We start from the raw sequence: 102,265 nt of genomic DNA, 5'->3' as shown, positions 1-102,265 counted from the left end.
CGTTCGGTAGTCAATAGGGTTTACGGTTCACAATAAATCCGATTTATACGATGGGGTGTTCTTTTCTCTGAATTAGAAAAAGAATGAATAACACTTATGAGAGCCTTTAAAGGTAAAGGATTTAGCGGCTGTTATAAAAGAACCATCATTGTTGAAGGTGGCTCTCTTATCGATCTTGGCACATAGTATTATTTTTTCAACGATGTTTGGATTTACGTCCAACTATGCTCTCCAAATTGGCTTTTCGAAAAGTGAGCTAACTTGGATCGTGTTTGCGTTTATGGTCCCTCACGCCATTGCGACTCTTTTTATGGGGAGAGTATTGGTTCCGCTTTTGGGTGAATGGAATGCCCTCAAGACGGCCTTTTTCCTTGCCGCTGTTTTTACGTTACCGATTCCGTTCGTACAGAATAAAGGATTATTATTGACCGTACAGATTTTTTGCGGATTTTCACTGGGCTTAATTTTTCCGTTATTGTTGGGATTGGCTATTGATAAAATTGCACCCGAAAAAAGGGCGACGGCGATGGGGGCCTACCAGGCGATTTATGCTGCAGGCATCTTTGCAGGACCATTTTTTGCAGGGATCTTTAATTCACTTATGGGAATTAAAGCAGGTTTTTATTTTGTCGGAGTACTGGGATTATTGGCTACGCTTCTCATTATTATTTGGGGGAAAGATCATGCTGAATTGACAATAGAAAAATCTATCGAAAAAAGTAAGGCTCGTGCCTAGTAAATATTTTGGAAAATGAGATTCCCCTTTTATTAAAAAGGGGAATTTTTTACTTTTAATTGGATCTCTCTTTCAAAACACTTCAACTTTTTGAACGCCCTTATAAAGAGCAAGATGTTTAAGTAAGTGAGCAATATCACTTAATGTAATTGTGTATTCATTGTAATAAAATTAAACATGTAGAAAGCAATAAATAATAGTATTTAGAAGGAGAGATACATATGAAGGAGATCAGAATCGGACTTGTTGGTGCAGGATGGATGGGAAAGGCTCACACTAATTCATTTTTAAATGCTTTAATGTTGTTTGGACCGGACGCCGGAAAACCTGTTTTTGAAGTGGTAGCAGATGTAAGTATTGAGGCAGCGAAGGTTGCGTGTGAGAAACTTGGATATTCAAGATGGGTTGAAAGCTGGCAAGAGGTTGTTACGGATCAAAATGTGGATGTTGTTGATATTGCTACGCCAAATGCCTTTCACTATGAGGTGGCAAAAGCAGCTTTAGAAAACGGAAAACACGTTTACTGTGAAAAACCACTAACCCTTACAGCAGAGCAATCAAAAGAATTATCTGAACTTGCTAAGCAAAAAGGAGTCGTTAATTATGTTGGTTACAACAATGTGATGAATCCTGCAAACTCTTATATTAAGGAACTTGTTTCTTCTGGTAAACTAGGCAAAATCATGAGATTCTCAGGAACTTACGACCAGGATGGTCTGCTGGATCCAACATTGCCGATTACATGGCGCCATATCAACAAACATTCTGGCAGCGGTGCACTTGGTGATCTTGGCTCACACTTACTCAGTGTTTCTCAGTTTATTCTTGGGGATATCAAAAGTGTCAATGCTTTATCGAAGATCGTTATTCCGAAAAGACCAAAACAGGCGGGTTCATCGGAACTTGCAGATGTAGAAAATGATGACTTGATTAATATTCTTGCAGAATATGAAAATGGAGCAATTGGCACAATTGGGGCAAGTCGTGTGGCAACAGGACGCAAAAACTATCTTTCATTTGAAATTCAAGGAACCGAGGGTTCAGTTTACTATTCACTAGAAAGAATGAACGAAGTGAATGTCTACTTCACGTCCGACAATAGTGCTGATCGAGGTTTCAGAAATGTATTTCTTGGTCCTGATCATAAAGGATACAATGCCTTCTATCCTGCATCCGGAATTGCGATCGGATACAATGATATGAAAGTTTTAGAGGCACATGAACTGCTTTCTGCTATTACTGAAGGCAAGCCATACGCGTGTGATTTTGAGTTTGGTTATAAAATTGACAGAACTGTAAGCGCTATTCTTGAATCTGCCGCAGAAAGAAAATGGGTAGAAGTAGAAAAACAATTGGTAGAGGTTATTTAAGGAGGAGAGAGAATATGAACGTCAAAATTGGAACAGCACCAGATTCTTGGGGAGTATGGTTTCCTGAAAATGAAAAACAGACACCGTGGGAAAGATGTATGAATGAAATGGCTGAAGCCGGATATGCAGGGATTGAACTGGGACCGTGGGGATACCTTCCGAATGATTATGATCGATTAAAAGAAGAACTTGAAAAAAGAAATCTTGAATTGACCGCCACAACCCTTGTGGGAGATCTTACTTCCGATCGCAAAACAGAGGAACTGATTGCTTTACTAGATGAGATGTCTGAGCTTCAACTGAAATTTGAGAGTGCTAAATATGTTGTCTTGATTGATGATTGTTATACCGATCTATTTACAGGTGAATTGCTAAGACCACGAGTTTTAAACGGCGCAGACTGGGACAAGTTTATTTCCAACATCGTAAAAATCCGCGACCATGCGAAAGTAAATTACGGTTTGGAAGTGGTTTTTCATCCTCATGCCCAAAGCCATGTTGAAACGGAAGAGCAAATTGAAAGACTCTTGAATGACACGGATATTAATCTCTGTTTGGACACAGGCCATCATGCGTACGCTGATGGGGATCCAGTTGCTTTTATGCGGAAGTATCACACTCGTATTCCTTATCTTCACATAAAAAGCTGTGATCTAAGCGTTAGAGAAAAAATGCAGGCACAGGGCTGGTCCTTCGCAAAGGCAGTGAGTGAAGATATCATGTGTGAGCCTGAACTTGGTGTTGTCGATATGAAAGCATTCGTGCAAGTATTAGAGGATATTGACTTTACTGGTTGGGCAATCGTTGAACAGGATATGTATCCTGCACCTTTTGAGAAACCATTCCCAATCGCAAAAAGAACCAGAAAATACTTAACAACAATTGGTATGAGCTAAGCTTTGAGAGCCTGGTTGACAGGCTCTCGTGGTTTATATTTTAATGTGAATAGTAAGCGATTACAATTTAGTCCTAAGATGATTGAAGAAACGAATAGACTTCTATATTGCTAAATACATAAAGTAACTGGACTAACATGTAAACTAATGCAAAGGGGATATTTAACATGGAAAGTAGCAGAGTGACTGATCATTCAGCTCAGCTGGAACATGCAAAGAAAAAGGACCCAGAAAAGTTTTTGAAGTTAGTTACCATTGTATCAACCTTTGGGGGACTATTATTTGGCTATGATACAGGAGTGATTAATGGTGCACTTCCATTTATGGCTAAACCCGATCAACTAAACTTAACACCTTTCACTGAGGGGCTAGTCGCAAGTTCTTTAGTATTAGGCGCTGCTTTTGGTTCGTTATTTGGCGGCCGTTTATCGGATCATCAGGGACGCCGCAAGGCCATCATGTATCTTGCCATATTATTTTTGTTTTCCGCATTGGGCTGCGTCATCTCCCCCAATACGACCGTATGGTTATTTTCCGTTTTCTATTAGGATTAGCTGTCGGCGGTGCGTCTGTAGTCGTTCCATCTTATCTAGCCGAAATGTCACCTTCCGCACGCCGTGGCAGGTTAGTGACGCAAAATGAATTAATGATTGTTACTGGACAGTTTCTTGCGTACGTATTTAATGCTGTCATTGGAAATGTTTTTGGAGATACAGGCCATGTATGGCGTTACATGTTAGTGGTTGCTACCTTACCAGCTGTGGCGCTTTGGATTGGAGTCATTATTTTACCTGAAAGTCCTCGTTGGTTAGCATCTAAAGGTAGAGCTGGTGATGCACTAAGAATACTTAAACAGATTCGTCACGAGAATGCTGCTGAACTCGAATTAGATGAAATTAAAGCACGTATCTCAGAACAGGAAAAAGTAAAAAGAGTGACATTCAAAGATTTGGGGATCCCTTGGGTTCGACGGATTGTCTTTCTTGGTATGGGGATTGGAGCTATATCGCAATTAGTAGGTATAAACTCGATCATGTACTATGGAACACAAATTCTTCAAAATTCTGGTTTTGGAACAAAAGCAGCATTGATCGGGAACGTAGCAAATGGCTTGATTTCTGTGATTGCCGTTATTGTTGGAATGTCCATCATGCACAAAGTGAATAGACGGACCATGTTTCTTACCGGTTTAATAGGTGCAACCATTGCGCTTATAGCTATTGGTATTGCCACTCTAACCCTTGCTGGTTCGCCAATGCTGCCATACGTAGTATTATCAATGACCGTACTATATTTAGCTTTCTTTCAAGGAGCTATTGGTCCCATGACATGGCTGACATTATCAGAAATTTTCCCTGCCCGTTTACGTGGTATGGGGATGGGAAACGCCGTTTTGTTTTTATGGATTTGCAATTTTTTAGTAGGTATGTTCTTTCCTGTTCTTTTAAATAAAATTGGACTTTCAGCAACCTTTTTCATATTCGCAGTATTTGGTGCTTTGGGTATCATTTTTATAGCAAAGTATTTACCTGAAACAAGAGGGCTGTCATTAGAACAAATAGAAGATAATTTTAAAGCTTCTTAGATAGGAAAAGATTGGCTCACGAAAAAAATCACTTCAACATTTGAAGTGATTTTTTCCGTGGCGTCTAGAATTGTATTTCCCTAAACTGTTTTGGTGTTAGTTTCGTGTGCTTTTTAAAGGTTGTGATAAAGTGGGTGTCACTATTGAATCCTGCTGTAATAGAAATCTTCTTAATTGATAGACTCGTGTTTTGAAGCAATTGTTTTGCATGGTTTATGCGAAAGTTAAGGACGTATTCATATGGTGAATATCCAGTATATTTTTTAAATACACGAGAAAAATGAAAGGGAGTTAAATTGACGTATTGAGCTAGCTCTTTAAGATTGATATCCGTATTAAAGTGGTTTTCAATATAGGCAATCGCTTGGAGGATAATTTTTTCTTGAATATCAGTTGATTCATTTGAAATCTCATTCAACTCATACATAATTTTATGAATATTCATCGAAACAAAATGCTCATTGATATTCCCCTTTTCGGCCATATGGAGAATTTGATCCATGCATTCCGGAATGACAAAATTATTCTCGATTGAAAAAATACATCCACTTTTCTCATAGAGAAAATCAAAATAAGGTTGACTGGCAATGCCTGAAAAATGAAACCATTCAAAGAATACATTCTCACTTGCCAAGTATGTATGAGGTTCATGGCAATTGAGAAATACGAGAGTGTTTTTTCTAGCTTGATATTCTTGATCTCTATATCGAATGGTCATGGATCCTTTCCTAATCAACATGATGAGAAAGTTGTTGTAATGATTTCTTTCCACGATATATTTATCATCACAGTAGAATAGGCCAGAATCATGCACACAGTAAAGTGCCTTTTTGGCAAAGTCACTTGGAATATGAAAGAAAATTTCGGATTTTTGCAGCACACCTTTTTCAATGATCTTCATAGGGATCCCCTTTAACTGATAAAAGCAATATATTTAAGTATTAAGCAATATCGCTTAATGTATTTGTATTTTTATTATAATAAAATATAAAAGTATAAAGCAATAAATAAAAGTAATGCGAGTGAGGGGTTTTACTAAGAAATCCTGTTAATCTTGTTATTGCAATCGTTTTCTCTTATAATGACAGAAATAAATTTTTTCATATTCTGCTTGAATGAAAGTTGGAAAAGGAGTGCTTAAATTGGATTTAAATAGATACCTTTCTGGAAAAACTTCTTTAAATGATTATGTCCATCATTTAAACCATAATGGCGCCTCATTTCACATTCATTATTGGGGAGTCATGCCGAAACATTATGACAATCAATTACATAAACATTCTTTTTTCGAAGTGTGTTATGTAGTGGAGGGGGAAGGAACTTACCTAGATGATCAAAATACCTTTACTCTTCAAGAGAATACACTTTTTTTATCAAGACCTGAAATTCAGCACCAAATAAAAAGCGAGAAGGGGCTGTCTCTCTTATACGTTGCCTTTGACCTTCTCGAATCAGAATCGAATGAAAGCTGGATTAGAATCATGGAAACTGCAAAAAAATGCACCGAAGTTATTCTACATAATAAAGATGAAATGGAAACAGCATTATTATGGAAATCACTGCTTATCCAGGCAACAAAGCGGCAAAATGAGTTTTTTGAAGAAATGCTTTCCAATATTGCTTATTCGCTTATTCTTTCTATCTTGCAAGATTTTGTCCCTGCTTTGAATAGAAGTAATCATAAACATGATTCCGAACAGCATTCCGTCCTTCTTACTCAGGCTCAATTATATATTAATGACAATCTATCAAATTCCTTGAAGCTTACGGAAGTAGCCAAACATTTACACATATCAGGAAGACATTTGTCTCGAGTTTTTGTATCTGAATTAGGAGTCAGTTTTTCAAAGTACGTTCAAGATGAACGAATAAAAAAAGCCATGATATTACTTAAAAAATCGAATTTATCGTTAAAAGAAATTGCTGAAGAAACAGGTTTTATGAATGTTCAATATTTTACCCGAGTTTTTACTTCCATGATGCAAACATCACCAGGAAGATTTCGCTCTCTTTTTGTAGATCAAAATACAACTACCTATTCGCATAGCTGACACCTCCATATTAAATTGGGGGTGTTTTTTTACGATTAAAATTTAATCCATGAAAGAAAGATGTCCTTAAAGTATAAAAACATGTCTCTATAATTTAATTACTATTCTGAATTCTTTTTATATAATTAGCTATGTAAACAAGGTCATGACAAGATCATAGAAGGTGATTCATTGAAAAATAAAGACATGAGGAAATGAAAGCGAATTCCCTAGAAACAAGTTGATTTGTAGGATGTCCTTAAATGTAAAACCAAATATTTTTATGCAATAAAGGATTCATAAAATATACAGCATTAAAACAAGGAGGAAAGAATTCTATGAAATTATCATATGTAACAGATAGCTTAGGCCACCTGCCGTTTGAAAAAATGTTGGACACCGTGGCTGAAATGGGGATTGATACCATTGAAATGACAACAGGAGGCTGGTCACCTGCTCCACACTTGCGTTTAAATGAATTGCTTGAAAGTGAAGCAAAAAGAAGTGAATTTCTAGGTGAATTAGAGAAGCGGAATATTAAGCTTTGTGCATTAAATTGTTCCGGGAATCCTTTAGATCCAGGTGAACTTGGCAAAGAGCACCGAGAAGTAACAGAAAAAACAATGGAATTAGCCGGATTACTTGGTGTGAAGAAGGTCATTATGATGAGTGGTCTGCCGGCAGGAAGCCCAGAGGATAAAATCCCCAACTGGATTACCTATACAGTCAGCTGGCCTCCAGTACTAAAAGATATTTTGGATTATCAATGGAATGAGGTAGCGATCCCCTATTGGAAAGAGTTAGTGAAAAAGGCTGAAGCATGTGGTGTTGAAAAAATTGCCCTTGAAAATTTCAGTTCAATGTTAGTGTATAATCCGGAAACATTATTTAGATTGCGAAATGCCATTGGACCAATGGTTGGTTTGAATTTAGACCCAAGCCATTTAATCTGGATGGGGGCAGATCCGATTTTGTCAGCGAGAGAGCTGGGAGCAGCGATTCACCATGTTCATGGTAAAGATGTAAGAATTGAAAGACATTTATCAGCTGTTAATGGCGTATTGGAAACAAAAGAGGTTACGGATACAGCAAATAGAGCTTGGAATTATGTGGCTGTTGGCTGTGGTCAAGATTTGCAATGGTGGAAAGAATTCTTCTCTGTGGTACGTATGATGGGCTATAACGGTGAAGTTTCCTTAGAAATGGAAGATTTGACCATGTCCGTTGAGGCAGGTATTAAAACATCAATCGATGCTTTAAAACAAACCCTTAGCTTTTAATCTTTACAGAAATTTCTGAAATAAAAAATATAAATGGTTCAATTGAGAGGAGTTTTTACAATGTTAAATGGAGAGAAAAAGATTGCAAGACCACTACGATGGGCTATGATCGGAGGCGGGCGAACCGGCCAGGTTGGTTATAAACACCGCATTGGTGCACTAAGAGATAATACCGCTTATCAATTAGTAGCAGGTGCATTTGATATTGATGCTGAAAGAGGAAAAGACTTTGGTGTAAATATCGGAGTTGATGGAAACCGCTGTTACCCTGATTATCAAACCATGTTTGCAGAAGAAGCGAAAAGAGAAGATGGTATTGAGGTTGTATCCATTGCCACTCCAAATGGAACACACTATGAAATTACGAAAGCAGCATTGGAAGCCGGATTGCATGTTATTTGTGAAAAACCTTTGTTCTTTACTGTCGCAGAGGGTGAGGAGATTAAAGCTCTGGCAGAAAAACAAGGGAAAATTGTCGGAGTAACGTATGGTTTCTCTGGAAATCAATTGCTCCTTCAAATGCGGGCTATGATTGAACAAGGTAAGATCGGTGAAATACGTGTAGTTGATTTGCAGTACACACATGGTTTTAGTGCAACCGAGCAAGGTGATAAAACAAATGCTGCCCAAAAATGGCGTGTAGATCCTAAGGTTGCTGGTCCAAGCTTTGTTTTGGGAGATCTTTCAACCCATACTTACTATATGTCCGAACTGATTATGCCAAACATGAAAATTAAAAAATTATTATGTGATCGACAAAGTTTTGTTGGATCCCGTGCTCCTTTAGAGGATAATGCTTTTGTTCTGATGCAGTATGAAAACGGAGCAGTAGGAAGACTTTGGACCTCTTCGATCAATGCCGGATGTATGGACGGCCACAGAATCCGGATTGTCGGATCGAAAGCAAGTCTGGAATGGTGGGATAGCAAACCAAATGAACTAAGATACGAAGTTCAGGGAGAACCTATTCAAACGTTAATTCGTGCCATGCCTTACTTGGATGAAACATGTAATGCGGATGAGCGTTTGGGAGCATTGCATCAAGAAGGGTTAACCGAATCTTGGGCCAATATTTATCTGAAATTTGCTATTGCCATTGATGCGAAAAATCGGGGTGATGAGGAAACATTGAAAAATCTCGTATACCCTGATATTAATGCTGGAATTGAAGGGATTCGCTGGATTGAAAACTGTGTTCGTTCTGCAGACAACGGATCCGTTTGGGTGGAGTATGAGAGCAAAAAGCCACAGCTAGTGTAAGGTAAACAGCATCGTTATAAAAGAATAACCTCTAGGACCGGAGGGCAATTATGTTAGATTGTTCTCCGGTTAGATAAAATATATCTTTTATCTTATTTTTAAAATGAAAGCGTTTTAAATTAATCCCGGATTCCACTCTGATTTAATCAAAGAATCTGTCAGAAGGAATTTGTTAAAAAACAATTAGACAAAGGGGAATATTTAACATGCAAAATCTCAACGTTTCTGAGAATTCAGTTCAACTGGAACACGTCCAGGAAAAGAACCCAAAAAAGTTCTTGAAATTAATTACGACGGTATCAACATTCGGGGGGCTATTATTTGGATATGATACAGGGGTAATTAATGGAGCACTCCCATTTATGGCTAAACCAGATCAATTGAATCTTAATGCTTTTACAGAAGGGTTAGTAGCGAGTTCATTAATCCTAGGTGCCGCTTTTGGTTCCATAACGGGAGGCCGGTTATCTGATAAAAAAGGGCGCAGAAGCCTCATCATGTATCTAGCAATTTTATTTTTATTTTCAACCATAGGCTGCGTTCTTGCACCAAATGCCTCCATCATGATTGTTTTCCGCTTTTTGCTCGGTCTTGCTGTCGGCGGTTCTTCCGTGATCATACCATCGTATCTTGCAGAAATGTCTCCATCGGACAGAAGGGGCATGATGGTTACTCGAAATGAATTGATGATCGTAACTGGGCAGTTTCTAGCTTATATCTTTAATGCAGTCATCGGAAATGCTTTCGGTGATACAGGACATGTTTGGCGTTACATGTTAGTCATTGCAACATTACCAGCTGTGGCTTTATGGATTGGAGTGGTTATTTTACCAGAAAGTCCTCGCTGGTTAGCATCAAAAGGAAGAATGGCTGATGCATTAAAAGTACTTCGAATGATCCGTAATGAGGATATCGCTCAACAAGAATTAAATGAAATAAAAGCACGTATCCAAGCAGAGCAAAAAATGGAAAAAGGATCACTAAAAGATTTAAAGATCCCTTGGATTCGAAAGATGGTATTAATAGGGGTTGTCGTTGGATCCATATCTCAATTAGTCGGTATAAACTCGATTATGTATTATGGAACACAAATTCTTGAAAGTTCCGGTTTTGGAACAAAAACGGCTTTGATTGCAAACGTGGCCAATGGATTGATCGCCGTTATTGCTGTTATGGTTGGTATGTCCTTAACGAACAAAATCAACAGACGGACCATGCTGCTTACAGGTTTAACGGGTGTAACCATTGTTTTAATTACGATTGGTATTTCTACCTTCGCACTTGCTGGTTCACCGGCCCTGCCATTTGTAGTATTATCACTGACAGTCCTATATTTAGCCTTCTTCCAAGGAGCAATTGGTCCTTTAGGTTGGCTGATTATTGCTGAAACATCTCCAGCTCGCATACGTGGTCTGGGTATGGGAATTGCTACATTATTTTTATGGCTTTGTAATTTTATAGTAGGACTACTGTTCCCTACTCTTTTAAACACACTCGGACTTTCAGGAACATTTTTCTTATTTGCTGTATTTGGATTCATTGGGGTTGTATTTGTAGCGAAAAACTTGCCAGAGACAAGAGGGCTTTCATTAGAACAAATAGAAGATAACTTTAAAATGAGAGCATAGAAAAATTAAATGAATAACTGAAACGCGGAGATGGTCTAGAGGGCCGCTCCGCGTTTTTTTGTATAGGCTTTGTTAGATGAGATTATTTTCTTTTCGCTTAAAGGAGACATACTTTCATAAAAGACGATTCGTGCTTCGCCATATTCATACATTGAATGGTTAAAAGATTGCATTGTATGTTGAATGAGTTCCATTATTCTTTTCATCATGATTCCTCCCTAGGAATAATTTGGTTAATTTAATTTTGTACCCTTTGAGTCTATTACGCAATCATGATGAAAACGAAAACAAGTATAAAGAAAACGCTAACAATCATGATGAAAGCGTGTAAAGGAGAGTTATCCTCAATTTTTCTATTTTTTTATGAAAATTAAAAAGGCATAAAGGATTTTTTCTAGAAAAGATCCTTTATGCCTTTCGATCAATTATGAACAGCGTATTTAATATAGTACTTTTCCAATACTTCCAAGGTCGTTTCTTTTGCTTTTTTGATAACTTCTTCAGGATCCATTTGATAATATTCTGGTCGGAATAACTCAACGGAGGCAACAAAATCATAATTCAATTCTTTTAATCTTTTTAAATGTGCTTCTAAATCAATCACACCATGTCCAGGCCATACTCTGTCACTATCACGCATTTGGCCAATCGGATAACCCTCCACATCATTGATATGGAAGATAAACAATTTATCAGATGTCTCCTCTGTTACATCTTCTAATCTTGACCCCATTCCAGTGAATTGGAACGTATCATACACGAGACCTACGTTATCTCGGTCAACTGCTTTTACAATACTGTATGCTTGAGCGAATGTGTTCACTGTATTTTCTTGAATTCCGATAAACTCAATCGCAATCTTTACTCCGTATGGTTCGGCTAAATCAGATAGATGGGTTAATACTCGAATACAACTTGCATTGACTTCCTCCGTCAATGTTTTTCCTTTTTCCGTCACATCAATATTAGAAGGTACCGCGCAAATATATGGACAATCTATTTTTTTACAAATCTCCAAGTATTCTTTGAATTCCTCAATAATCTGCTCTTCGTCTTCTTTCGTACGGTTATTAAAAAAGCATAATGCGTTCAAAGAAAGTGGTTTAATATGATGGGTATCAAAATAGGCTTTTAAATCTTCTAATGTATATTCTTTAAGATAATCTTTTAATTGATCGATTGAACGAATTTCAATAAAATCGTACCCGTGTTTTTCACAATACTCTAAATTCTGTTGAAGCGAAGCACTTTCGAATGTTGTTCCTTCATTAAATGATAATTTCATTGGAAACCCTCCATTTATCTTATGTATGCGATTTCATTTTAAAGGAAAATTTCCTTGTTTATTCTATATAATCTTGCTTTAAAATTGTGTTTTGGTGCTATTTTAATTCACTGTCCTATGTATTAAAAGTAAAATAGTTTTCTAAAAATAAACCATTACTATTTAAGTTAGTATAAAATATACTATATTAGTAATGTTTGTGCTTACATTAGTTAGAGGTGAAGAAATGAATTACTATATTCCAAATGTAGAACCAGGCATTAAATCAAAAGGATTATATTTTTATGAACCTTCCGCTTTAACGAAAGAATTATATCATTATGTCCTATGGGGCGGTGAATATATAGTAGATGTCCCCTACAGCATTCAACGTGATTACATGAATTCCTTTATCATTTTTTATATAAAAGAAGGATCGATGCAATTCCACTATTTGGACCAATCATTTGTTGCCTCGAAAGATGATATTGTTTTTTTAGATTGTAAAGAAAAAAATAATTACCATGCACTGGAGGAAACGACCTTCCAATTTTTCCATTTTACAGGGATCCACACACAAGTTATGTATAACGAGTTATACAAAAGAAAGGGCTGCATGTTTAGACTGCCGACTGAAAAAAATAAAATTCCAACTATTTTATCTCTTATAGCCTCGAACCAGGAAATAGACTTCAACATATCCTTAGAAATCTATGAATTGTTGGGTAACTTAGTAGAAAGCACCCGTGATACATTTGAAAATAGAGATACAAACGGGACAAAAGTAGTACCAACTGAAATACAAGCCGTACTGAATTATATTAGAGAGAATTACTCATCAAAAATTTCTATCGACCAGTTGAGTGAAATATCCAATATAAGTACCTATCATTTTTGTCGTACGTTTAAAAAGTATGTGGGAACCAGCCCTCACCAATATGTATTAAATTACAGATTAATCCAAGCGAAGAATCGATTGGTGGAAACGAATCTCTCAATCGAGCAAATAAGCATGGAATGCGGATTTAATAGTATTGGCCATTTTATTAAAGTGTTCTCCCAATCTACAGGTGGCATAACACCAGGTAAGTTTAGAAAACTTCGTTTTTAATTATATATCCTCAAAAAATACCCTAGTTTATGGGTATTTTTTTGTTAAGTTTTGATAATGTTTGTGAAAGATTGATCAATGATTAGCAAGAAATGATAATTTGATAGCAATTTTTTATAATACATGGACTCACTTTAATTTATAAAATAGGGACAACCGGTTAAACAATCTTACTTTTACAAGGAAGAAGGTTATACGATGGAAAATAAAAAAATCTCATGGGGAATTGCTCCAATTGGATGGCGCAATGATGACATCCCGGAAATAGGGGCAGAGAATACCTTGTCCCACTTACTCAGTGATATAGTAGTAGCAGGCTTTGAAGGAACAGAAGTTGGCGGCTTTTTTCCAGAACCGAAAGTATTGAACAAAGAACTTCAACTTCGCAACTTAAAAATTGCCGGACAGTGGTTTAGTAGTTTTATTATTCGCGACGGTGTGGAAGAAGCCGCTAAAGCTTTCCGTAAACATTGCGAATATTTGAAAGCGGTTAACGCAGCTGTTGCTGTAGTATCAGAACAAACCTATAGTATTCAAGGCACAGAGAAAAATGTCTTTGAAGATAAGCCATACTTCACAGATAATGAATGGGATCAGTTATGCCAGGGACTAAATGAATTAGGAAAAATTGCTGAAGAATATGATTTGAAGCTAGTTTTTCACCATCATATGGGGACGGGCGTACAAACATTGGCCGAGATTGATCGTCTGATGGAAAACACGGATCCGAATCACGTTCATTTGCTGTATGATACCGGCCATATCTTTGTCTCCGATGCTGATTATATGACTCTATTAACTAGTCATATCCAACGTATTCATCATGTTCATTTTAAAGATGTGCGTCCAGCCGTAAAAGAACAATGTGAAAAGGTAGGAAAGTCTTTCTTACAATCCTTTTTAGCAGGAATGTTTACCGTTCCTGGTGACGGATGCATCGATTTTACAGAAGTATACAACAAGCTTTTGGAAACGAATTATTCAGGCTGGATTGTTATTGAGGCAGAACAAGACCCCTCAGTTGCACATCCGTTGGAGTATGCGTTGAAAGCCCGTAATTACATTAATGAGGAATTAATTCCACTAGAAAATAGTTCATTAATCAAAGCTTAAAAAAACGAACCCTGGGGAGGGAGAACATGAGTAATCAGGCGATTGAAAAACCACGTGATTACCAAAAAGCTTTAAAAAGGATTACGGTTATATCTACATTTGGGGGCCTTCTATTTGGATATGACACCGGTGTGATTAACGGTGCATTACCTTTTATGGCGAAATCTGACCAGCTCAACCTGACACCGGCAACGGAAGGTCTCGTTACAAGTTCCTTACTTTTTGGAGCTGCCTTTGGATCCATATTTGGCGGGCGTTTATCCGACCGTTTTGGCCGCCGAAAAATGATTTTAAATCTCGCATTACTATTCTTTATTGCTGCAATTGGCTGTACGCTTTCACCGTCTGCTGGCGTTATGATCGTCTTCCGATTCTTGCTGGGGTTAGCCGTTGGGGCAGCATCCGTCATGGTGCCATCCTTTTTAGCAGAAATGTCTCCGGTTGAGAAGCGGGGAAGGATGGTTACGCAGAACGAATTAATGATTGTTTCCGGTCAACTGTTAGCGTTTGTATTTAATGCTATCCTTGGAAATGCGTTTGGTGATGGAGTATCACATGTTTGGCGCTATATGTTAGTGATTGCGTCACTTCCGGCTGTGGTCTTATGGTTTGGAATGTTAACGGTTCCAGAGAGCCCGCGTTGGCTTGCGTCAAAAGGAAAACTGGGGGATGCACTAAGAGTCCTTAAAGAAATACGGGAAACAAACGCTGCAGATTCTGAACTTAAAGAGATTAAAGACAATATTGCTCAAGAATCAGGGGTTCAACATGCGACATTTAAGGATTTAAATGTACCATGGGTTCGCCGGATTGTTGGAATTGGGATCGGGATTGCGATTGTACAGCAAATTACAGGAGTTAACTCCATTATGTATTATGGTACTCAAATTCTTCAGCAATCAGGTTTTTCAACCAGTGCAGCACTTATCGGTAATATCGCTAATGGTGCCATCTCCGTCATAGCAACCTTTGTCGGTATCTGGCTTTTAGGAAAAATCGGCCGGCGTCCGATGCTGATTGCTGGTTTAACGGGAACAACGGCAGCTCTTGCCCTCATTGGTGTATTCTCGTTAGTACTTAAAGGATCACCGGCCCTTCCGTTTGTCGTTCTTAGCTTGACTGTTATCTTCCTTGCCTTCCAACAGGGTGCAATTTCTCCTGTAACCTGGCTAATGTTATCAGAGATCTTCCCATTAAAATTACGTGGGATTGGAATGGGTGTAACAGTATTCTGCTTATGGATCACAAACTTCCTTGTTGGCCTGTTTTTCCCAATCTTATTAAGTGCAGTAGGCTTGGCGGTCACCTTCTTTATTTTCGCTGTGTGTGGAATTGGTGCCATTCTATTTGTGCATAAAATCTTGCCAGAGACGAAAGGAAAGTCACTTGAACAATTGGAAAGCTATTTCCGTAACTATGGACAAGAAAGTCATAAACAAGCTTCCAATCAATAATCGCATCAACTTTTTATAACATGATGAATTAAGCAAAAAATGAAAGCGTTGTCTAGATGGATCATATTAAATACGTAAACATAAAGGAGAGTATCAACATGACTTTAAAATTTGGTGTAGTAGGAACTGGGGCAATCGGAAGAGAGCATATTGATCGAATTACCAATAAATTATCAGGTGGAAAAATCGTCGCTGTAACCGACGTTAACCAGGAATCTGCTAAACAAACTGTTGCGATGTACCAATTAGATGCTGTCGTTTATCCAGACGATAAAGCACTTATTGCCGATGAGAATGTGGATGTTGTTGTTGTGACAAGCTGGGGACCTGCTCATGAAGCAACGGTTGTAGCTGCCGTCGATGCTGGTAAATATGTTTTCTGTGAAAAGCCATTAGCGACTACTGCGGAAGGCTGTATGAGAATTGTGGAAGCAGAAATGAAGCAAGGTAAAAAATTAGTTCAAGTAGGCTTCATGCGCCGTTACGATAGTGGATATGTTCAATTAAAACAAGCCATTGATAACAAAGAAATTGGTGAGCCGTTAATGATTCATGCTGCACACCGCAATCCAGCTGTAGGTGAAAATTATGTAACGGAAATGGCTGTAGTAGATACATTAATCCACGAAATTGATGTCCTTCACTGGCTTGTCAATGATGACTATAAATCAGTTCAAGTTGTTTTTCCAAGGAAAACAAAATACTCCCATGAAAAGCTGCAAGACCCGCAATTATTTACCATTGAAACAAATGGCGGAATTGTGATGAATGTGGAAGTGTTTGTCAATTGTAAATATGGCTATGATATTCAATGTGAGGTCGTTGGTGAAGATGGAATTGCAAAATTACCTGAATACTCCAGTATCGTGATGCGAAAAGATGAGAAACTGAGCACCAGCATCTTAAATGATTGGAAATACCGTTTTATGGATGCTTACAATGTTGAAATCCAGGATTTTATTGATTCTATTACTAAAAAGGGCGAGCCGCAAGGACCAACATCATGGGATGGCTATATTGCAGCCGTAACAGCGGATGCTTGTGTTAAAGCCCAGCAAACCGGTCAAAAAGAAGCGATTATCCTAAACGAAAGACCGGCATTTTATAGTGAGAAGCAGCTTCAAAAGGCTTAACTTTTTGCACTGTCATACAATACAACGGAAAGCATGTGCCTTCCGCTCCCATTAACAGATCCGCTCGACACGTAAAACTGTCGAGCTTTTTGTTGTATCTTCATAATGAGGATAAAGGGGGGGAGAGAAATTAATGATCGATACAAAAAATTGTTGACTTGATTAAAACATTATTATATGATTATCTCGAATTAAAAATAAATGACTTTGAGATACTCACATCTAAGATAATAAACATCAAGAAGGCGGTGCAGGCAATGGGTTTTTTAAATCGATTATTTGGTCAAACACCAGAGGAGGAAAATAAAATGACAAAATTAAACATCGGGATTATTTTAGGAAGCACACGTCAAGGACGTGTTAGCCCACAAGTTGGCGAATGGGTGAAAAGCATTGCAGAGAAACGCGGTGACGCTAACTACGAAATCGTTGATATTGCGGATTTCAACCTGCCATTCTTAGGTACTACTGATGGCACTGAACCTGGAATTGCTGCATGGAATCAAAAACTAGACAGCTTAGACGGCTTTGTATTCATCGTTCAAGAATACAACCATAGCATTACAGGCGCTCTAAAGAATGCCCTTGATTTTGCACGTGAAGCATGGAATGACAAAGCTGCCGGTATCGTAAGCTACGGATCAACAGGCGGTGCCCGTGCAGCAGAACATTTACGCGGCATCTTAGGAGAACTAAAAGTGGCAGACGTTCGTACACACCCAACCTTGTCACTATTCACTGACTTCGAAAACGGCAGTGTCTTCAAACCAGCCGAATTACACCTTACAAACGTAAATGCTATGCTAGACGAAGTAATCAAATGGAGCGGTGCATTAAAAACAATTAGATAATCATATGAAGGTGCCTGGTGACAGGCACCTTTTTCAATATATATATGGTAAGAATGTTTATAGTCTTGCAAATTTGCTGCTCCAAAAGTTAAGCTGTAAGGTATTTGTTTATACGTCATTTACTATGTATTTTCGGGTTTTTTAAGGAATCTTTTGGTATATTCACCACCTTCCCAGTAAATCCTAAAATGGGAAATTCTTATCCGTGGAAGGTGGTTTAGCCATGACTCATATTTGGTTAAAAGGCTTGGAACTCCAACTTGTAGAGGTGCTTACGATCGAAGGAGCAGCCGCCATGCTTTTTTATTTCACGATTTATTCCTTCCTTGGCTGGCTGCTGGAGAATAGTTATAATTACTTCACAAGGCGGGTATTCTTTAAGGAGAATTTTTTATTTGGCCCATTTAAGCCGATGTACGGTATTGCACCAGTGCTCCTGGTCTACTTTACGCCACCCGGCTCCCATTGGGCATATGTTCTTCTGTTAAGCTTTCTAATCCCTACTCTCGTTGAATATCTTAGCGGGGCCATGCTTGTGAAACTGTTCCAAAGGAAATGGTGGGATTATTCTGACACTCCATTCCAGGTCAATGGTCATATTTGTTTACCTTTTTCGATTTGCTGGGGTTTTTTATCACTCGTATGTATCAAGTGGCTTCACCCAGCCATTGTGTCTATATACGGGGGCATTGAACCTTTTTGGGCCTTAATCTGGTCAGTCGTTGGACTCTACTTTCTTGCTGACCTCGTCCTCGCCATTCGAAAACATTCTCTGCAGGAAATCGCTGGTGCCTGACACCATTACTAATATAAACACTCCTTCTATAGTTAGAGTAAGGAGTGTTTTTTTGGTTTAATTCTTATGAGTGGGTCATATGATTTATAGTTCAGTATAAATTTTGTTAGTAAAGGAGGCAGAAGTATGCTCGATGTGCTATTGCTTGAAGGGCAATTAGTGTGGAACTTCCCATTACTTTCGGGGCTTGTTTGTATCGGTGTTATATATATATTGGTTATACGATCATCGTACAGGCAAATGAGGTTCCATTCTAAACAGCCATTCTTGTTTTTCCTCTCTTTACTTTTACTGTATATCACCATCGGCACCCCTTTATCAGTCATTAATCATGTTTCATTCAGTTTTCATATGATTCAGATGAGTTTATTGTTTTTTGTCATCCCGCCTCTATTCATACTGGGTCTGCCAGAAACTTATTCCCACAGTATAAAGGCGCTGAACATGCCCTCAATGGCAGCTTTAATTACCTTCGCAGTCTTGCTCTTCCTCTATCATCTCCCAGCAGTATTAACCTATCTTTCGTTACATTCAATGATCCATTCCAGTTATCTGCTTCTGCTCATGTTTTTATCATTCCTTATTTGGGGGCGGATTGTCATGGAACAGAATAAACAATTTGCCTTTTTGAGTGGATTGGTCCTTATGCCGGCGTGCGGACTGCTCATTGTGAACGGTCTGTTTGGAAGTACGGCGAACCCGCTTCTAAGCAAAATCATGACTACTCTGTGCCTGACGCCCTCGTCCTTAAACTCCCTCCACCCGGCACTGCTCAACACAAGGGTTGACCTCATTCTTGCAGGGGGAATGATGATATTTATCCATAAATCAGCACTACTCTTCACCACTCATCTGAAAAGTAAGGTCCTAACACGTGATTTGACTAGGAATGGCTGACAACCATTTCTTTTTTTCATTCTCTATCTAAGACAAGCGGATAAGATTAAAATTTTATTAAATCAAGTAAAATAAAGAAAATTAGTGATAAATTGTAGAAGATATCATTAGCAGGTTCTCTACCCATACAGAAAAGGGGGACAAATGATGCAGCAGAAAATTTTAGTGGTTGAGGACGAACGGCATATTGCTAAAATCTTGAAAATTGAACTCGAATACGAAGGATATCAGGTTTTAGTTGCCTATGATGGAAAGACGGGTTTGCAAGCGGCCCTCTCCGAAAAACTCGATTTAATTCTTTTAGATGTCATGCTGCCTGAAATGAATGGGATTGAAGTACTAAGGAGAATCCGAAAGGAAAACTCCCTCATACCAATCATATTATTAACCGCCCGAAACCTTACAATGGACAAGGTAACTGGACTCGATCAGGGGGCAAATGATTATATAACCAAACCATTTGAAATGGAAGAATTACTGGCACGTGTGCGTTCCTGCCTGCGTCATAATGCGATTGCCATCAAAGCCTCCCAGCCAGAGGAATCGATCCTAACGTTTGAAGATTTAACCGTTAATCGTGAAACACGTGAAGTTACCAGAGGGAATACACCTATTACCCTGACACCGAAAGAATTTGATTTGCTTGTTTATTTATTAGCCAATAAAAATAAAATCGTTGCTAGGGAAAATATCCTGTATCATGTCTGGGGATATGAGTATGAAGGGGAAACAAATGTCATCGATGTTTTTATTCGTCATTTAAGGAAAAAAATCGAAGAGGGTTTCGCCGAGCCAACGATTATCCAAACAGTGAGGGGAATTGGTTATACCATAAAGGAGAATTAAGAGCATGAAGATTACAACGAAAATAAACCTCATGACAACTGCTTGGATCCTTTGTGTCTTAATAGCTGTAAATGCAGTGGTCTTTTTTTCGTTTATGAAGATAACAGTGAACATGGAGGATCAGGATCTTTATCAGCGGGCGGACATTCTGATCAAGGAAATGAAGGTGGAGCATTCCTCTACTCGATTAAAAGACCAATTAACCCCCTACCTTACCGGCGATTCTTTTATAAGGATTGTTCAACCAAATTCAAACGTCATCAATGAAGTGACTAATGATAAACCTTTGGCAGCAAAAATCCAGCCGAAGTTTGTTAGGGAAAAAGAAGCGGTAAGGAAAACGATCAGACAAAATAAGCGTGAAGAACAAATCCTTATGGTCAGAGTCCCTATTTATTCCAAAGACAAAATAACGGGGACACTGGAGATTGGCGAAAAGTTATCAGAGCTGGAACTTGCTAAGGATATTTTACTTTCGATTCAAATTTCGAGCACGATCCTTGGAGGGTTATTAGCTATGATTGGCGGAGTGCTCCTGTCTACTCTAATTATGAGGCCGATTTCTAACATGATCAACACGATGGAGGACATTGAACAGAGCGGCATTCCGAAGAAAATAGTCATTCAGCATAATACACATGATGAACTGCAAAAAATGGCGGTCACTTTTAACCGGATGATTCGGAGGTTAGAAGAAAATCTCGAAAAACAAAAACAATTTATTTCTGATGCTTCCCATGAATTAAAAACCCCGCTGACCGTTATTAAGAGTTTTGCTGATCATCTATTAAGAAGGGGAATCCGAAACGAAGCGGACGCCTTGGAAGCAATTGAAACCATCCATTCGGAAGCTGCCAGGATCCAGAAGATGACCGAGAAATTTTTAGACTTAGCCGATACTGAATCAGGAAATCTTTTAGAAAAAAAATCGTTTGATTTAGTAAAGTTATGTGAGAACATCAGTAAGCAGCTTAAAGGTGCGTATAAACGGGAAATCCAGCTTCACTTTGCTGCCCCCTCTATTATAATAACTGCAGACGAGCTGAAACTTAAGCAAGCCATCATTATTTTAATTGATAATGCGATTAAATATAGTACAGATAAAATAGACGTGGCTATCCTTGTAAATGAGCACGACACGGTTATTAAAGTGAAGGATTACGGAATTGGCATTCCAGAAGAAGAAATTGAAAATATATTTGAGCGATTTTATCGGGTCGACAAGGCTAGAAGCCGTGAAACTGGCGGCACAGGACTTGGACTGTCAATCGCGAAAAATATCATGAAGCAGCATCACGGTGAAATCAAAATAAGCAGTACAGAAGGTATAGGTACAGAAGCCGTGTTATTTTTGCCGAAAAGCTAATATGATACATAAAGTTGTTTTCTTCCAATGAAAGAAGGACCTAGATAAAGGGTTCTTCTTTTATTTTTATCAATATGATTGACATTCAAATGTTCATTTGAATATCATATAATCAAATGAGACATTACCGGATGAAACCTGCTTGAAAATAGCGTACGCCTTTGCAGATATGGGTATGACATTATTAGTACATTAGATGGATTACCTCTGTTAAGGGGAAAGGAATAACTTGAGGGGAATTTCCCTGTTCAAATGGAGAAATGTATTGAAAGATATGAATTAGAAAAGGATAACATAATCGGAACCTTTTCGTTTTAAAAAGAGAATTAGAGCTCATTTTTTTAGGGTTCAGGGGGGGATAAACATGGGACATCATCACCATCATCATGGCCACTCGCACGGTCACTCGCATGGCCATTCACATACAAGTAACAAAAAGGCATTGCTTAGTTCCTTTATATTAATAACTGCCTTCATGATTGTCGAAGTGATCGGCGGTATAATCACAAACAGCCTGGCATTATTATCCGATGCAGGTCATATGCTTAGCGATGCTGCTGCATTAGGATTAAGTTTTTATGCTTTAAAACTTGGGGAAAAGCAAGTCTCACAAGAAAAGACCTATGGCTATAAGCGGTTCGAAATCATCGCTGCGGCCCTAAATGGTCTAACCCTTGTGATCATTTCTGTTTATATTTTCTACGAAGCCTTTCAGCGCCTTTTCAATCCACCGGAGGTCCAAAGTACGGGGATGCTCATGATTTCTGTTACCGGATTATTGATTAATATCATTGCCGCTTGGATTTTAATGAGGGGTGATAAGGAAGAAAACTTAAATGTCAGAAGTGCCTTCCTTCATGTTCTTGGTGACATGCTTGGTTCGGTAGGTGCCATTGCTGCCGCTTTACTGATTATGTTTTTCGGCTGGGGGATTGCCGATCCGATTGCCAGCATCATTGTTGCCGTATTGATACTGATTAGCGGCTACCGGGTCACAAAAGATTCTTTTCACATTTTGATGGAGGGGGCACCTTCACAAATTGATATAACTCAAGTCAAAAAGGCTTTGTGCAAGATACCTAACGTCAAGGAGGTCCATGATTTACACATTTGGACGATTACCTCAGGCTATCCTGTCCTAAGCTGCCACATGACAATTTTCGATAATGGTGTTCATGACGAAATCTTGTCTCAATCCCAAAAAATACTTCATGACCAGTTCCATATTGAACACAGTACGGTTCAGGTTGAAAAAGAAGCCAACGGCTGTCCGAGTCCGCATGGCACGTGTAATTAGAATATCAAAAACTCAAACCTTATCTAACGTGTGACGTCCCATCCGCATGTTAGTAAGGTTTTCTTCGTTTTTTTGTGGTAAAATGTTCTAACTTGGTTAAAAATTTGACTAAATGTCTACATACTAGGGGTGTATGAAGAGTGAAAAAATCTGTGGATTCTATGGACAAGCGCTTTAAGATTGCCCATAAGGAAGCACTTATTGGAGTTATCCTTGTTCTTATCAACTTTATCATATGGTATGGTTTTGGCTATGGTATGGGATCTGCCGATGTCAAAGATTATACTTATGTGTTTGGTCTGCCAGCCTGGTTCTTCTACAGCTGCATTCTTGGCTCCATTGTTATGATTATCCTTGTCATCATAGTAGTGAAATATCTCTTCAAGGATATCCCCTTTGATGTTAACGAGGAGGAAAACAAATGAATTGGGCCGTTATTACGCCATTAATTATTTTCTTATTGATCATTTTTGCGGTGGGCCTTTGGTCTAACAAATTGGTGCTCAAATCCACTTCTTTTTTAGAAGGGTACTTCCTAGGCGAACGACAAATGGGCGGGTTCATTCTAGCGATGACGATGGTGGCTACCTATGGAAGTGCCTCAAGCTTTATCGGCGGTCCGGGTGTCGCTTATACTCAGGGATTAGGCTGGGTGTTCCTCGCCATGGCACAGCTGGCAACCGGCTATTTTACGTTAATGGTTCTAGGGAAGAAATTTGCGATTGTAGCCCGCCAGTATAAGGCGATCACTTTAATTGATTTTCTAAAAGAACGATATAAAAGTAAAACAGTAGTTATTCTGTCAGCGGCAAGTATTATTATCTTTCTTTTTTCATCCATGACGGCCCAGTGGATTGGCGGGGCAAGACTGGTAGAATCGCTGACTGGCATGCCTTATTCTACCGCTTTACTGATTTTTGCCTTTTCGGTCCTTGTCTTTGTCATTGTCGGCGGCTTTCGTGCGGTCGCACTTACCGATGCTGTCCAGGGCGTTGTGATGTTTGGTGGGACGTTGATTCTTCTAATTGCGGTCATTAAAGCTGGCGGGGGGATTCCTCACATCATCTCTGATTTGGCAGCGGAAAATCCGAACCTGATCAGTCCGTTTGGTGCGGAACACAACTTAACTCCGGCCTATGTTTCTTCCTTTTGGATTTTAGTAGGGGTAGGGGTGGTCGGTTTGCCGCAAATCGCTGTCAGAGCGATGTCTTATAAAAACTCGAAAGCGATGCACCATGCGATCATTATCGGAACGGTTGTCGTTGGATTTATTATGCTTGGCATGCATTTGATTGGCGTATTTGCGAGGCCGGTGCTCCCAGGCATTAAAATCGGCGATACCGTTATGCCATTGTTATCGATGAAAGTATTGCCGCCGTTTGTTGCCGGAATTGTCCTGGCCGCTCCGATGGCAGCCATTATGTCAACGGTAGATGCACTGCTCATTTTGGTGAGTTCAACTTTGGTAAAGGATATTTACTTGAATTATATCAAGCCAGATGCGGATGAGAACCAAATCAAAAAGGTCAGCTTCAGTGTAACGGCGGTAATTGGGATTATCGTGATTATTTTCTCGTTAAGTCCACCTGACTTAATTGTCTGGCTGAATCTGTTTGCTTTTGGGGGATTGGAATCTGTTTTCATTTGGCCGGTTATTTTAGGTTTGTATTGGAGTAAAGGGAACAAGTATGGCGCAATCACGTCGATGATTCTCGGAATGGGCTCTTATATTTTATTTGACCGTTTTTATCCAAATGCCTTTGGCTTACATACCGTTGTGCTGCCGATTGTGCTGTCATTTTTGGGCTTTATTATTGTTAGTTTATTATCACAGCAAAAGGCATCAGATGTTCTCGTGCAGGCAAGGGATTAAGGTGTGTTTTAGTTGCAATTTTGCTGTTTAGTTTTTAAAATAAATGAATGAGATTATAAACGAGGTGTGCCCATGTTTGAGATCGTTAGGATATTTTCAGCGTTTATTATGCCTGGATTATTGGTATTGCTTTTTTCACGGGTTACTTACAATCGAGTGATCGGCCTTATCTTAACCGTTGCACTAATCGCTGCCTCAGTCTACAAAGGCTACACCGACACCTTTTATCTTATTGTGATTGATGCCTTTTCACTTACGGCAGGTTTCTGGCTCGCAGCTAAGATGAAACACCGCGCAGTTAAAAATAGTTAATTAACTTATCAAGTCTTCTAAGTCTGTCTGGAAATCCGGCAGGCTTTTTATTTTTATGAAAGTGCCGATAAAATCGAAATTTCGCCGATAAATACCGGAAAAGTGCCGATAAATCTCAGAAAAGTGCCGATAAGTTTCGGAAAACTGCCGATAAAAAAATGAGCAGATAGTCACCAAGTGAAAAAACTGAAAAAACGAATACTAGTTCGCATATTATTGGTTTGTTTTTGGGGGATTGTGGTAGAATGTTAATATGTATTTTCGAGATTTAGCACCATCCCGGATAATAAACAGTTTCTAAGCTTTAGAGGGATATTTTTTTACGGGAGGATAAAAAAGTGGAAGACCAATTTGAATTAGTTTCCAAGTACTCGCCACAAGGAGACCAGCCAGAGGCCATCCGGCAGCTTGTGGAAGGGATTAAAAACAATAAACGTCACCAAACCTTGCTTGGTGCCACTGGTACAGGGAAGACTTTTACGGTTTCTAACGTGATTAAAGAAGTAAACAAGCCGACCCTTGTGATTGCCCATAATAAAACGCTGGCAGGACAGCTATATAGTGAATTCAAAGATTTTTTTCCAAACAATGCAGTTGAATACTTCGTCAGCTACTATGATTACTATCAGCCGGAAGCTTATGTGCCGCAAACCGATACATTTATTGAAAAAGATGCCAGCATCAATGATGAAATTGATAAGCTGCGCCACTCAGCGACCTCGTCCTTATTTGAACGGAAAGATGTCATCATCATTGCGAGCGTGTCCTGCATCTACGGTCTCGGTTCGCCGGAAGAATACCGTGAAATGGTGGTATCGCTCCGGACAGGGATGGAAATTGAACGCAATCAGCTGCTGCATCGCTTAGTCGATATTCAATATGAACGAAATGATATTGATTTTAAACGGGGAACGTTCCGTGTCCGCGGAGACGTTGTCGAGATTTTCCCTGTTTCCCGTGATGAACACTGTGTGCGTGTTGAATTTTTCGGAGACGAAATTGACCGCATTCGCGAAGTGGATGCCTTAACAGGTGAAATCATTGGGGAACGCTCGCATATCGCCATTTTCCCGGCGTCCCACTTCGTCACACGTGAAGAGAAGATGCGCTTAGCGATTGAGAATATTGAAAAAGAACTCGAGGAACGGCTGGAAGAGCTTAGGGCAGATGACAAACTGTTGGAAGCTCAACGGATTGAACAGCGCACCCGCTATGATTTAGAAATGATGAGGGAGATGGGCTTTTGCTCAGGGATTGAAAACTATTCCCGTCATTTGACCTTAAGGCCGCCAGGGTCAACCCCATATACATTGCTTGACTATTTTCCGGAAGATTTCCTGATCGTCATTGATGAGTCTCATGTTACCTTACCGCAAATCAGGGGTATGTTTAATGGAGACAAGGCTCGTAAACAAGTGCTTGTGGACCACGGCTTCCGGCTTCCATCGGCACTCGATAACCGTCCGCTCACTTTTGATGAATTTGATAAGCATGTTCACAATGCTATTTTTGTGTCGGCCACACCTGGACCATATGAACTTGAGCATACACCGGAAATGATTCAACAAATCATCCGGCCGACAGGTTTGCTCGACCCTACGATTGAAATCCGTCCAATTGAAGGACAAATTGATGATCTGATTGGTGAGATTCAAGAACGCGTGAAGAAAAATGAACGTGTCCTCGTGACGACGTTAACAAAGAAAATGTCAGAGGATTTAACGGATTACTTAAAAGAGATTGGGATTAAAGTGCAATATTTGCATTCCGAAGTTAAAACACTCGAGCGGATTGAAATTATCCGTGAGCTGCGGCTTGGGAAATATGATGTGCTTATCGGGATTAACTTGCTGCGAGAAGGACTCGATATTCCAGAGGTTTCCCTTATTACTATACTAGATGCTGACAAAGAAGGCTTCCTAAGGTCCGAACGTTCCTTAATACAAACCATTGGCCGGGCTGCCCGAAACTCCAATGGTCATGTCATCATGTATGCAGATAGAATGACAGATTCGATGGAAAAGGCCATTAGTGAGACCAAACGTCGCCGGGCCATCCAAGAAGAGTACAACGAAATGCACGGCATCACACCACAAACGATTCAAAAAGAAATCCGTGATGTCATCCGTGCGACCCAGGCCGCGGAGGACCAAGAAGAGTATAAACCTTCAGCATCCTTCGGTAAGATGTCGAAGAAGGAACGAGAAAAACTGATTATGACAATGGAAAAAGAAATGAAAGAAGAAGCCAAGGCACTCAACTTCGAACGTGCCGCCGAGCTTCGTGATTTATTATTGGAATTGAAAGCGGAAGGATGACGGTTAAATGGCAATGGAAAAACTGATTGTGAAAGGCGCCCGCGCCCACAATTTGAAAAATATAGATGTCACCATTCCGAGAGATCAGCTTGTTGTACTGACAGGACTTTCCGGTTCAGGAAAGTCCTCGCTCGCATTTGATACCATTTATGCAGAAGGGCAGCGCCGTTATGTGGAATCCCTGTCTGCTTATGCCCGCCAATTTCTTGGTCAAATGGATAAGCCGGATGTCGATATGATTGAAGGATTATCTCCCGCCATTTCAATTGATCAAAAAACAACAAGCCGGAACCCGCGCTCCACAGTCGGGACGGTAACGGAAATCTATGATTATTTACGTTTGCTTTTTGCAAGAGTCGGGCATCCAACGTGTCCGAATCATGGGATTGAAATCTCCTCGCAAACCATTGAACAGATGGTCGACCGGATTATTAGCTATCCAGAACGAACCAAAATGCAAATCCTCGCTCCTGTTGTATCGGGACGTAAAGGAGCCCATGTCAAGGTATTGGAGGATATTAAGAAGCAAGGGTATGTCCGTGTTCGTGTGGACGGAGAATTGCTTGATCTTGGTGATGAAATTGAGTTAGACAAAAATAAGAAACATTCGATTGAAGTGGTCGTCGACCGAATTGTCGTCAAAGAGGGCATCTCTTCACGTGTGGCAGATTCGCTTGAGTCCGCTTTAAAGTTAGGGGAAGGTAACGTAATTGTTGATGTCATTGGTGAGGAAGAGCTGTTGTTCAGTGAGAACCATGCCTGTCCAATCTGCGGTTTCTCCATTGGTGAATTAGAGCCGCGGATGTTTTCTTTTAATAGTCCATTCGGCGCCTGCCCGGAATGTGACGGACTCGGTTCCAAACTCGAAGTGGATGTTGATTTAGTTATCCCTAATAAGGATCTGACGTTAAAACAGCATGCGATTGCTCCATGGGAGCCAACCAGTTCACAATATTATCCGCAGCTGCTTGCGGCCGTTTGTGACCATTATGGAATTGAGATGGATTTACCAGTGAAGGATATCCCTGAACACCAAATGGAGAAGATCCTATACGGTTCCGGCAAGGACAAAATTTATTTCCGTTATGAAAATGATTTTGGGCAGCTCCGTGAGGGTCATATCCAATTTGAAGGTGTAATCCGTAATGTCGAGCGTCGTTTTAAAGAAACTAGCTCTGACTTTATCCGTGAGCAGATGGAAAAATATATGGGCCAGCAGCCATGTCCAACCTGTAAAGGCTACCGCCTGAAAAAGGAATCGATGGCCGTGTTAATCAATGGGCGCCATATTTCGCAAATAACCGACCTTTCAGTTGGGGAGTCCTATCAATTTTTTAGTGAGCTGCAGCTTTCTGAAAAAGAAATGCAGATTGCTAAGCTGATTTTCCAAGAGATTAGTGAACGGCTTGGTTTCCTGATTAATGTTGGTTTAGATTATTTAACGCTTAGCCGTACGGCGGGAACCCTCTCCGGCGGTGAAGCCCAGCGGATTCGTCTGGCTACGCAAATTGGCTCGCGTTTAACAGGTGTGCTCTATATTTTGGATGAACCTTCAATCGGGCTGCATCAACGTGATAATGACAGGTTAATCAGTACCATGCAAAGCATGCGTGATATCGGTAATACATTAATTGTTGTTGAGCATGATGAAGACACGATGCTCGCAGCTGATTACTTGATTGATATTGGCCCTGGTGCCGGCGTGCATGGAGGGGAGATTGTCTCTGCAGGCACACCGAAAGAGGTCATGTCAGATCCAAACTCCCTGACAGGCCAATATTTATCCGGAAAAAAATTCATTCCGCTCCCACTTGAGCGCCGGAAGCCGGATGGCCGTTATATCGAAATCAAGGGTGCATTTGAAAATAATTTAAAAAATGTGAATGCGAAGTTTCCGCTTGGCCTGTTTATCGCTGTAACAGGTGTATCCGGGTCTGGAAAAAGTACGCTTATTAATGAGATTCTTCATAAATCATTGGCGCAAAAGCTTAATCGTGCTAAAACAAAGCCAGGCAATCACAAGTCGATCAAGGGAATAGAGCATTTAGAAAAGGTTATTGATATCGACCAATCACCAATCGGCAGAACACCGCGTTCCAATCCTGCAACGTATACAGGTGTTTTTGATGACGTTCGTGATGTATTTGCTTCGACGAATGAGGCAAAGGTGCGCGGGTACAAGAAAGGCCGCTTTAGTTTTAATGTGAAAGGCGGCCGCTGTGAGGCCTGCCGCGGGGATGGGATCATTAAAATTGAAATGCACTTTTTACCTGATGTCTATGTTCCATGTGAGGTTTGCCATGGTAAACGATATAACCGTGAAACGCTTGAAGTGAAATATAAAGGAAAAAATATTTCAGACATTCTTGATATGACTGTGGAAGCGGCGGTGGAGTTTTTTGAAAATATTCCAAAAATCAGCCGGAAGCTGCAGACGATTATGGATGTCGGTCTTGGTTATGTTAAGCTTGGCCAGCCGGCAACGACCTTATCCGGCGGGGAAGCACAACGTGTGAAGCTTGCTTCGGAGCTGCACCGCCGTTCGACGGGTAAAACCTTTTATATTTTAGATGAGCCGACGACGGGGCTTCATGTCGATGACATTTCCCGTTTGTTAGTTGTTTTACAGCGGCTCGTTGAAAATGGCGATACGGTCCTTGTGATTGAGCATAATCTTGATGTCATAAAGGCTGCTGATTATATTGTCGACCTCGGTCCTGAGGGAGGCGACAAGGGTGGAACGGTTGTCGCAACGGGAACGCCGGAAAAAGTAGCAGAGGTTCCTGAGTCGTATACAGGAAAATACTTGAAGCCGATCTTAGAGCGTGATCGGGAACGGATGAAGCAGCAAATTAAAGAAAAGAGTACGATCAAGGCTTAGAAAAAGAGCTGAAATCAGCAGGTATAGAACCTGGCTGGTTTCAGCTTTTTTTTATGCTCGAAAAAATAAGGTTTGGCGGAATTAATGAGGATGTTGGCGGAATAAACTAGAAAGTTGGCGGAAATAATTCAAAATCACGTGGGAAAAATCGCAAAACCGGCGGAATTAATCCTAAATCACGCGGAATTCAGCCAAAAATACCCACTACCATCCCAGCCGCACAGCCGCGCCTAAAAATAACAAACAAAAAAGAAACTATTTCACTACTAATTCGTAAGAAAGAATAGAGGTGATATCGTTATGGAATCGAGAAAAGTCCTATCCAGTTTATGCTACTTTAGTATCTTCTTCGCCGGCTTTATTTTCCCCTTAGCGGTCTATTTAGCAACCGGCGACGAAGGAACCAAACGACATGCCAAAAAGTCACTCCTGTCACACCTAATCCCATTAATCCCAACACCACTAATCATATTTGCTGTATTCTATGATTTTACTTCCCAGCAAGGCACCGTCTCAATCCCTGTCCTTACCATCATCAGCCTAATCGTTCTCACCGTGCTCTGGCTCATCGTCATCATCTGGAACATCGTCAAAGGCGTAAAGGTAATAACAGCTGAATAAACTGTAAGTGAGAAAATCATAAAACTCGAGGTGGACAAAATGAAAGAAGAAAGAAAACGAATTTTACAAATGGTCGAAGAAGGAAAGCTCAAGGCTGATGAGGCCTTAGCACTACTTGAAGAACTAGAAAAAACACAACAAAACATGGAGCAAAAACAAGCTCAAATGGTCAATGAACTATCAACCGCCGTCCAATTTGAAGAAACAAAAAAAGAAGAGCCATCCCAAGCAAAATATCAATCAACAAAAGATAAAATCTTTGAATTTGTTGATCTTGCCTTGAAAAAAGTAAAAGACCTAGATCTAGATCTAAACTTTGGCCACTCCGTGGAAATTTCTCATATTTTTCACCAAGGGAACGCCGAAATAAAAGATATAAATATTGATGTTGCCAACGGGGCTGTAAAACTCGTCGGCTGGGAGCAGCCGGACATCCGCGTCGAGTGCCAGGCAAAAGTTTTTCGTGTTGACAACCAGGATCAGGCCCGGCAAAACTTTTTACGAGATGTTACTTTCACAGTAGAGCACGAAAAATTACGATTCGGTTCACAACAAAAATGGATGAAAGTCGATGCAATCGTATATGTTCCAAAATCCGTCTATAATCAAGTTCGGGTTAGACTGTTTAATGGTCCGATTACTGGGGAACAATTGAACGCAGACGAACTTCGTGTAAAAACCGCAAATGGAAAAATAGCGTTTGAAAATGTAACAGGCAAAAAAACAGAACTGGAAACGGCAAACGGTAAGATTAAACTAAAAAGAAGTCAGTTTGAAAAGGTAGAGGCAGAAACCATTAACGGTTCCATTTCAGTGGATGGGGAAATAAGAAAACTTGAGGCCGGGTCGTTTAATGGAAATATTAATGTCAATCTACAAGGAAACCAAACGGAATTCATTCAAGTCAAAACGGCTGCCGGGGGAATTGACCTCTATATCCCCGAAGACCTCCCGGTAAATGGGAACTTAAAGACCAATCTAGGCGGCTTCCATGTGAACCTTACTGGCATTCAGGTGCTCGAGGAGAAAAGTGAAATGATTCAAAAATCACTGCGTTTCCAATCAGTTAATCACCCAGAGCAGATGGCTTACATGTATGCCGATACAAAAACTGGATCCATCACAATCCACCAATCAAAAGAAGAAAAGTAGGAGACTTAAAAAATGAGATGGCTGATAGGTTGTTTAATCAATGCAATATTGTTTATGGCACTTGCCGGATATTTTCACGAAAGCTTCCAGCTAACCGGCTTTGTTGCAGCCATCGAGGCGAGTGTTTTATTATCCATCTTAAATATACTTGTTCGTCCATTTCTGATTTTATTGACCTTACCTGTGACGGTTTTAACGATGGGGCTTTTTCTGTTTGTCATTAACGCCGTTACGCTTGAGCTGACCGATTATTTGATGGGAACTGACTTTGAAATTGCCGGCTTTAGCATGGCCATGTTCTTTGCCGTACTGATGTCGCTCATTAACATCATCATCCAAAAAACATTGTTCGATCCATCTAGAAAGGCAACCAAATAAACGTCAAGGGTGTACTCCGGCTTTATACGGAGTGCACCTTTTTGCTTTTTGAAAAACTAATATTTGGTTCTTTTTCAAAAAATGCTAAAATAGAAGGTATGAATTCTATTCATGACTAAAACATTCGCTTAAAGGAGGAAAACTTCTTGCCAAAAGTACGCACAAAAGATATTCTGGAGCAATTTCAACTTGAACTAATTAGTGGAGAAGAAGGCATTAACCGCCCAATTACCGTGAGTGATATATCCCGTCCGGGGATTGAAATTGCCGGCTATTTTGAATTTTATCCCGCTGAGCGCATCCAGCTGCTAGGAAAAACAGAACTATCCTTTTTTCAAGAACTCTCTCCAAGCGACCGCGCTTCGAGAATGGAGCGGCTATGTACGGATGTCACTCCGGCTATCATTGTTACAAGAGGAATTGAGGTTCCTGATGAGCTGATTGAAGCATCTGAACGCGAGTCTGTTCCTGTGTTAAGGACAAACATGGTAACGACCCGATTCTCGAGCCGTTTGACGAACTTTTTAGAAAGTAAGCTTGCTCCAACTACTGCTGTTCACGGGGTATTGGTCGATGTTTATGGTATTGGTGTCTTAATTACAGGAAAAAGTGGCGTTGGTAAAAGTGAAACTGCACTTGAACTGGTTAAGCGCGGACATCGTTTAGTTGCTGACGATTGTGTGGAAATTCGTCAAGAAGACCAGGACACATTGGTAGGGTCTTCCCCCGATTTAATTGAACATTTGTTAGAGATCCGCGGTTTAGGGATTATTAATGTCATGACCCTATTTGGTGCAGGGGCTGTCCGCAGCCATAAGCGGATCACGCTGATTATGAATCTGGAAATTTGGGATGCCAAAAAGCAGTATGACCGTCTTGGTTTAGATGAGGAAAAGATGAAAATTATTGATACGGAAATACCGAGATTAACCGTTCCGGTTCGTCCAGGGCGAAATCTAGCGGTTATTATTGAAGTGGCCGCCATGAACTTCCGCTTAAAACGGTTAGGTGTCAATGCTGCACAACAATTTACTGACCGTCTGGCAGATGTAATTGAAGAGGGAGATCAGGAATAAGGGGAGAAATGAGAGATGAACGAAACCATTCAGCCATTGAATCCCATCGCCTTTTCATTAGGACCCATTCAGGTTCATTGGTATGGGATTATTATCGGCTCCGGTCTGGCACTTGCCTTATATCTGGCAATCAGAGAGGCAAACAGAAGGGGATTACCGAAAGACACGTTTGCTGATTTAATGCTATGGGCGATTCCCATCGCGATTATTTCGGCGCGGATTTATTATGTTATTTTTGAATGGGATTATTATGGCAGTCATCCTGCGGATATTCCTAAAATTTGGAATGGCGGTATTGCCATTCATGGGGCCTTAATTGGTTCGGTCATCACGACCATTGTGTTTGCTAAAAAAAGAGGGATTTCCTTTTGGAAGATTGCTGACATTGCCGCCCCAAGTATTATTTTGGGACAGGCCATTGGCCGCTGGGGAAATTTTATGAACCAGGAGGCCCATGGACGCGAAGTAACAAGGTCCTTCCTTGAAAGCTTACATTTGCCGGATTTTATTGTTAATCAAATGTATATCAATGGCGTCTATTACCACCCGACTTTTCTTTATGAGTCCTTGTGGGATTTTGCCGGCTTTATTTTATTAATCTTGCTCCGCCGTGTGAATTTCCGCCGCGGGGAACTGTTTTTATCTTATGTGATTTGGTACTCGATTGGCCGCTTTTTCGTTGAGGGCCTTCGAACAGACAGTTTAATGCTTGGAAGCCTTCGGATGGCACAAACCATATCCATTGCTTTGATTGTTATAGCAGCGGCAATTATAGTTTATCGCCGGACGAAACACAAGGCGTCGGCGCACTACTTAGATCAGACAAATGAATCATAAGGGGCGCTTTAACGTTATTCCTAGGAGCCATCTGGAAACGTACAGAGCTTATTAGAAGAAAGGAAGTCAGCTATGACCAACAAAATTACGACCATACTCTTTGATTTAGATGGAACGTTAATCGATACAAATGAACTCATTATAACGACTTACTTACACACGCTGGAAAAGTATTTTCCTAGTAAGTATAAACGTGAGGATGTACTGCCATTCCTCGGCCCAACACTTCACGAAGTATTTGGAGGTATGACCCAGGTACCGGAGCAGGTGGAGGAAATGATCGCGGCTTATCGTGACTATAATATCTCCAAACATGACGATTTGGTAAAAGAGTTTATTGGAGTATCGGAAACAATTCAGACGCTGAAGGAACGGGGCTATAAACTGGCAGTAGTGACAACTAAACGCTTGGATGTCACGCTTAAAGGATTACGGCTGATGAACCTCGAAAAGTATTTTGAAGTCATTGTAGCCTATGAACATGTAGCCAAAACCAAGCCAGATCCGGAACCCATTTTTAAAGCACTCGAACAGCTAAATTCCACTCCTTCAGAGACAATGATGGTTGGGGATAACTATCATGATATTTTAGCTGGTAAAAATGCCGGAACGCAAACAGCAGGTGTGGCTTGGTCGATTAAGGGCCGTGACTATGTTGCAAGCTATGAACCCGATTATATGCTGGAGAGCATGACTGACTTATTAACCGTTCTCGGAGAGTGAGAAGGATGAGAAATACGACCCGCTACCCTGTTGAGGGGGCAAATTCATTGTGGCACGTCTACAAGACGGTTCCATTCTGGAAGGTTGTAAAAAATTTTATCGTCATCCAGTTAGCAAGGTATATGCCTTTTTTAAAAATTAAAAACTGGATGTACCGTGCATTCCTTAAGGTGAAAGTGGGGGAACAGACCTCCTTCGCCTTAATGGTGATGCTCGATGTCATGTTTCCTGAAAAAATCAGCGTCGGCCGCAACACCGTTATTGGTTATAATACCACGATTCTAGCCCACGAGTATTTAATTAAAGAATACCGGCTTGGGAATGTCGAAATTGGGAATGAAGTGATGATTGGAGCAAATTCTACAATTCTTCCTGGTATAACGATAGGAAATGGTGCGATCGTCTCGGCTGGAACGTTAGTTCATAAGGATGTTCCTCCTGGGTGCTTTGTCGGCGGCAATCCGATGCGGGTGATATATACGAAAGAAGAACTAGAAAAACGCTGGGCAGAGGACCCCATCTATCGAAAGTAAAAAAGTCTGGTCAAATCTGATCAGACTTTTTTATATTGTTTGAAAACTTTCTGTTAAAAATAGGAAATAAGGCACATTTTTGTTCTTGATTTGGAACTATATAATAATATGGCATGGTAATCTAGTAGATTCAGACTCTTAATAGAATGATATTCTTCTATTAAAAAACGTCGATTTTTGGCCGAAAGGAAAAGATAGATAATTCTTCGGGTGCCAGATGATGTGATTTTTCTGAATCCTAAAAAAGGAGAGGATTATCAGAAAGATAAAAAATGGAGGTCTTAGCAAGAAAATTTATTCAAGGGGATAGGTGAAGAGGCAAATGAAAAAGAGGAATATAAAAAGATATAGTAAATTAGCCGCGACAGCTTTGGTACTCAGCACAATAGTATCACCTTCGATACCTTTCAAAGCGAAAGCAGCAACAGTAAATACTGCTACACTCCGTATCTTAGAAACTACCGATTTACATTCAAATATCATGCCATATGATTATTATCAGGATACCAGTAAAGACATTAACTATGGACTGGCTAAGACAGCTACGTTAATCCAACAGGCTCGGTCCGAAGTCTCAAACTCCATGCTTTTTGATGCGGGGGATTTAATCCAAGGCAACCCGCTTGCAGACTATGTGAATAGAATTAAACCTCTTGGCGAAAATGATACACACCCGATTTTGAGAGCGATGAATTATCTCAAATATGATGGTGGAATTGTCGGCAACCATGAGTTTAACTATGGTTTAGATTACTTAGACAATGTATTAGAAGAGGCGAAGTTCCCAATTGTAAATGCAAATATTTACAAAGACGACCACGATACTAACCCTGATAACGATGTTAACTATTTCACTCCATATGAGATTAAAGATAAAAAAATAATAGATTCGGAGGGTAATGAATCTACTATTAAAGTTGGAGTCATCGGCTTCGCTCCGCCGCAAATCATGCAGTGGGATAAGGATAATCTTACAGGAAAAGTGATCACCAAGGATATTGTGGAACAGGCTAATAAGTTTATCCCTGAAATGAAGGCAAAAGGTGCAGATGTGATTGTCGCCATCGCCCACTCCGGCTGTGATATTACATCAGAGGGACAAGAGGAAGCTGAAAATGCAGTCTATGATTTAACAAAAGTCCCTGCCATCGACGCCATGTTATTTGGACATGCTCATGTAAACTTCCCTGGTGATGCTTCATTTAACGGTAAATCCAATATTGATAATACCAACGGGAAAATTAATGGAACTCAAGCCGTTGAAGCCGGTTATTGGGGGAACAATCTAGGTGTGCTGGATTTAGCACTGGTTCAGGACGAAGACGGCAAGTGGACAGTGGATAAGGCAAACTCAAACTCTGTTAACCGCCCAGTAAATGCAGATACCAAATTAGATCAAACGATTGTTGAGGATGTAAAACCTGAGCATGAGGGAACACTTGCCTATGTTCGCGGGAAAATTGGCGAAACTGAAATTCCAATGCACAGCTACTTCTCACGTGTAATGGATGACCCGTCTGTTCAAATCGTCAACAATGCCCAAATCGACTATGTGAATAATTGGGTTCAAACAAAAGCCCCCGAGTTAAAAGGAATCCCAGTTATTTCTGCTGCTGCCCCATTCAAAGGCGGACGCGGCGGTGTCGGTGATTTTACAAATATCGAAAAAGGCGAACTTTCTATTAAGAGTGCCAATGATTTGTATTTATTCAACAACACCTTAAAAGCAGTTAAGTTAAATGGTGCTCAAGTAAAAGAATGGCTAGAAATGTCAGCGGCTCAATTTAAGAAAATTGATCCGAATACAGAAGGAAATCAGGAATTACTAGATTACGATTTCCGACCATACAATTATGATGTTTTTGATGGAATTAAATATCAAATCGATATAACCAAAGATGCTAGATACAACTGGGCCACAGGTGCACTGGCAAACCCTGATTCCCATCGTATCATCAATTTTACCATGATGGATGGAACACCAATTGCGGATGATCAACAGTTTATCGTAGCAACCAACAATTACCGTGCCAGCGGCGGCGGCGGCTTCCCGCCACTAGTAGGCGGAGGAGCACAGGTTGTGATTGATTCTCCATATGAAAACCGTCAGATCCTAATGGACTATATTAGTGATCAAGGCACAGTTAATCCTGTTGCTGACAACAACTGGAAGATCGCTCCGGTTGGCGGCAAGGCGACATTAACTTTTAACTCATCTCCTGTAGCAAAAAACTACTTAGAACAAACTCCGAATGTGAAAGATCTAGGAGCTTCGACAACAAAAGCAGGTTATGAAACCTATGAATTAGATCAAGACGTTCATGTTCAATTATTAGGTATCAACGACCTTCACGGTCAATTAGACTATAAGGCTACTGTATCTGGTAAGCCTGCCGGCGGGATTGAATATTTGGCTGGTTACTTAAAGGAAAGAGAAGCAGCAAATCCTTCTAATACTTTATTGGTACAAGCAGGAGATGCGGTTGGTGCGAGCCGTCCGGTATCTGCTTTATTACAAGATGAGCCAACAATCAAAATTCTAAACGAACTTGGTTTTGATGTTGGTACAATTGGTAACCATGAATTTGATGAAGGCGTAACTGAAATGTTGCGATTAATTAATGGCGGTTCTCATCCGAAAACGGTCGATAAGTATGGTCCATTTGAAGGTGCTAATTTCCCTTATATTGCGGCAAACGTCGTAAAGGAAGAAACCAACCAGTTGATTCTGCCTCCATACGTTGTCAAAGAAGTAGACGGTGTGAAAGTTGGTTTTATCGGTGTTGTGACAACGGAAACTCCAAGCATTGTTACCCCAAGCGGTGTGGCCGGAGTTAAATTTACAGACGAAGCAGAAGCGATTAACAAGTATGCGGCTGAGTTGAAAGGAAAAGGAATTAAATCCATTGTGGTTCTTGCTCATGATCCTGGAACATCAGCAACAGACGGCTCTAACCCAACAGGAAAAGTCGTCGATATTGCTAAAGCAGTCGATGATGAAGTGGATGTTATTTTTGGAGCACATGACCATAAATACTTAAACTCCACGGTAGACGGAAAGCTGCTTGTTCAATCATATTCTTATGGAACAGCATTCTCAGATGTGGATTTAACGATTGACCCAGTGACAAAGGATATTGTTTCGAAACAGGCTGAAATTGTGACAACCTTCCAAGATGCTGCCCATCTTGATGCAAAAATTAAGGCAGAGATGGATCAATATCAGGCAGATGTGGCTCCAATCACTAGTGAAGTAGTAGGGCAGGCGGCTGCGCCAATTTCCCGTTCGACTAATGAATCAGGAGAAGCTGCGCTCGGTAACTTAATCGCTGATGGTATGAGAGCGGCTACTGATACAGACTTTGCGTTTATGAATATTGGCGGGATTCGTGATGATATCAAGGATGCAGGTCCGATTACATGGGGAGAATTATTCGCCATCCAGCCATTCGGCAACGATATTGTTTCCATGAATATTACTGGTGAGCAGGTAAGGACTTTATTAAATCAGCAGTTTGCCGCTGATCGCAACCGAATTATGCAAATTTCTGGTTTGAAATATACTTGGTCCAATAACTTCCCGCTTGGTCAAAAGGTCGTTGATATTTACCTTCCAGATGGTTCGAAAATTGACCCTAATAAAACTTATTCCGTAACCGTTAATAACTTCATGGCTGACGGCGGCGACGGATTTGTTGTTCTTAAACAAGGAACCAACCGCGTAACTTGGGGTCCAGACCTTGATGCATTTGTAAACTACATTAAGTCCATTTCCGGATCAGTGTCAGCAGAAATTGAAGGCAGAATTGTGCTTGATAATGTTGCTCCAGACGCACCTAAAGTAGGACAAATGATTGCCCCTGCAAAGAGTGTAACTGGAAAAGCGGAAGCAGGTGCCGCTGTAAAAGTTTACAAAGGTCAAACATTGCTAGGCAGTGTTGAAGCAAATCAAAAAGGAGTATTCACGATTTCCTTTAAATCTGCTCAGACACATGATACAGTTTTAACCTTCACAGCTACAGATGCTGCTGGGAATACAAGTGAGGTAACTTCAGTAAAACTAGTAAAAAGTAATCCGAAATTCCAATAATTTTTTTAAAAAGGCACTCCTGACTTATGTTGAGGGGTGTTTTTTTTCGGCTGAAAAAAACAAATTCCACCGAATCTCGTGAAAATTCGATAAATTTATTGCGTACAGTCAGTAAAACTAGTTTAAAATAGAAAGAAACTCTAAAGTTTTTATTTGACGTGACCTATATAAAAGAGTAAACTTTAGTATATTATCACATTAGCAGACTAAAGGATTCTGAAAAATACTATAAAATCTGAAGATAAAGGATGAACAAAATGAGTCGCTTGTTTATGTTTGAAAAGCCGCTGGGAATGCGGGATACACTGCCCGAACTATATGAGAAGAAACATCGTGTTCGTACCTTCATGGCAGATACGATGAAACTGTGGGGATACCAATTTATTGAAACCCCAACACTTGAATATTACGAAACAGTTGGAGCTGCATCAGCAATCGATGACCAGCAGCTTTTTAAATTACTCGACAAAGAAGGCCATACTCTCGTACTTCGACCTGATATGACAGCTCCGATTGCCCGGGTAGCGGCATCAAAGCTGTTAAATGAGGACCTTCCTGTAAGGCTTGCATACTCCGCCAATGTCTTTCGTGCACAGCAGCGCGAAGGGGGACGTCCGGCTGAATTTGAACAAATCGGTGTGGAATGCCTCAATGAAGAAACAGTTTCCTGTGACGGCGAGGTTATTGCCCTGTTGATTTCCTCTCTTAAAAAAGCGGGACTGGAGCAATTTCAAGTATCGATTGGACATGTAGGCTTTGCGAACGAACTTTTCGTGCAGATCCTTGGAACAAATGGCAGAGCCACCGCATTACGTAAATTTTTATTTGAAAAAAATTATGTCGGCTACCGTGAGCACGTCCAATCGCTTTCGTTATCATCGATTGATAAAAAGAGACTCTTACAGCTTCTCGAGCTGCGCGGGGGAGAAGAAGTGATGGGCTTGGCACTCGATATTATTGAGAATGATAAAGGGAAACAGGCCATTTTAGAACTAAAGGAACTTTGGGACGTAATTAAGGATTATGGCGTTGCCGAGTATGTAAAATTTGATTTTACGATCGTCAGCCATATGAGTTACTATTCCGGGATTCTTTTTGAAGCCTATGCCGGAAATGTTGGTTTCCCAATCGGAAATGGCGGCCGCTATAGTTTAATAGAGAAGTTTGGAAAAACAGCGAGCGCGACAGGTTTTGCCGTTCGTATGGATATGCTCCTTGAAGCACTTAGCGGCGGCCAAGTCGAAAATAACACTCACTGTATCTTCTTTAGTCAGGAACGACGGAGAGAGGCTTTTGAATTGGCTGCAAGCATGCATGAGCAAGGGAAAAAGGCTGTACTCCAAGATATTACCGGAGTAAGAAATCTCGATGCATTTACAAAAAGATTTGCCGAGACAACTTATTTAATTGGAGGTCGCGCGGAATGAGTAACGTACTAACAATAGCGATGCCAAAAGGGCGTATTTTTATAGAGGCCGTGGATCTGCTCCGCAAAGCGGGATACAATCTTCCACCAGAATTTGATGATTCACGCAAACTAATTATTGACGTTCCAGAAGAGGGCCTGCGGTTTATTTTAGCCAAGCCAATGGATGTTGCTACCTATGTGGAACATGGCGTGGCAGACGTCGGGATTGCCGGGAAGGATGTATTGCTGGAAGAAGAGCGCGATGTGTACGAACTTCTTGATTTAAAAATCAGCTACTGCTATCTGGCTGTAGCAGGTCTTCCTGATACCAAAATGAATGACGTTGCACCAAGGGTTGCGACCAAGTATCCGAATGTGGCCGAGGCTTACTTCCGTGAGCAGGGGGAACAGGTGGAAATCATTAAATTAAATGGCTCGATTGAGCTGGCACCAATCATCGGGTTATCTGACCGGATTGTCGATATTGTTTCTACTGGACGGACATTGAAAGAAAATGGACTTGTGGAGTATGAACGTATTAAGGATGTCACTTCGCGATTTGTCGTCAATCCCGTCAGCTATCGAATCAAAGATCAACAGATTGATGATATGGTGAAACGACTTAGTGAAGTAGTTTAATGGAGGTTTGAAATATGAAAATCTTAAAAGTAGATGACCTTGTTTCAATTAAACGGTCAATTGAATCAGGCACCTCCGAGCAGCTTGCAGTTGTTAAAGAAATAATTTCAGCAATTCGCACTCGCGGTGATGAGGCATTAAAAGAGTTTACGGAGAAATTTGACCGCGTACAATTATCTTCTTTTTCTGTAACCGAAGGTGAATTGGAAGCTGCCTATCAAGAGGTAGATCAGGAGTATATTGAAATCGTTCGAGAAGCTGCAGAGAATATTAAGTCTTTTCATGAAAAGCAGCTCCGTCCTTCTTGGATGACCACAGAAGAGAATGGAACGGTTCTTGGCCAAAAAATCACTCCGCTCGATTCGGTTGGCGTATATGTACCTGGCGGAACAGCTGCTTATCCATCTTCCGTGTTAATGAATGTCATTCCGGCACAGGTAGCGGGGGTAAAGCGGATTGTGATGGTGTCACCGCCGGACTCGGAAGGGAAGCTTCCTGCAGCCGTACTAGTGGCGGCAAAAGAAGCGGGTGTCAAAGAAATTTTTAAAGTAGGCGGAGCCCAAGCGGTTGCTGCCCTTGCTTATGGAACAGATTCAATTGCTCCTGTTGATAAGATTACCGGTCCAGGTAATATTTTTGTCGCTTTAGCGAAACGTGAAGTATTTGGCGATGTTGATATTGATATGATTGCCGGTCCAAGTGAAATCGCCGTTTTAGCAGATGATACTGCCCGGGCGGATGAGGTGGCTGCTGATTTATTATCACAGGCTGAACACGACCCGCGCGCCTGCAGTGTGCTTGTAACACCTTCACTTGCATTAGCAGAGGCGGTTGCTGAAGAAGTGGAAAAACAGCTTGCTGTATTGCCAAGGAAAGAAATCGCTGCCCGTTCGATTGCCGATTATGGTGCGATTTATGTAACAGCTGATCTCGATGAAGCAGTTGAAACGGTCAATCAGTTAGCTCCAGAGCATCTCGAAGTAATCACGGAAAATGCAATCGAACTTTTGGGGAAAATTCGTCATGCGGGGGCCATTTTTGTCGGTCGATATAGCTCTGAACCAGTGGGCGATTATTTCGCAGGACCCAATCATGTGCTGCCGACGAATGGAACAGCCCGTTTCTCTAGTCCGCTGAATGTTGATGATTTTCAAAAGAAATCTAGTGTCATTATATATAGTGAGAAGGCATTAAAGGAAAATGGAGCAAAAATCGCCAAGTTCGCCCGCATGGAAGGGCTCGAGGCACATGCACGAGCGGTTGAGACGAGATTGAAGAACGATAATTAGAAAGAGTAAAGGGGTATCTTAAAATGGAAAGATCAGCAAGTGTTGAACGATATACCGGCGAAACAAAAATTAAACTAGCGTTTGATATTGACGGAGAAGGCAGTTCCAATCTTGAAACTGGCGTCCCATTTATGAGCCACATGCTTGACTTGTTTACCAAGCACGGACAATTTAATTTAACCGTCGATGCCCAAGGAGATATTGAAGTCGATGACCATCACACCACAGAAGATATCGGGATTTGTTTAGGTCAGGCACTTCGTGAAGCTTTAGGTGACAAACGCGGCATCAAGCGTTACGGAAATGCATTCGTTCCAATGGATGAGGCGCTCGCACAAGTAGTTGTAGACCTTAGCAACCGTCCGCACCTCGAAATGCGTGCCGAATTCCCAAGCCAAAAGGTTGGCACGTTTGATACGGAGCTTGTTCACGAATTCCTTTGGAAACTGGCGCTTGAGGCCCGAATGAACCTTCATGTCATTGTACATTATGGACAAAACACACACCATATGATCGAAGCTGTGTTTAAAGCATTAGCAAGAGCGCTGGATGAAGCAACCACTATTGATCCACGTATCAAAGGCGTGCCTTCCACTAAAGGGATGCTCTAACAGCCTAAGGCGATACTATACATACCATCAGAGGAAGGTGACAGAAATGATCGGAATCGTAGATTACGGGATGGGAAATCTTTTTAGCGTAAGCAAAGCCCTTGAGCGGCTTGACGCCAACTATTTTATTTCCGCAGACAAAGAGGAATTACTTCATGCCGATGCCTTAATTCTTCCGGGCGTGGGTTCTTTCCGTGATGCAATGGAACGGCTGCCGGTTGAAACCATCCATGAATTTGCCGCGACAGGCAAACCTCTATTGGGCATCTGCCTCGGCATGCAGCTCCTTTTTGAAGAAAGTGAAGAAAATGGTCCAACTAAGGGATTAGGTTTGCTAGAAGGAAAGGTCCGCCGATTTCCGGGGACCACTCCAGAAGGCGAAACTTACAAAGTCCCGCATATGGGCTGGAACCGGCTCGAATTTGTTAAAGATTCACCTTTATTAAAAGACCTAAACGAAGACTACGTTTATTTCGTCCATTCCTATTTTGTCGATGCCGGAAGCAACGACGCCCTGTTGGCAAAGGCAGACTACCACGAACAAGTATCAGCGGTGGTTGGGAAAAATAACATCTTTGGCATGCAATTTCATCCTGAAAAAAGCAGCAGACTTGGGATGGCTTTATTAAATAACTTTTTAAAATTGGCTGCTGAAAGGGAGACGGTTCGATGAGTTTAACAATTTATCCGGCAATCGATATGCGCGGCGGAAAATGTGTTCGTCTCCTTCAGGGAGACTACGGAAAGGAAACCGTTTATGGGGATTCCCCTTTTGAAATGGCAAAAAGCTTTGCTGCAGCCGGCGCCGAATGGATTCATATGGTCGACCTTGATGGGGCCAAAGACGGTAAGCGCGTGAATGACCGGTTTGTCATTGAGGCGGCGCAAAACTTAGACGCAAAAGTTCAAATTGGCGGTGGAATCCGGACGGAAGAGGATATTCTTCATTATCTTGAAAACGGCGTGGACCGTGTCATTATCGGCAGTATTGCTGTTTCGAATCCGGAGTTTGCTATCGAGATGATTCAAAAGTATGGCGAAAAGATTGCTGTTGGAATCGATGCGAAAAACGGTTATGTCGCTACACATGGCTGGCTTGATACCTCTTCCGTAAAAGCGGTTGAGCTTGGCAAGCGATTTGCTGATGCAGGTGCCGAAACATTTATTTTTACTGATATCGCTACAGATGGAACCTTAGCAGGTCCAAATATTGATGCCGTTTGTGAAATGGCAGAAGCCACTGGGAAAAATGTGATTGCCTCTGGCGGGGTCAGCAGTCTCGAAGATTTACAGGCCATCGCAGGAAAAGGGATCAATGGAGCGATTGTAGGGAAGGCCCTTTATGAAAATCGCTTTACTCTAAAGGAAGCTTTGGAAGAGGTGGGGACCAAGTGACATTAACAAAGCGTATTATCCCCTGCCTTGATGTAAAAGACGGCCGGGTAGTCAAAGGAATTCAATTTGTCCAGCTGCGCGACGCCGGCGATCCGGTTGAACTGGCACGGTTTTATGATGAGCAAGGGGCAGATGAACTCGTGTTCCTTGATATTTCCGCTTCGGTTGAAGGCCGGAAAACCATGGTAGAAGTCGTTAAGGCAGTAGCATCGGAGCTGGCGATTCCGTTCACGGTTGGCGGGGGAATCAATGCCCTCGAGGATATGAAAAGAATTCTCCGCGCGGGTGCCGATAAAGTGTCACTGAACACAGCAGCAGTCGTAAATCCAGGATTAATCAAAGAAGGCGCTGATTACTTTGGTTCCCAATGTATCGTTGTCGCCATTGATGCTAAATATGATCCGGAGATTGGAACCTGGCGTGTCTACACCCATGGCGGCCGGACACCGACAGAGAAAAAGGTAGTCGAGTGGGCTGTGGAAGCCGCCGAGCTTGGCGCCGGTGAGATCCTGTTGACAAGCATGGACAGTGACGGAGAGAAAGATGGATTTGATTTAGAGTTGACTAAAGCGGTAAGTGAAGCTGTAACCATTCCTGTCATCGCTTCGGGCGGAGCAGGAAATGCCGATCACTTTGCTGAGGCCTTTTTAGCCGGAAAAGCAGACGCAGCCCTTGCTGCCTCAATTTTTCATTATAAAGAAACATCTGTTGATGAGGTCAAGGGCTTTTTAAGGGAAAAAGGAGTGAGCATACGATGAACGTAAAATTTGATGAAAAGGGGCTCGTCCCCGCTATTATCCAAGATGCAGACACAAAAGAGGTTTTAACTCTCGCTTATATGAACGAGGAATCATTGAAAAAGACGATTGATTCAGGAGAAACATGGTTTTACAGCCGCTCCCGTCAGGAGTTGTGGCATAAAGGCGCGACAAGCGGAAATACACAGACGGTTGCCAGCATCAATTATGACTGCGACCAAGATGCGTTATTAGTTCAGGTTTATCCGAAAGGACCTGCCTGCCACACCGGTGCCGTCAGTTGTTTTTCTGAACGGGTTGTAGAGCGTGAAGCCAATTTAGCAGATTATCAGATTCTGCAATCGCTAGAAAAAGTCATCTTAGAACGTGAAAAAGAGCGTCCAGAGGGTGCGTACACTACTTACCTGTTTGAAAAAGGCGTCGATAAAATTTTGAAAAAGGTCGGCGAGGAGGCAGCAGAAGTAATCATTGCTGCAAAAAATCGTGATCATGAGGAATTAAGATGGGAAGCGGCTGATTTGCTTTATCATCTCCAAGTTTTATTGGTGGAACAAGAGCTTCCATTTAAGGAAGTACTGAGAACACTGGAAGAAAGACACAAAGACCGGTCCTAATAGGGCTCGGTTTTTTGTTTTTTAGATTGAGTCTACAGTTGTATAGGTTGATCCCTTTAATCGAATGATCATTCCAACATTCCCCTTCTCGAATGGACCCTAAATATGATATAATGCATAAGTTATGTTGAAACATGTGGAGGACTTCATGGTGAAAGAAGCGAAGGCAAGAATTCAAAAAGGAAAAATATTATCATTTGTTCCTACAGGTGAATACTATTTCACAAAGGGAATCAAAGCATACCATCGTCGGGATTTTATTAAGGCAAAGAAATATCTCGGACGGGCCATTCAGCTTGAGCCAGGTGAACCGATGATTACATGCCAGCTGGCGATTGTTTCGACAGAGCTTGGTGAATTCGAACAATCCAACCGACTCCTACATCAAATCCTCGAAGAGCTTGACCCAGAAATGGCTGAATGCCATTACTTTTTAGCAAATAATTATGCCCATATGGGATTTTTTAAAGATGCCTATCATCACAGCAAGCTCTATTTGCAGCTTGATCCGGAAGGCGACTTTTCCGATGATACCGAAGAATTATTAGAAGTACTTACTTTGGAGGCGGAAGAATTTGATGAGGAGCTCTATGAGCAGGATGACCTCATCATCAAACAAGAGCAAGCGCGTGGTCTATTGGAATCCGGCTATTTTCCAAAGGCAATCGAGCTGCTCAAAGATGTCGTCAAGGAATATCCGGAATACTGGTCTGCTTATAATAATCTTGCTTTAGCCTACTTTTATCTAGGTAAAGTGGAAAAAGCAGAAGCTATTTTAGAAGAAGTAATAGAACGAAATCCTGGCAATTTCCACGCCCTCTGTAACAAGCTTGTGTTTGCACACTATCAAGACCAATCAGAGAAGGCCGCTGAATTACTCGAGGTTTTGCAAAAGGTCCAGCCGCTTCTAAGTGAGCAGCAATATAAACTGGGCGCGACTTTTGCGCTAGTAGGTAAATATGAACTGGCGTATCTTTGGTTGAAAAAACTATATAAGCACGGTTTTGACGGGGATGGGCCATTTTATTACTGGCTTGCTAACTCAGCATTCTACACCGGTTATGAAAATTTCGCTAAAAATATTTGGAAAAAGGTACTTGAAATGTCTCCCGATAAAGAGGGTCAAGAACCTTGGAACCAAGAAAAGCCAGCGGTAAACGGGTTTGAAGAACTGACAGAATCCATTTTCCAAAAGCTAGAGAGTGACTATATAGAAGAACGGTTATTTGCGCTTTTTTTGACAACTGTTTCGAGTAAAAAAGAGGAGCTTCTTAATAACAGCAGGCTCATCCAAAATCAAAAGCTGACCAATCTAGAAAAGGATTATCTCTCTATGATTCGCTTGGGGAAAGCATCTGATGCCCAGGAAGTTGCTGAACTAATGTATGAAAAGCATCAGCCCATTGGGACGGTTGAGTCAGGTTTATATCTGCTTTGGTTTTCAGTATTCGCCGAAGCTTCCAAGACAGACCTTAATTTGAGTAATAAGCGGGCTTGGGCTGGGGCAGTCGAATATCTGTGGCATAAACTGCGTAGCGAAAAAGTTTCCCAGCAGGAAATCGCTGGCCATTATGGTCTGTCACCTGCGACCATTGGCAAATATGTAAAATTGGTTAACAATTATCTACAATAAAGCATATTCGTGGACTATAATCCAATTGTTTTATACGATTAAGTGGGAATACTAATACTTAATCGTATTTTTTTATATAGGAAGGTAAGGAGTGAAATAGATGTCAGAAGAAAAAATTTATGACGTGATTATTGCTGGTGCTGGTCCTGCAGGGATGACAGCAGCTGTTTATACCTCTCGCGCCAATCTGTCCACACTTATGGTTGAACGAGGAATGCCGGGCGGGCAAATGGCTAACACCGAGGATGTTGAGAACTATCCTGGTTTTGAGAGCATTTTAGGCCCCGATTTATCAACAAAAATGTTTGAGCATGCGAAAAAATTCGGTGCTGAATATGCATATGGTGATATTAAAGGCATCGAAGACCATGGCGATTACAAAATTGTTAACGCCGGTTCCAAACAGTATAAAGCTCGCGCGGTAATCATTACAGCTGGTGCGGAGTACAAAAAAGTCGGAGTACCAGGTGAAAAAGAACTAGGCGGACGCGGAGTTTCTTATTGTGCCGTTTGTGACGGAGCATTCTTCAAAGGAAAAGAACTGTTTGTTATTGGCGGGGGAGACTCTGCTGTTGAAGAAGGCGTCTATTTAACCCGTTTTGCGTCAAAGGTAACGATTGTTCACCGACGTGACCAGCTTCGTGCCCAAAAGATTCTTCAGGATCGTGCATTCGCTAACGAAAAGGTTGATTTTATCTGGAACCACACCATTAAATCGATTAATGATAAAGATGGAAAAGTAGGCAGTGTTACTCTTGTTTCTACGCAAAATGGAGAAGAACAGGAATTGCCGGCAGATGGAGTGTTCATCTATATAGGAATGGTGCCGCTATCCAAACCATTTGAAACCCTTGGCATCACCAATGAAAATGGCTACATCGAAACCAATGACCGTATGGAAACAAGGGTACCAGGTATTTTTGCAGCTGGGGATATTCGTGAAAAAATGCTTCGTCAGATTGTCACAGCGACCGGTGACGGAAGTATTGCTGCACAAAGTGCACAGCACTTTGTGGAAGAGCTTATGGAAGAATTGAAATTAAAAAAGTAACCCTTTTATCATTTTTCTGTAACAGTAGTGAAACAAAAATAAGGTAAAATAAAGGAAATTGACCCCCTTTAAAAATATATACCTTTTTAGCACAGGCTTAAGAAGCTTGTGCTCTTTTTTTGTTTATGAAGTATCTAATGAAGTATCGTCTAGCTGCAGCGCCTAGGGGCTTCCGCTTTTGGTGTAAAAATATAAAATTTCTATTCATTGTGACTGATTATCAAAAATAGTATAATGAAAAGAATAAATAACAAGTGATGATACAAGCTTCAAATAGTTGCTTGTTCTTCTAAATTTCAACTTGTGCCAATCGGCACATGTGCACTTCTAAAGAGGTGAAATAAGTGCAGCGGGTTACCAATTGTGTATTAATTCGAAATAACCAAGTACTATTATTGCAAAAACCGCGCCGCGGCTGGTGGGTGGCCCCAGGCGGAAAAATGGAACCAGGCGAGTCTGTTCGAGATTCTTGTATCAGAGAATTTCGTGAAGAAACAGGCATTTATCTAAAGAACCCGCAATTAAAGGGAATTTTTACAATGATTATGAAGGATGGCGACCAGCTATTGTCCGAATGGATGATGTTTACGTTCGTGGCAACGGATTCTGACGGGGTGGATCTTGATGAGTCAGAAGAAGGAAAGCTTGAGTGGCAGCCGGTTGATCAAATAAAAGGTCTGCCAATGGCAGCGGGCGATCTGCATATCATTGATTATATGATTCATGGTAAAGGAATTATTTACGGAACGTTTACTTATACAAGTGACTTTGAGTTACTCAGTTATCGATTAGATCCAAGTTAAAAATAGGGGGAATGTATGATGAGTACCGGTTCGACAAGCGAAACCCAGATGGTCATTATCACTGGAATGTCTGGTGCTGGAAAAACAGTCGCGGTTCAAAGCTTTGAAGATTTGGGGTTCTTCTGTGTTGATAATTTACCTCCTACACTTCTTCCAAAATTCCTTGAACTAATGAAAGAGTCTGGGAATAAAATGAATAAAGTTGCCCTCGTTATGGACTTGCGCGGCAGAGAATTCTTTGACCATTTATTTAAAGGATTGGATGAATTGGCCGAAACCTCTTGGGTAACGCCGCAGATTTTATTTTTAGATTCGGACGATGCCACATTGGTGCGAAGATACAAGGAAACAAGACGGACCCATCCGCTTGCACCTACCGGACTTCCACTTGAAGGAATAACGCTGGAGCGCGAACTTTTGGAAGAATTAAAAGGCAGAGCACAATTGGTTTACAATACTTCCCAGATGAAACCACGTGAATTACGTGAGAAAATATTAACTGAATTCACCACGAATAAACAATTAATGTTTACGGTCAATGTGATGTCCTTTGGGTTTAAATATGGAATTCCAATCGACGCTGATCTAGTCTTTGATGTGCGTTTCTTGCCAAATCCTCATTATATTGAACATATGCGCCCGAAAACAGGCCTGGATGAGGACGTTGCGAGCTATGTATTGAAATGGAATGAAACGCAGAAGTTTTTGGAAAAGGTAACAGACTTGCTTAGTTTTATGCTGCCTCATTACAAAAGGGAAGGGAAAGCACAGCTTGTCATTGCCATTGGCTGTACCGGCGGGCAGCACCGTTCGGTAGCATTGGCAGAAAGTATCGGCCATTTCTTCCAAAAAGATTATAAAACCATTGTTTCGCATCGTGACATCGAGAGGAGAAAGGAAAAAACAACATGAGAGAGATAGGACAGCCTCGCATTGTCGTCATTGGCGGTGGAACTGGATTACCCGTACTTTTGCGGGGATTAAAGCAGTATCCTGTTGATATCACTGCCATTGTGACAGTTGCGGATGATGGTGGCAGTTCGGGCCGCTTGCGAGAAAATCTTCATATTCCGCCTCCTGGCGACATTCGCAATGTGTTAGCCTCCCTGTCAGATGTTGAACCGCTCGTTGAGGAGATGTTTCAGCATCGCTTTAAAACTGCGAATGAACTTTCCGGTCATTCATTAGGGAATTTAATTCTTGCTGCCATGACCTCCATTACGGGAAATTTTGTTCATGCCATCCAAGAAATGAGCAAAATTCTCAATGTGCGCGGGAAGGTGCTGCCGGCTGCGAACCAAAGCGTTGTCTTGCATGCTGAAATGGAGGACGGCGCTATCGTTTCAGGTGAATCTAAAATCCCTTACTCAGGGAAAAAAATTAAACGGGTTTTCCTTACTTCTAAAAGCAGCATCAGGCCCTTACCTGAGTCGATTCAAGCCATTCGTCAGGCTGATTTAATTATCATTGGACCAGGCAGTTTATATACCAGTATCTTGCCTAATTTACTTGTCCCTCGCTTAGGGGATGAATTGTGCCGTTCTCATGCCAAAAAGGTGTATATTTGCAACCTGATGACACAGGCGGGAGAGACGCACGGGTTTACAGCGAGTGATCATGTGAAGGCTCTCTATGATCACATGAGCTGTGCCTTTATCAATACCATTCTGGTGAACAATGAAGAAATTCCGCCCGATGTACAGCTCCGTTATAATGAGGAATTAGCGGATCCTGTTCATTACGACCTGCCGGCGTTATCTAAACTTGGTCTTGAGGTCGTTCATGCGGATATTGCCTATCAAGAAAATGGGGCCTTAAGGCACGATCCAAAAAAAGTAGCCAAACTTTTATATAATTTACTAATAGATGAAACTAAAAAGCGTTATGAATCGTAATAAGTATAACCATATCGATTAAGAGCAGTTTCTTTTTAAAGGTGGTGAGGGGATGTCTTTCGCTTCGGAGACAAAAAAAGAGTTAACTAACTTGGAAGTGAAAACATGCTGCAATCTTGCTGAATTATCAGCGCTGATCCGCATGAATGGTTCCCTTTCCTTTTCAAATCGTAAGTTAGTAGTTGACATTCAAACAGAAAATGCCGCGATTGCCAGGAGAATCTATACATTATTGAAAAAAAGCTATCAAATTCAAGTAGAACTTTTAGTTCGGAAAAAGATGAGGCTGAAGAAAAACAATGTGTACATTGTTCGATTGGCGGAGCAGGCCAAAGAAATTTTAGAAGATACGAAGATACTTGGGGAAGGTTTTACCTTCATTCATGATATTTCTCCAGAATTAATCAAAAAGAAGTGTTGTAAGCGTTCTTATCTTCGGGGAGCATTTCTTGCGGGAGGTTCTGTTAATAATCCAGAGACCTCTTCCTATCATTTAGAAATAGCTTCACTGTATAAAGAGCATAATGACTCTTTATGTGAATTGATGAATACATTTGGGTTGAACAGTAAAACGCTGGAACGGAAAAAGGGCTTTATCACTTACTTAAAGGAAGCCGAAAAAATTACCGAGTTTCTAAATATTGTAGGTGCACATAATGCCTTGCTCCGTTTTGAAGATGTCAGGATTGTCAGGGATATGCGTAACTCTGTTAATCGCCTAGTGAACTGTGAAACCGCCAATTTAAATAAAACAATTGGAGCATCGATCAGACAGGTAGAAAACATTCGCTTTATTGACTCTACCGTCGGCTTGCAAGTTCTGCCTGACAAGCTTAGGGAGATTGCGGAACTTCGGGTTCAATATCCTGATGTGACATTGAAAGAATTAGGGGAAATGGTGTCTGGCGGTGCCATTAGCAAATCTGGTATTAATCACCGCTTGCGTAAAATAGATGAGATCGCTGATAAACTCCGTGTTGGGAATTAGCGTCAAAATCCCATGTTCTTATTTGTGTAATAAGTAACAAGTATATAAAAATCAACTTGAGGAGGAATTGGATTATGGTGACAAAAGAAATCGAAGTTAAATTGAAAACGGGCCTTCAAGCACGTCCTGCGGCCCTGTTTGTCCAAGAGGCTAACCGCTATTCTGCAGATATTTTTCTAGAAAAGGATGGCAAGAAAGTAAATGCAAAAAGCATTATGGGTCTAATGAGCCTTGCTGTCGGTTCTGGAGTGTCTATTAATATCATTGCAGATGGAGAAGATGAAGATAAAGCAATTGATGCGTTATCTACTTTTATTCAAAAAGAACATTAATGAGAAAAGGATTCGGCAGAGACTGAATCCTTTTTTTGGTAAATTAAAAAGCAACCGACTTTGAAGTCGATTGCTTTTTTGATTATTTTTTATCTAATTCAGTTGGCTTACGTGTGATAATGCTGTCAATTAGACCGTATTCTTTGGCTCTTTCAGCAGTCATGAAATTATCACGGTCTGTATCGCGTTGAATGACTTCAAGCGGCTGACCTGTACGCTCTGCTAAGATGCCGTTTAATTTTTCGCGAAGGAAAAGAATGCGTTTAGCAGCAATTTCGATTTCAGTTGCTTGGCCTTGAGCTCCGCCTAGCGGCTGGTGAATCATGACTTCAGCGTTTGGCAATGCGTAACGTTTGCCAGTCTGTCCAGCAGCAAGTAAGAAGGCTCCCATTGATGCTGCCATACCGATACATACAGTTGAAACATCTGCTTTTATGTACTGCATCGTATCATAAATCGCCATTCCAGCTGTGATGCTTCCGCCTGGGCTGTTGATGTAAAGGGTAATATCTTTTTCAGGATTTTCAGCTTCAAGGAATAATAGCTGTGCAACAATGCTGTTAGCCACATTGTCATCGATTGCGCTTCCCAGCATAATAATCCGGTCTTTTAACAGACGGGAATAAATGTCATAGGCTCTTTCGCCGCGGTTTGTTTGTTCAATAACTGTAGGAATCAAATTCATTTTTCTTCCTCCTTTGATTATAAAAGGTAAAAGCTTATGTAATAGTATCATACACTGATGGTCAATAAAGGTCAAACAGTTTGCCTTTTAAAATGTTCGACAACTTTCCCATCATCAGGATAACCATTTCTGATTTATTTAAAACCTAATCACTACTTGCATTTATAGAGAATTTATCATATAATATAAAAGTCGCTAATAATCATGCGCTCGTGGTGCAACGGATAGCACGCAAGCCTCCGAAGCTTGAAATGCAGGTTCGATTCCTGCCGAGCGCGTCAAAAAGGTCACTTCGTTTTTAAAACGTAAGTGATCTTTTTTTTTATCTCAAAAAAATGATTATTCTAAGAAAATAAGTGTTTAGCGGCATTAAAATATTAGAATAGAAATGAATACCCTGATGACCGCGCTTTTTGTTGTTATTGTAAACGCTAACTAGCTATCCCCTCTATATTAATAGAATGACATGAACCCAGTGTTTGTAGTAATTGGTACCTTTTTCCTCCATCCGATGATATAAGTAACCTGGTTTCTTCCTTAATATTATTCATACCAATATCATTCTTCTCCTAAACATTTTTATATGAAATAAATTGGAAATTAACAGTCCGATTTTGTATTGATTTCCTTACAAACCATGTTAGAATAGTTAACGTAAATAAATATTCTGAATATTTCGGTTGAATCAATGACAGTTTGACTCATATTTTTCTCATTAATGTTAGAAAACATTACATATAACTTGTAACTAATTAGCTAAATTGGATAGGAGTGGATATTGGTGGACAATAATCAATCATATCGTGATAAAAAGGTGATGGGAATCGGGATCGTAACTGAAATCACGGGGCTGTCAAACCGGAAGATACGCTATTACGAAATTCGTAAACTGATCTTTCCGGAACGAACCCCTTCTGGAACGCGTAAGTACTCTTTCTCTGACATTGAAAGGCTTATGGAAATTGCAGAGCAAATTGAAGAAGGTGTCCAAACACATGAAATACGCAAAGAGTTAGTTAAAAAAGAAAAACACAAAATGATTATCGGCCAAATCAATTCGCATTTTAATAAAAATCGCTATCAATAAAAATAGGTTAATAAGGGACAGAGAAAGTTGAAATAGAATAGAACCATTTTAGAAGAATAATATTTCATGAAAGATCAGTGCTGAAGATATTCACCACTGATCTTTCTATCTAATTATCGCTAAAAGAGATAGGGATTCATATAATGTTCAAATTATCCATCCAAAGCGCCAGCGAAAGCCAATTATTTTCACACGGATAGGGAATCATCGTGTAAAATAAGAACAGGAGGGGTGAGCCTGATGGATTTAAGAGCAGGTTTATGGCAGCAGCAAACATTAAAACTAGCAATGACGCAGGAGTTGTCACAGGCAATTGCCTTACTACAGTACTCTACTCAGGAGCTGGCTGCTTTTTTAGAAGATAAGGCATTGGAAAATCCATTGCTGAAAATCGAGAATGTGAATGTCAAACCGATGAATCCCCTAATCGACCGCAATCGCAAGAAACATCAGAAGACCGAGAAAGACTGGATTGAACAGATTGCTGACAAACCGTTTTCTCTTGAGGAATACTTAATCTCTCAACTTAAGATTACAAACTTAACAGCAGATCAAATGAAAGTTATTCGGCATTTAATTAAAAACTTAGATGAAAACGGTTACTTTACAGGGAACCTTAACGAGATAGCTCATAAATTGCGTATGGACCTTGAAATCGTTGAGGAATGCCTGGCCATCATCCAAACGCTTGAACCAGCTGGCATTGGTGCAAGAAACTTGCAAGAATGTTTGCTCATGCAATGTTATTACAAAAATCCTGACAATGAGCTGGCACAAACGATTCTATCAAACTATTTTGTCCCGTTCGCCGAAAAGAAATGGAAGCCAATTGCAAAAGAATTAGGAGTAAGCCTGAAGGATTTACAGGGGATATTTGATGAGATTCAGCAGTTTAATCCAAAACCAGCTGGCTTGTTGTTTCAGGAAGTAACCACCTATATTATTCCGGATGCCATTATTGAACAAACGAATGAGGGATTAACCGTACGTCTGTATGATGAATTTCTGCCGCGGATTCGTTTTAATGAGTCATACTATCAAAAGTTTCAGAATCAAAATCAGCAGGTCAACCGTTTTTTACAGGATAAGGTCCAGGATTATCAGTGGATTTTAAAAAGTATTGAGCAGAGGAAAGAGACCCTTACAAAGGTTGTAGCTAAAATTGTAGAAAAACAACCTGCTTTTTTTGCAAAGGGCAGGGAATATTTAATCCCCATGACCATGAAGGAGATAGCCAATGAATTAGATATCCATGAATCTACAGTCAGCCGTGCGGTCCGGGAGAAATATGTGCAAACACCTAATGGGACCTTTCCGCTAAAGACCTTTTTTACGAGTACCATTCAAACAATCTCTGATGAGGAAAGTACATCCTCTACACAGGTGAAAAAGGAAATCAGTCTGTTAGTTGCTAAGGAAAATAAAGAAAAGCCGTTGTCAGACCAAGATATGGCAGAACAATTAAAGCATCAAAAGGGAATACTTGTTTCACGAAGAACGGTGGCTAAATACCGGGAACAGCTTAAAATACCCTCATCATCCAAAAGGAAACGGTTTAATTGAAAGGACTTTGAGACATGCATAAAATTACTCTTTACACACGGCAACGATGTCCACTTTGTAATAAAGCAAAAGATGCTATCTTAGAACTTCGAGAGGTTTGGAATATTCAACTTGAAGAAATCGATATTGAAACAAGTGATGAGTTAACAGAACGCTACGGCTTAATGATTCCGGTGATTCATTTAGATGGAGAAGAAGTGGGCTATGGATTTGTTGACAAATTTGACATAAGTAACCGTTTACAAGAAAAAAACTAAATCAAATGTGTTGAAATCGATTTTTACTCCTGTTAAAATGAAAACCGTAAGCAGGGGTGATTTTTTTTAGTGTAGGTGGGACATAATATGTCTAGGGTGGACATTTTGAGACCAACTACATATAATAAAGGAGCATGCAGTTCATGCAGTCATTTATTGATATTCAAAAAAGATTATTACCCGATCTCCTTCAAATCCTGCAGAAGCGGCACACGATTTTACGATACATAGGATACATGCAGCCAGTAGGAAGAAGGAGCTTAGCTGTCAGCCTTGGGCTTACCGAAAGAATACTTCGCAGTGAAGTAGAATTCCTCAAAGACCAAAATCTTATTACTACAAATAATGTAGGAATGAGTTTAACGTCAGAAGGGAAAAATTTACTTGAAGATTTAGAAGGTTTAATGCGTGAGCTAAAGGGTATAGACGTCATGGAACTAGAATTAAAACACCGGCTCGGCATTAAAAAGGTGATGATCGTCCCTGGAGATAGTGACGAATCGCCGTTAGTCAAAGGTGAACTCGGCAAAGCGACTGCCATATGTATGAAAAGACTTCTTGGCGGGAAAAATATCATCGCTGTGACTGGCGGTTCTACAATGGCTGCTGTCGCAGAAAGACTTTCACCCGATTTAACCCAAAAGGAATTATTGTTTGTTCCGGCAAGGGGAGGGGTTGGTGAAGATGTACATAATCAGGCAAATACAATTTGCTCGAATATGGCGCATAACACTGATTCCAAGCATCGAGTTTTATATGTACCAGGACAGGTCAGTTCGGAAATATACGAATCTCTGATCAAAGAGCCTGATATTCACGAGGTTTTAACTTTAATTCAATCAGCCAGCATGGTTCTCCATGGAATAGGGGATGCTATTTCAATGGCTGATCGGCGGAAAACCAACCCTGATATAATGAGGAAACTCGAAGAGGGGAAGGCTGTCGGAGAGGCTTTCGGGTATTATTTTAACGAAGAAGGCGAGATTGTTCACAAGGTGTTGACCATTGGTCTGCAGCTAGAACATTTAGCGAATATTCCGAATGTGCTAGCAGTCGCAGGCGGAAAATCGAAGGCCAAAGCCATTAAGGCTTATTTAAAACAGGCACCCAAATCAACGATTTTAATTACCGATGAAGGTGCGGCAAAAACGTTATTGAAAGGGTAATACCTTTTAAAAAATATAGCTTTACCCAAACAAAGGAGGAAATTTTATCATGACAGTAAAAGTTGGTATTAATGGATTTGGACGTATTGGTCGTAACGTATTCCGTGCGGCTTTAAACAATAGCAATGTAGAAATCGTTGCAATCAACGACTTAACAGATGCAAAAATGCTTGCACATCTTTTAAAATATGATACTGTTCACGGAACTCTTGCTGAAGAAGTAACAGTTGACGGTGAATACCTAGTAATCGGCAGCCACAAAGTAAAGGTTATCGCTGAGCGCGATCCTGCACAACTTGGCTGGGGCGACCTTGGTGTAGACGTAGTTGTTGAATCTACTGGCCGTTTCACAAATCGTGAAGATGCTGCGAAACACTTAGAAGCAGGTGCGAAGAAAGTAATCATCTCTGCTCCAGCAAATAACGAAGATATCACAATCGTTATGGGTGTTAACGAAGACAAATACGATGCAGCTAACCACCATGTACTTTCAAACGCTTCTTGTACAACAAACTGTTTAGCTCCATTTGCTAAAGTATTAAATGATACTTTCGGCATCAAGCGCGGTATGATGACAACTGTTCACTCTTATACTAACGACCAACAAATCCTTGACTTACCACATAAGGACTACCGTCGTGCACGTGCAGCAGCTGAAAACATGATCCCAACTTCAACTGGTGCTGCAAAAGCAGTTGCACTTGTTTTACCTGAACTTAAAGGTAAATTAAACGGTATGGCAATGCGTGTTCCAACTCCAAACGTTTCAGTTGTTGACTTAGTAGCAGAATTAGAAAGAGACGTTACAGCTGATGAAGTTAACGAAGCATTAAAAGCAGCTGCTGAAGGTCCATTAAAAGGCATTCTTGCATACAGCGATCTTCCATTAGTTTCTACTGACTACAATGGAGCAACTGTTTCTTCAACAATCGATGCATTATCAACAATGGTTCTTGAAGGCAGCATGGTTAAAGTATTATCTTGGTATGACAACGAAGTTGGTTACTCTAACCGTGTAGTTGACCTTTGCGATTACATCGCTTCTAAAGGACTTTAATCCTTAAGATTATATAATTTAATGTTTTCCAAAGGGGAGCGGGGAAGATTCCCCCTCCTTTTTTCCTTGAATGCTGAACTTTCAATATAACTCGGAAGCGGTATACTACCGCAAGATGGAGGTCCTTTACACATGAACAAGAAAACACTTAAGGATATCGATGTAAAAGGCAAACGCGTTTTTTGCCGTGTGGATTTTAACGTTCCAATGCAAGATGGAAAAATTACTGACGAAACACGTATTCGTGCAGCAATCCCTACAATTCAATACTTAGTAGAACAAGGGGCAAAAGTTATTCTTGCAAGCCATTTCGGCCGTCCAAAAGGTCAAGTGGTAGAAGAAATGCGCCTGACTCCAGTTGGTGTAAGACTGTCTGAGATTCTTGGTAATGAAGTGAAAAAAGCTGATGAGGCATATGGTGATTCAGTTAAAGCAATCATTGATTCTATGACTGAAGGCGATGTCCTGCTTCTTGAAAACGTTCGTTTTTATCCAGGTGAAGAGAAGAACGATCCGGAATTAGCAAAAGCTTTTGCTGAACTTGCAGATGTATATGTAAATGATGCCTTTGGTGCCGCTCACCGTGCGCATTCTTCAACAGAAGGTATTGCACATTTACTTCCAGCGGTTGCAGGTTTCTTAATGGAAAAAGAACTTGATGTCCTAGGCAAAGCTCTTTCTAATCCAGAACGTCCTTTTACAGCGATTGTCGGCGGTGCGAAGGTAAAGGACAAAATCGGTGTAATCGAAAACCTTCTAGAGCTAGTTGATAACCTCATCATTGGCGGCGGTTTGGCTTATACTTTTGTAAAAGCTCAAGGCCATGAAGTAGGTAAATCATTATTAGAAGCAGATAAGCTTGACCTTGCGAACTCTTTCATTGAAAAAGCAAAGCAAAAAGGTGTTAATTTTTACATGCCGGTTGATGTTGTAGTTGCTGATGATTTCTCAGCTGATGCAAATACACAAGTGGTTTCAATTGAAGAAATTCCTTCAGATTGGGAAGCACTTGATATCGGGCCTAAGACAAGAGAAATTTATGCTGATGTTATCAAAAAATCAAAGCTTGTGATCTGGAATGGACCTATGGGTGTATTCGAAATTGATACTTTTGCAAATGGAACAAAGGCAGTTGCTGAAGCACTAGCTGAATCAGAAGGTACATATTCCGTAATCGGCGGCGGAGACTCAGCAGCGGCAGTTGAAAAGTTCCATTTGGCAGATAAGATGAGCCATATCTCAACAGGCGGCGGAGCTTCTCTTGAATTCATGGAAGGTAAAGCACTTCCAGGCGTTGTAGCATTAAACGATAAATAGAAGATGAAAGGATGTGCCACTATGCGTAAACCAATCATTGCTGGTAACTGGAAAATGAACAAAACCCTTTCTGAGGCAAAAAGCTTTGCTGAGGAAGTTAAAGGGCTAGTACCACCATCCGACACAATGGAATCCGTTATTTGTTCACCGGCTTTATTTTTACAAAGCTTAGTAGAAGTAACAGAAGGTACAAACGTAAAAATTGGTGCTCAAAATATGCACTTCGAAGAAAGCGGAGCATTCACAGGTGAAATCAGCCCGAAAGCACTTGCTGACCTTGGTGTTCAATACGTAATCATCGGTCACTCTGAGCGCCGTGAAATGTTCAATGAAACAGACGAGTCTGTAAATAAAAAAGCTCTTGCAGCTTTCAAATATAACTTAACACCGATCATTTGCTGTGGTGAAACACTAGAGCAGCGTGAAAATGGCGAAACCAACCAATTAGTTGGTGACCAAGTGGCCAAAGCTCTTGCTGGATTTACTGATGAGCAAGTGAAGCAATCTGTTATTGCTTACGAACCAATCTGGGCAATCGGCACAGGTAAATCTTCCACATCTTCAGATGCAAATGAAGTATGTGCCCATATCCGCCAAGTTGTAGCACAGCAATTCTCTCAAGATGTAGCGGATGCAGTACGTATTCAGTACGGCGGCAGCGTAAAACCAGAAAACATTAAAGAATACATGGCACAGCCTGATATTGATGGTGCGTTAGTAGGCGGAGCAAGCCTTGAAGCACAATCATTCTTAAAGCTACTGGAGGCAGGTCAGTATGAGTAAGTCTCCAGTTGCGCTAATCATCCTTGATGGATTTGGATGCAGAGGCGAAACAAAAGGAAATGCGGTTTTTCATGCGAAAAAGCCAAACTTTGACCGTTTTTGGAGCACTTACCCTAATTCCCATTTAACAGCATCTGGTGAAGCAGTAGGTCTTCCGGAAGGACAAATGGGTAATTCTGAAGTTGGCCACTTAAATATCGGTGCCGGCCGGATTGTCTATCAAAGCTTAACTCGTGTTAATATTGCGATTCGTGAAGGCGAATTTGAAAAAAATGAAACCTTTACAGGTGCAATGGAACATGTGAAGAAGAATGGTACGGCGCTGCACTTATTTGGTTTATTGTCAGATGGCGGTGTTCATAGCCATATTCAGCATATGTTTGCCTTATTGAAACTGGCAAAAGAAGAAGGCGTGGAAAAGGTTTATGTTCATGCGTTCTTAGATGGACGTGATGTTGGTCCAAAAACGGCTGAAAAATATATTCAGCAAACATTGGACAAAATGAAGGAGTATGGCGTTGGAGAATTCGCTACGATTTCTGGACGCTATTATTCCATGGACCGTGACAAGCGTTGGGAGCGTGTGGAAAAATCATACCGCTCAATGGTTTACGGTGAAGGTCCTGCATACACTAATCCATTAGACGTAGTAAAGGATTCCTATGAGCACGGAATTTATGATGAATTCGTCATCCCATCCGTTATCACTAAAGAAGATGGACAGCCTGTGGCAACGATTCAAGACAATGATGCGGTTATTTTCTATAACTTCCGTCCTGACCGTGCCATCCAGATCTCTAACACATTCACAAATAAAGATTTCCGTGATTTTGACCGCGGACCAAAGCATCCAAAAGATTTATTCTTCGTTTGCTTAACACACTTCAGTGAATCAGTTGATGGTTATGTGGCATTTAAGCCCAATAACTTAGACAACACGTTAGGTGAAGTCCTTTCACAAAATAATTTAAAACAGCTTAGAATTGCCGAAACGGAAAAATATCCGCATGTTACCTTCTTTATGAGCGGCGGACGTGAGGCAAAATTCCCTGGAGAAGAACGGATCTTAATCAATTCTCCAAAGGTTGCAACCTATGACCTTCAGCCTGAAATGAGTGCTTACGAAGTAACAGATGCATTAGTCAATGAAATCCAGAATGATAAATTCGATGCGATCATCTTAAACTTCGCAAACCCAGACATGGTTGGCCACTCAGGAATGCTTGAACCTACGGTTAAAGCGATTGAAGCGGTTGACGAATGCCTAGGGAAAGTAGTTGACCTAATCGTTGAAAAAGGCGGCTATGCAATCATTACGGCTGACCATGGTAATGCCGATGAAGTAATTACACTTGAAGGTGAGCCAATGACAGCTCACACAACAAACCCAGTGCCGGTTATTGTAACAAAAGAGGGTATTGAGCTGCGTGATGGCGGTATTCTTGGTGACATAGCGCCAACTATGCTAGACTTATTAAATGTTCAACAACCAGCCGAAATGACTGGAACATCAATCATTAAAAAATAACTCATGATTATTAAGGAGAGAATTACATGCCACATATTTTAGATGTATACGCTCGTGAAGTATTAGATTCCCGCGGTAATCCAACAATCGAAGTAGAAGTAACAACTGACTCTGGCGCATTTGGCCGCGCTTTAGTACCAAGTGGTGCGTCAACTGGTGAATACGAAGCTGTTGAACTTCGTGACGGCGACAAAGAACGTTACCTTGGAAAAGGTGTTCTTAAAGCGGTTGAGAATGTAAACACAATCATTGCACCACACTTAGTTCAAGAAGAATTAAGCGTTCTTGACCAAGTTGCTGTTGACCGTGCATTGATCGAATTAGACGGTACTGAAAACAAAGGTAAATTAGGTGCTAACGCTATTCTTGGTGTGTCTCTTGCTGTAGCTCGTGCTGCTGCTGACTACCTTGGCTTGCCTTTATACCAATACCTTGGCGGTGTCAACGCGAAGCAGCTTCCAGTTCCAATGATGAACATCGTAAACGGCGGCGAGCATGCTGATAACAATGTTGATATTCAAGAATTCATGATCATGCCTGTTGGTGCTCCTAACTTTAAAGAAGCACTTCGCATGGGCGCTGAAATCTTCCATACATTACGTTCTGTATTAAAAGGAAAAGGCCTTAACACTGCTGTTGGTGACGAAGGCGGATTTGCTCCAAACCTTGGATCAAACGAAGAAGCTCTTCAAACAATTGTAGAAGCAATCGAAAAAGCTGGCTTCAAGCCTGGTGAAGAAGTATTCTTAGCAATGGATGCAGCATCTTCTGAGTTCTACAACAAAGAAGACGGTAAATACCATCTTTCTGGTGAAGGTGTTGTTAAAACATCTGCAGAAATGGTTGAGTGGTATGAAGAACTTACTTCTAAATACCCAATCATCTCTATCGAAGACGGTTTAGATGAAAACGACTGGGAAGGTCACAAGCTATTAACTGAACGTATCGGTGGAAGAGTTCAATTAGTTGGTGATGACTTATTCGTAACTAACACTAAGAAGCTTGCTGAAGGTATCGAAAAATCAATCGGCAACTCAATCCTTATCAAAGTTAACCAAATCGGTACTCTTACTGAAACTTTTGATGCGATTGAAATGGCTAAGCGTGCAGGTTACACAGCTGTTATCTCTCACCGTTCTGGTGAAACAGAAGACAGCACAATCGCTGATATCGCGGTTGCAACAAATGCTGGTCAAATCAAGACTGGTGCTCCTTCACGTACTGACCGTGTAGCAAAATACAACCAATTGCTTCGTATCGAAGATCAATTGGCTGAAACAGCTCAATACAATGGTCTTAAGTCTTTCTATAACTTGAAGAAGTAATTTTATTAACCTCCGGGATCTGGGTATAATCCAGAAATTCCGGGGGTTTTTTTGTTATGTTGTATCCATTTCCGGACATGTGTCAGAAAGTTGACAAATCTTTGTCAAAATAGTGTACACTTATGTAGTGGTTTATTACAATTTTTGGGGAGGTTTACTGATGATTGTAAATGACAAAAAAGATGATAAACAAATCCAAAATTTAAATAGTTCTGACCCAGTTTGGAAATGGATGACAACTAATCCATATACGGTCCGGCCTAAGCAGACATTAAGAGAAGCAATCACCATCCTGCAGACTTATCGGATTGACGGTTTACCGGTTGTGGATGGAACAAATAGAGTGGTCGGTTTAATTACTAGAACAAAATTAATGTCTTGTTTTTTGGAAGGGCTTTCAGCTGACAGTCCTGTTGAAGCCGTCATGACAGAACCCGTAGTGACCATCGATCAACAGGAAGCGATCACAACGGCCTATGAGCTTCCGGTAGGACGTCTCCCTGTTGTGGATGAGGCCGGACGACTTGTTGGCATATTAACACGGACCGATCTCTTGCATTGTTATGCCGAACATATCGGCCAGCTTCAACAAACACTCCATATAGCTGAAACGTTAAGTACGATCCTTGAAAGTGCGTATGAGGGAGTCGTTGTCATTGATGCAAATGGTTATATCCAAGAATTTAATAATGCCTATTGCCGATTCATTGGAAAGAAACGGGAAGAAGTAATAGGGCAGCATGTAACCCAAATTATTGAAAATACCCGGCTGCACATCGTAATCCAAACAGGTGTGGCTGAAAAAGGCTACATACAACGCATCCAAGGGCAGGATATGGTGGTACACCGCATTCCCATTTTGAAAGAAGGAAAAGTGGTTGGGGCGATTGGAATGCTTATTTTTCATGGGGTAACAGAGCTTTACAATATTCTCGGCAGGATGCAGGAACTATCCCGTCAAGTTTCAGCAAATAGCACAGCAGCGGACAACCCTTATATAGAATTAGACAGCTTTGACAAAATCATTGGCCAAAGTGCACAAATCCAAGCGGTCAAACGAATGGCTCGTAAGGTTGCGGGTACCCCATCAACCGTCCTCATTACTGGAGAAAGTGGAACAGGGAAGGAGATGTTCGCAAAAGCGATACATGAATTAAGTTCTTATGCTGAAGGCAATTTTATCAGTGTGAATTGTGCGGCTATTCCAGAACATTTGCTTGAGGCAGAATTATTTGGTTACGAGGATGGAGCGTTTACCGGTGCAAAAAAAGGAGGGAAACCCGGTAAGTTTGAACTGGCTCACAAAGGGACACTCTTTCTAGATGAGGTCGGGGATATGCCCCTATTTATGCAAACTAAAATCCTTCGTGTTCTCCAGGAACGGGAGGTCGAAAGAGTGGGAGGTATAGCCAAACACAAGATTGATGTTAGGATTATTGCCGCAACCAACCAACACTTAGAGGAAATGGTGGCAGAAGGTAAATTCCGTGAAGATTTATACTATCGATTAAATATCATCCGTCTTGAAATTCCTCCCTTAAGAGAAAGACAAGAGGATATTCCGGTATTGTTAAATCAGTATCTCGATCATTTCTCTGACCGGTTTGGCTTCGGTCCAAAGTCTTTCGGAAGAGAGGCTATGGCTGCATTGGTCAACTATTCTTGGCCGGGAAATGTTAGAGAGCTTGTAAATACCGTAGAAATGCTCGTTAATTTATCAGAGACTGCTATTATTACAGAACAAGAGTTACTCCCTAAGCATCGGACAAACGATTTAGTAGAATTCAGCTCTTCCCCTGCGCAAAAGGAGAAAGGGCTGTTAATGGATATAAAGGATTCTGTTTTTATAAAAGAAAGAGAAATGATTATTCAAGCACTTCATGAAACGAATGGGAACAAAGCTGCTGCTTCCAGAAATTTAGGAATTCAAAGATCAACATTATATGAAAAAATGAAGAAATACAGAATTACTTTGTAAGTGTCTGGTGCGACAGACACAATTCGGACACAATTGTAGGGATGAATGGACAGTTTGTTAACCGAATATTAATAATATTCCCCTTTTGCGGTTTGGCACGCTTCTTGCATATATAGAAAGTGTAAACAAGGAGGGATATTTATGAAAGGGTTTTCTGAATTTCGGATGCCTCAGGCAGTTTTTTATGGTAATGAATCATTAACTAAACTGGGAGAACAAGCAGCTCTTTTTGGGAAAAAAGCTTTGATCATAAGCGACAAGATTATGGATCAAATCGGTAATGTTGAAAAATGCAGGAGTTATCTAGAATCTGCAGGGTTGACAACCGTTTCCTATTTGGAAGTGAACTCCGAGCCGACAGACGTGCACGTATCTGAAGCTTTAACTGCATTCCAAGATAATCAATGTGAGTTAATTGTTACCGTTGGCGGAGGAAGCTGTATCGATGCAGCTAAGGCTGTCGCTGTACTGGCAACAAATGGTGGTTATATTGGTGATTATATGGGCGGAAGAAAACCAATAGCTTGTAAACCTATTCCGCTCATTGCGATTCCTACGACAGCCGGCACTGGGTCAGAAGTCACCAGTGTTACGGTTATTACGAATACAAATGATGATATAAAAATGATGATTAAAGATCCAGCGTTTATTCCAGCTGTGGCCATTGTCGATCCAGTCTTTACATATTCCTCACCGCAGCATGTAACCGCTGCTACAGGTGTAGATGCCTTATGTCATGCGATGGAAGCCTATATTTCTAGAGTTTCACAGCCGCTGACGGATCAACTCGCCTTATCAGCGATTGAGTTAATCGTTAACAATCTTCGTGCCGCTTACCAAAATGGTGAAGATCAAGAGGCGAGGGAGAAAATGGCTTTGGCCTCCATGCAGGCGGGTCTCGCTTTTACGAATGCATCGGTTACCCTAGTACATGGAATGTCTCGCCCAATCGGGGCATTATTCCATGTACCGCATGGAATATCGAATGCCATGCTCCTGCCCGCTGTGCTGGAGTATACAAAAGAAAGCGCTGTCGACCGGTTAGCGGTTATTGGCAAATTATTGCGCCCAGATTTAACTGGATTAACGCAGGAGGAACTGGCAGACGTCACCGTGAATGAAGTGAAAAAGCTTTGCCGTGATTTAAACATACCGAATATGAAAGATTACGGATTGAACCAGGAGAAATTCAATGAGGTTGCAGCCAAGATGGCAACCGATGCATTGGCAAGCGGAAGCCCTGGCAATAATCCGCGTGTGCCAAGCCATGAAGAAATCATCAAACTCTATCAAGTTTGTTTTGACTATGACTTTACTACACTTGAAAAGGTTGTCCATTAATAGATAGGAGAGGGGATAGAAAAATGTCTGTCATTACTGAAACGAAAATCTTGAAAAATTTCATTGGCGGGGAATGGGTGGCATCTACATCTGAAAAAACAGAGGCCGTCCCAAATCCGGCAACAGGTGAAATTTTAGCTTATGTGCCACTTAGCAGCCGTGAGGATTTAGATAAGGCAGCCGCTGTTGCAAAGAAAGCCTATCAATCTTGGAAAAATACAGCTGTGCCAAAAAGAGCTCGTATTCTATTTCGTTACCAGCAGCTGCTAGTTGAGAACTGGGATGAACTTGCACGGCTAATTACGGAAGAGAATGGAAAAAGCTTCGCTGAAGCAAAGGGTGAAGTACAGCGGGGGATTGAATGTGTAGAATTCGCTGCCGGTGCTCCAACATTAATGATGGGGAATCAGCTGCCTGATATTGCTACTGGAATCGAATCAGGGATGTATCGTTACCCAATCGGGGTTGTCGGCGGTATTACCCCATTTAATTTTCCAATGATGGTTCCTTGCTGGATGTTCCCGCTTGCGATTGCCTGTGGAAATACCTTTATTTTAAAACCATCTGAACGGACACCGCTGTTGGCAAACCGTCTAGCAGAGCTGTTTCAGGAAGCCGGTCTGCCAAACGGCGTGTTAAATATCGTCCATGGTGCGCATGACGTGGTTAATGGTATTTTGGAGCACCAAGATATTAAAGCTGTCTCTTTCGTCGGTTCTCAGCCAGTAGCTGAATATGTTTATAAAACAGCAGCACAAAACGGTAAGCGTGTTCAAGCGTTAGCGGGTGCGAAAAACCATACGATCGTTCTTCCGGATGCAGACCTTGATGTTACAGTGACTAATATTATGGGAGCAGCCTTTGGTTCGGCAGGTGAACGCTGCATGGCATGTGCCGTGGTAGTGGCAGTTGGGGATGTTGCGGATGAATTAGTGGCCCGTTTGGTTAAAGAAGCGGAGGAAATGAAAATCGGAAATGGTCTTGAAGAGGGTGTTTTCTTAGGACCAGTGATTCGTGACACCCATAAAGAGAAAACCGTTAAATATATTGAAATTGGTGAAAACGAAGGAGCATTGCTCATTCGCGATGGCAGGAAAGATGCAGCCACCGCTGGCCAAGGTTATTTTGTCGGACCAACCATTTTTGATAAGGTCACAACAGAGATGAAAATCTGGAAGGATGAGATTTTTGCACCTGTTCTATCCATTGTTCGTGCTAAAGATTTAACCGAAGCGATTGAGATTGCCAATCAATCAGAATTTGCTAACGGTGCCTGCTTATTCACAGACAGTGCAAAGGCTGTCAGACAGTTCCGTGAGGATATTGATGCCGGAATGTTAGGTGTCAACATGGGCGTACCAGCACCAATGGCCTTCTTCCCATTCTCCGGCTATAAGAAATCCTTCTATGGTGATTTACATGCTAATGGAAAAGATGGCGTTGAATTCTATACTCGTAAAAAAATGCTGACAGCACGTTATTAATAGAATAATAGATTATGAAGCCGGGGCAGATTCTTCCCCCGGCAGCCTGATATTATTTATGAACAAAGGGGAGATTCGATCATGGCAAGATTTTTGAAAGCTGGTAAAACAAAAGAGGAACTGGCAGTCCAAGCAGCACAAGTATCAGAGACCGTTAAAAACATTCTAAAAGATATTGAAGACAACGGCGATCGTGCTGTCCGGGATTACTCAGCTAAATTTGACAAATGGTCACCGCAAAGCTTCAGACTCTCACCAGAAGAGATAGAAGAAATTATCAAAAGAGTACCTGAAGAAACCATTGAGGATATAAAATTTGCACAGGCCCAAATCCGCCGCTTTGCAACAGCACAAAAATCGGCTTTACAAGATATTGAGGTTGAAACGATTCCGGGTGTTGTTCTAGGCCATAAAAATATCCCTGTGAACAGTGTCGGCTGCTATATACCAGGCGGAAGATATCCGATGGTAGCTTCAGCACATATGAGTGTATTAACCGCAAAAGTGGCTGGAGTGAAACGAGTAATTGCATGTACTCCGCCGATTAATGGTGAAATACCAGCTGCGACAGTTGCAGCTATGGCGCTTGCGGGTGCAGACGAGATTTATTTACTTGGCGGTGTTCAGGCGATGGCTGCCATGGCAATTGGAACCGAATCAATTGAACCGGTTGATATGCTGGTTGGTCCTGGTAATGCATTTGTGGCGGAAGCAAAGCGCCAGCTGTTTGGACGTGTGGGAATTGACCTACTTGCCGGTCCAACTGAAGTATTAGTCATTGCTGATGAAACATCAGATGCGGAAATTATTGCTACTGATCTGCTAGGACAAGCTGAACATGGTCCAACTTCACCAGCTGCCTTGATTACCACATCTGAGAAGCTTGCAAATGAAACCGTTTTAGAGATTGAAAGACAGCTGCAAACGCTTGAAACGGCAGAAGTAGCAAGAGCTGCCTGGGAAGAATACGGCAAAATTATTCTTGTTGACAGCATTGATGAAGCTGTCACGGAAGCGGATAAGCTTGCGTATGAACACGTAGAAGTACTGACTGAAGATCCACGCTACTTCTTAGAAAATATGACTAATTACGGTGCGTTGTTCTTAGGACCTGAAACAAATGTTGCCTATGGAGATAAGGTTATCGGTACCAATCATACGCTGCCGACAAAGGGCGCAGCTCGCTATACAGGCGGTCTATGGGTCGGAAAGTTCTTAAAAACCTGTACATACCAAGAGGTGAAAACACCGGAGGCAAGTGCTTTAATTGGAGAATATGCAGAACGGCTCTGTCATTTAGAAAACTTCGCCGGTCACCGTGAGCAGGCATTGCTAAGAGTCCGCCGTTATAAAAAAGAGACTGTTCATAATTAAATCAGTACCGGATGTTAAGAAGCGGACAGCATCCGCTGCCCTGCTCCTTAACACTGTACCACTACAAATTTCAGGAGGAAGTTTATGGAGCTTATTATTATATTACTCGCGTTAGGTATGCTCATGTTTGTTGCCTACCGAGGGTTTTCAGTCATTTTGTTTGCCCCTATATGCGCTCTTTTTGCCGTCTTGCTCACAGATCCAGGACACGTTTTGCCGTTTTTCTCGAATATTTTCATGGAAAAGATGGTCGGCTTTATCAAAACCTATTTTCCTGTGTTTTTATTAGGTGCGATTTTTGGAAAGGTAGTTGAAATGTCTGGTTTAGCTGCATCTATCGCAAAATCGATTGTAAAAGTGGTTGGCGCAAAACGCTCGATGCTTGCGATTGTACTCTTGTGCGCCATCTTAACCTACAGCGGCGTCAGTCTATTTGTTGTAGCCTTTGCAGCCTACCCGTTTGCAGCGAAATTATTCCAAGAAGCTAATATTCCTAAACGATTAATCCCAGGTACCATGGCATTGGGAGCTCTTTCGTTTACGATGGACGCTCTTCCAGGAACGCCGCAAATTCAAAACGTTATTCCTACTACTTTCTTCAAATCTGATATTTATGCAGCTCCAACACTAGGGATTATCGGTGCCATCTTTGTCTTTGTTCTTGGCATGCTTTATTTAGAATCCCGCCGCCGTAAGGCACAAAAAGACGGTGAAGGTTATTTCGGATTTGGTGATGCACAAAGTGAAATGGCAGCAGCCGCAGAAAAGCTCGAAGCTGCTCCAGTAGCATTAACAAAAACTGAAACAGACAGTACCCTTCGTCAAGTGCTAGCCTTCGTGCCACTTATTTTAGTGGGTGTAATGAACAAATTTTTCACTGTCTTTATTCCTAAATGGTATCCAAACGGATTTGATTTTTCCAGCATCGGTCTTGAAGCCTTTGGTAAAGTAGAGTTGTCAGCAGTTCTTGGTGTTTGGTCTGTTGAACTGGCATTGGTTATCGGAATTTTGACAACGCTTGCATTTAACTTTAAAGCCGTCAAGCTTGACTTCAAAACAGGAATTAACGCAAGTATTGGGGGAGCGTTGCTGGCAGCGATGAATACTGGTTCCGAATATGGATTTGGTGGAGTTATTTCCTCATTACCTGGCTTTGGTATCGTCCGTGATGGGATCTCTCATACGTTCACAAACCCATTAATGAACGGAGCAGTTACGACCAACGTTCTAGCAGGAATCACCGGTTCTGCATCGGGCGGAATGGGGATTGCGTTAAGTGCAATGGGAGAAAAATATGTTCAGGCTGCGCTGGATCATGGAATTCCGCTGGAAGTTATGCACCGTATTGTAGCCATGGCGTCTGGAGGGATGGATTCACTGCCGCATAATGGGGCGGTCATTACCTTGCTTGCCGTCTGTGGACTAACACACAAGCAATCTTACCGCGATATCTTTGCTGTAACCATCATTAAAACAGTTGCCGTGTTCTTTATTATCGGATTATATTCGCTTACAGGACTTATTTAACTAATCAGGGCAGGTCACTTCTTTCCAGTGCCCTGCTTTTTACATGGGGGAGACGATCTTGACATATTTTTCGGAGCTAAATGGAAAAAAGGTGATAGTCACTGGGGGAAGTAAGGGGCTTGGTTTGGATATTGCCCAAGCCTTTGCAAGTCTTGGGGCAAATGTCATTATTACGGGTAGGACTGAATCTGCATTATTAGAAGCAGTAGAATCGATAAAAGCCGATGGCCGAAATTGTTCCTATCTTGTTGCCGACATGCAGAACGTTGAGAGTGTTTATACCATGGTGGACCAGGCAGTCGAACGATTGGGCGGATTAGACATTCTTGTCAATAATGCAGGTGTCAATATTCCAAAGGAGGCACTTGAAGTCACTGAAGAAGACTGGGATCAAATTATGAATACGAACCTTAAAGGACTGTTTTTTTGTTCACAACGGGCAGGGAAATATATGATTCCAAATGGACATGGGAAAGTGATCAATATTGTCTCACAAATGGCCTTTGTTGGTTATATAAAGCGCGCTGCTTATTGTTCGAGTAAGGGCGGTGCGGTTCAGTTAACAAAAGCACTCGCCGTTGAATGGGCCAAACATCAGATTAAGGTGAACGCGGTTGCTCCTACTTTTGTTGAAACAGAAATGACAAAGGCGATGTTCGATGACCGAGATTTTTATGAAGACGTGTTGAATCGCATACCGCTTGGTCAGCTGGCACGCCCTACTGATGTTACGGGAGCGGTCTTATTTCTTGCCTCTGACCTTGCCAATTTTATCACTGGGGAAACGATAAAAGTCGACGGCGGCTGGACAGCTATTTAATAGAAGGGGAGGATGTTATTATGCTAAACAATGAAAAAGTTTCCATTATTGGTTGTGGTACGATGGGGCATTCCATTGCTTTATCGGCAAGTTTGGCTGGGGTTGTGGTAAAGGTTTGGGGGAATGACAGAGAGGACATTGAACGCGGAAAGAAGGGTCTTTCAGAAAAGCTTCAGGTGCTTGAAAAATATCAAGTCATATCGTCTGAAGAGGTTGAACAGATTGATAGACGGATCATGTTTACAGATGTTCTGGACGAGTGTCTGAACGGAGCGACGTTTATTATTGAAGCGATTCCTGAAAAGTTGCCGTTGAAACAAGAATGGTTTCAGAAGCTGGACCAACTTTGCGGCGAAGAAACGATTCTTGCGAGCAATACATCTGGGTTAAGCCCGTCAGAAATAGCCAAATATACAAAAAGTCCCGAGCGTACCGTCGTCACCCATTTTTGGAATCCGGGCCACCTCATACCGCTTGTGGAGATTGTTAGAGGGAAATATACCTCCGATCGTACGGTTGAACGCTCACTTGACCTGCTTAAAAAAATGAATAAGAAGCCGATAGTTGTGCAAAAGGAGATCCTTGGTGCGATCGGAAACCGCCTTCAATATGCCCTCTTTCGTGAGGCACAGTATATCTTAGAACAAGGGGCCGCAACGATTGAGGATATTGATGCAGCTGTTCGCTATAGTATTGGCCGCAGGCTTCCTGTAACAGGGCCTTTCCTATCGGCAGATATGGGGGGGCTTGATGTGTTTGAGTCGATTTCAAGTTACCTTTTCCCTGATTTATCTGATAGTCCGGTATCCATGTCTGCCATGAAAGGCTGTGTAGAAGAGGGTCGGTATGGACAGAAAAATGGTGCAGGTTTTTATGAATGGACCCCAGCATTTTCAGAACAAATGAATGAGGAGCGTGAGCGGGAACTCATCGAATGGCTTAAGAAGGATTTAAGGGAACTGCAGGAGAGATAAAACATTTCCCTCCGTGCAGTCACAATAACGACTATTGTCTAATGGGAAATAATATGGTAAATTTAATATACTGTGAACTGTACGTCTTAACAGGAGGTGGCTTTCATGCATGCATTGGTTGTAACATTATTAGTTATCGTAAGTATCGCTCTTATTGCAGTAGTTCTCCTGCAGTCTGGTAAGAGTGCTGGATTATCTGGTGCCATTTCTGGTGGTGCTGAGACCCTATTCGGCAAGCAAAAAGCTCGGGGAATTGACTTGATTCTGCATCGTATTACGGTTGTGTTGTCAGTATTATTTTTCCTTCTAGCTCTTGCAGTTACGTATTTTAAAATTTAATTTGAACATTCAAACCTGGCCAGTGGCCGGGTTTTTTGTTTTTTATAGGGAAAAATTTTTGCTCCAGAACGGGTTTGGCGGAAATATTATCAAAATCGGCGGGAAAAATAGAAAAATTGGCGGAATTAACAAGAAAACACGCGGTAAAAATACTCAATCTGTCGGAAAGGTAGTAAAGCAGACGTAAATTCTTCCCTCATCCCGCCGAATCCCAAACTCAGCCTCAATCCTATCTGCTAAAACCACACCCCATAAGGCTTTTTTCTGGAATGTTACCTCTATTAATGCTTAAACTAATAGAAGCTAATCGAAATAAAGGAGTTTTTAAGATGAAAGTTGCACCACCGAAACCATTCACCTTTGAAGGAGGAAAACGCGCCGTCTTGCTGCTGCACGGATTCACCGGGAACTCAGCAGATGTCCGGATGCTTGGACGGTTTTTAGAAAAAAAAGGCTATACCTGTCATGCCCCGCACTATAAAGGCCATGGGGTTCCTCCAGAAGAACTCGTCCATACCGGTCCCGACGACTGGTGGGAAGACGTCTTAAATGGATACAATTTTTTAAAAAATAAAGGACATCAAGAAATTGCTGTCGCAGGACTTTCGCTTGGCGGCGTATTTTCCTTGAAATTGGGATACACTGTACCTATAAAGGGTATTGTACCTATGTGTGCACCAATGTATATAAAAAGTGAAGAGGTCATGTATCAAGGAATTCTAGAATATGCCCGTGAATATAAAAGATATGAAGGAAAAACGGACGAGCAAATCGAATTGGAAATGAACGAGTTTAAAAAGACACCCATGAACACATTAAAAGCACTGCAGCAATTAATTGCGGATGTTCGAAACAACGTAGACATGATCTATGCTCCGACCTTCGTTGTTCAGGCTCGTCATGACAAGATGATTAATACAGAAAGTGCTAACATTATTTATAACGAAATTGAATCTACTGAAAAAGAAATCAAATGGTATGAAGAATCAGGGCATGTCATTACGTTAGATAAAGAGCGTGAACAGCTCCATGAAGATGTTTATGCCTTTTTAGAAAAACTCGATTGGCATGTGTAAGAAGCAGCCCAAATAAGGAGGAAATAGTTTGGAAGATAACATTCAAAAGCACATAGATAAGCTTTTGCATTATATGAGAGATGAAGCCTATAAACCATTAACCGTACAAGAACTGGAAGAGGCTTTTGGAATTCATGATTCCGGTGATTTTAAAGAATTCGTCAAGGCACTAGTTCAAATGGAAGAGAAGGGTCTTGTGGTTCGCACCAGAAGCAACCGGTACGGGCTTCCGCAAAAAATGAACTTAATCCGCGGTAAGCTGATTGGGCATGCGAAAGGCTTTGCATTTGTCACACCTGACGAGCCTGGGATGGATGATATTTTCATTCCGCCGAATGAAACGAATACGGCTATGCATGGAGATACGGTCCTTGCCCGTGTTTCTTCAGAAACATCCGGACAACGCCGGGAAGGAAGTATTATTCGGATCATTGAACGCGGTGTCCAGCAAATTGTTGGGACCTACGTCGAGAGCAAAAGCTTTGGCTTTGTCATTCCTGATGATAAAAAATTTGCCAATGACATCTTTATTCCGAAGAATGCCTCTAAAGGGGCGGTCGAAGGACATAAAGTAGTCGTAAAACTTGTTACGTACCCTGATGGACGGAAAAGTGCAGAAGGTGAAGTGATCCAAGTACTTGGGCATAAAAATGACCCGGGCGTAGACATCCTATCAGTCATACATAAACACGGGCTCCCAATGGCCTTTCCTGATGATGTATTAAAGCAGGCCAATGAGACTCCGGATACGATTGATGAAAGTGAACTGGCAAACCGTCGCGACCTAAGAAATGAAACGATTGTAACCATTGACGGTGCAGACGCTAAAGACTTAGATGACGCAGTCACCGTAACAAAATTAGAAAACGGTAACTATAAGCTTGGAGTACACATTGCTGATGTCAGCTACTATGTTAAAGAAGGCACGCCAATTGATGTGGAAGCAGAGGACCGGGCGACGAGTGTTTATTTAGTAGACCGAGTTATTCCGATGATTCCGCACCGCCTTTCGAATGGAATTTGTTCCTTAAATCCTAAGGTGGATCGCCTTGTATTGTCTTGTGAAATGGAAATTTCACCGGAAGGTACTGTTGTTTCGAATGAAATTTTTCAAAGTGTGATTAAAACAACGGAGCGGATGACCTACTATGATGTGAACCGAATCCTTACTGATAAGGATGAAGAAACACGTTCAAGATATGAGTCATTGGTGCCTATGTTTGAATTGATGGAGGAACTGGCCGAAGTCCTTCGGAACAAACGGATGCAACGAGGCGCCATCGATTTTGATTTTAAAGAATCGAAGGTTTTGGTCGATGAAGAAGGAAAACCTACCGATGTGGTCCTAAGGGAACGTTCTGTAGCAGAGCGGTTAATTGAGGAATTCATGCTTGCGGCGAACGAAACCGTTGCAGAGCATTTCCACTGGATGGAAGTTCCATTTATTTACCGTATCCATGAGGATCCAAAGGAAGATAAATTACGGAGATTTTTCGAGTTTATTACTAACTTTGGCTATATCGTAAAAGGAACTGCTAACGATGTGCATCCTCGGGCCCTTCAGGAAATTATTGAAGAGGTGCAAGGAAAACCAGAAGAAATGGTGATTTCGACGGTCATGCTTCGTTCGATGCAGCAGGCAAAATATTATCCGGAGAGCCTTGGGCACTTTGGTTTATCAACGGAGTTTTACACTCATTTCACCTCGCCAATTCGCCGTTACCCGGATACGATTGTCCATCGCTTAATCCGTACCTACTTAATTGAAGGGAAAATCGATTCGACCACACAGGAAAAATGGAATGCCCGTTTGCCTGAGATTGCCGAGCATTCTTCCAAAATGGAGCGCCGTGCCGTCGATGCTGAACGCGAAACGGATGAATTGAAAAAAGCCGAGTATATGGAAGATAAGATTGGCGTCGAGTACGATGGGATCATCAGCTCGGTGACCAACTTTGGAATGTTTGTGGAACTGCCTAATACAATTGAAGGTCTTGTCCATGTAAGCTATATGACGGATGATTATTATCGATTCGACGAGCGTCATTACGCAATGATTGGTGAGCGGACCGGAAATGTGTTCCGAATTGGGGATGAAATAACCGTTCGTGTTGTAAAAGTCAATAAAGACGAGCGCTCGATTGATTTTGAAATCGTCGGTATGAAAGGAACACGCCGTGAACGTTCAGATACACCAAGGGTCTTTAGTACTGGCAGTGATGCCCGAAAGCCGCGCCGAAATAAGCAAGGCGATGGGAAACAAGGGCAGGGACGCAGCCGGAATGGTCAAAAGTCTGAATCCGGTGGAGGCCAGCAAGGCGGCAAATCGAAAAATAAACGGAAATTCTACGATAATGTTCCAAAATCTAAAAGTAGAAAAAGAAAAAATAAATAATAGGAGGGGCCTTAGCGCAAGGCCCCTTTTCATTGTACGACTTATGTATTTCTGCTAAAATAGGTCCATAGAGTTGAGGTGATATAAATGCCAAAAGGTGTAGGAAAAACAGTCGCACAAAACAAAAAGGCTTACCACGACTATTTTATCGAAGAAACGTACGAGGCCGGGATTGTCCTGCAGGGGACTGAAATTAAATCGATTCGTGCCGGGAAAGTCAATTTGAAGGATGCATATGCAAGGATTCAGAATGGAGAAGCGATTCTGTTTGGGATGCACGTGAGTCCTTATGAGCAGGGAAACATTTTTAATCACGATCCATTGCGAACACGCAAACTGTTACTCCATAAACGTGAAATTAGTAAACTGCTAGGAGAAACAAAAGAAGCAGGATATGCTCTTGTCCCGTTAAAGTTATATTTAAAAAATGGCTTCTGTAAGGTTTTAATTGGCCTGGCAAAGGGTAAAAAGAATTATGATAAGCGTGAATCATTAAAGCAAAAAGAAGCAAAGCGTGAGATTGAGCGGGCTTTCCGTGATCGTCAAAAGATGTAACTGGAAATTATTTTACAAATAGTTACAATTGAAAAATGTTCTGAGTGTGTTATAATAAGTTTGTCGCTGATGAGGCGGCACAATCTTTTGCTCTTACAAACATTGGAGCATCCTAAACGTCTGCTGCTAAAATCTTAATTGATTTTATGCACATTTTATAATGGGGACGCTACGGATTCGACAGGGGTAGTTTGAGCTTAGGTTGCGAGTCGAGGGGATCGGCCTCGTTAAAACGTCAAAGCCATAACTGGCAAAACTAACAACAACTTAGCTTTCGCAGCTTAATAACTGCATAGCTGTTCGCCCCTCCATCGCCCATGTGGTAGGGTAGCGGACTCACTTTAAGTGGGCTACGCCGGATTCCACCGCCTGAGGATGAAGGAAGAGAACAACCAGGCTAGCTGACCGGACGCCGGTCGATAGGCAAAAGGATCAGTGAAACGCCAATATATCGACTACACTCGTAGATGCTTAAGTGCCGATATCTTTGGACGCGGGTTCGATTAATTATTAGTCGCCTTGTGTGGTAACACGCAAGTGATAATCTGGCTTTATCGGTGAAACCTAAGTCGCATGGAGCGATAGGGCAATGCCGAGCGGTATGTGAAGTAATTCAACAGCCGTGTATCGACTTATAGGCTGCCTTTTTGAAGGTAGTACTAGGATGCGAAATTCAACCTAAGTGGTAAATTTATGTTTCGCATAAGACGCCAGAGGACCTGTTTATAGGCAGGTTCAAGATATAGTCAGTGCCATGACGAAAGCATGGAAACGCACGTCCCGCCGTCTCCACCATACATAGGTGGATAATAAAACTAGCATAAATGTAAAAAGAAGCATAATTTTGCCGCTGGCATAGTTATGCTTCTTTTTCTTTAGGTAAAATAATACCTTAAAATGCAATTTATCAGGGCTTAAATGTACCTCTTAAGTTAAGCTACAAAAAGAGGAAAAAGGTAATTATAAGTGTTACTTTTATGAAATTACCTATGAATAATTACCTTTCTTAAGTATAATTATTTAAATAAAACATGACAAACTATATAATGGACGTAATCAAAATAAACACAGTGGCTATAAACGAATCATGGTCATGGAGGAAATAATGCTTGAGCCTATATAAAAAAAGATATACATAGAGTGGTGAAGGGTTTGATCATCGCATGTTTAATTACTATGATTGGATTGATACCAATCGTTTTAGCGATTTGTGTTTTAAAGATATATAAAGGGTCGGAATTAGCTACAGCTCTACTGCTTTATATGCTATTCATCAGTTTTTGGCAATTGGATGTAGCTGTTTTATATTTAAAAGGAGTATTTTCGAAGGAACTGATTACTCTACTTTTCAGGTTGTTTAGAATGGGGACGACCTTTTTGGTGCCTATAGTTTTTTACTTAGCTTATATCCTAATAAAAAAACATACAGCCAATTTTAAAAATCAGAGAGGTTATCAGTTTTTATTATCGATTTTTAACCGGAAAGTATTGTTCTTTTTAGTACTATGGAGCTTCCTAATCTATCTAATCAACATGACTAGGTTTGGAATTAATGGAATAAAAGAAATAAAAATATTGAATTCCTCTATCGACTATTATTTTCCGGAATATGGACCCTTGCAAATTTTATTTTTAATCCATACGGGTAGTTGTATTATTTTAATCATTTTCATTTTTATTATTTCTAGACAAATCCAAAATGTATATTTGAAAGATTTTTTAAGCACCTTTTCTTTTTGTACTTTTTTATTATTTATCTGTGGCCTTTTAAACTTTATACCGGGAACAGGAGCGTTATGCAGCAGTTTTGGCATTATCATTTTTTCTGTTATAATTGTTTTTTCATTTATGAGAATGCATACCATTCAAACCGTGAACTTTAACCGTATAATGGAACGTCAAAAGAAACTTGATAATGCCGGGAATCTCACCGCAAGTTTAGTTCATGAGGTGAAAAATACGCTGCAAATTATCAATGGATTTTCTAGTTTATTAAGTGAGTTACCATCCTTACCGAGTGAAGGTAAAAAGATGAATGAAATGATTCAATCGGCTGGACAGCAATTGGATGGGTTATTAAGAAATTACACCGAATTTCTAAAGTATAAATCGATTGATTTTAAAATGGTAGATCTAAATGAAATCATTGAACAAGCCATTGAAATCTCGGAAGAATTTATCAAAAGAAACTCTGTAGTAATTACTTTTGACAAGAAATATAGAACGCTTAAAACTCATGCTAACCAAACATACTTAAAGCAAGTTTTTGTCAATTTAATTAAAAATAGTTCGGAAGCCTTTCCTAAGGAAAGTTCCGAAAGAAAAATTATCATTTCCACTGATATTCAAATCGATAAGATTATGATTGATTTTATGGATACCGGGAAAGGAATTTCTACAAATAATTGGGAAAGTATTTTTGACCCGTTTACTTCTTCAAAAAAAGATGGATTAGGTTTAGGCCTGCCATTTGTCAAAAACATCATTTTTGAACATCGTGGAGATATAAAAGTGATGGATAGCGGTCCAAAAGGAACACATATTCAAATTATTTTGCCACAGTATTCATTTAGTGATTTTTAAATAATGTCTTTTCAACACTGGATAGTCTTTTTGGCTATCCAGTATTTTTATATCAAAATTTATAACTCAAAAAATTTTTCTTCAATTATAATTTTCATCTTCAATAAATCAGTTGAACCACGACCTGTTGTGAACACTATTAAGTTAGTACCATTCTTATTGCTGATCATTCAAAGAAATAATCAATTTATTTGTGCATTTGCCTAATGGTTTATTTGTCAGACAAATATAAAATAGTATCTATAGAGTTACTATAAATAGTTGATTAATTTTTATTGGAAATCTAGGGAATTACAAAATAGGAGAGATCCCGTTATGATGAATGTCGACAATATTAAAGGAATTATCGTACCACTCATTACACCGATTGATAAAGAGGAAAATATCGATGAAGCAAAATTACGTTTTATGGTAGACCATGTTATTGAAGATGGTGTCCATGGAATATTAGCTTTCGGAAGTAATGGTGAATTCTATGCATTTGATGATCATGAATTACAAAATGCTTTTGAAATCATCATCGATCAAGCAAAAGGCCGGGTTCCAGTTTACTATGGAATTGGGTCCATACGAACCAAACATGCCATTCGTCAAGCAAAAATGGCAGAAGAGATGGGTGCAGATGGCATTTCCATCCTCCAGCCTATGTTCCTTAAACCAACTTTTGATGAATTATACGATCATTTTAAAGCAGTGGCAGATGCTGTACCAAACACTGCAGTCCTTCTGTATAATAACCCGGGGCGTGTCGGCTACAACATGTCCGGTGATTTGGTAGAAAAATTAGGACGAAATGTTGATAATATTGTAGGCATTAAGGATTCAAGTGGAGATTTTACATTGCTTAGTGAATTGGTCCGCCGCACAAAAGATTTTGGTTTTAAAGTAATGGCTGGTAAAGATACACTTGTATTTCCTGGCTTGTGCATTGGCACAGTCGGAAGTGTTTGCTCAACCGCCAATATGTTCGGCCCATTAGTGACCTCTATTTACAATAAATATATGGAGGGGGACCTAGCGGGATCATTAGAAGCACAGTTTACTTTAGATCCAGTCCGTCTGGCTCAAGACAAAGCCACCTTCCCTGTTGCCACTAAAGATATGGCTAATTTGATGGGATTAGAGGTTGGGGAATGTGTAAAGCCTGTCCAGAGCAGTAAAGGGCAAGTTTTAGAGTCGATGAAAAAATCAATGGTTGAAGCCAGGTTAATTAACGAATAAAACTAACTTGATAAGTTACAAATATAATCTTTTCATGACAATAAAAAATGTAGGAGTGAATTATCTATGAAAAAAATTGGATTTATCGGTCTAGGGATTATGGGTAAGCCTATGAGCAAAAACTTGATCAAGGCTGGCTACCAGTTAATCGTTAGTGACTTTAATAAAGATGCTGTGAAAGAACTTGAACAATTAGGTGCAGAAGTAGAATCAACGCCAAAGGCAATCGCAGAAAAAGCAGATATCGTAATTACGATGCTTCCAAACTCTCCAAACGTTAAGGCTGTTGCTTTAGGAGAAAATGGATTGATTGAAGGTGCACGCGAAGGATTAATTTTCATTGATATGAGCTCAATCGCTCCTGCTGCTTCACAAGAGATTAATCGTGTATTAGTAGAAAAAGGCGTTGAAATGTTAGATGCACCTGTCAGCGGCGGGGAGCCAAAAGCCATTGATGGTACAATCTCTGTAATGGTGGGTGGTAAGAAAGAAATATTTGAAGAAGTGAAAGATGTACTAGAAGCAATGGCAGGTTCTGTTGTACATGTTGGTGAAATCGGTGCTGGCAACGTAACAAAGCTTGCAAACCAAGTAATTGTTGCCCTAAATATCGCAGCTGTGTCTGAAGCGTTTGTTTTAGCACAAAAAGCTGGTGTAAACCCAGAAGCTGTATACCAAGCAATCCGCGGCGGATTAGCAGGAAGTACAGTACTAGATGCAAAAGCACCAATGATGTTAGACCGCAACTTCAACCCTGGTTTCCGTATCAACTTACACATTAAAGATTTAACAAACGCGATAGAAACGAGCCATGAGTTCGGCGCACCAGCTCCTTTAACGGCTGCTGTTCTTGAAATGATGTATGCCTTGAAGGAAGATGGTAATGAGTTTGACGATCATAGCGCACTTTTAAAATATTATGAAAAGTTGGCTAATGTTGAAGTAAGCCGATAATTATAGATAAAAGCTATAACTCAGAGGGAGCCCTGATCAATGGGGCTCCCTTTTTATCGTACAACCAGCAGTCTAAATCATTTAAAAAGTAAAACTTTGAAACCAAAAATGCAGCCATGATAAAAAACTTAGAAACATGATGCTAAAAATAAAAGGAATCATTCTTTTATAGAAGGAATGTTTAATAAACTGGAATAAGAAAGAGATACATAAACTAAACCAAACAATAACCGATAAAATAATGAAGCTGTCTAAGAGGTAAAAAGGTAATCCCTCAAAATAAAAAATCCCTCCTAAGATGATGCTGACTAAAAGGGGAATCCCAAAATCCCTTCTACTTTTAATAACCGGCTCAGAATAAGGTTTAAGTGAGTTGGCCGTAAGTAATGGATAAAGAAAGTAGGGAAGAACCAAACCAAAACTAATTCCTGATATTAGCCTTCTTATATTATTACTCTGAAACAAATGGGTGTATGAACCCAACCCATCAATGATCATGGGCACCATCAAAATTAATAGAAGAAAACTGACACTAACAGAGGGGATAGTGATTGTTAATTTCCTCTTAAATATATGTAAATACACCAGTGTAGAAAAAATCCCGATATAAATCCCGGTATCCCTGGCACAAACAGAAAGGGCGGCTCCAGAAACATGTAGAGAACGTTCTTCTAACTGATGGCAGATGGCCCTTCCAAAAAAGTTTAAGATTTCTTGAATCAATTGGTATCCCTCCAAGGAAAGAACCCAATTTTTTTATAAGGCAAAATTGGGTTCCGTTACAACTACTTATATTCCTAACTTTAATAGCCGGTAAACGCCGGCATGATGGAAAGAGCAGATGCAGCAAACCAGCATATACAGCTTAAAACAAACATCACAATGGCGATAATCAGACAGTTTTTCCCCACGGCTTTCTTCTCGAAATCTTGATCATTCATCCAAATAATCCCTACAATAATACCAACAATCGGAATAAGTATCGAGAGGATATATAAAAGTGCTTTTTGCCCACCTGACACTCATTTCACCTCCACATTTTTGCATCTGGTTATAGGAGAAAAAACTTGTTCAATGATATCTATGTAAGACAGTTTTAGAATTTGCCTGTCTACCTCTTTGAAATTTTTGATTAATTTTTCCAATGTGCACTCTTTTTCGATTTTTATTGTTATAATATATTGGTAAAACTTGTAATATAAATGAGTGATAAATTACCTATGATAAATGAGTATTTTAATATAAATGTAATATTTTTAATAGATTTGAAACAATCGGATGGGAATTTCGTCTATAATGGGGAAAGAGAAAAAACATCAAAGAGGGATGTACAATGGGGAATCTAAAAAAAGGATGGCCGAAGGGTTCGATTATGATCCTGCTTGCCACTGGGTTCTTTTTCACAGGAGTATTAATGCATTACTACTTTCAGGCAAACGCTGCACATAAACCTAGTAATCAACCAAAAAATCAAACTATTAATAAGGCTATGGCAAAAGGACCCGCGCTTGATAGAGGAACAATTGATATTAGTACGGATGATCTAAAAAAGGAACAGATCCTTAGAGCTAAGGAACAAGCAATTGCAAGGAGAAATCAACAAGAACGAGAGAAAAGTAACGTAAAGAAACCGCCAACCACGGTAACGGACGCGGCAAAACCTGCCACAAACACTGTAGCTTCTACTCAACCGCAAGCCTTGGAAACGAAACCAGCACAGTCAGAGGCACCCAAAACACCGCCAGCTAGTCCCAGCTCTCAAAAAACAATTTATTTAACATTTGATGACGGTCCGTCTGTCTATTCAGGCCAAATTATTTCTCTATTGGAAAAGTACCATTACAAAGCAACCTTTTTTATGGTTGATGGGAATATCCGCCGCTATCAAAATGCAGTGAAATTAATGGTTCAAACGGGTGAGACTGTTGGCTTGCACAGCGTTTCACATAATACAAAGACCTTTTATGCATCAGCCGCATCCATCCTAGCGGAATTAGCACAAAACCGTAATACCTTAAAGGAAATTTCAGGAGTTGATTCGGTTATTATGAGAACCCCGTATGGCAGTGTTCCGTATATGACTGCGGAATATCGAGAGGCGGTCCACGATCACGGCTATTTAATGTGGGATTGGAATATTGACAGCAGGGATTGGGATTATAAAGATGCAAGGTATGTTAACAGTGTCATCACACAATTAAATCAGCTGGCGAATCATCAAGGACCGATTGTTATTTTGCTTCACGAAAGAAAGGAAACGCTGGCCTATTTACCGAAATTGCTTGAATTCTTAGCGGGTCAGGGCTGGATTGGTAAAGCAATTGATAAATCCATGGTGCCGGTTCAATTTAAATCATAAAAGAAGTCTAAAATAGACAAAATTGGGCAAATTTTTGTTATACTTAACACAACAAAACTTTTCTCAGGAAACGTAATGGAGTTCGATAATTATCTATGATAAATAAAATCATACAAAACAGCAGCTTTAAACGAATTTCTATTTTTGTCATCATTGCCCTAGTCATCTATGCAATGAGATCGATGATTAATTTAATATTACTTACCTTTATCTTTACCTTTCTAATGAATCGGTTAGTCCAATTCATTGAAAAAAAGATTCCGATTAATCGAAGATTCATTGTCGTCATTTCTTATGCTTGTATTGTCGGTTTACTATCCTACTGTGTAGTTATGTATCTGCCGATGATTATCCAAGAAATTACTGCACTAATAAAGCAAATCACATCATTCTATACCTCCAAACACGATAATATCATCTTAAATTATCTTGTGAACCGATTGGAAGAAATTAAGATTTCCAGTTACCTGGAGCAAGGCTTTACCTTCTTAATTAAGTATTTTACGGATATCAGCAGTGTTACCTTGCAAGTCTTATTGGCCTTACTTTTGAGTATTTTTTGCTTACTTGAAAAGCCGCGGTTAATAGAATTTACCAAGAAATTTAGAACAAGTAAAGTTGCCTTCATTTATGAAGAAGTAGAGTTTTTTGCCCGTAAGTTTGTAGGAACGTTCGGTAAGGTAATTGAAGCTCAATTAATTATTGCGATTGTAAACTGTATTCTGACCACTATCTCTTTATGGCTGTTAGATTTCCCGCAATTAGGCGGGCTGTCTCTAATGGTTTTAGTGTTAGGATTAATCCCAGTGGCCGGGGTGATTATTTCGTTAATCCCACTCGTGATTATAGCTTACAGTATTGGTGGAATCATGAAGGTTCTTTATGTGGGGATAGCGATCATGATCATACATGCGATTGAGGCATATATCTTAAATCCAAATTTGATGAGTTCAAAAACAAATCTCCCTGTCTTCTATACCTTCATTATCTTGATTTTCTCTGAGCACTTCTTTGGTGTGTGGGGCCTAATCGTTGGGATTCCAATTTTCGTATTCCTGTTGGATGTATTAGAAGTGACCGATCATAAGAAAGTATAATTGAAAAGTCCAATGCATTGGGCTTTTTTCTTTATATACACATCTGTTATGCTAAATAAAACGTTTAGGAGGAGGAAGGATCACATGAGCGAATGTAAACTGAATCACACTCTGGAAGATGTAAAAAATAAATACGAATCACAAGCCGAGTTTTTACCTGAAGATATGAGAGAGCTGTTTAACCAGTTTTTTACCAGGGTACATACACAGGAACTGTTGAATGAAGTGTTTCATTTATTGAAAAAATATGATTTAGCATCAGATGAAGAAAAAAGTGGTAGGAATAACCAATTATATCTAGTGCTGAAAAATGTCTAAGAAAGAGGTTCGGATGGGAGAATTATTTCAATTATTAAAAAGAGGGAATAAGTCTGCATTTCTTGCTGCGATTATTAATACGATTATTGCCATTATAAAAGGTGTCGCATTTCTGTTTACAGGAAATGTTGCGATGTTTGCTGAAACAATGCACAGTCTTGGCGATGCAGCAAATCAGTTCTTTGTGTTTGTCGGTTCCGCACTAAGTAAAAAGGCACCAACAGAAAAGTATCCAAACGGGTTTGGCCGCTTGGTTAACTTGGTGCTCCTAGGTGCGGTGTTAATCGTGGGCATTATGGCGTTTGAAACCATTAAAGAAGGTTATCATCACATTGTTCATCCGACTAAGTCCAGTGGTTTTCTGATTAATATCCTTGTGTTAGCCTTAGCCACTTTGCTCGAAACCTTTGTTCTGTTTAAAGCGATGAAGGAAATTTTACATGATTTAGAGATTGAGGCCAAGGGGATAAATGTTTTTCAGAAGGCTTTTGCGAATTTGGGCCGGGCAAAGCCTGCGACAAAGCTGGTGTTTATGGAGGATTTGGTTGCAACTTTAGGGGGCTTGCTGGCAATTCTTGCGGTTGTTATTGCGCATTATACCCCTCTGCATCAATCGGAAGGTTTTGCCTCGATCTTGATCGGAGCAATGATGCTTTTTGTAGTGGGAAAGGTGTTCTTGGATAATGCCGCAGGAGTGATTGGTCAAGCTGATGAGGAAATGGAGAATAGAATTGGTGTCCTTGTCATGGAGGATCCAGATGTAAAGGATATTCAAGATATTACCGTTATTAAAGAAGGGGAAGACCTCCATGTTGAATTGGAGATTGAAATTGATCCTAAATTAACGGTAGCAGCAGCCGATGACATTAAAGACCGGCTCGAGGAAAAAATAATGGCCGAAAAAGGTGTCGTTGATGTCACGATTGAGATTGATGAAGCCGATGAGGTAATGACCTGGAAAAATCCGCAAACAACACGATAAATTTAGAAAAAGAAGGTACGAGTAGAATCGTGACCTTCTTTTTTTAGTAGGGAGTACCCGAGTTTTCTATTCCCAAGGTTTATGAGTAATCAAAACACTAGCAAGATCTTTACTGTTCTTTCGATGTTCTTTCCGCTTTTCCGCCCTGTCTTTTCCGGTTTCAAACAGTTTCTTCTCTTCCTCTGTTTCAGGAATAATTCTTGGAACCTTTGTAGGTCTTCCGTTTTTATCTAAGGCAACAAAGGTTAAAAAAGCTGTCGCAGCAATTTTTCGATTTCCGGACATAAGATCTTCCGCAATCACTTTTGCGAAAACCTCCATTGAACTCGTCCCCGTAGAAGATACAAAGGTTTCAATGCAAACAGAATCATTAGGTGTAATCGGACTAAGAAAATCTACTGAATCTATAGAGGCAGTCACACACTCTAATCGCGAATGACGTACGGCAGAAATCGATGCAATCATATCGATATCGCTAATCAGCTTGCCCCCAAAAAGGGTATTATGATTATTTACATCATTTGGAAAAATTCGGCTTGTTCGCACTACTCTTGTTTCATTACATGTTTTGGCTTCCATTATAATCCCTCCAGTTTGTTCTATTTATTTTATCCACAATCTGAATTTTCTTGTTTCCTTTTAGTTAAATGTAGAAAAATGTGGTACATTACATATATCAATTAAATGGTCAGGAGGTCAACAAATGAGTTTGCAAGAACAAATTATGAGAGAGTTAAATGTGAATCCCAACATCGATCCAAAGGAAGAAATTCGTAAGCGAATTGACTTTTTAAAAAGTTATTTGTTAAATACAAAGGCAAAAGGTTTTGTCTTAGGAATAAGCGGTGGACAAGACTCCACCTTAGCTGGCCGCTTAGCACAGCTGGCTGTTGAAGAATTACGTGAGGAAGGCACGGAAGCAAAGTTCATTGCTGTTCGCCTGCCGTATGGTGTTCAGAAGGATGAGGAGGATGCTCAAGCCTCGCTTGATTTTATCAAGGCAGATCGGGAAGAAGTCTTTAACATCAAAAATCCAGTGGATGAAGTAGAAACCGAGTATAACGCTGCGATTAAAGGTGAACCAATCAGTGATTACCATAAAGGAAATGTAAAAGCCAGAATGAGAATGATTGCCCAATATGCGATTGGCGGAATGGAAGGCCTGCTTGTCATTGGTACAGACCATGCAGCAGAAGCTGTAACAGGTTTTTATACTAAATACGGAGATGGCGGTGCCGATATTTTGCCGCTTACCGGGTTAACAAAAAGACAAGGGAAAGCCCTGCTTAAGGAGCTTAATGCTGATGAGCGTCTATATTTAAAAGTCCCTACGGCTGACCTTCTCGACCAAAAACCCGGACAAGCAGATGAAACGGAATTAGGAATTAGTTATGATGAACTTGATGATTATTTAGAAGGTAAACCAGTATCTCCAGAAATCGCAGAAAAAGTTGAAAAACGTTTTATCCTTACGGAACATAAACGCCAACTACCAGCCAGCATGTTTGATGATTGGTGGAAATAAGCAGTATGAGAGATTGCCAGTGGAGGCAGTCTCTTTTTAGTTTTTTTAAATGGGGCCTTTAATGCTTTATTGAGATAAAATTTCCATTGACATAGAATACTGAAATGCTTATATTTAATGAGGTTCATTTATGTTTATTTATAATCATTCGTTATTTTAATATAAGAATTATTCGAGGAGGTAACACCCTTGGAAAAGTCAAATAAATTAGGATTTTGGGTACTTACAGCTCTCGTCATTGGAAATATGGTTGGCTCGGGTATTTTTATGCTTCCTCGTTCTTTATCGGAAGCCGCTAGCCCTGCAGGAGTTATTTCGGCATGGCTTGTGACAGGCTTTGGTGTTTTGATGCTGGCGCTTGTGTTTGGCAGCTTAGCGGTACGGAAACCCAACTTGACAGGCGGTCCGCAAATCTATGCGAAAGAGTTATTTAAGCCTGGTTCACAAGCGTCAATGCTATCTGGCTTTATGTCTACATGGGGATATTGGATTGGAAACTTAGCTGGCAATGTTGCGATGATTACCACCTTTGCCGGATATTTATCTACCTTTTTCCCCATCTTAACAAGCGAGGCTGATTGGTTTACAATTGGCGGATTTACTTTGAAGGTTGGGAATGGTTTAACGTTTCTAGTTTGTTCTTTATTGCTTTGGGGGACTCATTTTATTATCCTGCGCGGTATGGAAAGTGCCGGGAAATTAAACTTCCTTGCCACTGCAGCCAAAGTAGCGGGATTTGTACTCTTTATTATTGTTGGTCTATTTGCTTTTGAAAAAAGTAACATCCTGCCGTTTATGGCAGCGAGAATGGATGAAGCGGGACAATCAATCGGACTGATGAGCCAGATTAACGGTGCTGCTGTCAACACCTTGTGGGCGTTTATTGGAGTAGAATCAGCGGTTGTATTTGCTTCTCGTGCTAAAAAGCAGACCGATGTTAAAAGGGCGACTATTTTAGGCCTATTTATCGCTCTTGGCATTTATATTGGTATAAGCACACTTGTCATGGGAATGCTGGACCAAAACACACTCATCCACTCTGAAAAACCATTAATTGATGCCATTCAAACCGTTCTAGGGCCGATTGGCGGTAAACTTCTCGCAGCCATTGGGTTGATTAGTCTATTTGGTTCAACGATTGGCTGGTTAATGTTGAGTGCAGAGGTTCCATACCAGGCAGCGAAACAGGGCCTATTTCTTCCTGCATTCTTAAAAGAAAGCAAATCAGGCCTTCCGGTGTTCTCGATGATTATTTCAAATGGATTAGGCCAGTTATTTATTTTTTCAACGGTGTCAAAATCCATCTCAGGTGCGTTTGATTTTATTATTGTCATCGCGACATTAGCATATTTAGTGCCATATCTAATCTCATCTGTTTATCAGTTGAAATTAGTCATAACAGGTGAAACCTATCAGCTTAGAACGCAAAGAATCACAGACGGGATTATCGCCGTTTTTGCAACGATTTATTCCATTTGGGTCATTATAGCAGGTACAGCAGATATAAAAACATTTATGTATGGAATGATCTTACTTGCGAGCGGCATTCTTTTCTACCGGCCAATTACCAATAAGAATGAAACGGCCAAGTCAAAAAATAAACGTGCGTTATCTGCGTAACCTATCAGATTTTTTCTGATAGGTTTTTATTTTTGATATCAGGGTAAAATAACCATACTTCAAATGTATCAGATTCATTAAAAGTCGTTGTGAGTCGCTAAAAAATCAATAGGAATGAGGGGGATTAACTACATGAAAAAACTGATGGTTATTTTTGCACTGCTCCTAAGCTTTACGTTCGTGCTATCAGCTTGCGGGAAAGATAAAGAAGAGGCAAAAGATAAAGAAAAGACAGCAGTTAATACAAAAGATAAGGACTCTGAGGATAATCAAGATTTGTTGAAAAGTATCCAAGACGATGGAAAAATTACGATAGGAACGGAAGGTACATATCCGCCGTTTACCTACCATGATACAAACGGCGATTTGACAGGTTTTGATGTAGACTTAGCCAATGAAGTGGCGAAGCGTCTTGGTGTAAAAGCAGAGTTTAAAGAAACCCAATGGGATGCTATGTTTGCTGGTTTAGATGCGAAGCGTTTTGATATGATTGCGAACGAGGTGGGAATTCGTCCTGACCGTCAAAAAAAATACGAATTCTCTGACCCATATATAACGTCGGCGGGTGTTCTCATTGTCAATACTGCTAACACGAAAGTGAAAAAATTTGAAGATATTAAAGGCTTAAATGCTGCCCAATCGCTGACAAGTAACTACGGTGATATTGCTAAAAAGTATGGAGCCAATCTTGTTGGGGTCGAAGGATTCCAGCAGGCGGTTGAATTGTTGGCACAAAAACGTGTCGATGTGACGATTAATGATAAGCTGACCTATTTGGACTATAAAAAACAAAAGCCTGATGCACCAATTAAGGTTGCAGCAACGGCAAATGATGCATCATCAAGCGGATTTATGTTTAGAAAAAATAGTGACACTCTTGTAGATGAAGTTAATAAAGCTCTTAAAGAGATGGTTGATGACGGCACTTATAAAAAAATCTCAGAGAAATGGTTTGGTGAAGATGTACTTAAATAGTATATTTGCTGATCCGGAAAGAACAGCAAGGTTAGCCGGTATTGCCAAAAGTTCCCTCCTGCCGCTATTGGAGGGGGCTGTTTTTTATACAATACCGTTAACTTTAATTACGTTTGTCATTGGCTTAATCTTGGCCATTCTTACGGCTTTAGCGAGAATATCTGAAGTGAAAATTTTTCAAATCATCGCTCGTGTGTATGTTTCAGCCATCCGTGGGACTCCATTACTCGTTCAACTATTCATTATTTTTTATGGTCTTCCTAATCTCGGAATTACATTAGAACCCTATATTTCTGCGGTCATTGGTTTCTCGTTAAGTGTCGGTGCCTATTCGTCAGAAATTATCAGAGCCGCCATATTATCGACCCCGAAAGGACAGTGGGAAGCGGGCTATTCGATTGGGATGACCTATTCACAAGTTCTGAGACGAATCATCTTGCCGCAGGCAGCCAGGGTATCCATTCCGCCTTTATCTAATTCATTTATAAGTCTTGTTAAAGATACCTCATTGGCTTCACTTGTATTAGTCACAGAGATGTTTCGCCGGGCTCAAGAGATTGCTTCTACCAATTATGAGTTTCTTTTAGTCTATTCAGAAGTAGCACTCATTTATTGGGTAATCTGCTTTTTCCTTTCCATTCTTCAAGGATACTTGGAAAAAAGACTGGACCGATACGGGGCTTAACTAGAGGGTCAAGGGAGTGTTAGGATGATTAGGATCAGTGGTCTACATAAACAATTTGGTGAATTGCAGGTTTTAAAAGGGATTAATATCGAAGTAGAAAAGGGAAAAGTGGTTGTTGTCATTGGACCGTCTGGTTCAGGGAAAACCACGATGCTCCGCTGCTTAAACGTGCTGGAAACACCTACAAAAGGAGTCATTACCATTTCAGGACAAAGTTTAGATTTTTCAAAGACAGTATCAAAAAAGGATATTGTTCCGTTCCGGCGTTTAACTGGAATGGTGTTTCAAAGCTATAATTTATTCCCGCATAAAACGGCCCTTGAGAATGTGATGGAGGGGCCGGTTGTGGTAAAGGGAGAAAGCAAAGAAAATGCACGAAAAAAAGCCTCGGCACTTTTACAAAAAGTTGGACTCGGGGATAAGCAGGATTATTATCCCGCACAGTTATCAGGCGGCCAGCAGCAGCGTGTCGGAATCGCTCGTGCGCTTGCGATGGAGCCTGAAGTCATGCTATTTGATGAACCGACCTCTGCACTTGACCCGGAATTGGTCAGTGAGGTGTTAAAGGTGATGAAGGACCTTGCTGCCGAAGGGATGACAATGATTGTTGTGACCCATGAAATGAGATTTGCGCGTGAAGCGGCAGATGAAGTCATCTTTATGGACCAAGGTGTTGTCGTAGAACGCAATCAACCTGAAGAAATTTTTACGAATCCAAAAGAAGAACGAACGAAAAGGTTTTTGAATATGATTCAATAAGGTGCTGTAGCTCACTAAGAGCTATGGCGCTTTTTTGTTTATAAGGAAAATTCAGTTAAAAATTGTGAAACTTTTCCTTTTGTTAGTTCGTATTACTTAGTATAGTTAACAAGTAAGGATATCTTTCCTGACTAGGTAAGTGTTATATCTTATTAAAAAATAAGGATGGATACGAATGGAACCTTTCAGCATTCCTTTAGAAACGATTTATTTATACGCCCTAATAATATCAGGTGTCATTACGGTTTTGTACGTTTTGTTTGCAGACGTCTTTCATTTTCATGGGGCAGGAGAGGGGCTTGATTTTCTAAATCCGGTATTAATCTTTGCCTTTGTAACGATTTTATCTGCAAGCGGATACTTATTTGAAAAGCTATCTTCCCTAAATTATTTACTTATACTTGGTATTTCCGCAGTCATTGCGTTTATTCTAGTCACTCTTTTAAATGTATTTGTACTTGTACCGGTATCTAAAGCGGAGGAATCACTTGTCTATAAAGAGTCAGATTTGCAAGGAAGAGTGGGTACTGTCATAACGCCAGTCCCCGTTGATGGGTATGGAGAGGTCCTGATTGATAGCACAAGCGGCCGGATTGCCAAACCAGCGAAAGGTTTTGACGGTGAATCCATTCCGAATGGTACAAGGGTCTTAGTAGTCCAGGTGAAAAACGGTGTACTTGAAGTAACTGTTTTTCAACAATTAGAGAATTTCACTATATAGGGAGGTTGAAGAGATGGGATTTATTTGGATTATCATTGGGGTAGTTGTGTTAATCGTGCTGGCATTAATCGGTGTATTTATTACGAAGTACAAAACAGCGGGGCCGGATGAAGCGTTGATTGTTACAGGCAGTTTTCTTGGAAATAAGAACGTGCATGTCGATGAATCAGGTAATAGAATCAAAATTATCCGCGGCGGCGGGAGTTTTATTTTACCAGTCTTTCAACAAGCGAAACCACTAAGCTTGTTATCTAGTAAACTGGAAGTAACCACTCCTGAAGTTTATACCGAGCAAGGGGTTCCTGTCATGGCAGATGGTGTCGCGATTATTAAAATTGGCGGCTCCATAAGCGAGATTGCGACAGCAGCAGAGCAGTTTCTTGGGAAACCAAAGGAAGATCGTGAAAACGAAGCGAGAGAGGTTCTTGAAGGACATTTACGTTCCATTCTTGGTTCGATGACGGTCGAAGAAATTTACAAAAACCGCGATAAATTCTCACAAGAGGTCCAACGGGTTGCCTCCCAGGACTTAGCGAAAATGGGGCTAGTGATTGTTTCATTCACCATAAAAGATGTGCGCGATAAAAACGGCTATCTGGATTCCCTGGGGAAACCACGGATTGCTCAAGTTAAACGGGATGCTGATATTGCTACCGCAGAGGCTGAAAAAGAAACCCGGATTAAAAAAGCGGAAGCCTCAAAAGAAGCAAAGCGAAGTGAATTGGAACGGGCCACTGAAATTGCAGAGGCTGAAAAAATTAATCAACTGAAAATAGCCGAATTCCGCCGTGAACAGGATATTGCCAAAGCACGTGCAGACCAAGCATATGATCTCGAAAGTGCAAGATCCAAGCAGGATGTAACCGAGCAGGAAATGCAAATCAAGATCATCGAGAGACAAAAGCAAATTGAACTAGAGGAAAAAGAGATCTTGCGCCGTGAACGTCAATATGATTCGGAAGTAAAGAAAAAAGCCGACGCTGATCGTTATTCAGTAGAGCAATCAGCCGCCGCTAATAAGGCGAAGGAAATTGCCGAAGCAGAGGCTAATAAATACCGGATTGAAGCAATGGCAAAGGCCGAAGCAGAACGGATCCGTCTCGATGGTCTTGCTAAAGCGGAAGCGCAAAAAGCACAGGGTTCTACAGAAGCTGAAATTATCCGCTTAAAAGGTCTGGCAGAAGCAGAAGCAAAAGAAAAAATTGCTGAAGCCTTCGAACAGTTTGGTCAGGCAGCTATTTTGGATATGATTGTCAAAATGCTTCCAGAGTATGCGAAGCAGGTGGCGGCTCCATTATCAAACATTGACAAAATTACCGTTGTTGATACGGGCGGCGGCTCTGGTGAGAATGGCGGTGCCAATAAAATCACCGGCTATGCTACCAACCTCATGGCAAGCTTGCAAGAGTCTTTGAAGGCTTCCAGCGGCATTGATGTGAAGGAATTAATTGAAAATTATTCCGGTAAAGCCAATGTGAGAAGAAGCATTGAGGAATTAACAGATGAAATAAAGAATAAAGCGGAATAAACGATAAAGAACCTTATCCATTGTGATAAGGTTTTTTTTTCGTTTCATAGAAATAGTGGATACCTGATGGTTCGAATATAGCAATAATTGATTGTGTCTAATAGTTAGTTGGAACATATAAGACAATTTTAAGAGATAGGAGGAAACTTTGTCTAATAGGGAAAGTCTATTGGACAGTTGTCTGGTCTTCTGAACAATCTTGTCCAATAGGTTTGTTTCTATTGGACACTTTAACCAAATAACTATGTTTTTTGTCCAATAGACCATGTTTATAGGACAATTTCAGAAAACTGGAAGAAGACTTGGTCTGATAGGAAACTACTTCAATTACAATCATTCGCCGAGATCGAGATAGAAGGAACTTTTTTTAAGGTAGTGTTGATTTTTTTAGGAACCACAACTTCTAAGTAAGCTTGCGAGGGAAAGTATAGTCCAAATGGTTCAAATTTCGAGTTTCGGAATATTAGCTTCTAGTAGAAAAAAGGCCTGAAAACTAGTAAACAGGCATAAAGCCATCTATTAAATATAATACACACAGATTAAAGAACTATGAATGCGGATTCATTTTTCTAAACAGTGAGTAATTTACTATTTGTAACTGGTAAATTATCACTATATTTTCATTATTTACAATTTTTGTACTAGTCTGATAAAATGATAGAGCACTGTTCTTATCGAAGAACTTTGTAATGTATAATTGGGGGGAATAAACAGGTGAAGAAGAAAAGTACTTTAAAGGTCTTATCCAGCGTTGCAGCTAGTACTATGGTAGCTACTACCATGTTCGCAGGCGCATTTGCTGGAAGTACGGTCGCACCAAAACCGGCATCAGCGGCAACAACAGTCTCATCGTCACCAATCGATTTGAATGTAGTTGATATCGATCGTCTTGGTAAAGCGCTTCAAAAAAGAGGACTGATTGCGAAGAATGCAACACCTGCAGAAATTACAAAAGCAGCAAAGGCCTACATAGAGAAAAAACAGGGGCAAAAACCAGGGAAAGCAGACAAAAACTTAACAAAACAGCAGCAAGAGTTTGATAAAAAAGCAAAAGACTTTGTAACTAAGCAAAAGGACAAGCTTATGAAGCAGCTTGCAAAAGGACACGAAAACTTCAAAAAAGGCAAGCCTACTGGAGCTGTTAAAGTAGATTCTGCAAAACAGGCTGGCTATAACGGAGATGTCCGTGAAGATAAGGTACTTGTGCTTTTAGTAGAGTATGCTGACTTAAAACACAATAATGTAGAACAAGAAGCTGGCTATATGTATGCGGATGACTTCAATAAAGAACATTATGAAAAAATGTTGTTTGGCGATGAAGATTTCACCCTCTTCAACGGTGACAAGGTAAAAACATTTAAACAATATTATGAAGAGCAATCGGGTGGCAGCTACACCGTTGACGGTACGGTATCTGATTGGTTGTCTGTACCAGGAAAAGCTGCTGAGTATGGCGGCGACAGTGCAAGTGGTCATGATAATGCCCCTGGAACAAAAGGTGCACGCGGACTTGTAAAGGATGCGTTAAATGCAGCGGTTGCTTCTGGTATGAATCTAGCCGATTATGATGAATTTGATTTATATGACTTGGATGGCGACGGCAACCAAAACGAGCCGGATGGTTTAGTTGACCACTTAATGGTTCTTCACGCAGGTGTTGGCCAGGAAGCTGGCGGCGGTTCAGTCGGAGATGATGCTATTTGGTCACACCGCTGGACATTAAATGGTGTGTATCCAGTTGCAAACACAACTGCTTCTGTAGATTACTGGGGTGGCAAAATGGCTGCTTATGACTATACAGTTGAGCCAGAAGACGGCGCAGTTGGAGTATTTGCTCACGAATATGGTCATGATTTAGGTGCGCCAGATGAATATGATACACAATACACTGGACATGGTGATACTGTTGAACAATGGTCCATCATGAGCGGAGGAAGCTGGAGTGGTAATATTGCTGGTACACAGCCGCCAAGTTTCTCTCCACAAGTAAAAGAATTCTACCAAAAAACTATTGGCGGAAATTGGGCGAATATTACCGAAGTAAACTATGAAGATATCGATAAAAATGGTATAGCTGCTGTAATCGATCAGAGTGTTACCAAATCTAACAATCCTGGTATTGTAAAAGTAAACCTTCCTAACAAAAAGGTTCCTGGAATTGCTCCAGCATTCGGTACTAAGTACTATTACAGTACAAAAGGTGATGACCTTGATACAGTAATGGAAACACCAGTCTTTGATTTAACAAATGCAACTTCTGCTACATTTGATTACAAACAATATTATAAAGTCGAAACAGATTACGATTATCTTTACGTTAATGCTGTTACTGCAGATGGTAAAAGTGTACTCCTTGATACGATTGGAGATGAAAACACTGATGGTGGTGACTTTGAAACTTCAAAAGGTCAATGGGAAGATAAGTCTTTAAACTTAACTCAATTCGCCGGCCAAAAAGTGAAGTTAGTATTTGAATATGTAACAGACGGTGGTCTTGCGCCTGAAGGATTCGCTCTTGATAACCTTCAATTAACAGTTGATGGCGAAGTTACTTTCTCTGACGATGCAGAAGGAACACCAAAAGTAACATTAGATGGGTTCGAAGTTTCTGATGGCTTTATCAACAAGCCACATTACTATTACCTAGAGTGGAGAAACTATGCTGGCTCTGATACAGCTTTACAATTCTCACGCGGTGTTAAGTATAATACTGGTTTAGTAGTTTGGTATGGTGATGATACGTTTACAGATAACTGGACTGGCGTTCACCCTGGTGAAGGATTCCTGAATGTGGTAGACGCACACCCTGAGGCGATTATCGGTACATTAGCCGGTAAACCATCTATTAATCAAAGTGTAAGATATCAAGTTGCAGATGCAGCGTTCTCATTGGACAAGGCACCTGCATGGTATATCGATTCTCCAACTCGCGGAATCTATGATTACAAAGGCCTTCCAGGCGTAACGACATTTGATTCAACGAAGACTTATATTAACAAAGAAATTCCTGATGCCGGAGTAAAAGTTCCGTCACAGTATCCACTTAAGTTCCAAGTCATCGGCGAAGCAAAAGACAACTCTGCTGGTGCCGTTTGGATCCACAAATAAGAATGAAAAAAGAGACATTGGGACGTCCCCGATGTCTCTTTTTTGCCGATAGGAAAGTATAACTTTCCTATCAGGCATAAGTGCAACTACGCCTCTGTCTACGCCCTTTTGGGCTCGCCAATCGGCTAGTTTTCTAATAAAACAATTTCAAATGTCGTACCCGCATTTTGACTGCTTATTACCTCAATCGTCCCTCCATGTGCCTCCACCAGCTGTTTCACAATCGAAAGCCCAAGACCTGTTCCCCCAAGTGCACGGGCCCTCGATTTATCGACACGATAAAAACGCTCGAATATCCGCGGCAAATCTTCTTCAGGAATTCCTTTCCCTTCATCTTGAACCTTAATATGAATCCTTTCTTGAAATTCAAATACAGAAACCATAATTTTCGTATTTGGCTCAGAATATTTTCGAGCATTATCAAGAAGATTCAGGACAACCTGTTCAAACCGGATGGGATCAATACTCGCGTAAAGATGTTCAGCACAATCCAGTTCAAGCCTCATCTTATTTTCCCAAAGGGCAGGCGTTACCTTTTCAATGATCGTTTGAAAATAGGGGAGAAGATGAATTTCTTCCTTCTCAATCGAAAATGAGTTTTCATCCATCTTAGCCAGATGAAATAACTCTATGACAAGCTTAGAAAGCTTCACCGACTCTTCATGTATGATCTCTAAATACTTATCCTTGTCCACATTATCCGTATCCTTGCGGCGGGCAATATCGGCATAACCCTTAATATACGTAAGCGGCGTTCTCAGCTCATGAGAGATACTCGACAAAAACTCATTCCGTTCATTCTTTAAGATTTCTAAGTCATTCGCTAACACCTTAATCGCTTTACCAAGATCCCCAATTTCATCTTTCCCCAGTTTAGGCAAAGAGACAGACAGCTCACCTTTACTAATCCGTTTCGTCGCCGCACTTATTTGAATAAGCGGCTGGGTAACTGCCCTAGTTAAAAAGATAATAATAATGATCATGAAAATAAGGGAAAGCAGGCCTGCCAGCAAAAAGTGCCGATTTAAACCAGAAATTAAATCCCTTATTTTCTGCGTAGTTTGGAACATATAAACATAGCCGGTAATCTTCCCGTCAATCACAACAGGGCTAATCGAAGCAATATTATTCGCATGCTTCCAATCCTCTTCAAGAATTGTCCCTTCGTGGGGGACATTCTTAGGCTTGGATTTCATGATACTTTTCATTTCATCTGTCACTTTATTGGATGACATATAAATAGAGCCATCTGGTTTGGTTAGAACCACTTGTGTATCCGTCCGGGCTTCCATCATCGCAATATGCATCACGGTATCCTCCTGAAAGGAAGCTTCCAGCACATCCCGATGATTATTGCCTCTCGTCTGAAGAGCAGATAATTCCTCATGGACCCGTGAATGGATAATATTATTGTGTAAAAGAAACATCGAGATGCCTTCTAATACACAGATAGCCAAAAAGAATAATAAACCAATTTTTAGAGATATTCTGTTCATTCTGCTAGCACCTCACCCTTTTAGGATACTAAATATTTAGTGAGGTGCAAGTGCCATTTTGTTGCTAATTTACGAAAAAAGTGGGTGCCCCCATGACCGGGACACCCTTTGTATAGTAGAGAGATTATTTTTGGGATGAGTAAGATGGCTGAAAAACCATATTCTCTTTAAAGAGCTGACCATCTAAACTTTGGGGTGTTTGAGGTGTATCTGCTCTTTACATTATTATCGTAGCTAAAAAGATTGAAGATGTTATGAAGAACTTGTGGTGAATTTGTGAAGTTACAAAAATTACAGACCTGAGATGATATAGTTATCGTATGAGGAGTGATGATTCATGAAGATTTTATTAGTAGATGATGAACGCAGAATAGTAGAAGTCCTCGAAGCGTATTTAGAAAGAGAAGGTTATGAAATTCATAGTGCTGATAATGGAATAGATGCTTTAAAAAAAGCGAAATCAATCGAACCTGATTTAATTATTCTCGACCTTATGCTGCCTGATATCTCTGGGGAAGAGGTTTGCCGGCTGGTCCGGAAAGAGTCGGATGTGCCTATCTTAATGCTGACAGCCAAATCCGCAGAAGATGACCGGATAAACGGAATCGTCATGGGGGCCGATGACTATTTAACGAAACCATTTAGTCCGAGAGAAGTAGTCGTTCGCGTCCAAGCTATCCTTAGACGGGTGAAGAAGTCAGAGAAAGTCGAACGCCTTGAATTTAATGGACATAGGCTGGCCATTGACCTCGTAAAAAAAGAAGTAACTATAAATGGAGAATATGTCACCTTGACACCGATTGAATATAAATTGTTAACAAACATGGCGGCAAATCCAGGCCGTGTCTATAGCCGGATGGATCTGCTTGAAAAGATTCAAGATGAAGGCGTGTATTATGATGGCTATGAACGTAGTGTGGATACCCATATCAAAAACCTTCGTAAAAAAATAGAACTGGATACACGGCAGCCTGACTTTATCGTCACTGTTTTTGGGATGGGATATAAATTTGGAGGGGTACTAGATGCTGCAAACGCTTCGGTCTAAAATTCTCTTTTATCTAGTACTCCTCTCAATGATTGGCATTTTAATTGTCAGCTTTTTTATTCAGTATGGATTTGAAGAAAGTTTTAATAGCTATCTGGATAGAAATCGTGAAAAAAAGATTGATAGAATCATCACGGAAATCGAGAAGGACTACCGGCTGAATGGTCATTTTACCAGCGACCCCGTATATGGGCTCCTGCATGAGAATGCGATGACAGATCAGCTTTATTTTCAATTATATGATCGTTATGGGAAGATGCAGATGGATACTTCTAATATCCGCAGCATGTTAAATAGTTTTGGATTAACAGAACCAGAGCCAAATGGGGAAGAATGGCACAGTAAATCCTACACGTTGAAAGTAGACAATGCCGTTATCGGGAAACTAGTAGCGATCTATCCAGAAGGACTAATTGATGACGAGAACACCTTTATTCAAACCATTCAACTATATATCTTGGCAGCCGTTTGTTTAACTATTTTCCTGGCCATTGTCTTTAGTATGTTATTTTCAAAAAAATTAACATCGGGTTTAAATAAGTTATCGTTTGCGGCAAAGGAACTGCAGCAGCATAATTTAGATATCCGTATCCCTTTATCCGGTCTTCCCGCCGAGGTTAAACAAATTGCGATCTCATTTAATAATTTGGCGGAATCCTTGGCAAAGGAAGAACGATTACGGAAACAATTTACAGGCGACCTCGCCCACGAACTCAGGACGCCGCTTGCCACCTTGAGAAGTCAGATTGAGGCTTTCCAGGATGGGATTTGGGAACCGACACCCCAGCGTTTGCAGGTAAGTCATGAAGAACTGATGCGTTTAGTGAGACTGGTAAATGAATTAGAGAAACTGCTTGCCGCAGAGAATCCTCAAATTAAACTGGAAAAAATAGAGTTAGAGGCCGGCGGTGTCCTGGCTGCATTATGGGAAATGTTTTTGCCTATTTTTAAAGAAAAGGGTGTTGGTCTTCAGATTGAGGAGCCTGTCCAGGAAGAATTGTTTGAGGCAGATAAAGACCGCCTCATGCAAATTCTATCCAATATCCTTAACAATGCTTTAAAATATACACCTGCAGGAAAAAATGTGACTCTTTCGGTTGTATCAGAAATGGAAGGGTATGTTGGTTTTCACATTCAAGATGAAGGTTCGGGGATGGCTGACGATGATATCCCGCATATTTTTGAACGCTTCTACCGTGGTGACAAATCACGTGACCGAAAAACAGGCGGGGTAGGGATTGGCTTATCGATTGTAAAAGCCTTAATGGATGCCCATAAAGGACTAATCAAAGTAAAAAGCAGGTTAAATAAAGGAACAAGTATTACCTTGTGGTTTCCGCAGGAAGAATAAGACCGAAGAGACATTAGGGCTCCGTTGACGACCGGACACCTCAAAACACTTCTGTGTCGGTAGACAATAGGGCTCATTGACGCCCGAGCGCGACAAAACACTTCTGTGTCGGTAGACAATAGGGCTCATTGACGCCCGAGCGCGACAAAACACTTCTGTGTCGGTAGACAATAGGGCTCAT

General features: G+C 40.7%; 89 protein-coding genes, 1 tRNA gene, 1 other RNA gene and 3 pseudogenes. 86 read left to right on the top strand and 8 right to left on the bottom strand.

The features are described from left to right. Positions 1 to 130: 130 nt before the first annotated feature. The 4 genes and pseudogenes from GXK58_RS10930 to GXK58_RS10915 all read left to right on the top strand — a co-directional run. Positions 131 to 736: pseudogene (locus GXK58_RS10930) on the top strand (MFS transporter); the annotation flags it as partial. Between the two features lie 221 nt (positions 737 to 957). Then, positions 958 to 2,106, top strand: a complete 1,149-nt coding sequence (locus GXK58_RS10925) for a Gfo/Idh/MocA family protein (RefSeq protein ID WP_160722643.1) — start codon at positions 958 to 960, stop codon at positions 2,104 to 2,106. Positions 2,107 to 2,120: 14 nt separating this feature from the next. Further along, positions 2,121 to 3,002 (top strand): sugar phosphate isomerase/epimerase family protein, encoded by an 882-nt coding sequence (locus GXK58_RS10920; RefSeq protein ID WP_160722641.1) that lies wholly within the window; start codon positions 2,121 to 2,123, stop codon positions 3,000 to 3,002. A gap of 167 nt (positions 3,003 to 3,169) precedes the next feature. Next, a pseudogene (locus GXK58_RS10915) lies at positions 3,170 to 4,587 on the top strand (sugar porter family MFS transporter). Between the two features lie 64 nt (positions 4,588 to 4,651). Here the strand turns inward: GXK58_RS10915 and GXK58_RS10910 are convergent. Beyond that, positions 4,652 to 5,488: an AraC family transcriptional regulator gene (locus tag GXK58_RS10910; protein ID WP_160722639.1), complete on the bottom strand. Its 837-nt coding sequence runs from the start codon at positions 5,486 to 5,488 to the stop codon at positions 4,652 to 4,654. 241 nt (positions 5,489 to 5,729) lie between these two features. On the opposite strand from GXK58_RS10910, the gene GXK58_RS10905 reads away from it, so the two are divergent. From GXK58_RS10905 to GXK58_RS10890, 4 genes are all read left to right on the top strand, one after another. Then, positions 5,730 to 6,638 carry an AraC family transcriptional regulator gene (locus GXK58_RS10905; RefSeq protein WP_160722637.1) on the top strand — a complete coding sequence of 303 codons (909 nt, stop codon included), beginning with the start codon at positions 5,730 to 5,732 and terminating at the stop codon, positions 6,636 to 6,638. 317 nt (positions 6,639 to 6,955) lie between these two features. Then, positions 6,956 to 7,897 (top strand): sugar phosphate isomerase/epimerase family protein, encoded by a 942-nt coding sequence (locus GXK58_RS10900; RefSeq protein ID WP_160722635.1) that lies wholly within the window; start codon positions 6,956 to 6,958, stop codon positions 7,895 to 7,897. 60 nt (positions 7,898 to 7,957) lie between these two features. Beyond that, the gene (locus GXK58_RS10895; RefSeq protein WP_160722633.1) at positions 7,958 to 9,157 is read left to right on the top strand and encodes a Gfo/Idh/MocA family protein; all 1,200 of its coding nucleotides are present in this window, start codon (positions 7,958 to 7,960) and stop codon (positions 9,155 to 9,157) included. Between the two features lie 206 nt (positions 9,158 to 9,363). Further along, positions 9,364 to 10,785 (top strand): sugar porter family MFS transporter, encoded by a 1,422-nt coding sequence (locus GXK58_RS10890; RefSeq protein WP_160722631.1) that lies wholly within the window; start codon positions 9,364 to 9,366, stop codon positions 10,783 to 10,785. 35 nt (positions 10,786 to 10,820) lie between these two features. On the opposite strand, the gene GXK58_RS10885 is transcribed toward GXK58_RS10890, so the two are convergent. Together GXK58_RS10885 and GXK58_RS10880 are read right to left on the bottom strand one after the other, a co-directional pair. Then, entirely contained in the window at positions 10,821 to 10,994 is a 174-nt protein-coding gene (locus tag GXK58_RS10885; protein ID WP_160722629.1) for a hypothetical protein, read from the bottom strand. 212 nt (positions 10,995 to 11,206) lie between these two features. Further along, entirely contained in the window at positions 11,207 to 12,070 is an 864-nt protein-coding gene (locus GXK58_RS10880; protein ID WP_160722627.1) for a sugar phosphate isomerase/epimerase family protein, read from the bottom strand. Between the two features lie 226 nt (positions 12,071 to 12,296). Here GXK58_RS10880 and GXK58_RS10875 point away from each other — a divergent pair, with 226 nt between their 5' ends. The 38 genes from GXK58_RS10875 to GXK58_RS10690 all read left to right on the top strand — a co-directional run bounded on the left by GXK58_RS10875 (position 12,297) and on the right by GXK58_RS10690 (position 53,123). Next, positions 12,297 to 13,160, top strand: a complete 864-nt coding sequence (locus tag GXK58_RS10875) for a helix-turn-helix domain-containing protein (protein WP_160722625.1) — start codon at positions 12,297 to 12,299, stop codon at positions 13,158 to 13,160. Positions 13,161 to 13,358: 198 nt separating this feature from the next. Next, on the top strand, positions 13,359 to 14,273 hold the full coding sequence (gene iolE, locus GXK58_RS10870; protein WP_160722623.1) for a myo-inosose-2 dehydratase: 915 nt from the start codon (positions 13,359 to 13,361) through the stop codon (positions 14,271 to 14,273). Positions 14,274 to 14,299: 26 nt separating this feature from the next. After that, complete coding sequence (locus tag GXK58_RS10865) at positions 14,300 to 15,727, top strand: sugar porter family MFS transporter (protein WP_160722621.1); 1,428 nt, start codon at positions 14,300 to 14,302, stop codon at positions 15,725 to 15,727. 98 nt (positions 15,728 to 15,825) lie between these two features. Next, positions 15,826 to 16,860, top strand: a complete 1,035-nt coding sequence (locus GXK58_RS10860; protein WP_160722619.1) for a Gfo/Idh/MocA family protein — start codon at positions 15,826 to 15,828, stop codon at positions 16,858 to 16,860. A gap of 257 nt (positions 16,861 to 17,117) precedes the next feature. After that, positions 17,118 to 17,711, top strand: a complete 594-nt coding sequence (locus GXK58_RS10855) for an NADPH-dependent FMN reductase (RefSeq protein WP_160722617.1) — start codon at positions 17,118 to 17,120, stop codon at positions 17,709 to 17,711. Between the two features lie 223 nt (positions 17,712 to 17,934). Next, positions 17,935 to 18,507 (top strand): putative ABC transporter permease, encoded by a 573-nt coding sequence (locus tag GXK58_RS10850; protein ID WP_160722615.1) that lies wholly within the window; start codon positions 17,935 to 17,937, stop codon positions 18,505 to 18,507. A 126-nt stretch (positions 18,508 to 18,633) separates the two neighbouring features. Further along, complete coding sequence (locus tag GXK58_RS10845; RefSeq protein ID WP_160722613.1) at positions 18,634 to 19,404, top strand: cytochrome c oxidase assembly protein; 771 nt, start codon at positions 18,634 to 18,636, stop codon at positions 19,402 to 19,404. A gap of 147 nt (positions 19,405 to 19,551) precedes the next feature. Continuing rightward, positions 19,552 to 20,250 (top strand): response regulator transcription factor, encoded by a 699-nt coding sequence (locus GXK58_RS10840; RefSeq protein ID WP_272928138.1) that lies wholly within the window; start codon positions 19,552 to 19,554, stop codon positions 20,248 to 20,250. Positions 20,251 to 20,254: 4 nt separating this feature from the next. Continuing rightward, positions 20,255 to 21,616, top strand: coding sequence for a sensor histidine kinase (locus GXK58_RS10835; protein WP_160722609.1), 1,362 nt, complete (start codon positions 20,255 to 20,257; stop codon positions 21,614 to 21,616). Between the two features lie 364 nt (positions 21,617 to 21,980). Continuing rightward, the gene (locus GXK58_RS10830; protein WP_160722607.1) at positions 21,981 to 22,913 is read left to right on the top strand and encodes a cation diffusion facilitator family transporter; all 933 of its coding nucleotides are present in this window, start codon (positions 21,981 to 21,983) and stop codon (positions 22,911 to 22,913) included. Positions 22,914 to 23,074: 161 nt separating this feature from the next. After that, positions 23,075 to 23,338, top strand: coding sequence for a YhdT family protein (locus GXK58_RS10825; protein ID WP_160722795.1), 264 nt, complete (start codon positions 23,075 to 23,077; stop codon positions 23,336 to 23,338). Then, the gene (gene panF, locus GXK58_RS10820) at positions 23,335 to 24,786 is read left to right on the top strand and encodes a sodium/pantothenate symporter (protein ID WP_160722605.1); all 1,452 of its coding nucleotides are present in this window, start codon (positions 23,335 to 23,337) and stop codon (positions 24,784 to 24,786) included. The genes GXK58_RS10825 and panF overlap by 4 nt, the downstream gene beginning before the upstream one ends. A gap of 72 nt (positions 24,787 to 24,858) precedes the next feature. Further along, positions 24,859 to 25,098, top strand: coding sequence for a CsbA family protein (locus GXK58_RS10815; RefSeq protein ID WP_160722603.1), 240 nt, complete (start codon positions 24,859 to 24,861; stop codon positions 25,096 to 25,098). A gap of 338 nt (positions 25,099 to 25,436) precedes the next feature. Next, positions 25,437 to 27,416, top strand: a complete 1,980-nt coding sequence (uvrB, locus tag GXK58_RS10810) for an excinuclease ABC subunit UvrB (RefSeq protein ID WP_160722601.1) — start codon at positions 25,437 to 25,439, stop codon at positions 27,414 to 27,416. Between the two features lie 7 nt (positions 27,417 to 27,423). Continuing rightward, on the top strand, positions 27,424 to 30,297 hold the full coding sequence (gene uvrA / locus GXK58_RS10805) for an excinuclease ABC subunit UvrA (protein ID WP_160722599.1): 2,874 nt from the start codon (positions 27,424 to 27,426) through the stop codon (positions 30,295 to 30,297). Positions 30,298 to 30,597: 300 nt separating this feature from the next. Next, a complete protein-coding gene (locus GXK58_RS10800; RefSeq protein WP_160722597.1) occupies positions 30,598 to 30,918 on the top strand; it encodes a DUF4870 domain-containing protein in 321 nt (106 codons plus the stop codon). Positions 30,919 to 30,957: 39 nt separating this feature from the next. After that, positions 30,958 to 32,070, top strand: coding sequence for a DUF4097 family beta strand repeat-containing protein (locus GXK58_RS10795; protein ID WP_160722595.1), 1,113 nt, complete (start codon positions 30,958 to 30,960; stop codon positions 32,068 to 32,070). Between the two features lie 12 nt (positions 32,071 to 32,082). Further along, positions 32,083 to 32,448, top strand: a complete 366-nt coding sequence (locus tag GXK58_RS10790) for a phage holin family protein (protein ID WP_160722593.1) — start codon at positions 32,083 to 32,085, stop codon at positions 32,446 to 32,448. A gap of 146 nt (positions 32,449 to 32,594) precedes the next feature. Further along, positions 32,595 to 33,524, top strand: coding sequence for an HPr(Ser) kinase/phosphatase (gene hprK / locus GXK58_RS10785; protein ID WP_160722591.1), 930 nt, complete (start codon positions 32,595 to 32,597; stop codon positions 33,522 to 33,524). A 15-nt stretch (positions 33,525 to 33,539) separates the two neighbouring features. Further along, positions 33,540 to 34,361 carry a prolipoprotein diacylglyceryl transferase gene (gene lgt, locus GXK58_RS10780; protein WP_160722589.1) on the top strand — a complete coding sequence of 274 codons (822 nt, stop codon included), beginning with the start codon at positions 33,540 to 33,542 and terminating at the stop codon, positions 34,359 to 34,361. 72 nt (positions 34,362 to 34,433) lie between these two features. Further along, entirely contained in the window at positions 34,434 to 35,084 is a 651-nt protein-coding gene (ppaX, locus tag GXK58_RS10775; protein ID WP_160722587.1) for a pyrophosphatase PpaX, read from the top strand. 5 nt (positions 35,085 to 35,089) lie between these two features. Then, positions 35,090 to 35,617 (top strand): acyltransferase, encoded by a 528-nt coding sequence (locus GXK58_RS10770; RefSeq protein WP_160722585.1) that lies wholly within the window; start codon positions 35,090 to 35,092, stop codon positions 35,615 to 35,617. 322 nt (positions 35,618 to 35,939) lie between these two features. Then, complete coding sequence (locus GXK58_RS10765) at positions 35,940 to 39,707, top strand: bifunctional 2',3'-cyclic-nucleotide 2'-phosphodiesterase/3'-nucleotidase (protein WP_160722583.1); 3,768 nt, start codon at positions 35,940 to 35,942, stop codon at positions 39,705 to 39,707. Between the two features lie 257 nt (positions 39,708 to 39,964). After that, entirely contained in the window at positions 39,965 to 41,134 is a 1,170-nt protein-coding gene (locus tag GXK58_RS10760; protein WP_160722581.1) for an ATP phosphoribosyltransferase regulatory subunit, read from the top strand. Further along, a complete protein-coding gene (gene hisG, locus GXK58_RS10755) occupies positions 41,131 to 41,754 on the top strand; it encodes an ATP phosphoribosyltransferase (protein ID WP_160722579.1) in 624 nt (207 codons plus the stop codon). Before GXK58_RS10760 ends, hisG begins: the two co-directional genes overlap by 4 nt. Positions 41,755 to 41,768: 14 nt before the next feature. Then, positions 41,769 to 43,043, top strand: coding sequence for a histidinol dehydrogenase (hisD, locus tag GXK58_RS10750; RefSeq protein ID WP_160722577.1), 1,275 nt, complete (start codon positions 41,769 to 41,771; stop codon positions 43,041 to 43,043). Positions 43,044 to 43,066: 23 nt separating this feature from the next. Continuing rightward, positions 43,067 to 43,654 (top strand): imidazoleglycerol-phosphate dehydratase HisB, encoded by a 588-nt coding sequence (gene hisB, locus GXK58_RS10745; RefSeq protein ID WP_160722575.1) that lies wholly within the window; start codon positions 43,067 to 43,069, stop codon positions 43,652 to 43,654. Between the two features lie 46 nt (positions 43,655 to 43,700). Continuing rightward, on the top strand, positions 43,701 to 44,327 hold the full coding sequence (gene hisH / locus GXK58_RS10740; RefSeq protein ID WP_160722573.1) for an imidazole glycerol phosphate synthase subunit HisH: 627 nt from the start codon (positions 43,701 to 43,703) through the stop codon (positions 44,325 to 44,327). Beyond that, positions 44,324 to 45,049: a 1-(5-phosphoribosyl)-5-[(5-phosphoribosylamino)methylideneamino]imidazole-4-carboxamide isomerase gene (hisA, locus tag GXK58_RS10735; RefSeq protein WP_160722571.1), complete on the top strand. Its 726-nt coding sequence runs from the start codon at positions 44,324 to 44,326 to the stop codon at positions 45,047 to 45,049. The genes hisH and hisA overlap by 4 nt, the downstream gene beginning before the upstream one ends. Beyond that, positions 45,046 to 45,807, top strand: a complete 762-nt coding sequence (gene hisF / locus GXK58_RS10730; protein WP_160722569.1) for an imidazole glycerol phosphate synthase subunit HisF — start codon at positions 45,046 to 45,048, stop codon at positions 45,805 to 45,807. The genes hisA and hisF overlap by 4 nt, the downstream gene beginning before the upstream one ends. Further along, positions 45,804 to 46,421 carry a bifunctional phosphoribosyl-AMP cyclohydrolase/phosphoribosyl-ATP diphosphatase HisIE gene (gene hisIE, locus GXK58_RS10725; RefSeq protein WP_160722567.1) on the top strand — a complete coding sequence of 206 codons (618 nt, stop codon included), beginning with the start codon at positions 45,804 to 45,806 and terminating at the stop codon, positions 46,419 to 46,421. Before hisF ends, hisIE begins: the two co-directional genes overlap by 4 nt. A 148-nt stretch (positions 46,422 to 46,569) precedes the next feature. After that, positions 46,570 to 48,054, top strand: a complete 1,485-nt coding sequence (locus tag GXK58_RS10720) for a tetratricopeptide repeat protein (RefSeq protein WP_160722565.1) — start codon at positions 46,570 to 46,572, stop codon at positions 48,052 to 48,054. A gap of 100 nt (positions 48,055 to 48,154) precedes the next feature. Further along, complete coding sequence (gene trxB, locus GXK58_RS10715) at positions 48,155 to 49,105, top strand: thioredoxin-disulfide reductase (RefSeq protein WP_160722563.1); 951 nt, start codon at positions 48,155 to 48,157, stop codon at positions 49,103 to 49,105. A gap of 344 nt (positions 49,106 to 49,449) precedes the next feature. Next, a complete protein-coding gene (locus GXK58_RS10710) occupies positions 49,450 to 49,908 on the top strand; it encodes an NUDIX hydrolase (protein ID WP_160722561.1) in 459 nt (152 codons plus the stop codon). 18 nt (positions 49,909 to 49,926) lie between these two features. Then, complete coding sequence (gene rapZ, locus GXK58_RS10705) at positions 49,927 to 50,820, top strand: RNase adapter RapZ (protein WP_160722793.1); 894 nt, start codon at positions 49,927 to 49,929, stop codon at positions 50,818 to 50,820. Then, positions 50,817 to 51,803 carry a gluconeogenesis factor YvcK family protein gene (locus tag GXK58_RS10700; protein WP_160722559.1) on the top strand — a complete coding sequence of 329 codons (987 nt, stop codon included), beginning with the start codon at positions 50,817 to 50,819 and terminating at the stop codon, positions 51,801 to 51,803. The genes rapZ and GXK58_RS10700 overlap by 4 nt, the downstream gene beginning before the upstream one ends. A 52-nt stretch (positions 51,804 to 51,855) precedes the next feature. Continuing rightward, positions 51,856 to 52,791 carry a DNA-binding protein WhiA gene (gene whiA, locus GXK58_RS10695; RefSeq protein ID WP_160722557.1) on the top strand — a complete coding sequence of 312 codons (936 nt, stop codon included), beginning with the start codon at positions 51,856 to 51,858 and terminating at the stop codon, positions 52,789 to 52,791. Positions 52,792 to 52,865: 74 nt separating this feature from the next. Then, complete coding sequence (locus GXK58_RS10690; RefSeq protein WP_160722555.1) at positions 52,866 to 53,123, top strand: HPr family phosphocarrier protein; 258 nt, start codon at positions 52,866 to 52,868, stop codon at positions 53,121 to 53,123. A gap of 82 nt (positions 53,124 to 53,205) precedes the next feature. On the opposite strand, the gene clpP is transcribed toward GXK58_RS10690, so the two are convergent. Next, positions 53,206 to 53,808 (bottom strand): ATP-dependent Clp endopeptidase proteolytic subunit ClpP, encoded by a 603-nt coding sequence (clpP, locus tag GXK58_RS10685; RefSeq protein ID WP_160722553.1) that lies wholly within the window; start codon positions 53,806 to 53,808, stop codon positions 53,206 to 53,208. A 206-nt stretch (positions 53,809 to 54,014) separates the two neighbouring features. On the opposite strand from clpP, the gene GXK58_RS10680 reads away from it, so the two are divergent. The 26 genes and pseudogenes from GXK58_RS10680 to garR form a co-directional block, all read left to right on the top strand. Then, positions 54,015 to 54,086, top strand: a tRNA-Arg gene (locus GXK58_RS10680). A gap of 500 nt (positions 54,087 to 54,586) precedes the next feature. Continuing rightward, on the top strand, positions 54,587 to 54,895 hold the full coding sequence (locus tag GXK58_RS10675; RefSeq protein WP_442862468.1) for a MerR family transcriptional regulator: 309 nt from the start codon (positions 54,587 to 54,589) through the stop codon (positions 54,893 to 54,895). A 240-nt stretch (positions 54,896 to 55,135) separates the two neighbouring features. Then, positions 55,136 to 56,458, top strand: a complete 1,323-nt coding sequence (rpoN, locus tag GXK58_RS10670; protein WP_160722551.1) for an RNA polymerase factor sigma-54 — start codon at positions 55,136 to 55,138, stop codon at positions 56,456 to 56,458. Positions 56,459 to 56,472: 14 nt separating this feature from the next. Beyond that, positions 56,473 to 56,715: a glutaredoxin family protein gene (locus GXK58_RS10665; protein ID WP_160722549.1), complete on the top strand. Its 243-nt coding sequence runs from the start codon at positions 56,473 to 56,475 to the stop codon at positions 56,713 to 56,715. Positions 56,716 to 56,858: 143 nt separating this feature from the next. Then, positions 56,859 to 57,881, top strand: coding sequence for a sugar-binding transcriptional regulator (locus GXK58_RS10660; protein WP_160722547.1), 1,023 nt, complete (start codon positions 56,859 to 56,861; stop codon positions 57,879 to 57,881). 49 nt (positions 57,882 to 57,930) lie between these two features. After that, positions 57,931 to 58,938, top strand: coding sequence for a type I glyceraldehyde-3-phosphate dehydrogenase (gap, locus tag GXK58_RS10655; RefSeq protein WP_160722545.1), 1,008 nt, complete (start codon positions 57,931 to 57,933; stop codon positions 58,936 to 58,938). 132 nt (positions 58,939 to 59,070) lie between these two features. Next, complete coding sequence (locus tag GXK58_RS10650; protein ID WP_160722543.1) at positions 59,071 to 60,255, top strand: phosphoglycerate kinase; 1,185 nt, start codon at positions 59,071 to 59,073, stop codon at positions 60,253 to 60,255. Between the two features lie 21 nt (positions 60,256 to 60,276). After that, on the top strand, positions 60,277 to 61,038 hold the full coding sequence (gene tpiA / locus GXK58_RS10645) for a triose-phosphate isomerase (protein WP_160722541.1): 762 nt from the start codon (positions 60,277 to 60,279) through the stop codon (positions 61,036 to 61,038). Beyond that, on the top strand, positions 61,031 to 62,566 hold the full coding sequence (gene gpmI / locus GXK58_RS10640; RefSeq protein ID WP_160722539.1) for a 2,3-bisphosphoglycerate-independent phosphoglycerate mutase: 1,536 nt from the start codon (positions 61,031 to 61,033) through the stop codon (positions 62,564 to 62,566). The genes tpiA and gpmI overlap by 8 nt, the downstream gene beginning before the upstream one ends. Positions 62,567 to 62,592: 26 nt before the next feature. After that, positions 62,593 to 63,891 (top strand): phosphopyruvate hydratase, encoded by a 1,299-nt coding sequence (eno, locus tag GXK58_RS10635; protein ID WP_160722537.1) that lies wholly within the window; start codon positions 62,593 to 62,595, stop codon positions 63,889 to 63,891. A 160-nt stretch (positions 63,892 to 64,051) separates the two neighbouring features. Next, complete coding sequence (locus GXK58_RS10630; RefSeq protein ID WP_442862467.1) at positions 64,052 to 65,869, top strand: sigma 54-interacting transcriptional regulator; 1,818 nt, start codon at positions 64,052 to 64,054, stop codon at positions 65,867 to 65,869. Between the two features lie 141 nt (positions 65,870 to 66,010). Then, positions 66,011 to 67,210, top strand: coding sequence for an iron-containing alcohol dehydrogenase (locus tag GXK58_RS10625; protein ID WP_160722535.1), 1,200 nt, complete (start codon positions 66,011 to 66,013; stop codon positions 67,208 to 67,210). A 23-nt stretch (positions 67,211 to 67,233) separates the two neighbouring features. Beyond that, positions 67,234 to 68,694 (top strand): CoA-acylating methylmalonate-semialdehyde dehydrogenase, encoded by a 1,461-nt coding sequence (locus tag GXK58_RS10620; RefSeq protein WP_160722533.1) that lies wholly within the window; start codon positions 67,234 to 67,236, stop codon positions 68,692 to 68,694. Between the two features lie 81 nt (positions 68,695 to 68,775). Next, positions 68,776 to 70,068, top strand: a complete 1,293-nt coding sequence (gene hisD, locus GXK58_RS10615; RefSeq protein WP_160722531.1) for a histidinol dehydrogenase — start codon at positions 68,776 to 68,778, stop codon at positions 70,066 to 70,068. A gap of 84 nt (positions 70,069 to 70,152) precedes the next feature. Then, entirely contained in the window at positions 70,153 to 71,595 is a 1,443-nt protein-coding gene (locus GXK58_RS10610; RefSeq protein WP_160722529.1) for a GntP family permease, read from the top strand. Between the two features lie 58 nt (positions 71,596 to 71,653). Further along, positions 71,654 to 72,415: an SDR family NAD(P)-dependent oxidoreductase gene (locus GXK58_RS10605; RefSeq protein WP_160722527.1), complete on the top strand. Its 762-nt coding sequence runs from the start codon at positions 71,654 to 71,656 to the stop codon at positions 72,413 to 72,415. Between the two features lie 20 nt (positions 72,416 to 72,435). Then, positions 72,436 to 73,389, top strand: a complete 954-nt coding sequence (locus GXK58_RS10600) for a 3-hydroxyacyl-CoA dehydrogenase family protein (protein ID WP_442862466.1) — start codon at positions 72,436 to 72,438, stop codon at positions 73,387 to 73,389. Positions 73,390 to 73,494: 105 nt separating this feature from the next. Beyond that, positions 73,495 to 73,728, top strand: coding sequence for a preprotein translocase subunit SecG (secG, locus tag GXK58_RS10595; protein WP_101647112.1), 234 nt, complete (start codon positions 73,495 to 73,497; stop codon positions 73,726 to 73,728). Positions 73,729 to 73,786: 58 nt separating this feature from the next. After that, positions 73,787 to 73,915 carry a hypothetical protein gene (locus GXK58_RS27510; RefSeq protein ID WP_272928137.1) on the top strand — a complete coding sequence of 43 codons (129 nt, stop codon included), beginning with the start codon at positions 73,787 to 73,789 and terminating at the stop codon, positions 73,913 to 73,915. 142 nt (positions 73,916 to 74,057) lie between these two features. After that, positions 74,058 to 74,804 carry an alpha/beta hydrolase gene (locus GXK58_RS10590; protein ID WP_160722525.1) on the top strand — a complete coding sequence of 249 codons (747 nt, stop codon included), beginning with the start codon at positions 74,058 to 74,060 and terminating at the stop codon, positions 74,802 to 74,804. A gap of 28 nt (positions 74,805 to 74,832) precedes the next feature. Next, positions 74,833 to 77,199 (top strand): ribonuclease R, encoded by a 2,367-nt coding sequence (gene rnr, locus GXK58_RS10585; RefSeq protein ID WP_160722523.1) that lies wholly within the window; start codon positions 74,833 to 74,835, stop codon positions 77,197 to 77,199. Positions 77,200 to 77,286: 87 nt separating this feature from the next. Continuing rightward, entirely contained in the window at positions 77,287 to 77,754 is a 468-nt protein-coding gene (gene smpB, locus GXK58_RS10580; RefSeq protein ID WP_101647100.1) for an SsrA-binding protein SmpB, read from the top strand. Between the two features lie 170 nt (positions 77,755 to 77,924). Next, positions 77,925 to 78,260: a transfer-messenger RNA gene (gene ssrA, locus GXK58_RS10575) on the top strand. Positions 78,261 to 79,371: 1,111 nt separating this feature from the next. Continuing rightward, a complete protein-coding gene (locus tag GXK58_RS10570; protein ID WP_160722521.1) occupies positions 79,372 to 80,337 on the top strand; it encodes a sensor histidine kinase in 966 nt (321 codons plus the stop codon). A 315-nt stretch (positions 80,338 to 80,652) separates the two neighbouring features. Beyond that, positions 80,653 to 81,558: a dihydrodipicolinate synthase family protein gene (locus GXK58_RS10565; RefSeq protein ID WP_202171334.1), complete on the top strand. Its 906-nt coding sequence runs from the start codon at positions 80,653 to 80,655 to the stop codon at positions 81,556 to 81,558. 51 nt (positions 81,559 to 81,609) lie between these two features. After that, positions 81,610 to 82,512 (top strand): annotated as a pseudogene (garR, locus tag GXK58_RS10560) (2-hydroxy-3-oxopropionate reductase); the annotation flags it as partial. Between the two features lie 81 nt (positions 82,513 to 82,593). Here the strand turns inward: garR and GXK58_RS10555 are convergent. Both GXK58_RS10555 and GXK58_RS10550 read right to left on the bottom strand, forming a co-directional pair. Then, on the bottom strand, positions 82,594 to 83,235 hold the full coding sequence (locus GXK58_RS10555) for a DUF2085 domain-containing protein (protein ID WP_160722517.1): 642 nt from the start codon (positions 83,233 to 83,235) through the stop codon (positions 82,594 to 82,596). Positions 83,236 to 83,315: 80 nt separating this feature from the next. After that, positions 83,316 to 83,534, bottom strand: coding sequence for a hypothetical protein (locus GXK58_RS10550; protein ID WP_160722515.1), 219 nt, complete (start codon positions 83,532 to 83,534; stop codon positions 83,316 to 83,318). A 311-nt stretch (positions 83,535 to 83,845) separates the two neighbouring features. On the opposite strand from GXK58_RS10550, the gene GXK58_RS10545 reads away from it, so the two are divergent. The 4 genes from GXK58_RS10545 (at position 83,846) to GXK58_RS10530 (ending at position 87,268) form a co-directional block, all read left to right on the top strand. Then, positions 83,846 to 84,871 (top strand): polysaccharide deacetylase family protein, encoded by a 1,026-nt coding sequence (locus GXK58_RS10545; RefSeq protein ID WP_160722513.1) that lies wholly within the window; start codon positions 83,846 to 83,848, stop codon positions 84,869 to 84,871. Positions 84,872 to 84,966: 95 nt separating this feature from the next. Further along, positions 84,967 to 85,968 (top strand): AI-2E family transporter, encoded by a 1,002-nt coding sequence (locus GXK58_RS10540; protein WP_160722511.1) that lies wholly within the window; start codon positions 84,967 to 84,969, stop codon positions 85,966 to 85,968. 84 nt (positions 85,969 to 86,052) lie between these two features. Beyond that, the gene (locus tag GXK58_RS10535; RefSeq protein WP_160722509.1) at positions 86,053 to 86,286 is read left to right on the top strand and encodes a group-specific protein; all 234 of its coding nucleotides are present in this window, start codon (positions 86,053 to 86,055) and stop codon (positions 86,284 to 86,286) included. 13 nt (positions 86,287 to 86,299) lie between these two features. Beyond that, on the top strand, positions 86,300 to 87,268 hold the full coding sequence (locus GXK58_RS10530) for a cation diffusion facilitator family transporter (protein WP_160722507.1): 969 nt from the start codon (positions 86,300 to 86,302) through the stop codon (positions 87,266 to 87,268). Positions 87,269 to 87,334: 66 nt separating this feature from the next. On the opposite strand, the gene GXK58_RS10525 is transcribed toward GXK58_RS10530, so the two are convergent. After that, positions 87,335 to 87,847, bottom strand: coding sequence for an acyl-CoA thioesterase (locus GXK58_RS10525; protein ID WP_160722505.1), 513 nt, complete (start codon positions 87,845 to 87,847; stop codon positions 87,335 to 87,337). Between the two features lie 124 nt (positions 87,848 to 87,971). On the opposite strand from GXK58_RS10525, the gene nadE reads away from it, so the two are divergent. The 8 genes from nadE to GXK58_RS10485 all read left to right on the top strand — a co-directional run bounded on the left by nadE (position 87,972) and on the right by GXK58_RS10485 (position 98,189). Further along, positions 87,972 to 88,793: an ammonia-dependent NAD(+) synthetase gene (gene nadE / locus GXK58_RS10520; RefSeq protein WP_160722503.1), complete on the top strand. Its 822-nt coding sequence runs from the start codon at positions 87,972 to 87,974 to the stop codon at positions 88,791 to 88,793. A 189-nt stretch (positions 88,794 to 88,982) separates the two neighbouring features. Continuing rightward, a complete protein-coding gene (locus GXK58_RS10515; RefSeq protein WP_160722494.1) occupies positions 88,983 to 90,413 on the top strand; it encodes an amino acid permease in 1,431 nt (476 codons plus the stop codon). 132 nt (positions 90,414 to 90,545) lie between these two features. Next, positions 90,546 to 91,388: an amino acid ABC transporter substrate-binding protein gene (locus GXK58_RS10510; protein WP_160722492.1), complete on the top strand. Its 843-nt coding sequence runs from the start codon at positions 90,546 to 90,548 to the stop codon at positions 91,386 to 91,388. Then, positions 91,375 to 92,073 carry an amino acid ABC transporter permease gene (locus GXK58_RS10505; RefSeq protein WP_160722490.1) on the top strand — a complete coding sequence of 233 codons (699 nt, stop codon included), beginning with the start codon at positions 91,375 to 91,377 and terminating at the stop codon, positions 92,071 to 92,073. The genes GXK58_RS10510 and GXK58_RS10505 overlap by 14 nt, the downstream gene beginning before the upstream one ends. A gap of 24 nt (positions 92,074 to 92,097) precedes the next feature. Next, positions 92,098 to 92,832 (top strand): amino acid ABC transporter ATP-binding protein, encoded by a 735-nt coding sequence (locus GXK58_RS10500; protein WP_160722488.1) that lies wholly within the window; start codon positions 92,098 to 92,100, stop codon positions 92,830 to 92,832. 175 nt (positions 92,833 to 93,007) lie between these two features. Further along, the gene (locus GXK58_RS10495; protein WP_160722486.1) at positions 93,008 to 93,553 is read left to right on the top strand and encodes an NfeD family protein; all 546 of its coding nucleotides are present in this window, start codon (positions 93,008 to 93,010) and stop codon (positions 93,551 to 93,553) included. A 13-nt stretch (positions 93,554 to 93,566) separates the two neighbouring features. Next, the gene (locus GXK58_RS10490; protein WP_160722484.1) at positions 93,567 to 95,081 is read left to right on the top strand and encodes a flotillin family protein; all 1,515 of its coding nucleotides are present in this window, start codon (positions 93,567 to 93,569) and stop codon (positions 95,079 to 95,081) included. Positions 95,082 to 95,846: 765 nt separating this feature from the next. Beyond that, positions 95,847 to 98,189 carry an immune inhibitor A domain-containing protein gene (locus GXK58_RS10485; RefSeq protein ID WP_160722783.1) on the top strand — a complete coding sequence of 781 codons (2,343 nt, stop codon included), beginning with the start codon at positions 95,847 to 95,849 and terminating at the stop codon, positions 98,187 to 98,189. Between the two features lie 125 nt (positions 98,190 to 98,314). On the opposite strand, the gene GXK58_RS10480 is transcribed toward GXK58_RS10485, so the two are convergent. Next, entirely contained in the window at positions 98,315 to 99,685 is a 1,371-nt protein-coding gene (locus GXK58_RS10480; protein WP_160722482.1) for a sensor histidine kinase, read from the bottom strand. 337 nt (positions 99,686 to 100,022) lie between these two features. Between GXK58_RS10480 and GXK58_RS10475 the strand changes: the two genes are divergently transcribed. Both GXK58_RS10475 and GXK58_RS10470 read left to right on the top strand, forming a co-directional pair. Next, the gene (locus GXK58_RS10475; protein WP_160722481.1) at positions 100,023 to 100,733 is read left to right on the top strand and encodes a response regulator transcription factor; all 711 of its coding nucleotides are present in this window, start codon (positions 100,023 to 100,025) and stop codon (positions 100,731 to 100,733) included. Then, the gene (locus GXK58_RS10470; protein ID WP_160722480.1) at positions 100,711 to 102,084 is read left to right on the top strand and encodes an ATP-binding protein; all 1,374 of its coding nucleotides are present in this window, start codon (positions 100,711 to 100,713) and stop codon (positions 102,082 to 102,084) included. Before GXK58_RS10475 ends, GXK58_RS10470 begins: the two co-directional genes overlap by 23 nt. Positions 102,085 to 102,265 lie beyond the last annotated feature (181 nt).

The sequence above is a fragment of the Bacillus sp. USDA818B3_A genome, from assembly GCF_009928415.1.
In the GTDB taxonomy this organism is placed as follows: domain Bacteria; phylum Bacillota; class Bacilli; order Bacillales; family Cytobacillaceae; genus Neobacillus.
Note: the sequence above shows the minus strand (reverse complement) of the source record. Positions and strands in the feature narration are given on the sequence as shown.

What these genes read in the sequence shown, in the direction of transcription:
- GXK58_RS10925 (WP_160722643.1), top strand. Translation starts at nt 958, where the DNA reads ATGAAGGAGATCAGAATCGGACTTGTTGGTGCAGGATGGATGGGAAAG.
- GXK58_RS10920 (WP_160722641.1), top strand. Translation starts at nt 2,121, where the DNA reads ATGAACGTCAAAATTGGAACAGCACCAGATTCTTGGGGAGTATGGTTT.
- GXK58_RS10910 (WP_160722639.1), bottom strand. Translation starts at nt 5,488, where the DNA reads ATGAAGATCATTGAAAAAGGTGTGCTGCAAAAATCCGAAATTTTCTTT.
- GXK58_RS10900 (WP_160722635.1), top strand. Translation starts at nt 6,956, where the DNA reads ATGAAATTATCATATGTAACAGATAGCTTAGGCCACCTGCCGTTTGAA.
- GXK58_RS10895 (WP_160722633.1), top strand. Translation starts at nt 7,958, where the DNA reads ATGTTAAATGGAGAGAAAAAGATTGCAAGACCACTACGATGGGCTATG.
- GXK58_RS10890 (WP_160722631.1), top strand. Translation starts at nt 9,364, where the DNA reads ATGCAAAATCTCAACGTTTCTGAGAATTCAGTTCAACTGGAACACGTC.
- GXK58_RS10885 (WP_160722629.1), bottom strand. Translation starts at nt 10,994, where the DNA reads ATGATGAAAAGAATAATGGAACTCATTCAACATACAATGCAATCTTTT.
- GXK58_RS10880 (WP_160722627.1), bottom strand. Translation starts at nt 12,070, where the DNA reads ATGAAATTATCATTTAATGAAGGAACAACATTCGAAAGTGCTTCGCTT.
- GXK58_RS10875 (WP_160722625.1), top strand. Translation starts at nt 12,297, where the DNA reads ATGAATTACTATATTCCAAATGTAGAACCAGGCATTAAATCAAAAGGA.
- iolE (WP_160722623.1), top strand. Translation starts at nt 13,359, where the DNA reads ATGGAAAATAAAAAAATCTCATGGGGAATTGCTCCAATTGGATGGCGC.
- GXK58_RS10865 (WP_160722621.1), top strand. Translation starts at nt 14,300, where the DNA reads ATGAGTAATCAGGCGATTGAAAAACCACGTGATTACCAAAAAGCTTTA.
- GXK58_RS10860 (WP_160722619.1), top strand. Translation starts at nt 15,826, where the DNA reads ATGACTTTAAAATTTGGTGTAGTAGGAACTGGGGCAATCGGAAGAGAG.
- GXK58_RS10855 (WP_160722617.1), top strand. Translation starts at nt 17,118, where the DNA reads ATGGGTTTTTTAAATCGATTATTTGGTCAAACACCAGAGGAGGAAAAT.
- GXK58_RS10850 (WP_160722615.1), top strand. Translation starts at nt 17,935, where the DNA reads ATGACTCATATTTGGTTAAAAGGCTTGGAACTCCAACTTGTAGAGGTG.
- GXK58_RS10845 (WP_160722613.1), top strand. Translation starts at nt 18,634, where the DNA reads ATGCTCGATGTGCTATTGCTTGAAGGGCAATTAGTGTGGAACTTCCCA.
- GXK58_RS10840 (WP_272928138.1), top strand. Translation starts at nt 19,552, where the DNA reads ATGCAGCAGAAAATTTTAGTGGTTGAGGACGAACGGCATATTGCTAAA.
- GXK58_RS10835 (WP_160722609.1), top strand. Translation starts at nt 20,255, where the DNA reads ATGAAGATTACAACGAAAATAAACCTCATGACAACTGCTTGGATCCTT.
- GXK58_RS10830 (WP_160722607.1), top strand. Translation starts at nt 21,981, where the DNA reads ATGGGACATCATCACCATCATCATGGCCACTCGCACGGTCACTCGCAT.
- GXK58_RS10825 (WP_160722795.1), top strand. Translation starts at nt 23,075, where the DNA reads ATGGACAAGCGCTTTAAGATTGCCCATAAGGAAGCACTTATTGGAGTT.
- panF (WP_160722605.1), top strand. Translation starts at nt 23,335, where the DNA reads ATGAATTGGGCCGTTATTACGCCATTAATTATTTTCTTATTGATCATT.
- GXK58_RS10815 (WP_160722603.1), top strand. Translation starts at nt 24,859, where the DNA reads ATGTTTGAGATCGTTAGGATATTTTCAGCGTTTATTATGCCTGGATTA.
- uvrA (WP_160722599.1), top strand. Translation starts at nt 27,424, where the DNA reads ATGGCAATGGAAAAACTGATTGTGAAAGGCGCCCGCGCCCACAATTTG.
- GXK58_RS10800 (WP_160722597.1), top strand. Translation starts at nt 30,598, where the DNA reads ATGGAATCGAGAAAAGTCCTATCCAGTTTATGCTACTTTAGTATCTTC.
- GXK58_RS10795 (WP_160722595.1), top strand. Translation starts at nt 30,958, where the DNA reads ATGAAAGAAGAAAGAAAACGAATTTTACAAATGGTCGAAGAAGGAAAG.
- GXK58_RS10790 (WP_160722593.1), top strand. Translation starts at nt 32,083, where the DNA reads ATGAGATGGCTGATAGGTTGTTTAATCAATGCAATATTGTTTATGGCA.
- lgt (WP_160722589.1), top strand. Translation starts at nt 33,540, where the DNA reads ATGAACGAAACCATTCAGCCATTGAATCCCATCGCCTTTTCATTAGGA.
- ppaX (WP_160722587.1), top strand. Translation starts at nt 34,434, where the DNA reads ATGACCAACAAAATTACGACCATACTCTTTGATTTAGATGGAACGTTA.
- GXK58_RS10770 (WP_160722585.1), top strand. Translation starts at nt 35,090, where the DNA reads ATGAGAAATACGACCCGCTACCCTGTTGAGGGGGCAAATTCATTGTGG.
- GXK58_RS10765 (WP_160722583.1), top strand. Translation starts at nt 35,940, where the DNA reads ATGAAAAAGAGGAATATAAAAAGATATAGTAAATTAGCCGCGACAGCT.
- GXK58_RS10760 (WP_160722581.1), top strand. Translation starts at nt 39,965, where the DNA reads ATGAGTCGCTTGTTTATGTTTGAAAAGCCGCTGGGAATGCGGGATACA.
- hisG (WP_160722579.1), top strand. Translation starts at nt 41,131, where the DNA reads ATGAGTAACGTACTAACAATAGCGATGCCAAAAGGGCGTATTTTTATA.
- hisD (WP_160722577.1), top strand. Translation starts at nt 41,769, where the DNA reads ATGAAAATCTTAAAAGTAGATGACCTTGTTTCAATTAAACGGTCAATT.
- hisB (WP_160722575.1), top strand. Translation starts at nt 43,067, where the DNA reads ATGGAAAGATCAGCAAGTGTTGAACGATATACCGGCGAAACAAAAATT.
- hisH (WP_160722573.1), top strand. Translation starts at nt 43,701, where the DNA reads ATGATCGGAATCGTAGATTACGGGATGGGAAATCTTTTTAGCGTAAGC.
- hisA (WP_160722571.1), top strand. Translation starts at nt 44,324, where the DNA reads ATGAGTTTAACAATTTATCCGGCAATCGATATGCGCGGCGGAAAATGT.
- hisIE (WP_160722567.1), top strand. Translation starts at nt 45,804, where the DNA reads ATGAACGTAAAATTTGATGAAAAGGGGCTCGTCCCCGCTATTATCCAA.
- GXK58_RS10720 (WP_160722565.1), top strand. Translation starts at nt 46,570, where the DNA reads ATGGTGAAAGAAGCGAAGGCAAGAATTCAAAAAGGAAAAATATTATCA.
- trxB (WP_160722563.1), top strand. Translation starts at nt 48,155, where the DNA reads ATGTCAGAAGAAAAAATTTATGACGTGATTATTGCTGGTGCTGGTCCT.
- rapZ (WP_160722793.1), top strand. Translation starts at nt 49,927, where the DNA reads ATGAGTACCGGTTCGACAAGCGAAACCCAGATGGTCATTATCACTGGA.
- GXK58_RS10700 (WP_160722559.1), top strand. Translation starts at nt 50,817, where the DNA reads ATGAGAGAGATAGGACAGCCTCGCATTGTCGTCATTGGCGGTGGAACT.
- whiA (WP_160722557.1), top strand. Translation starts at nt 51,856, where the DNA reads ATGTCTTTCGCTTCGGAGACAAAAAAAGAGTTAACTAACTTGGAAGTG.
- GXK58_RS10690 (WP_160722555.1), top strand. Translation starts at nt 52,866, where the DNA reads ATGGTGACAAAAGAAATCGAAGTTAAATTGAAAACGGGCCTTCAAGCA.
- clpP (WP_160722553.1), bottom strand. Translation starts at nt 53,808, where the DNA reads ATGAATTTGATTCCTACAGTTATTGAACAAACAAACCGCGGCGAAAGA.
- rpoN (WP_160722551.1), top strand. Translation starts at nt 55,136, where the DNA reads ATGGATTTAAGAGCAGGTTTATGGCAGCAGCAAACATTAAAACTAGCA.
- GXK58_RS10665 (WP_160722549.1), top strand. Translation starts at nt 56,473, where the DNA reads ATGCATAAAATTACTCTTTACACACGGCAACGATGTCCACTTTGTAAT.
- GXK58_RS10660 (WP_160722547.1), top strand. Translation starts at nt 56,859, where the DNA reads ATGCAGTCATTTATTGATATTCAAAAAAGATTATTACCCGATCTCCTT.
- gap (WP_160722545.1), top strand. Translation starts at nt 57,931, where the DNA reads ATGACAGTAAAAGTTGGTATTAATGGATTTGGACGTATTGGTCGTAAC.
- GXK58_RS10650 (WP_160722543.1), top strand. Translation starts at nt 59,071, where the DNA reads ATGAACAAGAAAACACTTAAGGATATCGATGTAAAAGGCAAACGCGTT.
- tpiA (WP_160722541.1), top strand. Translation starts at nt 60,277, where the DNA reads ATGCGTAAACCAATCATTGCTGGTAACTGGAAAATGAACAAAACCCTT.
- gpmI (WP_160722539.1), top strand. Translation starts at nt 61,031, where the DNA reads ATGAGTAAGTCTCCAGTTGCGCTAATCATCCTTGATGGATTTGGATGC.
- eno (WP_160722537.1), top strand. Translation starts at nt 62,593, where the DNA reads ATGCCACATATTTTAGATGTATACGCTCGTGAAGTATTAGATTCCCGC.
- GXK58_RS10630 (WP_442862467.1), top strand. Translation starts at nt 64,052, where the DNA reads ATGATTGTAAATGACAAAAAAGATGATAAACAAATCCAAAATTTAAAT.
- GXK58_RS10625 (WP_160722535.1), top strand. Translation starts at nt 66,011, where the DNA reads ATGAAAGGGTTTTCTGAATTTCGGATGCCTCAGGCAGTTTTTTATGGT.
- GXK58_RS10620 (WP_160722533.1), top strand. Translation starts at nt 67,234, where the DNA reads ATGTCTGTCATTACTGAAACGAAAATCTTGAAAAATTTCATTGGCGGG.
- hisD (WP_160722531.1), top strand. Translation starts at nt 68,776, where the DNA reads ATGGCAAGATTTTTGAAAGCTGGTAAAACAAAAGAGGAACTGGCAGTC.
- GXK58_RS10610 (WP_160722529.1), top strand. Translation starts at nt 70,153, where the DNA reads ATGGAGCTTATTATTATATTACTCGCGTTAGGTATGCTCATGTTTGTT.
- GXK58_RS10600 (WP_442862466.1), top strand. Translation starts at nt 72,436, where the DNA reads ATGCTAAACAATGAAAAAGTTTCCATTATTGGTTGTGGTACGATGGGG.
- secG (WP_101647112.1), top strand. Translation starts at nt 73,495, where the DNA reads ATGCATGCATTGGTTGTAACATTATTAGTTATCGTAAGTATCGCTCTT.
- GXK58_RS10590 (WP_160722525.1), top strand. Translation starts at nt 74,058, where the DNA reads ATGAAAGTTGCACCACCGAAACCATTCACCTTTGAAGGAGGAAAACGC.
- smpB (WP_101647100.1), top strand. Translation starts at nt 77,287, where the DNA reads ATGCCAAAAGGTGTAGGAAAAACAGTCGCACAAAACAAAAAGGCTTAC.
- GXK58_RS10565 (WP_202171334.1), top strand. Translation starts at nt 80,653, where the DNA reads ATGATGAATGTCGACAATATTAAAGGAATTATCGTACCACTCATTACA.
- GXK58_RS10545 (WP_160722513.1), top strand. Translation starts at nt 83,846, where the DNA reads ATGGGGAATCTAAAAAAAGGATGGCCGAAGGGTTCGATTATGATCCTG.
- GXK58_RS10540 (WP_160722511.1), top strand. Translation starts at nt 84,967, where the DNA reads ATGATAAATAAAATCATACAAAACAGCAGCTTTAAACGAATTTCTATT.
- GXK58_RS10535 (WP_160722509.1), top strand. Translation starts at nt 86,053, where the DNA reads ATGAGCGAATGTAAACTGAATCACACTCTGGAAGATGTAAAAAATAAA.
- GXK58_RS10530 (WP_160722507.1), top strand. Translation starts at nt 86,300, where the DNA reads ATGGGAGAATTATTTCAATTATTAAAAAGAGGGAATAAGTCTGCATTT.
- GXK58_RS10525 (WP_160722505.1), bottom strand. Translation starts at nt 87,847, where the DNA reads ATGGAAGCCAAAACATGTAATGAAACAAGAGTAGTGCGAACAAGCCGA.
- nadE (WP_160722503.1), top strand. Translation starts at nt 87,972, where the DNA reads ATGAGTTTGCAAGAACAAATTATGAGAGAGTTAAATGTGAATCCCAAC.
- GXK58_RS10510 (WP_160722492.1), top strand. Translation starts at nt 90,546, where the DNA reads ATGAAAAAACTGATGGTTATTTTTGCACTGCTCCTAAGCTTTACGTTC.
- GXK58_RS10505 (WP_160722490.1), top strand. Translation starts at nt 91,375, where the DNA reads ATGTACTTAAATAGTATATTTGCTGATCCGGAAAGAACAGCAAGGTTA.
- GXK58_RS10500 (WP_160722488.1), top strand. Translation starts at nt 92,098, where the DNA reads ATGATTAGGATCAGTGGTCTACATAAACAATTTGGTGAATTGCAGGTT.
- GXK58_RS10495 (WP_160722486.1), top strand. Translation starts at nt 93,008, where the DNA reads ATGGAACCTTTCAGCATTCCTTTAGAAACGATTTATTTATACGCCCTA.
- GXK58_RS10490 (WP_160722484.1), top strand. Translation starts at nt 93,567, where the DNA reads ATGGGATTTATTTGGATTATCATTGGGGTAGTTGTGTTAATCGTGCTG.
- GXK58_RS10485 (WP_160722783.1), top strand. Translation starts at nt 95,847, where the DNA reads ATGGTAGCTACTACCATGTTCGCAGGCGCATTTGCTGGAAGTACGGTC.
- GXK58_RS10480 (WP_160722482.1), bottom strand. Translation starts at nt 99,685, where the DNA reads ATGAACAGAATATCTCTAAAAATTGGTTTATTATTCTTTTTGGCTATC.
- GXK58_RS10475 (WP_160722481.1), top strand. Translation starts at nt 100,023, where the DNA reads ATGAAGATTTTATTAGTAGATGATGAACGCAGAATAGTAGAAGTCCTC.
- GXK58_RS10470 (WP_160722480.1), top strand. Translation starts at nt 100,711, where the DNA reads ATGCTGCAAACGCTTCGGTCTAAAATTCTCTTTTATCTAGTACTCCTC.